At 50.1% G+C, this 105,493-nt stretch carries 98 protein-coding genes and 5 pseudogenes; 36 read left to right on the top strand and 67 right to left on the bottom strand.

Annotated features, from left to right (window positions below):
• Positions 1-21 precede the first annotated feature (21 nt).
• The 9 genes from PanJK_RS23025 (at position 22) to PanJK_RS22985 (ending at position 14,186) form a co-directional block, all read left to right on the top strand.
• Positions 22-4,080 carry an Ig-like domain-containing protein gene (locus PanJK_RS23025; RefSeq protein WP_265303358.1) on the top strand — a complete coding sequence of 1,353 codons (4,059 nt, stop codon included), beginning with the start codon at positions 22-24 and terminating at the stop codon, positions 4,078-4,080.
• Between the two features lie 53 nt (positions 4,081-4,133).
• Positions 4,134-5,018 (top strand): OmpA family protein, encoded by an 885-nt coding sequence (locus PanJK_RS23020; protein ID WP_265303343.1) that lies wholly within the window; start codon positions 4,134-4,136, stop codon positions 5,016-5,018.
• 292 nt (positions 5,019-5,310) lie between these two features.
• Positions 5,311-6,375, top strand: a complete 1,065-nt coding sequence (locus PanJK_RS23015; RefSeq protein ID WP_265303341.1) for an Ig-like domain-containing protein — start codon at positions 5,311-5,313, stop codon at positions 6,373-6,375.
• A gap of 48 nt (positions 6,376-6,423) precedes the next feature.
• A complete protein-coding gene (locus PanJK_RS23010) occupies positions 6,424-6,933 on the top strand; it encodes a DUF2846 domain-containing protein (protein ID WP_265303339.1) in 510 nt (169 codons plus the stop codon).
• Between the two features lie 71 nt (positions 6,934-7,004).
• A complete protein-coding gene (locus PanJK_RS23005) occupies positions 7,005-7,841 on the top strand; it encodes a hypothetical protein (protein WP_265303337.1) in 837 nt (278 codons plus the stop codon).
• Between the two features lie 156 nt (positions 7,842-7,997).
• Complete coding sequence (locus PanJK_RS23000) at positions 7,998-10,373, top strand: type I secretion system permease/ATPase (protein WP_265303335.1); 2,376 nt, start codon at positions 7,998-8,000, stop codon at positions 10,371-10,373.
• The gene (locus PanJK_RS22995) at positions 10,373-11,608 is read left to right on the top strand and encodes an HlyD family type I secretion periplasmic adaptor subunit (protein ID WP_265303333.1); all 1,236 of its coding nucleotides are present in this window, start codon (positions 10,373-10,375) and stop codon (positions 11,606-11,608) included. The genes PanJK_RS23000 and PanJK_RS22995 overlap by 1 nt, the downstream gene beginning before the upstream one ends.
• 14 nt (positions 11,609-11,622) lie before the next feature.
• Positions 11,623-13,491 carry a TolC family protein gene (locus PanJK_RS22990; protein ID WP_265303329.1) on the top strand — a complete coding sequence of 623 codons (1,869 nt, stop codon included), beginning with the start codon at positions 11,623-11,625 and terminating at the stop codon, positions 13,489-13,491.
• Positions 13,488-14,186 carry a response regulator transcription factor gene (locus PanJK_RS22985; RefSeq protein WP_265303327.1) on the top strand — a complete coding sequence of 233 codons (699 nt, stop codon included), beginning with the start codon at positions 13,488-13,490 and terminating at the stop codon, positions 14,184-14,186. Before PanJK_RS22990 ends, PanJK_RS22985 begins: the two co-directional genes overlap by 4 nt.
• Positions 14,187-14,437: 251 nt before the next feature.
• On the opposite strand, the gene PanJK_RS22980 is transcribed toward PanJK_RS22985, so the two are convergent.
• Both PanJK_RS22980 and PanJK_RS22975 read right to left on the bottom strand, forming a co-directional pair.
• On the bottom strand, positions 14,438-14,737 hold the full coding sequence (locus tag PanJK_RS22980) for a cystatin family protein (protein ID WP_265303325.1): 300 nt from the start codon (positions 14,735-14,737) through the stop codon (positions 14,438-14,440).
• A gap of 488 nt (positions 14,738-15,225) precedes the next feature.
• A pseudogene (locus tag PanJK_RS22975) lies at positions 15,226-15,643 on the bottom strand (tyrosine-type recombinase/integrase); the annotation flags it as partial.
• Between PanJK_RS22975 and PanJK_RS22970 the strand changes: the two are divergent.
• Positions 15,594-16,022, top strand: a complete 429-nt coding sequence (locus PanJK_RS22970; RefSeq protein WP_265303323.1) for a hypothetical protein — start codon at positions 15,594-15,596, stop codon at positions 16,020-16,022. The pseudogene PanJK_RS22975 and the gene PanJK_RS22970 sit on opposite strands and share 50 nt — an antisense overlap.
• A 9-nt stretch (positions 16,023-16,031) precedes the next feature.
• Here the strand turns inward: PanJK_RS22970 and PanJK_RS22965 are convergent, their stop codons facing one another.
• The 9 genes from PanJK_RS22965 to PanJK_RS22925 form a co-directional block, all read right to left on the bottom strand.
• On the bottom strand, positions 16,032-16,859 hold the full coding sequence (locus PanJK_RS22965; RefSeq protein ID WP_265303321.1) for a hypothetical protein: 828 nt from the start codon (positions 16,857-16,859) through the stop codon (positions 16,032-16,034).
• A gap of 660 nt (positions 16,860-17,519) precedes the next feature.
• Positions 17,520-18,134, bottom strand: coding sequence for a hypothetical protein (locus PanJK_RS22960; RefSeq protein ID WP_265303318.1), 615 nt, complete (start codon positions 18,132-18,134; stop codon positions 17,520-17,522).
• Positions 18,135-18,147: 13 nt separating this feature from the next.
• Complete coding sequence (locus PanJK_RS22955) at positions 18,148-18,693, bottom strand: 3'-5' exonuclease (protein ID WP_265303316.1); 546 nt, start codon at positions 18,691-18,693, stop codon at positions 18,148-18,150.
• A complete protein-coding gene (locus tag PanJK_RS22950) occupies positions 18,690-19,856 on the bottom strand; it encodes a hypothetical protein (RefSeq protein ID WP_265303314.1) in 1,167 nt (388 codons plus the stop codon). The genes PanJK_RS22955 and PanJK_RS22950 overlap by 4 nt, the downstream gene beginning before the upstream one ends.
• Positions 19,857-20,756 (bottom strand): AAA family ATPase, encoded by a 900-nt coding sequence (locus PanJK_RS22945; RefSeq protein ID WP_265303312.1) that lies wholly within the window; start codon positions 20,754-20,756, stop codon positions 19,857-19,859. It lies immediately after the preceding gene.
• On the bottom strand, positions 20,756-21,247 hold the full coding sequence (locus tag PanJK_RS22940) for a hypothetical protein (protein WP_200539161.1): 492 nt from the start codon (positions 21,245-21,247) through the stop codon (positions 20,756-20,758). Before PanJK_RS22940 ends, PanJK_RS22945 begins: the two co-directional genes overlap by 1 nt.
• Entirely contained in the window at positions 21,244-22,194 is a 951-nt protein-coding gene (locus tag PanJK_RS22935; RefSeq protein WP_265303307.1) for a CBASS oligonucleotide cyclase, read from the bottom strand. The genes PanJK_RS22940 and PanJK_RS22935 overlap by 4 nt, the downstream gene beginning before the upstream one ends.
• 1,119 nt (positions 22,195-23,313) lie before the next feature.
• Positions 23,314-24,237 carry a hypothetical protein gene (locus PanJK_RS22930; RefSeq protein ID WP_265303304.1) on the bottom strand — a complete coding sequence of 308 codons (924 nt, stop codon included), beginning with the start codon at positions 24,235-24,237 and terminating at the stop codon, positions 23,314-23,316.
• A gap of 43 nt (positions 24,238-24,280) precedes the next feature.
• Entirely contained in the window at positions 24,281-24,883 is a 603-nt protein-coding gene (locus PanJK_RS22925) for a DUF2913 family protein (RefSeq protein ID WP_265303302.1), read from the bottom strand.
• 231 nt (positions 24,884-25,114) lie between these two features.
• Here PanJK_RS22925 and PanJK_RS22920 point away from each other — a divergent pair, with 231 nt between their 5' ends.
• The 3 genes from PanJK_RS22920 (at position 25,115) to PanJK_RS22910 (ending at position 27,347) form a co-directional block, all read left to right on the top strand.
• Positions 25,115-25,675 carry a stationary phase growth adaptation protein gene (locus tag PanJK_RS22920; protein ID WP_265303300.1) on the top strand — a complete coding sequence of 187 codons (561 nt, stop codon included), beginning with the start codon at positions 25,115-25,117 and terminating at the stop codon, positions 25,673-25,675.
• Between the two features lie 338 nt (positions 25,676-26,013).
• Positions 26,014-26,388: a hypothetical protein gene (locus PanJK_RS22915; RefSeq protein ID WP_265303297.1), complete on the top strand. Its 375-nt coding sequence runs from the start codon at positions 26,014-26,016 to the stop codon at positions 26,386-26,388.
• Positions 26,389-26,936: 548 nt separating this feature from the next.
• On the top strand, positions 26,937-27,347 hold the full coding sequence (locus PanJK_RS22910) for a DUF3742 family protein (protein ID WP_265303295.1): 411 nt from the start codon (positions 26,937-26,939) through the stop codon (positions 27,345-27,347).
• 31 nt (positions 27,348-27,378) lie between these two features.
• On the opposite strand, the gene PanJK_RS22905 is transcribed toward PanJK_RS22910, so the two are convergent.
• The 8 genes from PanJK_RS22905 to PanJK_RS22870 all read right to left on the bottom strand — a co-directional run bounded on the left by PanJK_RS22905 (position 27,379) and on the right by PanJK_RS22870 (position 36,009).
• On the bottom strand, positions 27,379-28,887 hold the full coding sequence (locus PanJK_RS22905; RefSeq protein ID WP_265303356.1) for a conjugal transfer protein TraG N-terminal domain-containing protein: 1,509 nt from the start codon (positions 28,885-28,887) through the stop codon (positions 27,379-27,381).
• Complete coding sequence (locus tag PanJK_RS22900) at positions 28,887-29,252, bottom strand: hypothetical protein (RefSeq protein WP_265303293.1); 366 nt, start codon at positions 29,250-29,252, stop codon at positions 28,887-28,889. The genes PanJK_RS22905 and PanJK_RS22900 overlap by 1 nt, the downstream gene beginning before the upstream one ends.
• A gap of 14 nt (positions 29,253-29,266) precedes the next feature.
• On the bottom strand, positions 29,267-30,721 hold the full coding sequence (locus tag PanJK_RS22895) for an integrating conjugative element protein (protein WP_265303291.1): 1,455 nt from the start codon (positions 30,719-30,721) through the stop codon (positions 29,267-29,269).
• An 8-nt stretch (positions 30,722-30,729) separates the two neighbouring features.
• Entirely contained in the window at positions 30,730-31,704 is a 975-nt protein-coding gene (locus PanJK_RS22890) for a TIGR03756 family integrating conjugative element protein (RefSeq protein WP_265303288.1), read from the bottom strand.
• Positions 31,704-32,099, bottom strand: a complete 396-nt coding sequence (locus PanJK_RS22885; RefSeq protein WP_265303286.1) for a TIGR03757 family integrating conjugative element protein — start codon at positions 32,097-32,099, stop codon at positions 31,704-31,706. Before PanJK_RS22885 ends, PanJK_RS22890 begins: the two co-directional genes overlap by 1 nt.
• A 392-nt stretch (positions 32,100-32,491) precedes the next feature.
• Positions 32,492-33,835, bottom strand: a complete 1,344-nt coding sequence (locus PanJK_RS22880; protein WP_265303284.1) for an MFS transporter — start codon at positions 33,833-33,835, stop codon at positions 32,492-32,494.
• A gap of 86 nt (positions 33,836-33,921) precedes the next feature.
• Positions 33,922-34,767, bottom strand: a complete 846-nt coding sequence (locus PanJK_RS22875; RefSeq protein ID WP_265303282.1) for a fumarylacetoacetate hydrolase family protein — start codon at positions 34,765-34,767, stop codon at positions 33,922-33,924.
• A gap of 78 nt (positions 34,768-34,845) precedes the next feature.
• Complete coding sequence (locus PanJK_RS22870) at positions 34,846-36,009, bottom strand: mandelate racemase/muconate lactonizing enzyme family protein (RefSeq protein WP_222925292.1); 1,164 nt, start codon at positions 36,007-36,009, stop codon at positions 34,846-34,848.
• Between the two features lie 179 nt (positions 36,010-36,188).
• On the opposite strand from PanJK_RS22870, the gene PanJK_RS22865 reads away from it, so the two are divergent.
• From PanJK_RS22865 to PanJK_RS22850, 4 genes and pseudogenes are all read left to right on the top strand, one after another.
• Positions 36,189-37,115 carry a LysR family transcriptional regulator gene (locus tag PanJK_RS22865; RefSeq protein ID WP_265303276.1) on the top strand — a complete coding sequence of 309 codons (927 nt, stop codon included), beginning with the start codon at positions 36,189-36,191 and terminating at the stop codon, positions 37,113-37,115.
• Positions 37,116-37,361: 246 nt separating this feature from the next.
• Positions 37,362-37,796 carry a MarR family winged helix-turn-helix transcriptional regulator gene (locus tag PanJK_RS22860; RefSeq protein ID WP_265303273.1) on the top strand — a complete coding sequence of 145 codons (435 nt, stop codon included), beginning with the start codon at positions 37,362-37,364 and terminating at the stop codon, positions 37,794-37,796.
• A 24-nt stretch (positions 37,797-37,820) separates the two neighbouring features.
• Positions 37,821-38,561: pseudogene (locus tag PanJK_RS22855) on the top strand (NADPH-dependent F420 reductase); the annotation flags it as partial.
• Between the two features lie 17 nt (positions 38,562-38,578).
• The gene (locus PanJK_RS22850; RefSeq protein ID WP_265303271.1) at positions 38,579-39,343 is read left to right on the top strand and encodes an NADPH-dependent F420 reductase; all 765 of its coding nucleotides are present in this window, start codon (positions 38,579-38,581) and stop codon (positions 39,341-39,343) included.
• A gap of 198 nt (positions 39,344-39,541) precedes the next feature.
• Here the strand turns inward: PanJK_RS22850 and PanJK_RS22845 are convergent, their stop codons facing one another.
• The 10 genes from PanJK_RS22845 to PanJK_RS22800 are packed head-to-tail and all read right to left on the bottom strand — an operon-like array spanning position 39,542 to position 47,692.
• Positions 39,542-39,937: a hypothetical protein gene (locus tag PanJK_RS22845; RefSeq protein ID WP_265303269.1), complete on the bottom strand. Its 396-nt coding sequence runs from the start codon at positions 39,935-39,937 to the stop codon at positions 39,542-39,544.
• Positions 39,934-42,795, bottom strand: coding sequence for a conjugative transfer ATPase (locus PanJK_RS22840; protein ID WP_265303267.1), 2,862 nt, complete (start codon positions 42,793-42,795; stop codon positions 39,934-39,936). The genes PanJK_RS22845 and PanJK_RS22840 overlap by 4 nt, the downstream gene beginning before the upstream one ends.
• Entirely contained in the window at positions 42,795-43,211 is a 417-nt protein-coding gene (locus tag PanJK_RS22835; RefSeq protein ID WP_265303263.1) for a TIGR03751 family conjugal transfer lipoprotein, read from the bottom strand. The genes PanJK_RS22840 and PanJK_RS22835 overlap by 1 nt, the downstream gene beginning before the upstream one ends.
• A gap of 11 nt (positions 43,212-43,222) precedes the next feature.
• Entirely contained in the window at positions 43,223-44,758 is a 1,536-nt protein-coding gene (locus PanJK_RS22830) for a TIGR03752 family integrating conjugative element protein (protein WP_265303261.1), read from the bottom strand.
• Positions 44,748-45,662, bottom strand: a complete 915-nt coding sequence (locus PanJK_RS22825) for a TIGR03749 family integrating conjugative element protein (protein ID WP_265303259.1) — start codon at positions 45,660-45,662, stop codon at positions 44,748-44,750. Before PanJK_RS22825 ends, PanJK_RS22830 begins: the two co-directional genes overlap by 11 nt.
• Positions 45,662-46,318: a PFL_4703 family integrating conjugative element protein gene (locus tag PanJK_RS22820; protein WP_265303255.1), complete on the bottom strand. Its 657-nt coding sequence runs from the start codon at positions 46,316-46,318 to the stop codon at positions 45,662-45,664. The genes PanJK_RS22825 and PanJK_RS22820 overlap by 1 nt, the downstream gene beginning before the upstream one ends.
• Positions 46,315-46,680 carry a TIGR03750 family conjugal transfer protein gene (locus PanJK_RS22815; RefSeq protein WP_265303253.1) on the bottom strand — a complete coding sequence of 122 codons (366 nt, stop codon included), beginning with the start codon at positions 46,678-46,680 and terminating at the stop codon, positions 46,315-46,317. The genes PanJK_RS22820 and PanJK_RS22815 overlap by 4 nt, the downstream gene beginning before the upstream one ends.
• A gap of 13 nt (positions 46,681-46,693) precedes the next feature.
• Positions 46,694-47,083, bottom strand: a complete 390-nt coding sequence (locus PanJK_RS22810) for a TIGR03745 family integrating conjugative element membrane protein (protein WP_265303250.1) — start codon at positions 47,081-47,083, stop codon at positions 46,694-46,696.
• Positions 47,084-47,114: 31 nt separating this feature from the next.
• Positions 47,115-47,357 carry a TIGR03758 family integrating conjugative element protein gene (locus PanJK_RS22805; protein ID WP_265303248.1) on the bottom strand — a complete coding sequence of 81 codons (243 nt, stop codon included), beginning with the start codon at positions 47,355-47,357 and terminating at the stop codon, positions 47,115-47,117.
• Entirely contained in the window at positions 47,357-47,692 is a 336-nt protein-coding gene (locus tag PanJK_RS22800) for an RAQPRD family integrative conjugative element protein (protein ID WP_265303246.1), read from the bottom strand. The genes PanJK_RS22805 and PanJK_RS22800 overlap by 1 nt, the downstream gene beginning before the upstream one ends.
• 381 nt (positions 47,693-48,073) lie before the next feature.
• Between PanJK_RS22800 and PanJK_RS22795 the strand changes: the two genes are divergently transcribed.
• The gene (locus tag PanJK_RS22795; protein ID WP_265303244.1) at positions 48,074-48,754 is read left to right on the top strand and encodes an SOS response-associated peptidase family protein; all 681 of its coding nucleotides are present in this window, start codon (positions 48,074-48,076) and stop codon (positions 48,752-48,754) included.
• 85 nt (positions 48,755-48,839) lie between these two features.
• On the opposite strand, the gene PanJK_RS22790 is transcribed toward PanJK_RS22795, so the two are convergent.
• Positions 48,840-49,712: a hypothetical protein gene (locus PanJK_RS22790; RefSeq protein WP_265303242.1), complete on the bottom strand. Its 873-nt coding sequence runs from the start codon at positions 49,710-49,712 to the stop codon at positions 48,840-48,842.
• A gap of 422 nt (positions 49,713-50,134) precedes the next feature.
• On the opposite strand from PanJK_RS22790, the gene PanJK_RS22785 reads away from it, so the two are divergent.
• On the top strand, positions 50,135-50,731 hold the full coding sequence (locus PanJK_RS22785; protein WP_265303239.1) for a hypothetical protein: 597 nt from the start codon (positions 50,135-50,137) through the stop codon (positions 50,729-50,731).
• A gap of 272 nt (positions 50,732-51,003) precedes the next feature.
• Here PanJK_RS22785 and PanJK_RS22780 read toward each other — a convergent pair whose 3' ends face one another.
• The 20 genes from PanJK_RS22780 to dnaB-PI form a co-directional block, all read right to left on the bottom strand.
• Positions 51,004-51,777 (bottom strand): TIGR03747 family integrating conjugative element membrane protein, encoded by a 774-nt coding sequence (locus tag PanJK_RS22780; protein ID WP_265303237.1) that lies wholly within the window; start codon positions 51,775-51,777, stop codon positions 51,004-51,006.
• A complete protein-coding gene (traD, locus tag PanJK_RS22775) occupies positions 51,770-53,869 on the bottom strand; it encodes a type IV conjugative transfer system coupling protein TraD (protein WP_265303235.1) in 2,100 nt (699 codons plus the stop codon). Before traD ends, PanJK_RS22780 begins: the two co-directional genes overlap by 8 nt.
• Positions 53,866-54,435 (bottom strand): restriction endonuclease, encoded by a 570-nt coding sequence (locus PanJK_RS22770; RefSeq protein WP_265303232.1) that lies wholly within the window; start codon positions 54,433-54,435, stop codon positions 53,866-53,868. The genes traD and PanJK_RS22770 overlap by 4 nt, the downstream gene beginning before the upstream one ends.
• On the bottom strand, positions 54,432-54,938 hold the full coding sequence (locus PanJK_RS22765; RefSeq protein ID WP_265303230.1) for an integrating conjugative element protein: 507 nt from the start codon (positions 54,936-54,938) through the stop codon (positions 54,432-54,434). The genes PanJK_RS22770 and PanJK_RS22765 overlap by 4 nt, the downstream gene beginning before the upstream one ends.
• A 2-nt stretch (positions 54,939-54,940) precedes the next feature.
• Positions 54,941-55,570, bottom strand: coding sequence for a lytic transglycosylase domain-containing protein (locus PanJK_RS22760; RefSeq protein WP_265303228.1), 630 nt, complete (start codon positions 55,568-55,570; stop codon positions 54,941-54,943).
• Positions 55,549-56,274 carry a TIGR03759 family integrating conjugative element protein gene (locus tag PanJK_RS22755; RefSeq protein WP_265303225.1) on the bottom strand — a complete coding sequence of 242 codons (726 nt, stop codon included), beginning with the start codon at positions 56,272-56,274 and terminating at the stop codon, positions 55,549-55,551. The genes PanJK_RS22760 and PanJK_RS22755 overlap by 22 nt, the downstream gene beginning before the upstream one ends.
• Positions 56,275-56,284: 10 nt before the next feature.
• Positions 56,285-57,052, bottom strand: a complete 768-nt coding sequence (locus PanJK_RS22750) for a DUF2275 domain-containing protein (protein WP_265303223.1) — start codon at positions 57,050-57,052, stop codon at positions 56,285-56,287.
• A complete protein-coding gene (locus tag PanJK_RS22745; RefSeq protein WP_265303221.1) occupies positions 57,049-57,696 on the bottom strand; it encodes a PilL N-terminal domain-containing protein in 648 nt (215 codons plus the stop codon). Before PanJK_RS22745 ends, PanJK_RS22750 begins: the two co-directional genes overlap by 4 nt.
• 128 nt (positions 57,697-57,824) lie before the next feature.
• On the bottom strand, positions 57,825-58,073 hold the full coding sequence (locus PanJK_RS22740) for a DUF2442 domain-containing protein (protein WP_224934840.1): 249 nt from the start codon (positions 58,071-58,073) through the stop codon (positions 57,825-57,827).
• A complete protein-coding gene (locus PanJK_RS22735) occupies positions 58,057-58,299 on the bottom strand; it encodes a DUF4160 domain-containing protein (protein WP_265303218.1) in 243 nt (80 codons plus the stop codon). Before PanJK_RS22735 ends, PanJK_RS22740 begins: the two co-directional genes overlap by 17 nt.
• A gap of 60 nt (positions 58,300-58,359) precedes the next feature.
• Complete coding sequence (locus PanJK_RS22730; RefSeq protein WP_265303216.1) at positions 58,360-58,965, bottom strand: single-stranded DNA-binding protein; 606 nt, start codon at positions 58,963-58,965, stop codon at positions 58,360-58,362.
• Positions 58,966-59,021: 56 nt separating this feature from the next.
• Entirely contained in the window at positions 59,022-59,504 is a 483-nt protein-coding gene (locus PanJK_RS22725) for an STY4534 family ICE replication protein (protein ID WP_265303214.1), read from the bottom strand.
• A 345-nt stretch (positions 59,505-59,849) separates the two neighbouring features.
• Positions 59,850-61,898 carry a DNA topoisomerase III gene (locus PanJK_RS22720; RefSeq protein ID WP_265303212.1) on the bottom strand — a complete coding sequence of 683 codons (2,049 nt, stop codon included), beginning with the start codon at positions 61,896-61,898 and terminating at the stop codon, positions 59,850-59,852.
• A gap of 14 nt (positions 61,899-61,912) precedes the next feature.
• Positions 61,913-62,467 carry a hypothetical protein gene (locus tag PanJK_RS22715; RefSeq protein WP_265303353.1) on the bottom strand — a complete coding sequence of 185 codons (555 nt, stop codon included), beginning with the start codon at positions 62,465-62,467 and terminating at the stop codon, positions 61,913-61,915.
• Positions 62,468-62,477: 10 nt separating this feature from the next.
• Positions 62,478-63,191 (bottom strand): PFL_4669 family integrating conjugative element protein, encoded by a 714-nt coding sequence (locus PanJK_RS22710; RefSeq protein WP_265303209.1) that lies wholly within the window; start codon positions 63,189-63,191, stop codon positions 62,478-62,480.
• A gap of 187 nt (positions 63,192-63,378) precedes the next feature.
• The gene (locus PanJK_RS22705; protein ID WP_265303207.1) at positions 63,379-64,563 is read right to left on the bottom strand and encodes an STY4528 family pathogenicity island replication protein; all 1,185 of its coding nucleotides are present in this window, start codon (positions 64,561-64,563) and stop codon (positions 63,379-63,381) included.
• Positions 64,564-64,637: 74 nt separating this feature from the next.
• The gene (locus tag PanJK_RS22700; RefSeq protein ID WP_265303205.1) at positions 64,638-64,886 is read right to left on the bottom strand and encodes a hypothetical protein; all 249 of its coding nucleotides are present in this window, start codon (positions 64,884-64,886) and stop codon (positions 64,638-64,640) included.
• A 45-nt stretch (positions 64,887-64,931) separates the two neighbouring features.
• Positions 64,932-65,516: a DUF2857 domain-containing protein gene (locus PanJK_RS22695; RefSeq protein WP_265303202.1), complete on the bottom strand. Its 585-nt coding sequence runs from the start codon at positions 65,514-65,516 to the stop codon at positions 64,932-64,934.
• A gap of 3 nt (positions 65,517-65,519) precedes the next feature.
• Positions 65,520-67,049 carry a ParB family protein gene (locus PanJK_RS22690; protein WP_265303199.1) on the bottom strand — a complete coding sequence of 510 codons (1,530 nt, stop codon included), beginning with the start codon at positions 67,047-67,049 and terminating at the stop codon, positions 65,520-65,522.
• The gene (gene dnaB-PI / locus PanJK_RS22685) at positions 67,046-68,434 is read right to left on the bottom strand and encodes an SPI-7-type island replicative DNA helicase (RefSeq protein ID WP_265303196.1); all 1,389 of its coding nucleotides are present in this window, start codon (positions 68,432-68,434) and stop codon (positions 67,046-67,048) included. The genes PanJK_RS22690 and dnaB-PI overlap by 4 nt, the downstream gene beginning before the upstream one ends.
• A gap of 591 nt (positions 68,435-69,025) precedes the next feature.
• Between dnaB-PI and PanJK_RS22680 the strand changes: the two genes are divergently transcribed.
• Genes PanJK_RS22680 through PanJK_RS22670 form a run of 3 tightly spaced genes read left to right on the top strand, consistent with a single transcriptional unit; the run spans position 69,026 to position 70,439 of the window.
• Complete coding sequence (locus PanJK_RS22680) at positions 69,026-69,601, top strand: hypothetical protein (protein WP_137387493.1); 576 nt, start codon at positions 69,026-69,028, stop codon at positions 69,599-69,601.
• Complete coding sequence (locus PanJK_RS22675) at positions 69,583-70,053, top strand: hypothetical protein (RefSeq protein WP_265303193.1); 471 nt, start codon at positions 69,583-69,585, stop codon at positions 70,051-70,053. Before PanJK_RS22680 ends, PanJK_RS22675 begins: the two co-directional genes overlap by 19 nt.
• On the top strand, positions 70,053-70,439 hold the full coding sequence (locus PanJK_RS22670; RefSeq protein ID WP_265303191.1) for an acyl-CoA thioesterase: 387 nt from the start codon (positions 70,053-70,055) through the stop codon (positions 70,437-70,439). The genes PanJK_RS22675 and PanJK_RS22670 overlap by 1 nt, the downstream gene beginning before the upstream one ends.
• Before the next feature lie 31 nt (positions 70,440-70,470).
• Here the strand turns inward: PanJK_RS22670 and PanJK_RS22665 are convergent, their stop codons facing one another.
• From PanJK_RS22665 to PanJK_RS22610, 12 genes are all read right to left on the bottom strand, one after another.
• The gene (locus tag PanJK_RS22665) at positions 70,471-72,135 is read right to left on the bottom strand and encodes a helicase/relaxase domain-containing protein (protein WP_265303189.1); all 1,665 of its coding nucleotides are present in this window, start codon (positions 72,133-72,135) and stop codon (positions 70,471-70,473) included.
• Positions 72,125-73,642, bottom strand: coding sequence for a UvrD-helicase domain-containing protein (locus PanJK_RS22660; protein WP_265303187.1), 1,518 nt, complete (start codon positions 73,640-73,642; stop codon positions 72,125-72,127). Before PanJK_RS22660 ends, PanJK_RS22665 begins: the two co-directional genes overlap by 11 nt.
• Positions 73,643-73,757: 115 nt before the next feature.
• The gene (locus tag PanJK_RS22655) at positions 73,758-74,438 is read right to left on the bottom strand and encodes an SAM-dependent DNA methyltransferase (protein ID WP_265303185.1); all 681 of its coding nucleotides are present in this window, start codon (positions 74,436-74,438) and stop codon (positions 73,758-73,760) included.
• A gap of 89 nt (positions 74,439-74,527) precedes the next feature.
• A complete protein-coding gene (locus PanJK_RS22650; RefSeq protein ID WP_265303351.1) occupies positions 74,528-74,722 on the bottom strand; it encodes a DUF5983 family protein in 195 nt (64 codons plus the stop codon).
• A 113-nt stretch (positions 74,723-74,835) separates the two neighbouring features.
• On the bottom strand, positions 74,836-75,774 hold the full coding sequence (locus PanJK_RS22645) for a DUF1281 domain-containing protein (protein ID WP_265303183.1): 939 nt from the start codon (positions 75,772-75,774) through the stop codon (positions 74,836-74,838).
• Positions 75,775-75,877: 103 nt separating this feature from the next.
• Entirely contained in the window at positions 75,878-76,864 is a 987-nt protein-coding gene (locus PanJK_RS22640; protein ID WP_265303180.1) for an ArdC family protein, read from the bottom strand.
• A gap of 74 nt (positions 76,865-76,938) precedes the next feature.
• Entirely contained in the window at positions 76,939-77,535 is a 597-nt protein-coding gene (locus tag PanJK_RS22635; RefSeq protein WP_265303178.1) for a hypothetical protein, read from the bottom strand.
• 71 nt (positions 77,536-77,606) lie between these two features.
• Entirely contained in the window at positions 77,607-78,218 is a 612-nt protein-coding gene (locus tag PanJK_RS22630; RefSeq protein WP_265303174.1) for a hypothetical protein, read from the bottom strand.
• A 72-nt stretch (positions 78,219-78,290) separates the two neighbouring features.
• On the bottom strand, positions 78,291-78,899 hold the full coding sequence (locus PanJK_RS22625) for a hypothetical protein (RefSeq protein WP_265303172.1): 609 nt from the start codon (positions 78,897-78,899) through the stop codon (positions 78,291-78,293).
• A 131-nt stretch (positions 78,900-79,030) separates the two neighbouring features.
• Entirely contained in the window at positions 79,031-79,372 is a 342-nt protein-coding gene (locus PanJK_RS22620; protein ID WP_265303170.1) for a hypothetical protein, read from the bottom strand.
• Positions 79,373-79,470: 98 nt separating this feature from the next.
• Positions 79,471-79,818, bottom strand: coding sequence for a hypothetical protein (locus tag PanJK_RS22615; protein WP_265303168.1), 348 nt, complete (start codon positions 79,816-79,818; stop codon positions 79,471-79,473).
• A 308-nt stretch (positions 79,819-80,126) separates the two neighbouring features.
• Positions 80,127-81,020, bottom strand: a complete 894-nt coding sequence (locus tag PanJK_RS22610) for an integrase domain-containing protein (protein ID WP_265303166.1) — start codon at positions 81,018-81,020, stop codon at positions 80,127-80,129.
• A 938-nt stretch (positions 81,021-81,958) separates the two neighbouring features.
• Between PanJK_RS22610 and PanJK_RS22605 the strand changes: the two genes are divergently transcribed.
• A complete protein-coding gene (locus PanJK_RS22605) occupies positions 81,959-82,594 on the top strand; it encodes a hypothetical protein (RefSeq protein WP_265303163.1) in 636 nt (211 codons plus the stop codon).
• A gap of 512 nt (positions 82,595-83,106) precedes the next feature.
• Here the strand turns inward: PanJK_RS22605 and PanJK_RS24040 are convergent.
• Positions 83,107-83,262, bottom strand: coding sequence for a conjugation system SOS inhibitor PsiB family protein (locus PanJK_RS24040; protein WP_414858963.1), 156 nt, complete (start codon positions 83,260-83,262; stop codon positions 83,107-83,109).
• Positions 83,263-83,989: 727 nt separating this feature from the next.
• Between PanJK_RS24040 and umuD (PanJK_RS22600) the strand changes: the two genes are divergently transcribed.
• The 7 genes and pseudogenes from umuD (PanJK_RS22600) (at position 83,990) to arsC (ending at position 90,199) form a co-directional block, all read left to right on the top strand.
• Positions 83,990-84,412, top strand: coding sequence for a translesion error-prone DNA polymerase V autoproteolytic subunit (gene umuD, locus PanJK_RS22600; RefSeq protein WP_246862595.1), 423 nt, complete (start codon positions 83,990-83,992; stop codon positions 84,410-84,412).
• Between the two features lie 8 nt (positions 84,413-84,420).
• Positions 84,421-84,648, top strand: a pseudogene (locus PanJK_RS22595) (DNA polymerase V subunit UmuC); the annotation flags it as partial.
• Positions 84,649-84,721: 73 nt separating this feature from the next.
• The gene (locus PanJK_RS22590; RefSeq protein WP_137387510.1) at positions 84,722-85,705 is read left to right on the top strand and encodes a tyrosine-type recombinase/integrase; all 984 of its coding nucleotides are present in this window, start codon (positions 84,722-84,724) and stop codon (positions 85,703-85,705) included.
• A 1-nt stretch (position 85,706) separates the two neighbouring features.
• Positions 85,707-87,830, top strand: coding sequence for a tyrosine-type recombinase/integrase (locus PanJK_RS22585; RefSeq protein ID WP_265303160.1), 2,124 nt, complete (start codon positions 85,707-85,709; stop codon positions 87,828-87,830).
• 183 nt (positions 87,831-88,013) lie between these two features.
• Positions 88,014-88,367: a metalloregulator ArsR/SmtB family transcription factor gene (locus PanJK_RS22580; protein ID WP_137387512.1), complete on the top strand. Its 354-nt coding sequence runs from the start codon at positions 88,014-88,016 to the stop codon at positions 88,365-88,367.
• A gap of 72 nt (positions 88,368-88,439) precedes the next feature.
• Complete coding sequence (locus PanJK_RS22575; protein ID WP_265303157.1) at positions 88,440-89,723, top strand: arsenic transporter; 1,284 nt, start codon at positions 88,440-88,442, stop codon at positions 89,721-89,723.
• Between the two features lie 47 nt (positions 89,724-89,770).
• Complete coding sequence (gene arsC, locus PanJK_RS22570; protein WP_137387514.1) at positions 89,771-90,199, top strand: glutaredoxin-dependent arsenate reductase; 429 nt, start codon at positions 89,771-89,773, stop codon at positions 90,197-90,199.
• A 42-nt stretch (positions 90,200-90,241) separates the two neighbouring features.
• Here the strand turns inward: arsC and arsH are convergent, their stop codons facing one another.
• Together arsH and PanJK_RS22560 are read right to left on the bottom strand one after the other, a co-directional pair.
• Complete coding sequence (arsH, locus tag PanJK_RS22565) at positions 90,242-90,964, bottom strand: arsenical resistance protein ArsH (RefSeq protein WP_265303153.1); 723 nt, start codon at positions 90,962-90,964, stop codon at positions 90,242-90,244.
• On the bottom strand, positions 90,961-91,296 hold the full coding sequence (locus PanJK_RS22560) for an ArsR/SmtB family transcription factor (RefSeq protein WP_137387516.1): 336 nt from the start codon (positions 91,294-91,296) through the stop codon (positions 90,961-90,963). Before PanJK_RS22560 ends, arsH begins: the two co-directional genes overlap by 4 nt.
• 1,383 nt (positions 91,297-92,679) lie before the next feature.
• On the opposite strand from PanJK_RS22560, the gene umuD (PanJK_RS22555) reads away from it, so the two are divergent.
• The 3 genes and pseudogenes from umuD (PanJK_RS22555) to umuC (PanJK_RS22545) all read left to right on the top strand — a co-directional run.
• Positions 92,680-93,129 carry a translesion error-prone DNA polymerase V autoproteolytic subunit gene (gene umuD / locus PanJK_RS22555; RefSeq protein WP_137387517.1) on the top strand — a complete coding sequence of 150 codons (450 nt, stop codon included), beginning with the start codon at positions 92,680-92,682 and terminating at the stop codon, positions 93,127-93,129.
• An 8-nt stretch (positions 93,130-93,137) separates the two neighbouring features.
• Positions 93,138-94,412: a translesion error-prone DNA polymerase V subunit UmuC gene (umuC, locus tag PanJK_RS22550; RefSeq protein ID WP_137387561.1), complete on the top strand. Its 1,275-nt coding sequence runs from the start codon at positions 93,138-93,140 to the stop codon at positions 94,410-94,412.
• 59 nt (positions 94,413-94,471) lie between these two features.
• Positions 94,472-95,515 (top strand): annotated as a pseudogene (gene umuC / locus PanJK_RS22545) (translesion error-prone DNA polymerase V subunit UmuC); the annotation flags it as partial.
• A 522-nt stretch (positions 95,516-96,037) separates the two neighbouring features.
• Here umuC (PanJK_RS22545) and PanJK_RS22540 read toward each other — a convergent pair.
• The gene (locus PanJK_RS22540) at positions 96,038-96,910 is read right to left on the bottom strand and encodes a hypothetical protein (protein WP_265303148.1); all 873 of its coding nucleotides are present in this window, start codon (positions 96,908-96,910) and stop codon (positions 96,038-96,040) included.
• Between the two features lie 576 nt (positions 96,911-97,486).
• Between PanJK_RS22540 and PanJK_RS22535 the strand changes: the two genes are divergently transcribed.
• Positions 97,487-98,695, top strand: coding sequence for an AAA family ATPase (locus PanJK_RS22535; RefSeq protein ID WP_222185884.1), 1,209 nt, complete (start codon positions 97,487-97,489; stop codon positions 98,693-98,695).
• Positions 98,692-99,675 (top strand): ParB/RepB/Spo0J family partition protein, encoded by a 984-nt coding sequence (locus tag PanJK_RS22530; RefSeq protein ID WP_265303146.1) that lies wholly within the window; start codon positions 98,692-98,694, stop codon positions 99,673-99,675. Before PanJK_RS22535 ends, PanJK_RS22530 begins: the two co-directional genes overlap by 4 nt.
• 272 nt (positions 99,676-99,947) lie before the next feature.
• Here the strand turns inward: PanJK_RS22530 and PanJK_RS22525 are convergent.
• Positions 99,948-101,005 (bottom strand): annotated as a pseudogene (locus tag PanJK_RS22525) (IS3 family transposase).
• 2,479 nt (positions 101,006-103,484) lie between these two features.
• Between PanJK_RS22525 and PanJK_RS22520 the strand changes: the two are divergent.
• The gene (locus PanJK_RS22520) at positions 103,485-104,558 is read left to right on the top strand and encodes a RepB family plasmid replication initiator protein (RefSeq protein ID WP_265303144.1); all 1,074 of its coding nucleotides are present in this window, start codon (positions 103,485-103,487) and stop codon (positions 104,556-104,558) included.
• The last annotated feature ends 935 nt before the right edge of the window (positions 104,559-105,493 follow it).

Here is a 105,493-nt window from a genome sequence, read left to right as displayed (position 1 = left end):
CAGGGCGCGGTAACCGGGCCGATCAGCGATGGCGACGTCACCGACGACGCGCAGCCGAAAATCAGCGGTACCGCAGAAGCGGGCAGCACGGTCATCGTCTACGACAGGGGCGTGGAAATCGGCCGGGTTCAGGCGGATAACGCCGGCAACTGGTCATTTACGCCGGTGCCACCGCTGCTGAATGGCGACCATGAAATCAGCGCCAAAGCGCAGGATGCGGCCGGCAACATCGGCGACGCGTCCAACAGCATTGGCTTTGAGCTGCTGACCGGCGGCGTGCCATCAGCACCAGCCATCGTCAACGTGATTGATGATGTGGGACATATCACCGGAAATGTCCGCCCTGGCGGCGTGACTGATGATACGACACCCACGATCGTGGGTACGGCGAAACCGGGCCATATCGTGACGGTTATCATTGATGGCCAGGCTCAGGGATCCGTGATTTCGGATGCCAACGGTCACTGGGAGTATACCCCAGCAACGGCCCTGACAGATGGCCCACATGCAATCATCGCGACAGCGAAAGACAGCATGGGTAATTCAATGCCAGACAGTGGTGCATACAATATCATTGTTGACACTATCGCACCGGTTGTTGGCAGCCAGAGCTTAACTGACAATGTTGGCGATATCACCGGTCCAATTGCCAGCGGAGATACCACTGATGACAGCTCGCCGACCTATAGCGGTGTTGCTGAGCCTGGTAGTATCGTCATTATCAAGGATGGCGATAGCGAAATTGGTCGTGTAACTGCCAACAGCAAAGGAGAGTGGAGTTTCACACCCTCAACACCTCTGGCAGATGGTCCGCATAGTCTGAGCCATCAAGTTCAGGATCAGGCTGGGAACCTTAGCGCTGTAAGCACGCCAATTGATTTTATTGTAGATACCTCGGCAGTTGTGGTCTCCATAAGTAATGTCTTTGATGACGAAGGAAAACTCACTGGTAGCCTTGACAGTGGAAGTGTAACGGATGACACCACACCCACTCTGAATGGTATTGCAACCGCAAATGCGTTGGTAACCATTAAGAACGGCAATGAAGTGATCGGCTCAGTGTATGCCGACGCACGCGGCAACTGGAAGTTCACACCAGAGGTTGAACTTAAGGAAGGGCTGTACAAATTTACCGCCACCGCAGAAGGTAAAAATGGCTCGGTTGCGGTAAGCGACGCGTTTGATCTGACAATCGATACTACTCCCCCAAATAACAATGGTATTGGGGATATTAAAGATAACGTTGGCGGGATTGTTAGTCCGATTCAGGATGGTGGACTAACTGACGACACCACGCCAGAACTGGGTGGTTCTGGTCAGGTGCCGGGTGATGTAGTGACGATCATTGATAACGGACAACCCATTGGGACAACTGTCGTTGGTGACGACGGAAGCTGGAGCTATACACCAGAAACCCCAATATCTGAAGGTAGCCATGATTTCACCATTATTGTCACCGACCCTGCGGGTAACGATTCGCAGGAGTCTGATCCGTGGAACGTTATTGTCGATACCAAGCCGCCTGTATCTCCATCCATAGATACTGTCTGGGACGATGTTGAGCCGAAAAAGGGTGAGGTAGCTAGCAATGGCTTCACAAACGACCAACGTCCGGAGCTGCGCGGTAGTGCTGAGGCAAACGCCATTGTGATTATTTATCAGAACGGCGTAGTTCAGGGTAGTGTCGTCGCAAATGCGAGTGGTAAATGGGCATGGACACCGTCGGTAGATCTGAACGATGCAACGTTCAAGTTTTCTGCCAGCCAGTTAAGTCCCGCAGGGGTAGAGGGTGAACAGTCGACTGATTACACCGTAACAGTCGATACGTCAGTGCCTAATGCGCCAGTGATCACCAGCGTAAGTGACAACGTGCCGGGCGGAATTGTGGGACCAATCGCTAATGGCGGTTTGACCAATGATAGCAAGCCAACGGTAAGTGGTACGGCTGAGCCGCACGCCCTAATCAGGATCCTTGATGGTAATACAGTTGTAGGTAGCGTTTACGCGACAGATAAAGGGGCGTGGTCACTTGAATTGCCTGCAGCATTGTCTGATGGAACTCACACACTGACCGTTAAAGCTGAGGATCGCGCGGGTAACGTTTCACCTCAATCCAATAGCTGGAGCTTGAATGTTGACACCTTAGCCCCTAGTGCACCTGTTATCACCAATTTGGTAGACAATGTACAAGGTGGAACGGTTGGTGACATCGCGCGTGGTGGTCTGACGAATGACAATAAGCCAACTCTGAGCGGTACAGCTGAGCCGAATGCGCTGGTCAAGATCATGGACGGCGGCAAAGTTATAGGTAGCGTCTTCGCGAATGCAACCGGTAACTGGTCACTTGAATTGGTTACAGCGCTGCCAGAAGGATCGCGCACATTGACTGTGACCGCAGAGGATAAGGCCGGTAACGTCTCACCACAATCGAGTAGTTGGGTGGTGGTGGTTGATACCGTCGCGCCAAGTGCTCCGGTTATTAACAGTGTGGCGGATAACGTCGCGGGTGGGATTGTTGGAAACATCACCAATGGCGGCCTGACCAATGACAACCGTCCAACGCTTACTGGCACAGCTGAGGCGAACGCATTAATACTGCTGCGTGACGGAACCAGTACGATTTACAGCTTCTACGCAGATAGTAGTGGAAAATGGTCGTTTGAGTTGCCTGCAAGCCTGGCTGATGGCAATCACAGCTTCAGTGTAATGGCTCAGGACGCTGCGGGTAATCTTTCTGCGCAGTCTGCTAGTTGGAATGTCACGGTAGATACAGTAGCACCTGGTGCACCGCAAATAACCAATCTGGTTGACAACGTAACAGGTGGCGTTGTTGGGGATATCGCGAACGGCGGTACAACCAACGATAACAAACCAACGCTGAGTGGCATTACGGAACCGAATGCTTTAATTACCATTCGTGTTGATAACGTGGTGTGGGGAAGCGTACGTGCTGATGGAACTGGCAAATGGCAGCTGGAGCTTACAAAAGAAATCCCAGATGGTAGCCATGAAATTAGGGCATTTGCGGAAGATGCTGCTGGTAATGTGTCAGCCCAGTCAAATCCCTGGACCGTGATTATTGATACCAAACCTTTCACTGGCACAGGATATGAGGACTTTTCGACGGATGACGGCGTCGTTACGGGTTCAGGAGCGACAAAAACCATTACGTTCAGTTCCGGCCTCGTAATGCAGGGTAAAGTCCTGAATACGAATGTTCTTTATCCTGGTGGTAACGGCGTAGTTATGGATTCAGTTGTAGGTGTGCATGATATACAAAGGCTCATGCAGGTGGACTGTGCCGTCGCAGATCTGGATATTCCGGACTCTAAGTATATTTCGTTCTTGTATTCATATAACAACTATGCGGGTGCTCCAGAGAAATTCTCCTTTAGTGTCTACGATACTAACGGGAATATTCTTGAGACAAAGACCTTCCCGACCGGTGCCGTTATGGGAACTTATAGTTACCAGGCTCCTGATGGTGTATTGATTGGTAAAGTCGAAATCAACTCACCTTACACGCTGTCTTATGTAGACAATGTTGCATGGGGAGATGGCCCTAAAGTCAGGTCTATGTCAGAGGACCAGAGTGATGATCCTCAGAGCATGATCGATGATGGTCACATTGCTGCCATTAATTCTGATGATGAAAATCAGCATGATGGACATCAGACGGAAGCCACTGTTGAACAGCACGGGACCACCCTTAAAATTGTAGCTTCAGAACCTGTTATCAGCTTTGACAATATCGTGCATGAGGAGATGAATGTTCAGACCGTGGACATGACGAACAGTCAGGTCAATGTGCTGAACATATCCATCGGCGACGTATTAGTACACGGTGAAGAAGGCGCATTTACCGCTGACGACACCAAGCAGCTGATGATTAAAGGTGATAAAGGGGATGTGGTAAACCTATCCGATCTGCTGCCAGACGGTACTGATCCGGGCAACTGGGCCAAAGCCGAAGGCACTGTCACAGTGAGTGGTGTGCAGTATGAGGTCTATCAGCATTCAGGTGCCGAGACCGAACTGCTGGTGCAACTGGGTGTACAGACCAACCTGAACAACCACTAATCGTTTACACACAATCAAAACCGGAGGTCCGCAAGGACCTCCGTGGAGGAGTCATGAATAAAATAAACACTTCGCTGATTGCGATGGTGGTGGCAGGGAACCTCGTTTCCTTATCAGCAAAAGCAACAGTTGAACCAAACGTCTACGGTACAGTTTACCAACCCGTAGCCAGCGTGGTACCTAGCCAGGCTCAGGTTATTTATTACCGCAGCAACGAGGTAACGAGCCCTTATGCGGCGCACGTCTATGTGGATGGTGAATATCAGTCAGCGCTGTTAACCGGCATGTATACCAGCTTCTGCATACCAGCAGGTGAGCATTCATTGGGGGCTTTCCTCAAAGATGCTCCTTACTACAAAGGCAAAGAAGCACAACCCTATCGCGATAACTTTGTTGGAGGCAAAACCTACTTTGTCAAAGTTGGGGGTGACAGCTCTGGGAAGCCGATTTTGGTAAGTGCGCAGGAAGCCAGCAACGATCTGAAAGGATTGCGCGCCCAGGTACACACGTTAAACCGCGCTTCTGCAGTTGAGCAGTGTCGCTATATTGCCAGCAAAACCATGGATTATGCGCTATCGAGTGATGTGCTGTTTAACTTCGGCAAATCAGGCCGTAATGACATTACCCAACAGGGCCGTCAGGCGATTAACGAGCTGATCGGTAAAATTAACAAAAATGGCGTGCAGCTAAATCGCATCCAGGTTATTGGTCATACCGATCCGATTGGTAAACCAGAAACGAACATGCGTCTTGGTCAACAGCGCGCCAATACCGTGCGTACACTGCTGGTTCAGGGCGGTTTGCCAGCACGTAACTTGAGTGCCAGCAGCGCCGGTAGTGAAGAACTGGTCGTGAATGACTGTTCCGGCACGCGTGCCGAACAGATCCAGTGTAATGCGCCTAACCGCAGAGTGGTGGTGCGCGTACAAACGCAGTAATTATGAAGTGTTGACGGGGAAACGCACCGTCTCTCCTGACACAGGTAATACAACCGTTACGCCGTTAACCTGTTCGTAATAACTGCACTTGAGTCAAAGGCCAGTGGCGATGTCACTGGCCTTTTTTATGTTTCTGGCTTGTGAATCAAGAAATCTCTCAACCAAGACCTAGCCTGTGGTCGCATGTCAGACAATTCCTGTACAAATGCACTCCATTATTTACCTGAACCCCGGCTGTGGTAGGGGATGAGGCGATTGCCGCACTGCATCGCCGTGCTTGAGGAATCAATTGATGAATGACATCAACATGGCGATAGTCAGCGGAAAACGCATTATCCAGGCAGTAAATCTACCTCATAACCCAGAGAAACCGGTGAGCGTCAAAGCGGTTAAAGGAGCGCGATATGTGCTGGCCGAAGGCGATGGCCTGACTGCGCCCGACATAGTAAGCGTTAAGAGAGAAGGTAATGATCTGCATTTGATGCTTAAGGGGGGGGATTCTGCACAATCAAACCTGATCATCGAAGATTATTTCACAAAGTACGGCGAGATAGTCGGTCTGGGTGAAGATGGTCAATGGCATACTTTCAGCGCAGTCAGTGCTGATCCCGCACAAGATCCGCAGACATTGCAGGAAGGTGAGCAGTCAACGCTCGCGCTGGATAGTACCGTGTTACCTCCGCTGGATAATCTGCAAGTCGACAGCAACGCTCTTGCCTTTGGCTTGATCGCTCTGGGTGCCGCTGCGGCGGTAACGGCTTTAGCCGTATTAGTGCGCAGCAACGATAATGATCACTCATCGCCGCCGCCAGGCGACACCACAGTTGTTCCAGAAGTGACACCGGAAGAGGGTAGTCACCTGTTAGACAATCCGGCCACAATTATCGATAAAATTCAGGACGATGTGGGTGAGATGCAGGGGGTGTTACTTCCCAACGACATCACTGATGACAATACCCCAACACTTAACGGCAGCCATCAGCAGGCCGGTTCGGTGATTGAGATCCTCGATAAGGGTATGTTTCTTGGCACTGCTATCGCTGATAGCAAAGGTAACTGGTCCTTCACCCCTGCGTCTCCTCTGCCTGATGGCACGCACAAATTTGTAGCGATAGCCACTGACCCTGCTGGTGTTGTGTCTGCACCCTCTGATCCTGCTGTCATTGTCATTAATTCGAAAAACGCACCGGTAGAAACATTCAGCCTTAGCGATTTATTGCCGGCAGACACTGACCTTAGCGGTTGGGCATACACCTTTAATAATGACGAGCCTGGCGTCGAATATCACAACGTGACTCCTGCTAACGATACCAGCCATTTACTTGATGAGTTGCTGAGCTGCCATCCCCTGAACTGATCTCCTGAAGTCATTGAACCAGCGGCGAAAGGTCGTCGCGGAGGCGTTATGAAAAATTACATCCTAAACATCGTTATCCCAACAGTGATTTTCGGCGCGCTATTTAGCGCTCTGCTCGCGAATGCAGCGCCGAATGCGCGGGCCTTTGTTGAGCGTTGGCAACCAAAGCCGGACGTGGTCAATGACCTGGCGCAGATTGTTTATTACCGCACACAGGCATCAGAAATTCAGCAAGCGGCGCTGATAACTGTTAACGGCAAGCTTCATGCCGCCTTGCTGCCGGGCACGTATACCCGCGTGTGCGTCAAACCCGGAAGATACACGTTGGGCAGCTCGCTGGACTTACAAGGCGCGCAGCCCACCACCCGAGCCAGCTTTCAAACCACGGTAAAGCCGGGCAAAACCTATTTTGTCCGTGTGAACGCACAAGATGGTGGCAAGCCTCAGCCTGTACGTCGTATTGAGGCGGAGCGCGATCTGTCCGGCTTGCTTCTGCAGGATCATGTGTTGTCGCGAGCCAATGCAGTTACGGAGTGTCGTTACCAATCACAGCCTTAGGCTGAAAACAACATCCGCTAATTATGTAACCCGCATACCAGCGAGCGCGGGACAAATTTAAGAGGTTAATTATGTTGAATAAGTCTTGGGTTATATCGGTTGTACTTATGGGTAGCCTGCTAACCACTTTACCGGGTTCGGCCACGCTGCAAACACACAACGCCTTTGGGGAAAAATATAAGCCGCTACCGCCGGTAGTTAAACAGTTAACGCAGGTTGTGTATTACCGCGCTAATAGCGGTGTTTTGACTTCTGGCCCAGCGAATGTCTACGTCGACGGTCGCTATCACACCAGTCTATTACCAGGCGGATTTACCAGTTTTTGTCTGCGTGCTGGTACTCATATGCTCGGTGCCTTCGTTAATGATGCGCAATATCGCGGTAAAACTGAAGGCTTATATCAGACCGAACTTCATGGCGCGCGCACTTACTTTTTGCGTGTTGATGAACGGCAACAAATTGCTGATGCTCCACAGGCGGTTAATCGCCAGCACGGTGAACGAGAAGTCAAACCTAACCGCCGTCAGGTACATGCGCACTCACGTGCAACAACCCTCGTTCCCTGTGTTTACGATCGTGCTGCTGCTCAAAGCGAGAGTCTATATCTCTTCAGCAGCCGTGAACTGTTTAAACAGGATCTCGGCCGCACCTTGTTAACCGGCGAAGGTCTTGGTTCGCTAAATGAAACCGTCGTTACGCTACGTCAGCAACATCCTATTTTACACAGTGTTCTTATCCGATTAGTGACCAGTCATGAAGCACGAAATGTACTACGTGACAAAGCCAAAGCGTTAAGTACCGCATTGATGATGGCTGCGGTTCCGAGTGAGTTGATCGATATACAAATTTCTGACTGTTCCGCAGATTGCCTAGAGTCCGGGCAGGATGTGCAAATTCTTGCGAAATAGATAAAAAGCCATTTAAAACACTTTGTTAAGTAGAACTTTCTGCATCTGTCCTCAGTAAGCAAGACCCGGCTCGTATCGCCATTAACCGCTTACAGCGAGAATTTTCCTACTTCCCGTGAGCACGGGCCTGAATAAACGAATCAAGAGATGCGGTGAATGAACGCAACAGAATCCGACAAACAACAGCACGATCAAGATTTGCAGTCTCTGGCGCGTGTGCAGACACGTATTGATGACACGCTACTGCAAAGCGTGGACTGGCTCTGCAATCACTATGGCCTTGGCCGCAGCTTAGATGCGTTAACAGCGGGCCTGCCAAAAGATGTTTTCCTGACACCTTCACAGGCATTGAGTTCGCTGGAAAGCGCTGGTATGGCGCCGGGGTTGGTTGAGCGCAGCCTATGGGATATTCCTCAGCAAGTGATGCCAGTTATTTTGGTTCGTAAAGAGTCCGGCGGCTGCATCCTGCTTGAACGGTTACGCAAGAAAAATGCTGAAGACAAAATGACGTGGTTCTATCAGATAGTGATGCCAGAAGTCGGAAGCAAACCGCTCGAAATTGAACACGCAGAGATTGCCGGATGGTACAGCGGTTTCACCATTTTCGCCAAGCCTGCGGCCAGAGTGGATCGCCGCGTGGAAGAGGGATTACCTCAGAATCAGAAGCATTGGCTGTTCAGTACTTTGTGGCGCTATCGCCGCTACTACCGTAGCGCAGCATTGGCATCAGTGTTGATTAACGTACTGGCTCTGGCGAGCATCTTCTTCACCATGAACGTCTACGATCGCGTCATTCCAAACCAGGCGTTTGTCACCTTGTGGTCGTTGGCGATCGGCGTAACGATAGCGATGTTATTCGAAGCACTAACACGCTTTATTCGTGCGCATCTGCTGGATACTGCGGGGAAAAAAGCCGATCTGATTGTCGGTAGTTTTCTGTTCCGCCAGGCGATTGAAGTGCGTATGGAGCATAAACCGGCTTCATCGGGCACCTTCGCAAATCAGCTGCGTGAGTTCGAATCATTACGTGACTTTGTCTCATCAGCCACCTTAGCCGCGCTGGCTGACCTGCCGTTCGTATTATTGTTTGTAGGCGTTATCTTTGCGATCAGCGGTCCGCTCGGCTTCGTGCCGCTACTGATGCTACCGCTTATCATCATCATCAGCGTCATTATTCAGTGGCCGCTGGCGAAAATAATGAAAGAGAACCTGAAAGATGCGGCCCTGAAACAGGGTGTATTGATCGAGTCGATCGAAGGTATGGAAACTTTGAAAGCCACCGGCGGCGGTGTCCACATGCAACGCCGCTGGCAAAAGTTTAGTGCTTTACAGGCGAACAGCGGTTCCAAATCAAAACGTTACTCAACCCTGGCTACTACATCGGTGACCTTTCTGCAGCAGTTTCAGACTGTTATGCTGATTCTGATTGGCGTTTACATGATTGATGCCGGTAACCTGACCATGGGTGGTTTGATCGGTACAGTGATGCTGGCAGGACGTGCTACTGGCCCACTCGGGCAGGTGATCGGTCTGGCCACCCGTTATCAGTCGTCAAAGGCAGCTCTAAGTTCCCTGAACAGGCTGATGGACATGCCGACGGACCGTGATAGCGAGCAGGACTATATCGCAAACCCGGAACTGAAAGGCGATCTGACACTTAAAGGTGTGGGTTTCTCATACCCAGCACCTCCAATGCAGCCCAATCCTGAAATTCTCAAGAACATTAATATTGACATCAAAGCCGGTGAGCGTATCGCCATCCTGGGATCGATTGGTAGCGGTAAATCAACGCTGCTCCGCTTAATGGCGCGTCTTTATCAACCCACGGGTGGTCAGCTATTTACCGATGGCCTTGACGTCAACCAGATCGATCCTGCGGACTGGCGTCGTCATATTGGTTTCGTAAGCCAGGAATCACGTCTGTTCTACGGCACGCTTCGTGAGAACGTGATGCTCGGTATGCCTGATGCGGCACCAAATGAGTTTTTGCGTGTTCTGCGACTTACAGGGTTAGATCAAATTGCTGCACGCCATCCTCTGGGCATCAATCTAGCGGTAGGCGAGAACGGCGGTAGCTTGTCGGGTGGTCAGCGTCAACTCGTTGCTCTTGCACGTACGCTCCTCAGCCGTCCGAAAGTGCTACTGCTGGATGAACCGACCAGTGCTATGGACAGCCAGACTGAACAGCAATTTCTGAAACATCTGCATACCGCCACGCAAGGCCAGACGCTAGTAGTAGTTACTCACCGTCCGTCACTGCTGGCGCTGGTTGACCGTATCATCGTGATTGATGCCGGAAAAGTTGCCATTGATGGGCCAAAAGAAGTGGTGCTGGCCCGCTTGAGTGGTCATCCCGCTCCGCCAGCCAATGGCGGCAAAGTGATCGTCGCTGCACAACAACCAGCTGCAAATACTGCACCCCAACCTGCTGCAAATCAGCCGGTAGTCACTGCCAATAAACCTGCATCTCCAATTGTTACGCGTAGTACGCCAGCAAAGGTGTCGAACAAAGATGTTGAGGTCTCAGCCTGATGTTCAGATTTTTAAAATCTAATCCCAAACTATCGGCGGCAGACGCCGAATTCATGAATGACATCCAGTCTTCTCTTCTTACCCAACAAACGCCGGGATCGCGCATGGTGCTGTGGGTGGTGTTGGCTGTGCTGATTGGCGGCTTAGCTTGGGCGCACTTTGCGCGTGTTGAAGAGATCACTAAAGGTGAAGCGAAAATTATCTCTAAGAGCCGTGAACAGATAATTCAAAGTCTGGAGGGCGGGATCCTGGCCGAGATGAGTGTGCGCGAGGGAGAAGAGGTTGAACGCGGACAGGTATTGCTGAAGATCGACCCAACGCGTGCTCAGGCCAGCTACCGTGAAACGCTAAACAAAGTAGTTGGATTAAAGGCAACGATTGCACGTCTGCGAGCCGAAGCTTACGGCCAGCCATTAAGCTTTGATGATGAACAGGTCCGCAAAGATCAAAGCGTTATCGACCAGGAAACCAAAGCTTATCAGGCGCGTAAACGAGCACTAGATGATTCAGTAAACGCATTACAGCGTAGCTATGAGCTGTCAATGCGTGAAATTCGTTTGGCAGAGCCCTTAGCTGCTCGCGGCTTGTTGTCTGAAGTTGAACTGCTGCGCATGCGTCGTCAGGCCAACGAAATTCAGGCGCAGATTGTTGAGCGTCGTAACCGCTATCAGGCCGATGCCAACTCTGAGTTGAACAAGCTGGAACTTGAACTATCGCAGACCAGTGAAAACCTGATTGGGCGCGCTGACATTATGGAGCGTACCACTATTACAGCACCTGTGAGAGGTACGGTTAAAAACATTCGTTTTAATACCATTGGCGGTGTAATTCAGCCAGGCGAACACATCCTGGAAATCGTTCCGCTAGAAGACCAACTGCTGGTGGAAGCGAAAATCCGCCCTTCGGACGTAGCATTCCTTCACCCAGGATTGCCTGCCACAGTAAAGGTGACCGCTTATGACTATGCGATCTATGGCGGGTTAAAAGGGCATGTTGAATTCATCAGCCCCGATACCTTGAAAGACGATGCCAAAGCTGCAGCCGGACGCCCGGATGATACCTATTACCGGGTGATGGTGCTGACGGAGACCAGCACTTTAAATGCTGGCGGAAAAGCATTGCCAATTATTCCCGGTATGGTTGCCTCGGTTGAAATTCGGACTGGAGAGAAAACTGTTTTGGGTTACCTGCTTAAGCCGGTGATGAAAGCGCGCGAAGCGTTCCGCGAACGTTAATTGAGATCTGAGTGATGAAACAAATCAAATGTTCACAACGCTTGCTGTCAATGCTGATAGGTTCGTTCATCGCACTGCAAAGCGGTACCGTACATACTGCAACGAATGAAGAAGAAGAGTTACTGATGTTCGTTGTAGTGTCGCAACCGGAGGCCACTTTAAAAGTATCTCAATCCGCAAAAAACAATTCGGCAGATGAGATGGTGAAGATGATGGTAGCACGCACGCAATCGGCACCGGTTAAGGTTGCATCTGCACCAATACCTGCGCCAGTGGTAAAATCTTTGGTGGTAAACACACCTTTTTCTTCTAAAGATCCCTTTGTTCACACGCAGGTCACTACAACACAGCAGCCAAAAGCTACAGCCGGTGCAGGCGATGTCAGCGTTTTGAAAACGCCTGAAGCCATTAGTCAGAACGCGTCTCCAAGGGGCGTACCACAACCAGAAAAGTTGGTTAGTTCAGCCAACTATGCAGTGGATCGAAATACCACAAGTAGCGTTGAGCTGCCGATCTTTAAACCAGCAACGTCGTCATCGTTAACAGCTATGCTCACGCAACAAGACGAACCCGCTTTGACCCCTGAGCCGCTTATTTCTGTGGCACGCGCGCCGCAGACAATTTCACGCGTCAGTCCGGGTGAAATGGAACTGCGTAACATTTTTTATACTGCGGTGATGAGCGCTTTACAGCGAAGCCCGCAGGTTCGCAGTACGTCGCTGCAAATTGATGCTGCTAAAGAGGACGTGAGAAATGCGAAGGGGCAACGCTGGCCACAGGTCGACGTGACGTCGAACTCGCGTCGTTATGAGTTTGGTAAAGGAAACCGTAATGCCAGTGAAAGCAATATTCCGGCTCTAGGGGTTAACGTGGCGACGAATCTGATCGATTTTGGTCAGACCAGCAATACCATTAAAAGCAAGGAGTTCTCGGTTCTGGCCGCAGATTTTCAAAACACAGCACAAATCGAAGATTTGGCTTGGCAGGTAAGCAGCGGACTGGTGGAGTTAAGTAAACAGCGTTTAATTATCGATATGAGTAAGCAATACGTGGCGCGTATGCAAGAGCTGGTCACTATGTTGACCGGCATAGTTGAGGCTGATCAGGGGCGCCGCAGCGAACTGACTCAGGCGAAAGGCCGTTTCCTACAAGCGCAGTCAGCGCTGGATAACGCAGTTGCCAAAGCACGTGATACCGAAATTCAGCTCTATCGTTTGCTGGGTGAAACTCAGGTTCCATTGCCGCCAGCTATGCAGTGGCAATTGCAGCCTTCGCAACTTAATGCTTTGCTGAATTCGGTAGATAAACACCCGACGCTGTTAAGAGCGCAGGCACAGTCGCAGGCTGCCTTTTCTGAAGCAGATGCTTTGAAGTCGTCCTCACTACCAAAAATTAACTGGGTAGTGAGTAAAGATACCGGCAAAGACTATTACGGACGAGAGCAAGCTTGGCAAACAGGTATCAACATCAGTTGGGGCCTGTTCCGTGGTGGTTCTGCAAAAGCGGCCGAACAGGCTGCCGTGCAGCGTGCCAGCGCGATGCGTGAAGAATCTGAAAACCAACGCGATGATTTGCTACAACGGGTGCGCGCCGCCGATCAGGATGCACATTCGATGCTTCAGCGTGCGGACCTATATCGCAATCTGACTCGGGAATCGGATCGTATCCGCCTCGATTTCTTTGATCAGTGGTATCACCTTGGTAAACGAACTTTGTTAGATGTTTTAAGTGCCGAGTCTGATTATTACAACAATCGAGTTGGCGAGATTACTAACCGTTTCGATGGTTATAGCGCTATTTTTGGTGGATATGCCAGCGCCGGCCAGTTGATGAATTGGCTAAAAAATTCGCCGCAAAACCTTGATAAGGATGAGACGAAATGACACCTGATAAATCACTAATCAGTCTGGCTGTACTTGACGATCATCCTATTATTTGTCGTTCATTCGATGTGCTGTGTGCAGACCAAGATGATTTAATCGTGGTGGGTAAATTTAGCCACAGCAAAGAATTGTTTAACTGGTTACAAACCGCTGAATGTGATGTGCTGGTATTGGATTATATTTTACAAAATGATCAGATGGATGGATTAACGCTTATTAAATATTTGGTTTCAAATCATCCTCATTTGAGAATATTGCTTTCTACTTCAATAGACAGCCTCGCCGTAATTCGAACCGCCTATATGTTGGGAGTAAGTGGTTATATTGCTAAGCGTGAAGAGTCTACCTCTTATTTGTCAGCCATTCGTACAATTGCCAATGGGCAGCGTTATATTCCTAACCATATTGCTAGCGAGTTAGGTCGAAATTCCATTCATAAACTCCCAAATGGACTGAGAATTAATAAAATTCATGATGACTGTAAAGAACTTTTCTCAACACGATTATTGACCTCGCGCGAAGCTGAAGTAGTTAATTACATTTTAGAAGGAATGGAGTTGGTTGATATTGCAACAAAGTTAAAGCGGAGCCGTAAAACCATTAGCGGACACAAACAATCAGCAATGAGAAAGATGGGTGTGAGTAGTGATTTAGAGCTTTTTAAATATCGTGATGCTTTATTTTGCAAGTATTGATCAAGTGGCGAAAAAGAGATTAAAGAAGGCACTCTAAATTGAGTGCCAGGCAAAGTCACAATTGGGAAGATTGTGACGCAACCTAAAATAGCAAAGCGTGTCAATGTCATTGAACAACAATCGACGAAAGACAAAACCATCCAATAATGCGAAATTTAGAGCGCTGTTATGACCCTTCTGAAACCAGTGATGAATCATAGACGATCGAATTGAAGACGCCGCTTTGATTAATTTCATCTGGGCAAATAATATCAAAATATAACAAGGTCATCCGACGAATTTTTGCCTGTAAGATAACCAATTAGTTTTGCATCTCCGGCACCTGGTAATGGTTTAAAAATTCGGAGGAATAATACATCGTCTTTAGTGCTATCAACCTTTACTGACACATAGTAATTAACACCTGCAACTACCTGAGTGCTATACTTCAACGCTTTGAATTCATCATAAGAAACGCCGGTACCATTCTCCACTTCGGATTTGAACATATCTACCAGTGTTTGCTGTTCGCTTGTTGCAGCCTTTGTTTCACTTAATGATCCGGGTATCATAATTTCACCTCATATATAAAAGGTTGAAGATGACTTCATGTTGAATATTTATGAATGTTAGCTTCTAAATTATAGCAAACAAATTAAAAATTTCCAGCTTGAAGATGGTGTTGTTTTTTACCAATAATGTATTACTGCCAACTGATGGCATCAGTATCGCGAAGAATGCCGATGAAATATTCAGCAAACCACAATTTCATGGTGTTTCACGAAATGAATGGTGAGGAATTTACTGACATTTCGGTGATTTATGACTAAGAAGTAGTCATCGTGACCCCTACAATAAACATTTAATATGAACTGATCTGCATAATTTATATCAATATGATAGTTGTTAAGCTCTGATTTTTTTATAATTTAACTGAGTTAAATTTAGAAGCGCTCTTACTATAACAGCACTTAAGATTAATAATCGATGTAAAAGGTATAATGTTATTTTGAACTATTTCATCAGTTTACTGACTTGATTGAAGTTTGGGTAACGGATGTTATGTTAAATAGTTGCGAATGGATGTCAACAAATTTACCGCTTCACTGCCCGGCATTAGAAACTGCACCCGGTGCCGGGCGGCAACGTCAAGCGTAAACACTTTGGTATAAGTCTTCGTCGACTTCGCGTTCTTGTGCCCGAGCAGGCTCTGCAGCGCCTGCAGCGGCGTGCCGGCGTAAAGCATGTGTATCGCTTGACTGTTACGGAAGGTATACAGCTTTACCGATTTAGAAGACGTCACTCCTTCAGACGTCGCCGCCTCGAGGGCAACGTTCAATCGGGTGTGTACGGTCGGTGAATTCCCAGAGGAACACTCTATCTGACCGACCCGCCTTCTCGCTCTTACGCTCAACGGGGATGCTCAGGATGGCGTTCATCATCTCCACGTACTGCGCGTCAAACAGCGGCGTCAGGCGTTGCGGAAAGTACGTCGTCAGGCACTGGGCTGATGGGGAACGGCTTGAAGAATGCAGTAAAGGATCACGCTGGTGTGAACTGAAAAGATTCCCGGCAGGAAGCTACGACCTAGCCAGCAATTGTCTTGTACAATACCTTAAAAACTCCGGAGAAAAAGGGGAACCAATCATTCTTTATATGTGCGGGAATCAAACTTTCCTTGAGGCAGAAAATTCAACTACTCATGGCCATGTTATAGTCATACTTGATGGCGAATACATAGATTTGACACTAGAATTCGATGAATATACGGACTACAACTTTTTATGTAAGAAGTGCGGGGGGAGGGGAGAGGCCATCAAATTGATGGCCATGGCGTTTATTGGACTTTTTAGCTGAATGTAAGCTCTAATTTTCTTTAGATGTCGCCTTGCCAAGCAGGCTTGGGATAAATGATTCTGAAAAACCAGAAAGTACAATAATTGTTAAAGTTGGCCATCGTCCAGACTTATAAAAATCTGGCAGAATAAGTTGAGATCGTATTGCTATATAAGCAATTGCACCTGCCATTAAAGATAGGAAAACACGTTCTGTCCCGATGAGAAAATAATGATTCTTTACTTTAAATTCTTCAAAATTGAGTTGTTTCGCGTTGATAAGTATACTAAAGCTCCCACCTAGAACTGAAGCAAAAAATAGTGTTGTCAGAGTCCAGGAAAGAGATTGTGTACTCAGAAAAAATAAGTGAATGAAAATTAAAGTAAATGCAACAATACAGGCCAAAAACGCTGGGGTTAAATAAACTAATCTATTTGATACAATACTTTCGTGCTCAGTGGAAATAGCTTTAATTAAACGGTCAAATTCTTGATTTCCATTCACGTGTGCTGAATTTAAGCATGTCGAAAGGGTGTGTGCAATCCGATGTTTCATCATGCCATAGTTTGAACTTATGGCAAGTATTCCTTTGGCCTCGATATACTTAATTTTGACATCAGAAAACCTCTTCAAAAGGCGTTCTTCAAATTCATCTGTATGGCCATCTATGACAACGCGAATACGCGTATTAATATCTTCATTATCAATTTCATAAATACAAAACTCATTCTGTGCAGCTAGCACATCAATAATGAGGTCATTTCTGCGATCTTTCGAACCTTTAACTAATGAAGAGATCAACTCGGTGGGCTGGCTTTTAGGTTTTTTTTCTTCTTTCTTATAATTAAAGAATGACATCTTGATTTGTACTATTTATTAATAAGTCAAATGAGCTATGTTTATTTTGTTTAATTAAAGGGGGTGTAATAAATTGACTAACGTATCCATTAGTCTCCATATAGCCACTTACCTTCATAAAGTTTTTTAGAGTAAAGTGTAGTTGATGTAACTTTCAACTAGAGTATAACCCAATGCTATCATTAGTTCGCAACACTATTTTTACCGTCAAGAGATCTTTCCATGCTTGACATGGTAGGTAATTTTGCAAATTTGGCATTAAACAAATTTTTTAAGGAAATGTTTCTTTTCATCTGTCTTCTTATGTTAGTTTTGGCGAGGCTTTGTCAATCAATCAGTTAATGGTTTTATGGATTTAGTCTCTCGTTAGTTAGGTCACTTTGGAGATCGTTTTCTCATTCTGCTCGCTTAGAGTTTAGAGACTCTTGTGTATTCCATTTTATTGTGTTTGGTTGAGGGGGGTTATTCGTAGGTCGATCGAAATTCTGATAGTTAGTTCAATTAAAAATTAATATTGAAACTAATCAGAGATGATTTGGTTCAGAAAAAAAATATAGTGAATTATGATGGGTGAGCGAGAAGTGCAATGTTCTATTTTTATTAGTAAACCACCTAAAAATATTTATTAATGAGGTAGGTGTAAAACCTACCTCTATTCTATTATTTTTTTAATGAAACTAAGCTATATGCTATAAAAAAGTATGTCACACCGAAAGAAAGCAAGGAATCAATAACTAGTATTATCGTTTGACTGCTATTCCAATCGGTAATCAATCGCATTCCTAAAAATGAAAAAAGCAGTGCGCCCAAAATGCAAATGTAACATATGCCGGTCATCCAAGCTGTAAATGTGTGATCTTTCTTATAGAATTCACCCTCGCGAGTGAAGCTTACACTAGGGCTTTTCAGACTTAATGCATGACGTATGTCGTTTTCAACGCCACTCAGATATTCATAGCTTCTTCGAATGAAACGAGTCTTCTGATATAAATTTAGCATTAAATAAAAAACAACAATGATGAATATGCTTTGAATAATTCCATATGGAAAGCTTTTTCTTAATTCCGTAACTCTAGTTGCATCAGAAATTCCGCATAACTTGGCAATAATATCTACAAGAAGTGGCTGAGCCTCTGCTACATTAAAAGTCAGTAGCGTAGAAAAACCTACAACAATCAACAATATTAGCAAATTCTTGTTTCTATTTTCCCAAATTGAAAAGGTTAGATCATAAGTTTTATGGTAATGCTCTACTAATAATTCATTTCCTTGCATAACTATTCCTTAGTTATTTTTTAGAATCCATGATTGCCCTGAATAAGATAGCCTGGTATTCGGCATCTTTTAAAGCATCATGATTACCTGTAGCTTCTACTTTAAGTTTTTTTGCTATTCTGCTAGAGCGAGTGTCTGCCCAGGATGTTGCATAAGATCCCATATAAAGTGATTTGATATCTAATGCTGTGAAGCCGAAAGGATTTTCACCCAAATATATATGGAAATAATAGTTTATAAATGACCAGTCAAAAGATGCGTTCAGCCCTACAAACACTGGAGATTCTGAGGGTCCAGTGACACTAGCAATCCAACTTTTGAAGGAATCCATTGCTTCATACGGCGTTAATCCCTTAAGCTCCAAGGCTTCGAGTGACAGTCCTGTCACTTCTAGTGCCTCAGGTACATAATATTCAGATGTTGGCTTAATTTCACATGAAAATGTTGGGCCAAGGCCATCGGTTCTGCATGCTCCAATACTCAGTAGGCTGTACTTTCCAGGAACAGGGCCAGATGTTTCTACGTCAACGGAGATAAAAACTTCATTTAATTTACTCATGGGATTAAGGGTTCCGCTGAGACAAGTGGTGGACGGGTGCGAATTGATTCCCAGTGATTGCGAAAGAGACGTCTTGCCTCCTCTATTGAAATGTCATGCTGCCACTGGTGGGTAGATACAGAATGGATGTCAAAGGGCAATTCAGTTCCAACTCTGGCAGTAATCATGGTTGGTAGGCCTCTGCCAAGAGCATAACCGAGTTCTAAAAAACAGTTCGGGCGAGAGGCCGTTAGATCTGCAATAACTACTCGACTTCGGTGCAGGCGAGTAAATACTTCCTGATTTACATATGCCATTTCGTAGCCTTGGCTTCCATCCACTATGACCATTTTATATCCAAACTCAGTTTCCATTACATGTTTCACAACGGTTTCATAGAAATTAGAGACAGATAATTGATCTTCATGGTCTGTGTTCATTAGACACACGAAGAATGCTGAGGGAGGAGTTAAGTTTTCAAGTAACTCAGTAACTAAGGAAACTCTTTCTTCAATTGATTTTCTTGCTGGAAAACTTAACCTATTTATCCAGTCATGAGAACCTCTTCCATCAGTGGTCTTGAATAATCTTTCTGAATTTACACTTGCTAGAGCAAACTCGAAAATTTTACGAGAACCAGTAGTATCCTTTCCAATTTTGTAGTTCATTGGAATCACTGGTTTACCAGCATCATGATACAGATTTGACAGAAACAGCACACCCTCACTTCCACCAATCGTTATTAGAATGTCTCCAGAGCGCGCCTGGATTTCCATTCTTTTACTGGCCATATTCCAGTGAGCGGCGCTTTCAATCTTAACGTGCGATGTACCACAGTAATCATCCCATGAAGATATTTGTTCTTCAGGTATCTGGTCATCGTTTTTATGGTGTTTGACTGCAATAATACATGGTCCGGGAACTCCCTCAGGCCTGCGATGGATTTGATTGATAACTTCATTCCATACAAGCCAATCAAAGCATATTGGCCTGCCATCTACAGAGCGTGTTTTTTCAGCGTCAATGGGGATGACAAAATTTGCACCCATCTTAACCAGCTCTTTGACCAGTGATTTTATAAATTCCCGCGCACTGTCCACTTCATGTGTTGATGCATGTTCAAGAGGCTCAGGCACGCTCCCTGTGATATGTATTCGTCGACCGGCTAGAGGAGATACAGGCATTCATCGATCTTCCATGACAGGTGAGGGCAAGACAGCAATTGCTGTCGCTAAAAGAATATCGAACGTTAGGGGATTCTCTGGGAATGCCTTTGCTAGGGCAGCTGGATAGAGTCGGGTACGTATATCTGAAAAAGTCCATCCCGGGCGTCCTTCACGTGGTCCCGTGGCTTTGACTAATACTCCCAATTTCTCAGGTGATAAATTGAGTCCTTTTAAGTCCATTTCGAACAATGCCAGTCGCTCTTTATCAGAAGGGCGTGCAAATTCTTCAACTACTGCAGCTCTCCGTAGAAGTGCTGCATCCAGTACAGACAACCGATTGGTACAGAGGAATACAACTATGCGGCCCTGGTACTGCCTCAGATCATCTATGCACTGTATAAGTGTATTAACAGCGACTTTATCTTCATGATGACTATGCTCCTGCGTGCGTGAAGCAGCTAATGAGTCGCCTTCATCAATTATCAGAATGCCCCGACGAGTCTTACCGGCAGCTTGCGTTACATCAGCAAACGCCTGATTAATAAGCGAACCCATCTCGCCAACTCTTCCACTACCCCTTACACGATTGCTCAGTTTGTACAAAACTGAGTCCTCACTTCTGGATTCCTTGGCAAATAGGTTGGCCATACATTCGGCAGTAGCGGTTTTTCCGGTACCAACGTCTCCATGGAATATGACCAGAGGGTACTGCTCAGAAACTAGATTGATGATTGGGAGTTTTTGTCGATGAAATTGTGAGCTCCATGATTCAAGCTTACCCAGATTTATCAAGAGCCGCAGCTGGTCGTGTGTTCTTTTAAATCGGTCATCAAAGCCTAACAAAGACTGCTGGCGCAGAGACAGGCCTGCATCAGGTAATGGTATCTGGCTATCAAAGATTTTACTGTTCTGAGTCATTATGAGTAGTCCTTACGTTGAATTCCATATCCGTTACTTGCATAATCCCGCCCGGCACCCGAGTTAAGACTGGAATGAGAAATATCAGCAGTTGATGGTCCCCATGAAATTTTAAGCTTATTTCTTAAGGACTCTCGTGCTGATGAGTCATACTTATCTGTGTAGGATATAACGATTCTTAAATCAGGATTACTGACAAGAGGCCACATCACGCCCCCGGGCCTACTTGATTCCAGTTCACTGGCATCTGAATTAACTTCATATCGTATAGCCCGTATTTCGGAGTCTCCGCTCAATAATGTAATGTCAACATACTTTAGATAACCATTAATGGCCAAAAGCTCTACATCATGAGCCCATTTCTTAGCTCGCTCTGTTTCGACCCCTTTTGTGCTCTCTGCAATCATCAGAAAATCAGCTGTCACATTCCTAATAACCTTCTGAACATCTGCGACTGTGTAAGACTCGGTAGAAGAAAATGACTGGCTCATGATTCATCCTTTATTTTAAAACGAGCACCAAAAAGCACTTTCCATTGGGTTATATCATCCGTAACTGAAGCATAATGTGCTTGCTCCCAAGCGCTCTGAGCTGCTGCTACTATTTCAACTCTCTCGGCTTCAGTAAGTCTGCTGGCCACATTATTCGTATCACAAACGGGGTCGATGATAACAACAGGGTCATTGAAATCGGGAATAGTGCCTTTATTTTCAGGGAATGAAATTATCTCTTTCAGACCATGTTGAGCAATGTAAAGTAGAAACTGTCTAAATCGTTCCTCAATGCTTCCACTGTTGCCATTTTGATCAAGGAGATAAGCAAGGATCAACTCAATCACAAATGACTTAAGATGAGTAAGTTCAGCATGATTCCTCCACTTCTTTGCTAAGCGGACAAGAGTTCTAAAATTACTATCATTAGATTTTCTATCGCGTATAAATTGAATCTGACATGGTGCGCAGGTATGGAGTTTTGTCCCTTCATGAATGTCGAACTGCCATCCATAGTTGACTCTGTCTGCATCTTCAATGACTGGAACAACATCAACATTCAGTCCGGATTTGATGAAGGTGACAGTTGCTGCTTTTCGTTGTAGTTCAAAGTCTTCTACAGATTTATTTGGATATAATGTTATTAATGCATCATAAATTTTCTGGCTTATAGTTGATAGGCTTTCCTGTGAGGCATTTTCTCCTGAAATGTAAAACACAATATCCACATCTACGGGGTCTTCTTGGGTTTTTCGTAGAATAGTGAATTTTGCGAATGATCCTGCTTTAACTACTTTAGTTATTTTGATTGCATCTTGCGATTTTAAAGAGTTTTTGAGCTCTTTTATGAGACGATCAACCTGTTCGTGATACTCAGTGCGCTTAGTATCCGGGAGCCTAAGAATGTTACTATCATAATATTTTAGTTCTGTATTACTCAGCGGCATTTACTATTCCTTAAGTAACTGAGTGAAAAATAGGCGAAAGAATATAATTAATATTAGTTTGATGGATATAGCCAACTCATAAGTACATCTTACCGGAGTTAATCTGAATGAAATTCAGAAAAACTTCAAGTCTGCAATGGGAATTATTCTAAAGTTCACTTGTGTTAAAGTGTTTTTTGTTGAGGAAACTCAAGGTGATATTTATTAACATATTGATTTATATGTGTAAAATATTTTTCAAATCACTTTATTTTAGGTGGATTAAAGATCAATCATTAACAGATTTCGCTATATGCTTTTAAGTTATTAACAGCAGCACTAAATATGCCATTCATGTATATAGATAAGCGTGATTTTACAAAAAGCCTTACAACGGATTAATTGGAGTGCGACAATTTAAAAATTATTCAGTAGTGATTTTTCTGAGTTACGGTTCGCGCCAAGTATGTATCTAATTCATGTTTTCGTGACCAAAGAGCAGGTGGAGCATGTTAATATCGTGCCTTTATGGCGTTTCAAAGCGATGGATGTAACCCTAAACTCAGCAGCATAGGCTTTGTCCGCTTCAGATGTACTGATGTCACGCAGCCCTTGGCTGAGCTGTTGTTGAATTCAGGTTTTATTTGCGATGCCTGCTTAAGATCTAGAGGCCTTACCGCAGGTCGTTTTACACGGCTTCACTCATGCATCTCGATAAGCTTCTAGCAGACCAGCATCGGTCAAAAGGAGTGCTGCCCCTCGGACCTTCTGCGAGGTAGGGTTGGAACAGGCGGTGGCAGTGCCGGTAGGAAATTCTTAGACGTTCCGCAGCGAGGAGGGTTGTCAGCCACCGGTCAGAAAATGTTCTGAAAGACTTTAAGCTGGTAAACTTCGTTCATCGTAAAAACTTCGCACCAGAACACGCCATAACAGGATCCTCAACAGATGTTCATAAGCGACCTTGGAAGTCCAGCAATCGCATAAAAAGTTATGTTAATCAACTGCTTACGTTGATGCGCGCAATACTTATTATGTTAAATTAAGCATTATCTAATGCTAACCTACTATAACCTCCCCGACGGGTTTTGGATAACGTTCCTCGTCGAGGAGTAATTGTTAGCTTAATATAAAAAATATTGTCTATTCACCACATGTGAGACACATTCCATATTCGTTGGAGATAACATTTCCGGGGCAAGAACCTCCATTAATGTCAGCACACTTTTCCCTATTAACAAAATGTTCAAGGTTGCATACTGGACAATATAATTTTTTTTCATCAGGTTCTTTTGAACATAGATTGGCTAGTTTAATTTCAAGGGGATTGTCGTGATAAGCTTCAGATTTACATTTAGGACAATAATAGGCTCTTTGGTTTTTTTCAATTCCGAAATATTGTAATACCTCCGACTTTGATAAAAATTTCATGGTCTCAGAAATCTCGATGTGTGTTGCTACAATGGCAAATTCTTCATGATATAGTTTAGAGTCAGGAGATTGCTCAAGATAATGAACTCTCCTCTCAGCCCACGTTTTATTAGGAAAGAATTCGCGATGCATGAATAACAAGTATTCAAGAACTTCCTTAACCGTAAGTCCATTTGATTTTGAAACAGAATGCATTATAGCATTTCTTCTTTCCCTCATATCGTTAAATCTCGTCTCTAAAGCCCCACTTAAAGTTGATTTTGAGAAGATATTGTGAATTTTGACGAGGTCATTTGCGTCTATAGTTTTAAATTTTGAAAAATCAACTGAAACTGGCGCCCCTGACGTATAACTTGATAGTTTTGTTATGGGGTCTGCTATCAATAAATATGGGGATATTTCAGCAATTCGCCCTTTTAAAAAAAACTCAACTCCTTGTTGGATTACAGTCAGTGAAGTTGAGAGTGTTCTGTTAGCGCCCTCCCAGTACTCATCTTTAATCTCTTCAGTATCAACATCGTAATACTCTGCTTCATTGATGTTTCTGATTAATTTAGCAACTGCATCCCATGCAAAATTTAACAACTCCTCGCCTGAATTATAAAAATCTTCGGCGCTTGGTATATTTATAACCATCAGTAAGGCTCCGTAAATAGTCACTTAATATATGTAAGTCACGCTAAATATGAACATCAATTTCTTCGGTGATAAAATAATGTAGAATGTGTTTGTTTCTTGCTTCTACACGATACCACTTTGCGCGATTGAGCAGGTCGTCAACTGCAGCTAAATTGGCTGTAATGAGAACCGATATCTTTTTTAACTGCTTCCCATCGAGATTAAAACCAGAGTCAATGTCTGCCCTTCGAAGATAAACTCCGGGTACAGCTTGACTCAATTTAACCGAATGTTTACCTTCCCACTCACTCTCATTTAAGACGCCATAATTGATGCCGGTGAGTTTTATGGCATGCATGATGTGTTGGAGTTGGAACAGATCACTTTGATCCATCCGATCACCCCTGCTCGCGCGCCAGAGGTACTCCAGTTTACTAGGCAAATCCGCTTGAAGTCCCTTTTCCCTGCCCTCTTTCAGGCGCCATGTAATATCGCTGGCCAGCTCACGTGGGAACAGACGTTTCTTCTCTGCTGTAGCTAGCCATCGGCATAAGAACAGGTTTTCCTGAGCTGAGGACCTAATTACACCATTTCGGCGGGCAATACTTAGAGCCATGAGGCCACACCAGGCAAGATGATCAACATAAAGGCTTTGAGAACTCATATAAATTACCAGAAACTTAAATATGGGTGTGATTTAGCCTGCAACAGTCTTGCTATCTCGAAGGATGAATCAAATCAACAGGCAGTCTTATGTCTAGATGCGACCTGAGCCCAATTTCAATGTTAACATATTGGTTCTAAAGGATGTCAGACGTAAGATACTGGCGCACTGGATTGTGCATTCAATTTTTTATGACTTACAAGTGCGTGTTATCGAATTGCGGGGAATTGTGTGGCAGAAGTAGAAAAATGGGCTCCGTTTATTCACCCGGATGGAAATGTCCGCGATCTTTCTTTTCTCGATGCACACGAGATGGTTTACGTGCATTCGGCAGAGGGAAAGGAGGACATAACCTACCGGTTCTGGGTGACCTACTCTTTTCACTGCTTCGCGAAAGATTATGATCATCAGACACCGGAAGAGATCGTTGCTCTCATGTATTCTGCTGGTGACAAGGGAAAGCGCCCTTTCTGCGACCAGCGTTATGAGTTGGCCAGAACGCATCTCAGACGTATGGTTGAGTCTCTGGACAAGTCACGGGTCATTCATGCCGGCTACGGCAGTTATGCTGTACTGGAGATGGATTTGGGCAACGGAGAAAAGCTCTATTACTATGTGGTGTTTAAGGCGTTCAGGGAAAAGAAAAAGCTGCGCCTGCACATTACCAGCGCTTACCCGGTAACCGAGCGACCCGGTGGCGCGCCGGCAAACTTCTTCAGCATTGCCTATGCACTTAGGGCTAACAGACCCCTGCCTGTCCCCCCCGGTCAGAATAAAGGGCGCCGTCGATAGTTTTTGGGGCCCCAGAAATAACAAAGCCCACCTTAAGGTGGGCTTCGCCAGTGTGACTAAAAACATCACTCTGGTATTCAGAACGCCATTACCGGGCATGGCCTCGACCAGGGAGCATTAAAATTCACTGGTTGCGGGATGTCTGAATGAGAACATTCAGTCTGCTGCATCCAATAAAGAACGAACCGTGAAGTGCGTTCCTTATTGTTTATATTAGATGATGTTCGACGATCTCGTCAACCGACTTCCGTTTTACCGCTGGCATGCTGCCATTACAGGGACTGTCCCGAGACTAAAGATTTTGCCTAAACCTACACCGATTTGATGGTATTCCATAAATGACAAAAACAGTCCACATCTATGCCATGGGGAGTTGTAATGCGCTGCTTCGCGAGGGCTTTGCGCGCGTTCTGATTGAGCGGGATAACCAAGAAATCCCGCTGACATTTCACTATCAGTATACAGCTTTAAAACGCAGCCTGATACAGGGTCTGATTGATGGCGTACTGCAACTCGATGAGCCGTGCCATGTTGTGCTGGTCACATTATCACGACTTGCCCTGGAAAAAGCGGCGGTAGGTGAAGGGCCAAATCGTGATCTTATTTACGAACTTTATGAGGTTCTGTCTGCGCCAAGTTGTACGTATTCTTTCGATTTCCGTGAAGGACAAGGCACAGCACTGAGTAAGTACATTATGGGCAACAGTCGCTGACTTCATATATATCTTCGGTCAGCGCCACCCTCCCTTGGGCGGCTCGCTGTTCTTGTCAATCTTCATTTTTAAGTAGAAAGGCTTTCAGGACGCGATACAGCCATTAATGATGTCAGTTGACGACAAGGTAAACCATCCCTCTGTCAGACAGTCGTTTAAGCAGCGGCCTTTCAGGCGCACTGAAGTATGATGGTCGTAGACGAAAGAAAGATCCCGCAGCTAAAACTTACAGCCATGAATAACTAAGTAGTTACAGCATCCATTAACATGCCCACTGCAGTTCCGGCCCTCCGGGCCGGACGGCGGCGGCTTTTACAGGGGAACATCGGGGCTGGTGCGGGGAAATGGGTGTGTTTTTGGTTGATGTGAAGTTCAGATGTCAATGGCCGCAGCAAGGTACGTATGGAGGGGCTGGGTGGTTAGGTTCGCTACTATCCTGAGCGAGATGGTGATGTATGCTGTAACTAATAGTGTGCTCTTTTTGGCTTAATGTGCATTTCTTCTGAACATTTAGTATGGTCTGTAGATGAATAATGATTGAGGTGCATATGAACTCATCAGCTTACGACCACGGAATCAAAGCGGCTTCGGTCTGGAAGCGTCTGACAAGCGTTTATAGTGATGTTGATTTTCGCTTTACTGCATGGGCAGAGAGTAAAGGGATTCCGGTAGCGATCGGGAAATCATTAGTCCCCTTCTCAGCCCTGTTACTTCTGGCCATAGCTCTAATAGCAGGGTCTGCAGCTGGTGCCATAATTATTGCAGTCGCTGCGTTCGTTTATATGGTTCGCTACATCCAAATGAGTTACGCAACTTCTGCTGATCCCGAAGAGTCCCCCCCAGCGCACGGGCCTGAATTTAGAAATGGTCGCGATGGGTACGGTTATTATTACGGTTCAGATGATTCAATTTTTACATCAACTAAATCAGTTGATAATGATGAAGATAATAAGACTTGAGGACAGAACTGCCCTCAAGCTGATTGAACAATTACAGTTTCACAGCACCTTTCATTTTACTCACTGCCTCCCCCCCGCTCTGCTCAACTTTCGCTGTGCCATTTCTGAATGCTCCATCTAGCGCGCCGCCTATTCTGATGCCTGCCCAGGAAAGCGCCCCCATCCACACTGCCGGCAATATTAGAAACATTGTCGCCATGACAAAATTCATGATTAGGTCATCCGAACTGTTCTGGAATCCGGCCATGTTAAAGCTGCTGTGCGTGTCAGAGCTGTAAAGCGCAGTGAGCAGCCAGCTGTCGAGCCAGCGAGCCAGTTCCCACCAGAACGTCAGGAAGTTCAGCGCAAACAGTACAAACGAGAGCGTTATGACGGTCTTAATCTCATAGGCGGAGAAGGCCAGAATTAGCGGCAGAATTACCACGATGGCCATGAGCAGCACAGCCTGGACCATGGGCAGTGCCTGACGCATGGCATCGAAGGCCGGGAATGCGGCCAGACTGCCTAATGCGGTGCCGCCTATCGCCGCCACACGGGCAACAGAGTTATCCAGCGTGAAATCAGCATTGCCACCATAGCCGGCGTAAACGTGTCCACCCTGCGACACGGTCAGACTCTCCGGGCTGACCAGACGACGGATAATCGCTTCTTTGTAGTCAGCCGTATTGCCGCCGATCATGGTCATGGCAGCTGACATACGGGTCCATAATCCCGGATCAGCCTGATCGACGACGCGGGCCTGCAATCCGGTCTCTGCCTTGCTCCACCATTCACTGCAAGTAGGATACCCCCCCCGTCCCGTGTCCGGTCTTCCACTGTCGCGGCTTTCACTCCAGGGGAATTCCGCGCGGGGCGTTTTCGACTGCAAGCTGCCGTAAAAATTACTGAGGAATGTTTGACTGCCTATCCACTCAATATCCCTCAAGGTGGCTTTGTCTTTCGTCTGCCCCTGATCCTGACGTTTCCACATATAGAGCGCGAGGGAATAACAGTCGTTGGTAAAGTCCTGCAGCTCCTCTGCGAGGGCTTTATTGTTGACGCGCGTGTGCTGAACTTCAAACCGGAGCTGACGCATGTCCGGACGGCAAGGGATAGTGGCAACGGAAGCCTGAGTGATCCCTTTTGCCAGCTTGTGAACCAGATACCACCATACCGGCGCGGCCGCTGTCTGATCGTTAATACTGGATATGACAGGGGAATACCCGGTGTCATCAGGCGCTTTGGGCGTCCATGTACCGCAGGTTTGCGCGCGCGACGTGTCATATTTGATGGTACTCATGTCCACATTCATCAGCGGCATACAGCAGGCAATCATGACCAGAAAAGAGGTATAGATCGCGTGCTCCATGCGGGGTATAGACAGCGCCCCCTTGTTCCCCTCATCTTCCCCTTCTTCACGTACCTTCAGCCAGATGCCGATAAGTCGGAAAGCGACGGGTACGGCAAACAGTCCTGTGGTGATAAGGATATTCCAGAGGCCGTTGTTAACAACCCAGCCGAGCAGCGTAAGAAAATATTCCAGATAGCTGTTAGTCAGCATCATGATGCTCCCGTGCCGCTGAGCAGCACCAGTTCACAGACAACGGCAAAAATGACGCTGACTGCCACAATGCGGATCAGCGGCTGACAATGCTGTGGACCGAAGCCCGGCGCACGGAAAATTTTCATAAATCCCCACGCCAACGCGCCATATACCGCCAGGCGCCATACCAGCCAGCCATAGCGGGCGTGATCCATCCATTCACGGAATGCAGCTGCCTGAGCCGGATTTTTGACGGCTTTATCCGCAACAATGAGTCCGGCCAACAGGATTGTCAGCAGAGCGCCGGCGGAACACAGTACGCGGAACAGCGCCGGGTGGCGGCGGAAAAATGAGGGGCGTTGCGCCCCGCGTTCAGTTTTCATAGGCAGCGCCCTCATCAGTTGTTTTCCGTTTCAGGAACGGCAAGACGGTTAACGCGGCTGTCGGTGCTGTCATCACTCTGCGTCTGAGGGTTGCTGTTAACACGTCCGTTTTCACGGTCGATGATGGTGAGGACAGAGTTACGTGACAGCTCGCGTTTGAGCTCCATTTCATTTCGTAATGCCGTGATCTCGCGGTCGATGGCCGTTACGCGACGGTCTCCTTCCTCGATGGCGGCGTTCTGTGCCGCAGCGTTAGGTTCAGACATGCCGGTCACAATCATGCGGCGCATAATCAGCGCGGTTTCAACCGTGTCTGCCATTGCCAGTTCGCCGGCAAGGCGGCCGGTCAGGGCGGCATTGTCAGGATCTCTCTGCAGTGCCCTGATGACGCCGGCGGTAATGGGGAGGCTGCCGGTTTTGAGTTTTGCCAGGTTTGTCGCGTTGGGCTGCTCGGTGCCGTTGACCAGTTTTACCAACTGTTCCGTGTTCTCTTTAGTGGTCTCTTCCAGAATGGGGGCAAAACCAGTGCCCGCCTGCGTCGCGCCGGGCTGCTGTTCGTCATCGCCACTGGTGCATTGTGAGGCATCGCTGCAGGTGCGCAGGGAGCTGTCCCCCACGACCTGAACCACGGCTTTAGCCGCTTCTTCGGCGCTGGCATACTTGCCGCAGGCCCCGCCGTTACAGCTGTTCGTGTTGACAGAGTCCGTACTGAGCACCGGCAGGCTGTTCATCATGTTGAATCCAGCCGCCGTTAAATCATGCGTTGGCCGGATAGCCAGCTGTCCCTGACCTCCACGTTTCTGCCCGCCAATCCAGTTCTGTCCTGAATTACCCTGCAGCTTGTCCGCCGAATTGTTCACGCGGACAGCATCGCCGTCACCGCTGTTCACCAGCGAACGGTATTCATCCATGACCGCTCCCTGTGTCCATTTGTTGTTGCCGGCAAAATCCATCATGCGTTTCGACATGTTCTGGCAGTTGAGCTGGGCTTTATCAAAAGAGACGTTTGCCTGCAGCACGCCGTTGGTGAGCATGTCGTACAGGCCGGGATTGGCACGCTGAATAATCATGGCCGGCAGACTGGCGACGGCACCGGTGGCGTTCTGCACCACGTCGCCCATGAGGTTTTTAAAGCCGCTGGTGACCCCGTTGAGCTGATTGCCTACGGTCGTTTTCAGGTCAAAATTGCCGCACATCAGGTCGCTGCTCCAGCCAGCGTTCATGCCGAGCTTCCGCATGCTGCTGCGCGTTGCCGGCTGGGAGATCACAGAGCCGCCGCCGAGCGTGTAATAAAGCTTATCCGAGACCGCGCCGCTGACGTCTTTGCCATAGCCAATGGCGCTGTTATTAACGGAGGGAAGTGAAATACCGAATGCGCCGGAAGAGTCATCTTCGGCCGCCTGTACGGATGTGACTGCTGCGGAGATGCACAGTGCAAGCGCGGCAGATTTAAATTTAACGGGTGACATGGTGCCTCTCAGAAATCAGTTGAATAGAGGAAGGTCTGGCCGCGTCGCTTGCAGCAGCTGTAGGGCTGCCAGAGTGCGTATGCTTCGTTGCCGTCCTGAGCGATGGGATAAGCACCGTCCGGGAAAACGGCGCAGGAAGCGGAAAGTGTGGGAGACAGGCGCTGCCATTTATGATTGGCCGTGCCCGTGTTTTCTTTCACCTCTCCCGGCGGCCAGTACCCCGCTTTGTGCGTACCTTTCAGTACCTGATAAACGTGGGGCTGGCCTGAACGGGTGATAATGTCGGCGACACGCTGCGCGACAACAGCTGATGCTTTGTCGTCGTCGGTCTGGATGGCGAAGCCTGAGCGGGGATAAATATTCCCCCACATATTGGCGCTGGCCTGACTGCCCAGTTCGCGCTGCCCGGGAACCAGCGCCTCCGGATACAGGGACTCAGGCAATCCCGAACGCCAGACAAGTGAGTCCAGCGTGCTCAGAAAGTAAGGATTAAACGGCGTGGCCGCTGTGTCACACGAATAACCCGCGATGCTGCCGCCAATCACTGAAGTTGCAGGGTGACCAATTGCATCTGCGTACTTAAATTTGATGTTGGACTTACGACGACCCGGATCTTTGATGTCGCCTGCGTTACCGCCCCCGGCTGGCGCTACGCTTGTCAGAGCGCTGTCTACCGTACCGGACGCACCGCTCATAAACGCCATTTCAGTCCAGGGATTTCCCCCCGGTCCGGTGTAGGTGGACACCACCACCTCGGGGATAAAGTGCGTCACCTTCACTGAGGTTTTCACTGAACAGCCAAACGGCGTACACATCAGCCAGTAGCAGATGCCGCTGACGCGCCAGCTGATACAGTCCTGGGTGATGGCGCTGGCAATAATGCCGGCAGTATTAATGGCGGAAACCGTTGCAGGAGCCGCCGCAACGGCGAGTAAGGCGGTAACACCGGCCACATTCAGTTGATTTTTGAGGGCGGAGTTCATCAATTGCCCCCGTGATTGCGCAGCGTGGCGGCACGGGCTACGTCGGCGGTGCCATAAACCACGTCCCGATCATCGAAAACGACGGCAGGATATTTATGCAGTCCGATTTCCCAGGCATGAACGACCTGCCGGTACGCCTGAGCAATCTGCGCCTGCTGGCCGGGCCATTGAGGCGACTGGAAGATTTTGCGGGCCTGCTGAGCGGCCTGGCGGGGATCTGTCGGCAGTTTGCCGAAAATCAAACCCTGCAAGCGGTCGGGGCCATCAAGCCATACAACCGATGCATTGTTGGTCATATTCTGAGGAGGGTGCTCAGCATCGGTATAAACAACGGTGCCTGCCATCAGCTGAAAAGGCATAAACAGAAAAAGTGAGTGCAAAAGCCTGAGTCGCATAGCGGATCTCCGTTACGGTAACATACCGTCAGAGTGGCAGCGCTTGGTCAGGCTTTCAGCTGTAAACTCTTTTCCCGATTTTGAAAATTACTGAGGCAGGGTTAGTGCAGCAATAATCAGTGATTGAACCTCTCACCACCGCAATCATGGAGTTAAACAATGAGGGCAGCTTTGTGCCAAAAGCGGACGTCTTTTCGTGTGGCTTAAGGGGATCTGAATGGGGATCTCAGAGTATTTATTGATTCAATTGCGCAATATGCGTCTAGATATTTAGCATGAATTTTTTGTAAAACTATGGCTTTCAACATCAGCCATCTACCGTTCTGCTGTAGACAATATGAATTCCAAAAAATGCCAGCCTGTTTGCCGCTTAGGTTAAAGGCTGGCATGAGTTATTCTCCAGCGGGAAGATTCCGACGTGGCGAGACCCGGAACGCCTGCCCGACATTCCATACGCTTTCCTTTTTCCCAACAGCCAGAGCAAATAATATTCCGCCAACTATGGAGAATAGCCCCAATACGCCCCACGCCAGCGTCATGTCCATTCCACCACCCAGATGTTTGAGATAACCTGCGACAAGCGGCCCGCCAAATTGTCCGATAAAATTACTACACGCGCCGACAAAGGCTACGGCAGGCACTGCTTTCTTCGTAGGCAGGATCTCCGTTAGCCTCACATAAACCAGCGGAACAAGCATTTTCATAGTCAGACCGACAAACATAAACAGGACAATTTGCAACCAGTAATATGACAGTGGTACAAAAGCAGCCGCCGACAGCGCAATGCCGCACAGCACTGTTGGGATGGCCGCGTGCAGACGTCGCTCCTGGTTGTACTTATCTGAGCGTCTGGTTATGTACCAAATACCTATCATGGTCATAAGGAAAGGCATGCCGCTAATAAGACCGATCATAAATTCACTTAACGTGCCATACCCTTTGAGCGCAGTCGGCAGCCACAACGTGAATCCGTAAGCGAGCATGCTGTGCAATGAGTAGCCGATAAGCATCAGCCAGAGCGCAGGGATTCTCAAAATGGTCCACCACGGGTCAGATTTCTCTTTCACATAGTTCGACTGTTCGGCAGCCAATTCTTTCTGGATGTGATTGCGGTCATCGGCACTGAGCCAGCTTGCAGCCTGAATGCTTTTTGGAACCAGATAAAACCAGATGATGCAAAACAGCCACGCCGGAGCGCCTTCAATGACCATCATCAAGCGCCAGTCGTGATGGGCCAGAATCCAGCCGGAAATCGGGCCTGCCAGAAATGCGCCAGCTCCAAGGCTCAGGTTCCAGATACCAAAAGCACGGCCGCGTTCTGGTTTCATGAACCACTGCGCTAAAAACATAGCCGTAGCCGCCTGAATGGGCCCCTCTGCCAGGCCCAGAAAGAAGCGAATAGCAATGAGTTCGCTGAAGTTACGCGTCAGGCCGGTCAACATGGCGCAGGCGCCAAACAGAAACAGGCTGAGGCCGATGATCCTTCTTGAACCAAAGCGGAGCGCCAGCCATCCCGCAGTAAACTGCGTAGCCACATAGCCCCATGCAAATGCGCCACCAAGCCAGCCAGCTTCAACCGGGCTTAGCCCCATTTCAGCAGTAATATGCGGCAGCGCCATACCAATATTGACGCGGTCAAAGAAAGATATGGTATACATTATAAAGACGGCGGGTAATATTATCGTCCAGCGCTTTTTCCCGATAATATTATTACCGCTGAGAGCATTTTCACTCATGATAACTTCCTCATTTGGTGCATATGTAGGGGAGGAATTGCTGATTTAAGCTCCTTTTAAATGTCAGCTAGCTTAAATTTTAATTGTTATTTTGATGCTGATACGACATGGTTAGTCAGTCGACCTATAGACTCTATTTCCACCTCGATAATATCGCCTTCATTAAGAAAACGCTGTGGATTACGAGATCGACCAACGCCTCCTGGTGATCCCGTCAGAATGACATCCCCAGGTGAAAGTTGAGTGAATGTACTCATATAGCTGATGATTTTATTTATCTTATGAACCATATTTCCAGTGTTGTCCTGCTGAACGATCTCGCCATTTAGCCAGGTTTTAAGCTTTAGCTTTTGTGGATCGTTCACATCATCACTGGTGACCAGCCAGGGGCCAAATCCGCCGGTCTTACTCCAGTTTTTACCTGCGGTGAACCAGGTATGTTGCCAGTCGCGAACAGAACCATCCATGTAGCAGGAATAGCCGGCAATATAGTCCGCTGCTTCTGCTTCAGAAATATTCAGACCTGACTTCCCGATGATAATGACCAGTTCACCTTCGTAATCAAGTTGGTCGCTCTGGGCTGGCTTAACGATTTCTCCAAGATGGGCAGTCTGAGAATCTGAAAAACGAATGAATATTGTCGGTGCGTCCGATGTAATACTGAATTCCGTGCGCTTATCCTGATAATTCATTCCTACGCAAAGTATTTTTCCTGGATTTTCAATTGGCGGTAAGAAAGTGATTTCAGATAACTGATAATCAATTTCAGCATTGATATACTTATCTGCTTCTGACACTCCCTTCTCCCTGATAAAACTTTTCAGATCTGGAGTGTCAATATCTGTCCTGCTTCTCAGATCTATAATTCCTTCAGCATTAAGTATGCCGTAACTTTTATATCCATCTGGAGTCAGATAACTTAAAAGTTTCATAGGTGATTTCCGCAATGCCCCCGGCACAATAGCGGGGGCATAATAAGCAACTAAGGAAGCCGATAAATCCGGCTGAAGTTATTCAGCCAGAGCACGCATTTCTTTAATGAGATCAGATTTGCCTTCAAAACCTATGCCCGGCAGTTCAGGCATGATGATATGGCCATCTTCCACTCTTACTGAGTCAGGGAAGCCGCCATATGGCTGAAACAGGTCCGGATAACTTTCGTTGCCGCCCAGACCTAGACCTGCAGCAATATTCAATGACATCTGGTGCCCGCCGTGAGGCACACAGCGTGAAGGTGACCAGCCGAACTGTTCCAGCACGTCCAGCGTGCGAAGATACTCAACAAGTCCATAAGAGAGCGCGCAGTCAAACTGCAGGTAGTCACGGTCCGGACGCATGCCGCCATAACGCAGAAGATTTCGCGCATCCTGATGTGAAAAAAGGTTTTCACCTGTTGCCATTGAGCCGGGATAAAACTCTGACAGCGCGGCCTGAAGAGAGTAATCAAGGGGATCGCCCACCTCTTCGTACCAGAAGAGCGGGTACTCGCGCAGCATTTTTGCGTATGCAATGCCCGTTTCAAGATCGAAGCGGCCATTAGCATCAACCGCGAGGCGGGCCTCGCTACCAATTTCGTCAAGAACGGCCTCAATACGGCGGCGATCTTCTTCAAGAGATGCCCCACCAATCTTCATTTTTACGACGTTATAACCACGGTTCAGATAACCGCGCATTTCCTGACGCAGAGCGCTCAGGTCTTTTCCCGGATAATAATAACCGCCAGCCGCGTAGACGAATACGCGTGGATTTGCCTCAACGCCTTTCATTTCTGCCAGCAGGCGAAACAGCGGTTTATTTGCGATTTTTGCCGTGGCATCCCAGATGGCCATATCCAGTGTTCCCACGGCAACTGAGCGTTCACCGTGACCACCTGGTTTTTCATTGCTCATCATCACATCCCAGATTTTGTGCGGATCCAGGTTGTCACCTCTGGTATTCAGCAGACTTTCGGGTTCGGCCTGCAGAATACGATCGCGAAAGCGTTCACGTATAAGGCCGCCCTGACCATAACGACCGTTAGAGTTAAATCCGTATCCCACAACGCGTCTCCCATCAACTTCAACGTCGGTCACAACGGCTACCAGGCTAGCCGTCATTTTACTGAAATCGATGTAAGCGTTACGGATGGGGGAAGCAATCGGTTTGGTTATTTCTACAACGTCAAGGATACGCATGTTCTCTCCGGATGTTTTCAGTCAGACTCAATTTGATATTTGCCTGCGAAGTATTTGCCTAATGCCATATATTTATAGACATAATGCATTTTCGTAGTGCCTTAGGACCTTTAGTCCTCTCTGAAACCCATCCTAAGCATTTAACACATGCTGTTCTAATGCCAAAGAGGAAGGCTGTAATGCAAAATCGGCATCACTTAGAGTTAACATGGCTTGAAGACTGTGTTGCGCTTGCACAGTCTCTTAATTTTTCACGTGCAGCAGCTTCTCGATATGTGACGCAGCCTGCATTCAGCAGAAGAATTATTTCGCTTGAAGAGTGGTTGGGAACGCCATTGTTTGAAAGAAACCGACGCGGGGTAAGTTTGACGAGGGCGGGGGAAATATTCGTTACGCAAATACCGGATCTTATTCGCGCGCTATATACCCTGAGAAGTGAAGCCATCGAAGCTGCAGGAGAAACCAGACCAGACGTTGTTTTTTCCGCAACGCACTCTCTCTCGTTCTCATTTTTTCCTGCGCTTATGCGCAACAACGAGAAAATTGCGCGCTTCGGCTCATTTCGTCTTCTTTCTGATACGCTCAGCGCGTGTGAGCGTATGATTGAAAAAGGTGACGCGCAATTTTTGCTCTGCTATTTCCACCCTCACATGCACATTAACCTGGATCAGTCCAAATACCTCAGCGTCAGGCTTGGTCAGGAAACATTACTGCCTTATTCCCGGTGTGACACCGCGACCCGTCTACCTATCTGGCAGGCTAAAACGGGAAGAAAATTCCCGTTTCTTTCGTTTTCCGCTGAGTCCGGACTTGGCAGAATCCTTTCAAATACTTCGCAAGTTAATCGTGCCAGACGTGGGATGGATATCGCCTTCACAGCCGATCTTGCTGCCACGCTTCTGGCTATGGTCAAAGCAGGAGACGGCATTGCATGGCTGCCAGAGACGCTAGCTGCACCGGATGTTGAAACTGGCGAAATTGCCGTTGCTGCCGGTAAAGACAGTGGGCTATGGGTGCCTATTGATATTCGGCTTTTCCGCCCAGCGGCAAGAATGTCTCGCGCAGTGGAAGAACTATGGGGAATTTTTGTGGACGGTCAAATCTAGCCAGGGAGGGGCATCCCTCAATATGCAGTGCAATGAATATCATTTTTTCTACTTCAGCTACAAATGTCCGCTTCACGCTAAGTACCAGAAACTGACCTTTAACAGCCTAGAAAGGATTTAGTCTGATTTGTTGCCTATGTCATAACGCACGAATTACTTATTCATCACTCTTTAGCCAACGAAAAGTTTATTATATGCTTTTATCTAGTGCGCTAGATAATCAAAAGCTAGATAATAGGTTGGCATATGAACAAGCAGTCACGGCAAGAAATAGGCACACAACTTTCTTTTGCGTTATATGGTGCGGCGAGCCGAATGAACCGGTTACATAAGCCGTTCCTGGACCCGCTGGGACTTACCTTCCCACAGTATCTGGTCATGCTGGAGTTGTCTAATGGCACCCCGCGCACCGTGGGGGATATCGGGAATAAGCTTGGCATGGATACCGGCACCATTACGCCCGTTCTCAAACGCCTTGAGGCTGCCGGACGCATAATCCGTACACGTGACCGCGCAGACGAAAGACGAGTTCTCATTACCCTTACGGATGAGGGGCTCGCTTTGCAAAGTGAGCTGTGGCTCGTAACCGAAAGAATCAAATCAGCCTGTCAGCTATCGGATGAAAAGCTCGAGGAGTTACGGGATACCCTGAATGGCTTTGCCCATCCCGCTGATAACTGATCATCCTCCACTCATACAAAAGGTACTGCTATGAAAATAGGCATTATTGGCGCCGGAAATATTGGTGCGACGCTGGCAAACAAGCTCTCTGTGCAGGGCCATGACGTCAAACTGGCGAACTCGAGAGGACCGGAAAGCATTGCAGAGCTGGCGCGAAAAGTGGGAGCACTGGCGGTTGATCGCCAGGAGGTCGTACGAGAAGTGGACGTCATCATCCTCTCTATACCCTTTGATAAGCATACCGAACTTGCTGAGTTAATGCGCGACGTCCCTGAAAGCGTGATCGTCATTGATACGTCTAATTATTATCCTTTCCGTGACGGGGACATTATTGAGATCCGTGAAGGTAAGCCTGAAAGCGTGTACGCCAGTGAAACAGTTCAGCGCCATCTCATCAAAGCCTGGAATGCTGTTCTGGCCGAGACGCTTAAAGAGAAAGGTCAGGATGCAGGTTCTCCGTCCCGTATTGCTATTCCTGTTGCGGGCGACGATTCCGCAGCAAAGTCTGTTGTGATGGAGCTGGTCAGTCAGAGTGGTTTCGATGCATTTGACGCCGGTATGCTTAGCGAATCATGGCGGCAACAGCCCGGTACCCCAGCCTACTGCACTGAGCTTAACGCCGCAGAGCTTAGAGCGGCCCTTCAGGCGGCGGATAAAACCCGCGCACCACTGAACAGAGATGCGTTGATTAGGGAATTCATGTCCGCAGGCAATCATCTAACACATGATGTGATCGTCAAACGTAACCGTGCAGTAACGGCCTGAGTTAAAGAGGAGTGCTTATGACACATAGAGACAAGTACAAGATTGCTGTCCTGGGAACCGGTCATATCGGTAAAACACTTGCCCGCAGTCTTGCAGCTGCGGGTCATTTCGTAAAAGTCGCAAATTCACGCGTACCAGAAACGATAGACCCCGATGTGCTTGAAACGGGCGCTGAAGCATCTGATACAGCCAGTGCCGTGCAGGATGCGCAGGTAATTATCCTGTCCATACCTATGGCGAAGCTTGCTGATATTGCGCCTCTGATACGCAATCTGCCTCAGGATGTTATCGTTGCTGATACCTCCAACTACTATCCACATCGTGATGGCATCATTGACACTTTCTCAGATGGTGAGGTTGAAAGTCAGTGGGTGGCACATCTCTTGAACCGTCCCCTGATCAAGGCATGGAATGCCATAGGTTCAGATTCTCTCGCCAGGAAAGGTTCAACAGCGGGATCGCCAGTGCGTATTGCAATTCCGGTGGCAGGGAATATCGAAGAGCACAAGATAGTAATCATGGATTTTGTCAATGATACGGGATTCGATGCCTTTGATGCGGGTAACCTTGATGAGTCCTGGCGGCAACAGCCCGGTGCTCCGTGCTACTGCACGGACCTCACATATGGACAAATGAAATCCGCGCTGGCTTCAGCGGAAAAGGTACGATTACCTGTGCGCCGAGATATTGCAGTTCAGGCAATACAGGAGCGTATGGGTGATAAACGCACAAACCCTAATGCCGATTATATTGTTCGTTTATACAGGGCGCTTTTCATGTAATTAGAAAGTCGTGTTACTCCCTCCTCAAATGACTGCTCTGTTTTATCGATATTTTCGCTCAAACCATTTTCATTTGCTGATGTATGAGCGAAAAGCAACTTCCGCTTTTCGCTCACAGCGGACATTGCCACACACGATTCCTAGATCATTAAGCATAAAAAAACCGGCTATAGAGCCGGCTTAATGCTGAGTTTGATCTTAGCCAAGAAAAATATTGTTGATCCAAAGCGACAGGAAAACCATATCAGCCGCGTCAGGTACGTTTACGTGCCAGCGCGGAGAATCAAACTCATGATCAAGGGGAAGTCCGGCGCGGCCTTCCTGCGTTAGTAGAATGTCCGCACGTTTACCCCTGCGGTCCTCAAGATGCACTGAAACACAATTGCTCTTACCGATACGATGCGGGTTACAGGTGATCGTGACCGGTGGCTGTAGCCGTGACCTCAGCGCATTTTCCAGTGCTGCCAGACGCTCAGATGTCGTGGCTGTCATCGCAGGTTCACCCTGCGGATGCAGACTGAACATGACCGGGGTAGGCGTTTCATCCGGCACAGGCCGCTGGGTCACAGGTTGCGCATACTTGAGCTTAATCATGCGGTCAGCATCTCTCTCTTATCGTTGTTTTCGGGCATCCCAGCCGCGTCAGTCGTCATCAGTCCACGCAGACGATCCAGCTTTTTCGCGACCAGAATCGCAGCATTCAGCTCAGAACAGTTATGTTTACGCATCAGCGCTTTGCGCTCGGCCTTCTCTTCTTTCTCCGTCATCCCGAGCGCAAGGTAAAGACTGGGCGGCACGGCACGGAACAGCGCTTCAATTTTTTTCGAGAGCACAACCCCTTCGGTGTAGCATCGTGAGAGCTTGCTGGCGGAAAGCAGCACAGCTTTTTGTTCCTCTGAAAGCGTCCGGAAACGGGCGATATCTTCCACCTCTTTTTTCGGCATCGTCAGGCAGATCCACCATTCTGCCATGTTCAGCATCTTGCCTGCAGCGTTCGGGTAATCCTCAAGGTTCTGCGTGGCAAGCCAGAGCCAGGCACCCAGCTTTCGCCACATCTTAACTACTTTGGTCATATAGGGCGCTAGGAGTGGATTAACCGTCACAACGTGCGCCTCATCCACGGTAAAAACAATATCGCGCTCAAGGTATTGATCCCGCTCGGCTATATTGTTAATGGTGTTCGTCAGCGACACCATAGTGAGCGCCATCTGCGCTTCGTATCCCTCGCGGGCAAGGTGCGCCAGGTCAATCAGCGTCACGTCAGCCTCCGGCCATAGAGAACCTTCCTGGTTGAACAGTTCAGCTTCAAAGCTGCCCTGCTGCGTAAACATACTGAGCGACTCGGCCATTTCAGCTGCTTTTGCCCGGCGGGATTCGTTACGCACCTGTCCGCTTTGGTTCTCAGACTCCACTGAGATGGTGTTGAGCGCATTCTGCAGATCACCCGGCAGCATCTGCCGACCTTCGTCCAGGGTTTTGCGTGCGGCCATGATCAGCGCTTCGCGGATCATGGCGCGGTCGGCACGTTTCAGCGCGGCATCTTCCTTTGGGTCACCGCCGGTGATCATCATTCGGGCAGAAATTTCCATTTCGCCCAGAATGTCACGCTTGCCGTTTTCATCATCTTCCGGGTCGTCTTCAATATCCGGCAGATCGCTCTCATTAATCGCCGGCGCGGGCGCGTCGCTGTCAAACAGCTTATGCGCGTCAGCAAAAGGCGGCAGTGACACACCGCTGCCGGGTTTGACGCTGACCTTATTGACCGTCAGGCCCAGGCTCTCGAAGTAGTCGGCGGTCAGCCCGAAGCTGTTACCGGCTTCCGCGATAAAAAGGCGCGGGCGGTGAACCGCCATCAGCTGACAGAGCATTGAGCAGAGCGTGGCTGATTTACCTGCACCCGTAGGTCCGAACAGCAGCATGTGTGCATTCTGAGAGCGGTCGTCTTTGTTCAGTGGATCAAAGTCCAGCACGTCGCCGCCACGGTTGAAAAAGCTGAATCCGGGATTGCCGGTCCCCGTCTCGCGGCCGGTGACTGGCAGGAGCCCGGCAATATGCTGGACCCAGGTCAGCCGGGTATACCAGTTTTTCTTGTCGTGCTGAGGGTTAAAGCACATCGGCAACGCCCGCAGCCAGGTGTTCAGCGGACCTGTATCATGCTCGGCGCGAACCGGCTGCAGCCCTTCGTTCAGCAGCACAGTGCTGAGCTCAATACGCTTACGGTTCATTTCGGGCATATCTTTTGCCCGCAGAAAGAAGGTGATGGCCGCGCGATACAGTTTGTGGCGGTTACCCAGCAGCTCTTTAACCACTGCGACGTCCTGGCGGACGCGGCCGGACTCGGTATTTTCACCGATGGCGTTTTTCGCCAGGCGGTTAAACTTCTCCTCCAGCGTATCCTGCGGCTCAGCAACAACCGTCATGCACAGCATGGTGCCTTCAGGAAACGTATCCATCAGAGCATTAATTTTCTTTTCTCCGCGACTCTTTTCGCCGGTGAGCGTGCCGGGCTCAGGCGGCTTACGCAGGCGCTCAACGGAAATGGCGGAGTGCGCAATGTTGTCCAGCCACCACACGCCGTTTTCCACGTCAGAACGCGGAGGCGTGAACAGCAGGGTTTCTGCAAAGTCATTCTCCGTCGGGATCATGCCTGCAGCCGTGTCACGGCTGTCGTGATAGGCGGCTGCACGGTAAAAGGCTTCTTTGTCCATGCCTTCAGGTGCCGGATTGAATATCCTCAGCAGCCAGGAGTGTACCTGCAGGCCATTCTGACGGGTGCAGACGATGTTCACGCTGGAGAACGCGCTACAGAGCCGGTCGCACGCTTGATTCAGCATGCCGATAGGTGACATTAAATCACCGCTGTTTTTGGTCGCCCAGCGGTATATCACCATGCGCGTGCGTCGCTGCTGACCGCGCCACGGCTGGCCCGTGATCAGCTTGTCTTCAAACAACCCTTCAGGGCGGGCAATGCCGCGCAGGTGCTGTTCCGTTTCTTTAAGCCAGCCTTCCGAAAATTCACTGTCTTGCGCGTGCGGTTTGACGTAACCGCGCAGACGGTCAAGGCAGGCATCAACGTTATTTTCATCCTGGCAGAAGAACTGAACAATCCAGGGGTTGTTCGCCAGGTCGTCAAAGCTGTCCTGCAGCGCATCTTCCACCACGTCTCGGATCTGCTCCAGGCGCTCATCCGGACGGCCTTCGGTTGCCGCCGGCGTCACTTCATACACGGCACCCACGGACATCCCGTCATCGAGCAGCAGACACTGCTCTTCATCCTGAAACTCTGCCCACGGCAGATAGTCCACGATGGACGGATTGTGCGCGTAAACGCGCTTTTCATCGAAATGAGACATCTTACCCGGGCGCGTAACCGGCTCGGGGCCGGTCTGCTCGGAGACGTCGGATAGATGAGCGGGCTTACTGGCTGATTTCCCTTTAAAGAGTCCAAACATTACAGGGCCTCCGTACGTTCACCTGGCATGGCGTACTGAGTCTGGTCATAGAATGGGAAAACGGTGCTGTAACCCGGCACGGGAGTATTACCCTGCGCCAGATGCGGGAACACGTACATCACCATGTCAGGGTTAGGCAGGCGCGGAAACTGCTGGCTGATTTCCGATTCCTGCGTGCGGCTGTAGCTCCGGTCGTCGCTGAACGCAGCCTGCAGCTCTCCGTCCGAAAGCCCACGGCGCAGCGTGCTGCGGGCTTCACTGCCGCGTGTCGCTCCCGATTCACCGTCGGTGCCTTTCCACAGCTCAAGCATATTGCTGTTGCCAGGCGGCAGCATTTCATCTTTGTTCGTGGAACAGCCGGCAAGCAGGCTGGCTGCAACAATCATGAAAATCCCGAATTTTGAAGTCATACTCATGGTTATTCTCCTCAGTCCAGTCCGCCGGTGCTGCCGTCTTCGCCTGGCAGGGTAAAGTCATATCGCACGCGACGGCCCTTATCTTCGTAATCGATCGCCAGCTCGCGGGTAATGTGTACGGCCAGTTTCACCCCCGGCTGCACGTAAATCGCGTCAAACGTCTGGCCGTATCGCTGTTTGACCCACTCGGTGATTTCATCCGAGCTGCCTGAAATCGCCTTGCCCAGCACGGCCTGCCCGGCGTCGCCGGTCAGCGTCGAGGTCACCCCGCCGTAGGCGTTTGTCTGACTTGTCGTCTGGTTCTGACCGATGGCATCACCCGCCGCGCCGGCTGCACCCAGAAGCCCGATCGTTGGCAGATAGCTTGAGGCATTCGATTTGCGCGTGCCGGAGATGCAGGGGATCCCGTTTTCATCTGAAATCCAGCCGATGCCGCCGCTGGTGCCGGTCTCTTTCCCGCCGTTCTGGTTGCTGTTATTGCCGCCTTTGCCGCTGCGGTCCGGTTTGGGCAGAGTACGAACCGTGCCATCGGTGAACACAAACGTGACGCTGTTGACCTGACCGCGCACGCAGGACAGGGTCCAGTCACCTGAGGCGGTTCCGGAGACGATTGCCCCCTCCACGTCCGGCAGCTCGATGCCGTTGGCCGTCAGGTTGTCTTTACCAATCAGCACCTTGAAAGGATACGGGTCGGTGACGGTGCCATTAATCGGCACGCGGCCGAGCAGCGCCGTCATCGCACGACTGCCGATAAGCGTGGAGTTTTCAGGCAGCGTATAAACCGGTTCGGCTTCGTCTTCAGCGCCTTTTTCAGCCGTCGAGCCCTTGACCTGCTGCTCGTAGCTGGCTTTCTGTTTTGTCAGGGCGTTTTCGCTGAGAAAGGATGTCGGGAATCGGGACTCTCCGGCGCTGTTTCCGGCACTGCCGCTGTTTTGTGCTGAAGAGGTGGCGGGGCTGTCCTGCGGCGTCACCCACATCAGGCCATCGCTGCCGGAGGCCGGGGCACTTCCGCCGCCGGCCCCCATGCCGTCGAGACCGAGCCCCAGTGGAATATCGCCGTCCTGACCTTTTGCCTTATCAGCAAGACCTTTGCCGGCATTCTGCAGTTTATTTGTGAGCTCGTTGAGTTTTGACGTCAGGACGTTCTGCTGCTGACGCATCTGGTTCTCACGCTCGTGGTAATTTTTTTCCACACCCTGCACGGCTTCATTTACCTGACCGGACACGTTGGTATTGCGCTCGCGCAGCTTTTCATTTTCGTCCAGCAGCCTTGCATTCTGCTTGTTGAGTGAATCCTGCTGCTGACGGACGGCGTTAAGCGAGCCAACGATCGTTTTCAGCGTATCCTGTGGGGTGTCGCCCTCGATGCCGAGCGCCTTGAGCTCCTGGGGTGACAGGCTCTTCAGCGCATCATCGGTCTGCGCATGGGCTGCCTGTGCAGCGGGCTCCTGCGGCTTACTGTTATAGCTTTTCAGGGCAATAAAGCCGCCTCCGACCAGAATGGCCGGGATCATCACTTTGACCAGCCCGTTTGACTTAATTTTCATAACGGATCACCTTCTGAGCCGGACGGGAAGCGGCCTTGCGGACAGTGGACGGCTCACGCACAAAAGCGTCATCAGGACGCCCTGACGTGACGAGGTAGAGCGCGGTGGTATCTTCCGGTGTACCGGCTGCACCCAGCCAGCGATGCTGAAAAGTGGCCGTGACAAACTGGCCCTTCAACTCACGCGGATCCAGAATCACTTTACCGGAAGAACTGTTGCGGATCCGGAGGGCAACAACGGTGCGCCCCGCCACGCCCCAGCCGGCAACCGGTGACACGGTCACGGGGGCAGAAGGGTACAGCGTGGTAATGCGTGATGGCAGGTGCGGATTAACAGGGTGTATTCCCGGCACGGCTTCAACGGTGCGTACCGGGGCATAGAGGTTCTGGGCTGCATAGCGCGTCAGCAGGACCGGAATCGGTGCCTTGTAGCTTTTTTTTCGTTTCGTCTGCGGGGTGCTGCGCTCCCCGCCGGATTTCTCACCCGTGTTGCCATCTGCGCTGCTGACCGTGCTGACGTCACCGCTGTAAATGATTTTAACCGGCTCGGCAGACGCAGCAGCGGTCGTGCGTACGTCGAGCAGGATCACTTCACCGCTCTCCATGTCCTGCAGCTGCAGGCGGGTTTGCGGAAAATCACTGTCGGCTTTGAGATACACCGCGCCGCCGGTGCTCTGCACGCGCAGCTTGCCGTTCAGCGCCGGGGGAAACCCGACGCGCACGTTTTTATCAACGAAGATCACGCGCTCCTGACCGGTTTTCAGCGGTATCTGCAGCGGTACGCGTTCCCATTTCATCAGTTCATCGGCCTGTGCCCGCGAGGCATGCATTGCGGCTGCCGGCAGCATTGAAAGTGACAGCGCGACAAGACAGGCGCGGGGGCTGAGGGTAAATGATGGTGTCATCAGAACATCCCCTTATTCTTCTGTTTTGATTCTTCAGGCGCGGCAGACAGGCGTTGCGGAATACCCTCATAGCAGTCCAGCGCCATGCCAAACGGATTCGTTTCAGAGTCACCGTCCCAGCGCACGACTTTCAGGGGATAACGCACCATGGCGCGTTTTACCGGTTCGGTGAGGTAATATTCATCAGCAACAAGATCGAGTTTCACGGTCCAGTTATTGCGGTCAATAACCTTCACGCTGTCACCGGAATAGCCGCGACCGGGAATTTCGTACACCACGCGGACACGATCGGTGAGCTCATTTTTTTCACCGCGTACCTTTGCATCCTCCTCAAGAAACGCTTTGCACTGCGGCGTCAGATACGCTGAGAGCGACTGAATGCGGGCGGGATAATCCGCCTTACCGTTCTTAGGCCAGGCGTTGAGCTGCTGGAAGATGTAATACGCGAAGCCATAAACGGTTGGCGGCGGGATCTCCCACCACGGGCGCGTACTCCCTTTGCGCAGGTCTGGCGGGTTATGGATGGTCAGCTTTTCAGGCGCTCTCATCCAGCCGCCCATTGCGGTCACCAGTAAGAGCAGCAACACGACGCACGCCGCCCGCAGGGTGAAAATATGCTGATCGCGGCCCTTAACCGCGTGGCGAAAACGACTCATTTGCTACTCCTGAGGTTTTTGCTGCGTCGCAGGGACCAGCCCCGCGAGTGAATGATTAAACTGATATCGCCCAGCCCCATGCGGCACTTTTTCAGTTCAAATTGCTGCCAGAGATAATTTTCCGGTTTTCCTCTTTTTTTGCTGGCGAGCCATTTACCGCCAAAAGCAATAAAAACGAGGGGAAAGAGTAGCGTGCCGGTTGGAATAGCAAGCCAGCCAAACAGGAAGGCGAAGGGCAATGAAAGGACAAAGCCGGATAGCACGCCAGTCAGCGCCGCCAGCCCTAACTCGGGGGTATTAAACCCCCGAAATACGACTGGCTCAGCGTTCAGGCGATCCGGTAAGAATTTAATGGTCGCCATCGGGATATCAGCCTTAAGCGATGACTTCTGCGGACTTGCCCAGCAGCCAGATAACCGCAACCAGCATCACCACGCCGACGACAACAATGGAGCCGAATTTAGTCCAGGAAGCGCGGTCATTGCGCACCTCACCGAAGGTAACAAGGCCCGCTTCCGCCACCTTAAAGAATGCAAATCCACATAACACAAGGCCGCCCAGAACCAGCCCGTCCTGTACATGGCCGCTAAGCGTGCCCATCAGGCCCGTGCCTGTGCCGCTGGAGGTCGGACCTTCCACGGTCGGCAGGTCGGCTAACGCCGGTCTGGCGGCCACGGCACTTAACATGCCGGCCGTCAGGATACGCGCCCAGGCTGATTTGGCTTTAGCGGTTACGCGGATTACTGCAAATTCAAACTTAGACATGATTTCACCTGTAAATAGAGTGGGTTAAGGGTTAACTGCAAAACATCCAGATACTGACGACTAACAACAAAACTGAGCGGACAATGGCTCTGCCCATGACACCTTCCTTCAGCCGCTGACTGGTCCAGCCTGAGTAAACGTCAACGATTGCCCATGCTGCCCAGAAGAAAAGAAAGGCGATCAGCAGCCCGAGACAGAGCAGGTGCAGCAGATTCGGTTCCACATTTCCCGACGCCGCTTTAAAGGCGGCTTCCTGTGCAGCGGTCATCGCCATCAGGGGCGCTCCCGGCGGTAATTTCCCGCCACGCCAGATAAATCACGGGGCTGAGCACGCGTGGGTTCCAGATAGCGGTCAATGCCGACGCTGATCGTTTTAAGGTCGCCGTTTGCCCGTTGGTAATCGAAGAAATAGCGGCCACGTTCCGATGGATCAGCCTGTGCTGCGGCAACCCGCGCCCGTTCCAGAGAAGCCTGCACCTGGACGATCATCCGCTGCGCGGATGCCAGCTCGTCTTTCTCAGATGCTGATACAGGAGAGGACGCGAGTGTGATCAGGCCCAGCACACCGCCGCATAACAGAAGTCGTGTTGCCGGCCGAAAAGATTTCATATGCACCTCCAGTGGTTATTGAATGCGGTAAGCATGCGAAATCCCGGCGTCGGGTTCAGCCGTTAACTCTTTTTGGAAAAATAAAAATTTAGAGGTCAGCGCGAATGCTGACTGAAGGGGTGCCAGATACTCGTGTTTGTTATAACTAAAATGAATTACTGACGCGGCGCTATGCGCCTCGCCTGCTGACGGCCGGCACCTGAAAACCATTTTCAGGTGCCTCCGTCCAGCTCCGATGTAGAAAACGGGAGAACATTAAATTAATTACCGAATGAAAAATTAAAAGCGGGTTCACTCGCTGATTTCGGCAATAGCTCAATGCATAGTGAATCAATGCGCAGCATGCCTAGACCGCTATCATTTATAGAGGGGGAAAAGTCTATGTGTGGAAGGTTTGCGCAGTACCAGAGCCGTGACATCTATTTTGACGCTATCGGCGTTAGCGACACCGATTACATACACGACCCGGAACCTATCGCGCGTTATAACGTAGCGCCGGGCACAAACGTATTGCTCCTGAACGAACGTGAGCAGCAGCTGTGCCTCGATCCGGTTTACTGGGGTTACGGTCCTGAGTGGTGGAATAAGCAGGCCCTTATTAACGCGCGCGTCGAAACGGCAGCATCAAGTCGAATGTTTAAGTCGCTATGGGCCAATGGCCGCGCGATTGTTTTTGCAGATGGTTGGTTTGAATGGGTAAGAGACGAGGAGAAGAAACAACCTTACTTCATTTATCATAAAGACCACGCCCCGCTGTTCTTCGCAGCGATCGGTAAAGCGCCGTTTGATGACCCGCACGGCCACGAAGGTTTTTTGATTGTGACGTCGGCCAGCAGTGATGGCATGCTGGATATTCATGACCGACGTCCACTTGTTTTGTCGGCAGATTCCGTCCTGGAGTGGCTGAATGAAGACACAACACCAAAGCTAGCTGAGGAAATTGCGAAGGACGCGGCATTACCGGTGAGTGATTTTAACTGGCACCCTGTCAGCACCCGCGTTAACAGCCCCAAAAATCAGGGCAAAGAGCTCATTGAACGCATTAAAACCAGCGACATTTAATTGTAGATAGCCTGTAAACTTCCGTTAGAAAAAGTCCGCTATGTGCCAGGAGCAGACACATCTTGGATTAAAGCAGTTCTCAAAGTTAAATACAGTCGGGATATTCGACAAGTTTTTGGATTAATGGGCGGAACGTTGCCCCGAGGGTATCAGCGAATTTCATTCCCATCTCCTCGATAGAGCCTATTAGGCAATCTGTGGCAACGCCCAGAGAAACGTTAACTAGAGCGATATCAGCGTCACCAGATTCGCCATGCCCACGAAGCTCATCAATTCTATCAATTGCCAAAGGCAAAGGGTGAGCTAGATTTGAGAGTAACTGATAATGAAGTTCAATGTTGGCTAACCTAGGGCAGCGCGTTTCAAAATCAGCTTTGGTATAATACATTCCCGCCCGATTCTTAAGGCTATTTTGTTTGTCTTTGCTCAAGGTCTTATAGAATTCGTGATTTAAAATTCGATCGCGTTGTTCAGGAACTCCGCTGATGAAATTGGTTAGCTCCGTTGCCGGTACGCCTGCTTTAATCCTGATGTCACGCCATTTCGCGTTTCTATCTTTCTGGAAAATATGGAACCGAAAGTCCGCCTCCACTTCAGAAATAGCTTCCGTTCCGTAATAATAAAGTGCCTGAAAGTTTTCCATTATACTTCTGGAGACTAGTGCGATTGTTGTCACGTCCCATAAGCCTTTGTCAGGATCACTTCCGATTTGTAGCTCTGGTAACAGTTTCTTAAGACTGTAAGACGTCAGTAATTGCCGCGTGAAGATATTAGCAGCCCGAATTCCTCGTCCGTCTGTATCAATCCCGCTCTGGTTTAATGATATTGTTGTAGCAACTTCACATGCACTTTCAAAATTTTTATAAAGACACATGTAAGTTTTTTCCATTGCTGTATAATTTCTGAAACGAGGACCAATATGCTTTTTGTTTCTTTTTGACTTTTTATCTCTTTTCATTTCCCACACCAAACTCGAATGTTTTAACTTAATTCAGGATAAGCTTTCTTTTACATTCGATCTATAACTACATCATTGTTAAGAGTCATAACGTCCGCTGCTCGCTCGCAGCACACGAACAGCACGTTTGGCTGTCCGCCTCGTGCCAACTGCAGGACTAGAAAAACAGTTGGCCTTCCTCCGGTGATGAATGAGCAACTGGTCAAAAAGCCTTCATTTCCCAAAGCGCGTGGGCATTTATCCACTGAAAGTATTCGCAACTGGCATCCTAGCTCAACCTTTCCAAACTTAGGCTTCCGCCTATGACCACGACAGGTATCCCATAAGCGATTTTCATTTGATGCTGTGATAATGATTAACTACTAAAAGTTAAAGTTATTCATTAACGTGCCGACAACATATATACTGTTCTTGAGACTGTCATGACTATGAATATCAATTTTGAAGTTCCTGAAGAGCCGCCTGTTGAATCGCCTGAAAAAGTATGGGAATTACAATGTAGGCTTGATGCTCTTGCCCAAGAGTTATATGGAGTTCGAAATCCTCTGATAACTCTTAATCCACCAATATTTACGGATGATCCTAATGCTCCGCAGGTCGGTTTTTCAAAAGGCGGAGCACATGCTGAGTTAACAAGGAAAGCTGCAAATGATTGGTCATTCTGCATCTATCAATTATCACATGAAACAATTCACCTTCTAGACCCGCGACGTAGGCCACCTTATGGAAAAGGAGCGAATTATCTTGAAGAAGGTGTGGCCGTTGAATTTTCGCTGCTAGTGACAAAGCAAATTGCGCCAGAATTTATAACTCTTGGAACTGGGCCGGAGTCACTCAAATATAAAGAGGCGAAGAACAGGCTGATAAAAATAGGAATTAAAGACTTTCACGGAAAGTTAAAGGCAATGAGAGATCGAGCTGGTCACTTCGCAGATGTGTCAAGTGACATAGTGCAATTAATTGCTCCTAGCTGCAAAGGTAAAAATGCAACCAAGTTAACTGAAAGTTTTTATACCTAATTAGGTATACAAGAATCTGGCATGAGCTAGAAAAAACGCCAGAAGGTGGCTGTTAAATTTATTAAAAGGGATTTTCCAAGTACTTGATCTGATATCTTTACTCTACAGCTCTATGAATCATATCAAGTTACCCGCTCCTATTGATTAATATTAAATTTCATTAGCCATGTCCGTAGAACGCTCATTACCGCCGTTCACTGCAACACAAACTCTGTCTAATTTATCTTCGTTAAAACTCAAGCCTGCATTACGCAGGCCTAAGTCTTAGTTGGTCATAGATATTTTTTAAACGATGCGGTTGTGACCGTAATGGTGAGCCCCAGCATTAACGCGGCTGGCAGCAGCAGCAGGTTTGGATAGACCGCTGAAGGCCATGACAGGTAGGCCATTACCGGCAGATACACGGCTGGTTTAATCAACCTTTTCGCACGGTGGTAAAGAAACGACGACTCATAGCCGGCTCCGAACCGACGCAGGTCTCGCCGGCCGAGTCCTTCGACCACTGCGACACATATCACCAGTACGAAAAGCGGCACAGACAGTGCAATGATAGTCACGCGGATCAGGGTCACGATGGAGACATATACCGTTGCCAGCATGTACTGCTGAAGATAGTTCCCCAGCCAGCTGCTGGCCCCTTTAAGGTTACGCGATACCTCGTTTCCTCTATTCATCTCAGCCTTATAGGTATCCTGTAACCAGCTGATGATTCCACTGTCAACAAACGCCCACTGATATGCATAAGTCACCCAGCGCGTTACCGTTACCGCCGGCTCGGAAAGTAACAGGCTGCGGGTAAAATCAGAAGACAGATAACTAAATTCTGTATCCATCACAACCTGGCTGTGCTTAGCTCCCATTTCAGGCCAGAAAAACGCGATCCCGACGTATTCAATGACAAGACTCAGCATCAGTGAGGCCAGAATCACGCCGATGAGTTTCCACGGCCAGCCCCATGCCAGGTTATAGAGCAACCCGTGCTCGCGAGGCTGCACGGGTTGTTGCTGCGGATATTGTTGCGGTGCGGTACGACGTGCCTCAGCCATGATTATCTCCCTTCACTGGTGCGATTGCTGAACTGCGGCTGTCCCACCATCCTTCACTGCTGTGATAGTTGCGTCGCATCTCTTCGGCCAGACGCGCGATATTTTCAGGCATATGAATGTCACCGGCATCACCCGCCGGCAACGGCATCTGGATTTTCCAGAGCTGACCGCCTTCAAGCAGCGCGAACGCCTGGCCTTTTGGCAGCGTAACGATGTCGGAAGGCTCCAGCAGCGGCACTTTGATGGTGCCCACGCGGTCCTGCGTGCTGGAGGTAAAATCATGGTTTACGGTGACGTCAGCTGAATCCTGATGACCTGAGACCAGCGTTTTACTGTAGATTTCAACCTGCGGCAGCTGTGAGGTCAGCAGCTCGGCCGTCCGGTTCTCCCTGACGCGCAGCATAATCAGGTTGTTGAAGTTACCCTGAACCTGAGAGGTTTTGGCGGCGCTCCCGATCCGGGCTTCAATATCGGAGGACGTCTGCGTATAGGCCGTCACCTGCATGCCCGCACCGCCCCCTTTATTGATGAGGGGGATAAACTCATTGCCCATCAGTTCGTTAAACTCATCGCAGTGCAGATTGATGACGTCCTTGTCCTCTTTAGATCCGGGCAGGCCGCCGTTGATACCGTGCTTGTAGATATGGCCGGCCACACTCACCAGGTCGGCAAACATGCTGTTACCCACGGCGCTGGCAACCTCGCTGTCGCTGAGCGCATCGAGTCCCACGTAAACGATGCCTTTTTTACGGATCACCTGTTCCCAGTCAAAAATGGGGCGGGGATCGTCCATATTCAGGTAATCAGGCGAGAGCAGCTCTGCCGTTTTGCCGGTGGTCAGTTTTTCCAGCAGCGGCAGCAGTGACGCGACAATTTTATCAAAATAGGTTCGGTCATAGCGTACCGCAGAGCGTAGCCCGTCCAGTATCGGGTCATAAAGCTGATTGCCGGCGTCCGAGCTCAGCGCCACCTCAACGGCCCAGATACGTACGGCTTCCGGCTGTCCCTGCATGGCACGCGGTACGTCATCTTCACTGAAGGCATTGGCATTATTTTCGATCTGGCTGTTCAGTTCCGGCAGCTTCTCGGTGATAATTTTTTCGGCGTAACGCAAATAAAGGTCAGCGATGTTGTTCACGTAGCGGGTAATGAGGCTGTAATCCGGACGTTCCCCAAGCGCGACCAGCGCCCGGGCAACAATATTCACGAATCGCCAGGCGAACTCGCGAAACGCCGCGCTGTTGCCTTCGCCGCTGAGCTGGCCGGCGACGCGTGTCGCCACTTCCGATACGCGCCCGAAACGCCCCACGGCGTTATAACGCGCGGAGATGTCAGGCCAGCCAAGGTGGAAAACCGTCAGCTCATCCCCCCGCCCTGCCCGGTGAGCTTCCGCCCAGACCCTTTTAAGCAGGTCCGCGTCCCCTTTTGGGTCAAATACGATGGTGATGTCCCCGCGCCGTATATCCTGGGTGATCAGCAATTCAGCCAGCCGCGTTTTCCCCACACGGGTGGTGCCATAAACAACCGTATGGCCGACGCGCTCACGTAAATCGAGCGTGACGTCACTTTCATCCGGTTCAATACCATGAATGGCAGGATTGCCCCCGACCGGCGGGAGCGGGCGAAAGGGATTGAGCGCCGTGTCGGCGCTGAGCAGTTTCCCGATCGCCGGCAGACTGTTTTCCGTTGCCTCCTCAAGCTGGCGGGCAAGCTGATAGAGCCTGGAGGGTTTCAGATAGTGGGCCACCTCCGGGCGCAGCGTATCGCGCAGACGCTGGGTGTGTTTCTGAGTCCAGCGAAACCCTCTTCCCATGAAGAGCCGGCGCTTACTGACGGGGATCTGCTTTGACGTCATCACGTAACGCGGCAGACGGCGCAGATTACGACGGTAGCGGACGACCTGCATTCCCTGACGCGCGCGCACGGCAGACAACACCGCAAATCCGCCGGCGGTAACGTAGCTGACGGAGGGCGCGAGAGCTACAGCCCACGGCGCTGTGATGCAGACGACGGCGGCGGTGCCGGCGGCGACGGCCGTATTCAGCTCCACGGCGGGGCGCAGAAGCGCTTCAATAACGTATTTATCACTCACAGAGAAAACTCCTCTAATGGTTTGCCTGCCAGCAGCGCTAAAAGACGGTGCCCGCTGATAATCATCAACTGCTGTGAGCCCCTGCTGACAGCCCGGCTTTTCTGTCCCGTACGGCCGGTATGAATAAACAGGCCTCGCAGCCCCATACACATCAGTACCGCTTCAAAATCACGGACGTGCGCCGGTGTAATGGACCGACTGTAGCGTTTGGCCTGGATCAGCCAGCACTCGCCGTTAATATGTACCTTTCCGTCAAGGCCGCCGTCTCCGCTGTACGACGCATTACGCTGTATGGGATACCCCTGACGTTCAAACGCCAGCAACAGCAGCTCCTCAAAGACATACGGATTAATTTTGCGCAGATAGGTCATGCGCTGCCCGTCACCGTTAAGTTCGCCGAGACGGATATACACGCGCTCAGCCGCCGCGCGATAGCGCTGGTGCCGGCGCTCACTGGCCGTCTGCCGACGAAAGCGCCAGAGAAGATAAATAATGACCGCCAGCAGAGCAGTCAGCAGAACCGGATTCCCCATCAGCTGGGCAGCGACATAAGGGGCAGATATCACTGCAGCACCTCCTGAGACAGGCCACTGTCCGTGATAAGCACAGGGTAATGGTTCAGCTGGAGGCGACGGGCAAGTTCAGATCCCGATGAGGGGGCCAGCTGCAGGCCGGGGACTAGGCTACGCAGCTCAGCAAGCGACGCCAGGTTATCGATGTTCACAATCAGGCCCGCCGCGTTTCTGGCCGCAAGATGCTGTGCGTTGTGAGCAAGCCACTGACGTGAATAGCCGTCATCGCCGATGATGAACAGCGAGCCGATACCTGGCAGCGTCAGCGCCCGGGGGGCAACGTTGCCCGGCGACATTTCAGGTGTTGTCACGGGCAGCATGGCCGCTTCGCCCTGCGCCAGAGGTGCGGCAGGCGGTGGCGGCGCGTCCTGCCGGTTGACTGCGTCAAAAACGGCCTGCGTGCTTTGCCCGCCCAGGTCTGCGATAACGTTGAGCTCAGCGAGCGCAGCGGGTGAGAAAACAATAATTACGGTAATAATGAGTGTGTTAAGCGTCATGATCACTGACTCCGTGGGTTTATCCAGACGAGGCCGGTATCCGGCACCGATGCGGATGCTGTCTGTTCTACGGCAGTCGCCGCCGGCAGATGCGGCGAAGACTGAAGCTGGGCGAGTTTGGTTTTAACGAAGGCGCGATACCGGGCTGCGGGTGCGCCGCCTGCGGGATGGTGATAGCAGCCGGCCGCGTCAAGCCAGCTGCCGGGCTTTCTGTCCCAGCATTCGCGCAGAATGGTGGCAGCGGCGTTGAGATTCTTGTAAGGATCCAGCGCCTCCCAGGTAGAGGAGAATCGCTGGCCGTTCCAGCCGAGATTCACCTGGGCAATACCGACATCGATACGCTTCAGGGAATTCGTTTTTATGAAAACCTGCAGCGCCTGCCAGGCTTCAAGGCGGGTTTTATAGCGATATCCCCTCCCCGCGACGTTGAGTGTCCACGGCCACGGGCGTTCGCCCTGTGGCAACCTGCGGGAAGACTCCTGCAGGCTGACCGAATAGAGCGACTCCGCCGGCACGTTGTGAGTCTGTGCCACGCGCACGTAACCCTCAGGAACAATCTGTTTGTCACCGGCAAATGAAGAAAGTGAAACTAGCAGCAGCGCCGCGCCGGTCAGAATGCCGCGACTTGCCATCCGTTTTCCCCCTGCTGCAGAACGACCGGCATCATACCGTTACCGAACCGCATCCAGCGGCCGCCGTCATGATTCAGCGTGACCTGCCGGCTGCGTACCCTGTCCAGCGGGATATGATGATCTTTCGCCCAGCGGCGCAGTTTTCCGTCATCCCCCTTGCTGTCCACAAGGTAGATATCAACAGGCCTGTTATCGGCTAACACCGCTGCCAGGCGGGCGTCACACTGCCCGCAGCCAGCGGATTTCACGAACAGTGCCAGCCGTCCGCCGGTGTCGTGGGCAATACCGGCCGCATTGCCCATGTTGACCGCGAGGGCTTCAGGGTAGAGGCGCTTCCAGGCGGCGGTGACTTCACGCTGAAAATCCAGCTCTTTCTGCGTGCGGGCAAACTCTTCCCTGACCCATTTTTCTGCGTATTTTTTACGTTCGGCCTGACTCCGCGCCTCAATACCGAGTGTTGAAAGCGGGTCAAGCCCCGGCGACTGCGTACCGCGCGGGCCTTTCATCAGGCTCTGATAGCGCTGATAGTCATCCTGACTCAGCCCCCACTGACCGGCCTGCTGCTGCAGTTCCTGCACGCTGCTTTTCTGCACGCTCTGATCCGAAGCATCAACCGGTTCGCCCCTGGCATTCACAAACTGGATATTTGCCTGTGCCGAACAACACAACATAATCGCCGCAAGACTGAGTATTTTTAGCTTCATATCGCCTCCGTTAGCGAACGTTGACAGTAATTAAGCGTCCGTTCACGCGAAATTGCGCCTGCCCGTAGCCGGCATTGACCAGCGTCCAGCCATTAACAGTCTGCCCCTCGCCGATAAGGTGGATTTCAGACAGTGAGCTGAATCCCGTCGGCGCAATGGCCGCAAACGACTCTGCCCCCCGCTTTTCTACGCCGGTCAGCACAAATGGCGCTCTACGCGCCGCGCTTCTGACGGTTTTATGCGGCTTAGCGGGTGCCGGCTTTTTTACGACTTTTGTCGCTTCAGGTTCCGCCGTGGCCGGCTGCGCTTTCTGAGTTGCGTGCTGCAGCGCGGTAACTGCCTGGTCCAGTTCAGCCTGCCGGCTCTGCATTGATGTCTGCGCCTGATTCAGCTCACTGAGCGACTGGCGAACCTGACTGACTGCCTCAGGTAATCCTCTGGCGGACCAGCCTTCGAGAGACTTCTGAACGGCATTAAGCTGATCCTGCTGTCGTTTGACCGTCTCACCCTGCGCGTTAATGGTTGCCTGAACAGGTTCAAGGTCAGTCTTCGCCAGTGCCTGGGTGTAAACCACGTTTTGCTGCTTCTCTACGTGGCTGAGGCGGTTTTCCTGCGACACGCCGCTGCGAAGCGAAACAAAAGCCAGCACAATTGCAGCAGCCGAAAGCGCTAACTGTCCTATTGCAGGCAGGTGATGTTTTACGGTGCTGAAACGGCTACCTGATGACGGAATAACGTCATCAGCGTTCTCATCAGGAAAGGAGGTTTCTGTCGTCATTTTGTCAGCCACCCTCCGCGCGCAGGCTGCGCCTGAATGGGACGGGGACCAATGATCTGAGAGGGACTGGCGGCGGATGACGTAGCTGCAGCCGGCGCGTATGCACTGGCAGGGCGCGACGGCAGCTGTGTCGCAGGCAACTGATAGCCTGCACGCAGGCTGTGGCAGACCACGCGCTGCACGTCATCCACTTCCAGCTCCCATGCGGGCCCCGCCAGCACCTGCAGCGCGGTGCGAAGACGCATTGGACCCAGCTGGAACTGGACGGCCGGCAGCGGCTGATGATACAACACGCCGTTGGCCGGTCCTGTCTGACACAGTGAGTAGCCGGACTGCTTCAGCGCATAACGCATGGCATCGGCCACGGTTGGCTGAACCGAGGAAGGAATACGCACATCAATAATCTGTGAGAGGGGGTCGCGTTGCACGGCCTTAGGATCCGTTCTGACAAGCAGGTAACGATCGTAGCGAACCACCTCGGGCGTCCGCGCGTAAACATCATCAGCAGATGTCTGGACGTTGCGGGTGACGCTGACCGGGGCAACCGGTTCTGCAGGTGCCCGTTCCTGCAGCTTCTGGGGATGCTGAATACACCCCGTCAGCAGCGCAAGCGGTAAAGCGGCAAAGACGGCATTAAATTTCATCTGAAAAGTTCCTGTACAGTGTGAACAGGCATCACTGTGCGCAACTCTTCAACAGGCTTCTATGAACAACTCTTTTTGCGTTTTCAAAAAAAAACGCCGACCGGAGTCAGCGTTTTTTATCAGCACTTTCAGGCAACCTGATGAGGCGGGTGCGTGATGTCACCACGGCCGCTTAACAGGCCATCAATCGAAACATCTTCGTCCAGTGCGTCCCAGTGGATCCCACGGGGAGACAGTTCATAGTCATTCAGCTGTTCGGCAGACGCATTGCAAAGTCGGGGAAACCAAGACAGCGGCACACCGATTATTCGCTCGTCTGACAGTTCGACCCACATGATGCGGTCATCGAACCGAACTTCCTTAGCTGAAATAGTCATTCCAGGCCTCCAGAAGCAGGGGTTGGTTTAGCTTTATCAGTATTAGCAGTTCTTTTACTGTCCGGGAATCAAATCCGTCATTACGCGCCAGTTTCACAACGGGGTCCAGCCAGAACTTTGCTTCAGTGCCGGCCTTCATCACATGAATGTGAGCAGGTTCGCGCGGATTGCCTTCGTTGGAATAGAAAAAGAAGCGAAAACCGTTCAGCCTAAGTATGACAGGCATCGTCAGTAACCTTTAAGGGATTTGGTGAAATTAACTGCAGCGGTAAGAGGCAGTGGCGGTTCAGAGAGCGCCTGCGGCATGTTTTGCGATACCGTAACCGTGTCCGAGGAACGGTATGTCATCATCCCAGTCCCCTGCAGGTTGCGACTGTGACGCAGGCTGCTGCGGAGCGGATTGAGCACTGTGACGCTGCGATCCCCGTTTTTGGTTTCGCTGATCCCTTCCGCCTTTCGGCTGCGGAGCGGAGGAAGGCTGTGACGCCGGCTGCTGTGGCTGGCCCCAGCCACCGCTGTGTTGTGGTTGATTGCTGTTCGGTTGACGCCCCCCTAACATCTGCAGGGTGCCGCCCATGTTCACAACCACTTCCGTTGAGTATTTGTCCTGCCCGCTTTGGTCCTGCCATTTGCGGGTGCGCAGCTGTCCCTCGATATACACCTGAGAACCTTTGCGAAGGTATTCACCGGCAACTTCTGCCAGCTTGCCAAACAGCACCACGCGATGCCATTCAGTGACTTCCCGGTTTTCACCGCTTTGCTTATCGCGCCATGACTCTGACGTTGCCAGTGAAAGGTTAGCGACCGCGCCGCCGTTAGGCATATAGCGGATTTCAGGATCCAGTCCGAGATTGCCGACCAGAATAACTTTGTTTACGCCGCGAGAGGACATAAGCATGCTCCTTCAGGGAAAGGCCTGCTCAGAAGAGAGCAGGCTTTGGTGAACAATCAGAATGAGTTTTCGGCGTAGGCTTGCTGCTGAGAAGCGGCATTCTGCGTCGGATGGGATTCAGCGCGTTCAGTCTTGAAGACCATGTCCTGGCCTATCTTGATCCAGTCCACCTTAATCAGGCGGGCTTTCAGGCTGACACGACTTTCACCGGCGTGCTCACCATTTTTCAGCTGAAAAATATCAGTTGACGGGTTACTCAGTACAAAGCCAATCAGCACTTTCTTGTCTTCATCCACCGCCTTCTGACAGCGGTTAATGAGGCTGCTGGCTTCTTTGCCGGCAACCGTGACGTCGAAACGCACGTAAGAAGGGCTGTCGGCCGGACCTGACAGTGCGTTGATCACGCAGCTGATAAAGGTGCCGGACTGAGCATTGACCTGCCGCACGTTGCTGAGATAGCCCAGTCCGTTGATGGTCAGGTTGAAGTAGTCTTTTGATTTACCGGTGTTGCTGGCATTTGAAGTGTTGTTTACAGACATGATGTTTTCTCCATGGAGGTCAAAAAAGGTTCGACGGAGAAAACTTCTGCCCGGACGGGAGAAGAATTCCCGTCGGGGAGTCAGAATCAGCAAAATTCTGACTGTCTTGATAGTTGAATGAACCTTCATCGCCAGGCAGTAGGAGCCGTAATTGACGATATCTGCTTCCAAAGGCGAGCAGATGTACCACACTGATGTGTTCTCCCTTGCAGGCTACAGGAGTGTTATGTTCAGCCACCCGAAGGCGATTCTCTCAGGCCAGGAATCATTGGTGGTCGTCAGAGACGACAGGTAAGCCCGTTCATTTTTAAGCCAAAAATCGCGGCTGTCAACCTTTGTGACTCGTCAGATTGAGACTTGCCGGCGCAGAAGCCGGCGCTTTTCGACCCCGGCCTGCCCCAGGGTTTTACCCGCCGCCTGACGACGGTTTTTACGGTTTGCCTCACCAATGATCCCCTTACAGTCCGGATACTTCATGCAGCCCCAGAAATTGCCCTGTTTGTTCTTGCACAGCCGGGTCGGGCCATCGCAAATCGGGCAGACAGGGCCGGTCAGCGCCGTGACGTTGAAGGCAGTCGCCCGCCCTTTTTCGATAAGATGCCGGGTCCACTGGCACTGCTTTTGCATAAAATCGCTGAGCTCACTTTTACCCTGGGCGATATCATCCAGCGCCTGCTCCCAGAGGGCCGTCATGCCGGGACTGGTCAGTGTTTCAGGCAGTGCGGCGATGAGCTCGTGCGCCATTTGAGTGGACAGGATGAACTTCCCCTTTCTCTCCAGGAAGCCCCGCTTAAAGAGCGTCTCCAGCACGCCTCTGCGCGTCGCCTCCGTCCCCAGCCCGGCATTCTCACGCAGCACCTTCCTTAGCTGGGGATCTGTGACCATGCTTGCCGCGTTTTTCATGGCCGTTATCAGCGTGCCTTCGGTATGGTGCGGCGGCGCTTTGGTCATATTATCTTTAACGACCGCACCGGTAACCGTGCAGGCAGCGCCCTGCTCAAGCGCAGGCAGCTGCGCGGACGATTCTTTATCACCGTCAGCCTCCTCCGACTGCTCTGCGGTAAAGAGTGATTTCCAGCCGGTGTGGATCATCACGCGCCCCCGCGTGCGGAAAAGCTGATTGCCGATGTTGAAGGTGGCATCCGTCACATCGGTTTCCTGCAGCGACATAAACTGTGCCAGATAATGCAGCCGGATAAGCGAATAGACTTTGAGCTCTTTTGCATTCAGTTTTGCTATTTCGAACGACTGCCGCGTGGGAATAATCGCATGGTGCGCCGTAATTTTTTTGTCGTTCCAGACGCGCGAGTTGAATGCAGTATCAAGTTGCGCAATCTCAGCGCTGATTGTCGGGTCCGAGCGCTGTATCGCATCTAGCACGGCGCTGGCCTCCGCCCGCATCGAAAGCGGGAGATAGCCGCAGTCGGTACGTGGGTAGGTCGTCGCTTTGTGTTTTTCATACAGTGACTGGGCGATAGACAGGACCTCATTAGCCCCAAAGCCCCATTTACGGTTGCAGGCTTCCTGAAGATCGCCAAGAGAAAAACAGAGCGGTGCCGGGGTTTTATCGCGCTTTTTCTCAACGGAAATCACGCTGCCGGATCCGGATTTCTGGCAGAGCTGCCCGACTGCCTGTGCAACCTGCTGATTCACGCAGCGATTTTCACTGTCGCAATATTGCCCCGCCGCAACCCATTCGGCTTCAAAGGCAATCCCGTCCTTTTCCAGCTGTGCCCTGACCTTCCACCACGGCTGTGGCATAAAGCCGGCAATTTCATGATCCCGATTAACCACAATGGCGAGCGTGGGCGTCTGAACTCGTCCAACGGAATACACCTCTGATACGCCGGCTTCACCGGCTTTCACGGTATAAAAACGGGTCAGATTCATCCCGATAAGCCAGTCAGCCCGCGCACGACCGATACCGGCCTGGTAGAGTTTTTCGGTTTTTTCACCCGGCAACATTTCATTCAGCGCTGTTTTAATGCTCGCTTCGTCAAGCGCGGAAAGCCACAGCCGGCGCACGGCACCGCTGTAGTGGCAGTATTCCATCAGCTCACGCGCAATCACCTCACCTTCCCGATCGGCGTCGGTTGCAATGACCACTTCACTGGCCTGCTTCAGCAGTTTTCTGATAACGCCAAACTGACCGGCAGTGTCTTTCTTGACGGTCATCTGCCAGCGATCCGGAATAACGGGCAGCACTTCCGTGCGCCACGGGCGGCCAAACTGTTCGCCATACGCTTCAGGGCTGGCCGTTTCCAGCAAATGCCCCACGGCCCACGTCACCGTGATGTTACCGCCGGTGATACATCCCTGCCCGCGCTGGTTGACACCCAGCACACGGGCAATATCTTTGGCCTGAGAGGGTTTTTCACACAGATAGAGCTGCATGCGGGTCTCCGGTATTAGCGTGCCTGACCAGAGGCAACCTGGCGGACCTGAGTCAGAACGTTATTGAAATTGCTGCCGGTCAGGTGCGACGGGACGCGCGATTTGTACGTCATGTACACCCGCGTTCCTGTACCGTTCTTTTCGAGCTCGATGTCCATATGATCGTTGTCGCCAACGTCGCTGCCCATGCGATAAGAACTTCCCGGAACGGCTTCCCAGACCGGATGTGCATCCTGAATGGCTGACGCACTCCACCGGCTGTTACGATCTTTTGAACGGATGCGTTCAATCTCCTCAGCGCTGACATAGCCATAATGTCGCTTCAGGCGTGCAGCGGCAGTATCGATATCAACCGGCACGCTGAACTGTTTGCTGGTACTCTTCCCGACAGAGCCAGAGGCTTTGGTCAGCACCGGCATGCCGTTGCCGGAGTCCATAGAGTTCGCGTCATCGCCGCGCAGCGTTTTGCTGATGCTGAAAGCGGTATCGCTGATATTTTTATTGATGCTGGCTAAATCAGAGCCGGCACAGCCGCTCAGCAGGACGCAGACAGCGCCTGAAATAATCATCCGTTTCAAATTAGTTGTCCTCAGAGGTATCAGCAGTAAGTGGAGAGAATGAAGAGCGTTTCTCACCAGACATCACTGCCGGATCGGGTTCGCCCAGACGCTTGATGGCCGCCAGACCCCGCGCGGTTTTATTACGGATATCCTCGTAGGTCACCGGCATACTCCGGTAATTCTGAATAAGGCCGTACACCACACGAACAGCTTTACTGCCTGTTTCAAGGAACTGATCGCGCTGCGAGCGGTTAATCAGACCGTAATGGAAAGCCCCAAACGCTTTTAACGCCAGCTGGTCGTAATGAACCAGCAGCCAGACGCAGCGATACCCCAGGGGTGATCGGCTGAACACATCCAGATTAAGCGGTTCGGAAGAGCTGACGTCTGAAATGCTGATGCCGACCGGAATGGCTGCGGTAATTTTTGCGATAATCCTGACCTGCTCCTCCACCTTTTTAGTCGCCACCCTGATGGCTTCTTCAAGGTTGACCAGAAACTCGTCACCGTAGGGATTGCCTGCCGCTGCATCGCGACCTGCATATCCAGCCCGCGCGATAGCTTCCGGCATGCCAGGGATTTTGTGGCGATATTCCTTATTGTCTTTTTCATCAGAGCGATTTCGCCCTTCCCAGAGCCTGATTGCATAGTGTGAATGCAGCTCAACAGTCAGTGTGGATACCAGTCCGCCAGACCGCCGGGGCGAGGTTTGGGGAGATGTCTGTTCGGCCATAGCTGTCTCCTGATAGGCAAAGGCTTCTCGTTAAGTAAGTGGCGATCCTCATTCCTGGAAGGACCGTAAACAATGCGAAATCAGATTTTCAAAAATGAAAATTTGTTTTCTAAAAAAACAGTTCAATTAATAACCACTGTTGCACGGTGCAACACCGTATGTTTTATATACACCTGTCAACGCCAGCTCATTTCCTCTGAGGTCCAACAGACTCACGAAGACTCTGTAATATCTCTCTGACGCGCTCGTCACTGCAGGACTTCCTGTTTTCAGAAGCAGAAGGCCTGAAGGGCCGTAATTCCGGGCGTGACGCATGGCCGGGGTTATCTGATACTTTCGTCCCGCTTTCAGCAGGATAAAGCGTCCCCTGCCGGGCCTTTTTGAGCACGGTCAGCAGCCAGCCAAGCGGGTTTTGCAGGCTGCGTTCACGCTGCGCCCGGATAATATTCGACAGGACCAGCGCAGATCTCTCAGCCGGTAACGCCTGCAGCTGGCGATTAACCATCTCCCGATCTTCAGGTTTCAGCAGGGATGCGAAATTGTCGGGCAGGCAAACCGAATCGTTTACGTATGTTTTATCTGTATTAGTAGTAAAACTACGTACGTAACTGTTCGGATTCCGAACCCGGCCGTTATGCCCCGCGCCACCTCTGAGTTCGGATACCGAACCCGGCTTCTGAGCCTGCACATTTAAGCTGAGTTCGGAATCCGAACCCGGTAAATGACTCGTCGGTTCGGGTACAGTCCGGCAGGCCAGATCTTCAGGACTCTGAACGGCACCCAGCCGAGCATTTAGCATTTGAAGGTGGCTGCGGTGGTGAGCCATTGCGGGATCCAGCCGAATTTCACTGATGACTGATTTCGCTGTGGAACTGATGGTGCGGTTGCTACTCAGGCAGGCTTCCGCAACGGTTTTAAGCCAGTGTGGATCGAACGTTTCTGCGTCACAAAATGACAACGGCTCATCGTGTTGCGCATAGATGTTGCCTCTTACCCTACCCTTTTCATCCCTTACGCGTTTGCAGAGGCTGAGCCAGCCAGTGATGCGAAGCATGAGGAGTATGCGGCTGATGGTCTCTCTGGACGCTTTGCCTTTTCCCGGCGTTGCCAGCTGCAGCTGCAGCTCTTCATAGGAGGGAAAAACGGCACCGTCATTGCTCAACGCGTGCAGGCGGATGATTATCCAGCCCATTTTGTCCAGCGGAGAGAGGCGTGGGTCCAGAAGCAACCGGCGCGGCATGGAATCATGTATATTACCCGTGAATAACAGACCACCACGGACACAGTTGTTATGCTCTTCCGGCAAACACGCCAGCCGATCGATTAATTTATTGACTGCCTGATGGATAAGGCTGTCATCCGGTAATGTCATTCTTCACCTTCTGAATACAAAAATGCTGAGCACTGTGCCACTTCAGGCGCAACGCTCAGCATTCTGGCTATATTTCAGTTGCGCATAGCCGTGTTATAACGCTCATGATTCATCATCTCCCAGGTGCGCCCTTCATCGCGGCTGAGCAGTCGCCAGAACGGACCAAGATCGATCTTGAAATAGCCGGTTCGGTTTTCATTTAGACATTTATAGTTACGCTCACCCTGCCAGAATCGAAGCACCGCGCGGGTCGCTTTTTTTCGCAGTGAAGATGGAGCAGTAACCGGGGCTTTAAGACCCGGTATAACTTCACAAGACCGCATTCTGCCCCTCCTGATTACAGTGAATGTATTTCACAGCGGTAATAGTCATGCTCTTCTCCGGGTGGCGGCGGTGAGATGCTCACTCTCCCATTTGAGAACGGTATTCCAGACAGCGGTCAGTGAGATATCCATCTGTTCGGCAGCAAGCAGCATCAAATCCAGCCCCTCGTCCGTTTCACTGCGCGGTGTTTTACTGTCATTTGCCGCCCAGATTTCCCATAGCTCGGTACTCTGTTCCTCGCTGAGGACGGTTCCCCGGCCTGCTCGGACTTTTATGCCCGCGATCCTGCGGCGCGCGGCTACGTCATTACTCATCAGCCCGAAAAAATGCTCCATCAGTTTGATTGAGCCCCCCAAAGCAAGCGCACGATCAATCCGTTGCTTTCGCGTCTGATCATCCCTGGCTTGAGTAATCAGCCTTGCCAGATTGTCCTGATTTATCTGGAATGAGAGAACCGAGACCTCGCTGTTGACGATGTAATGGATATCTTCAATGGTCACATCCTTCAGCGTGGCGATCTCTTCAGATGTCAGACCCATTTTGTCACAGCGGCGTATAAAGCCGTTTTTCAGCTCCATAACCAGGTCAAGCAGGAAGCCATTTGCAGCCCGGGCTAGGTTCGTGTTCATCAGTTACCCTTCATTTACAGGAACAGTTGAAGCAGCACTCTTGCGCTGCAGTTCGCGGAGACGACGAAGGATTCTGATTAGCCGAAACACCATCAGAGTTTGTTCGTCATCAAAAACAGGCGTGGCTGATTCAGATGACCCGATCAGCAATTTAAACGTTAAATTCGCAGAGTCCTGACAAGCCGTATCGTCAGTCAGGGAAGCAAGGTATAAGGACACAACATGAGCATTTTCTGCAGGCACTGATAGCCGGTAACCAGGCTGTGAAGCATTTTCACTGGCGGGTTCTAACGCGTCACCGCAGTCATGAGCACTGGCGATGTCCCAGCACAGACGCCAGGCAATACTTTGCAGGTGCTCAATATCGTCCTGTAAGGCGCTGAGGTGCCAGAGTGAATGGTTTTCTGACTGAGCCACTGGCTGAAGGGAACCATCAGGACATTGGGTGGCATGAGTTTCATCTACATAATCTTCATCGTTTACCAAAAAGGATGAACCTTCAGAATCGCTTATTTCAGCGGGTATCTCAGCTTCAGTGACTGTATCCCGCGGATTGCATCTCATCAGAGGCATAACATCTGATGGTTGCGCATCCGTTGGATCACTATGCTCACCGGAATCATTTGCCACATTTGATAAGGTAGCCGGCAAGGCGGGTGAAACGGCAATGGTGATGTCTTCAGCAGGCTCAGCTTTTTCCTTATCAGCACCGCGCAGCTCCAGTAACCAGCCATCGTAATCGAGGTCATCACATGGGAAGGCCGCAGTCAGGTCACCAACAAGTTCATCAGTGAACATTTCCAGTGACCATAGTTCGGGATCATCAAATTTCTGGCAGCACTGCCCAAACACATTTGTAAAGTTGGTTCCGGTATAATCATCTGTATTTAAATGATATTTATCCCAGACTGATTCAGCGCCATGGCGCAACTTGAGCAGTTTTCTGAGTTCACGCCCACCAAATCCTGACCCCAGTAAAACAGGCATCCATGGATAGATGTTTGTCACCACATCTTCCATACGGCTTACGCTTGAAAAATGTACAGGCAGGCCGTTGCTGGCCAGTTCTGCGGCGAGATTGCGCAAAGAGATTTTTTCCCCTCGCTCTTCTTCAAGCAATAATCTCGCTTCACGGACAGAAAGGGCCTTATCAATAAAGGTCAGCTGCCCGTGGGTTTCATTTTCTGCGAGATGCCCTGCAATGCACTGAAAACGGCCAGGCCACGGTTTTTCAATGCAGGTCATTTTAAAGAACCGCTGATCTCCGGTTTCATCCCAGAGCTCACGCATGATGGTGTAACGCGTGTTCCCCCCGTCACTGAAAGTCCACTTTCCTTCAGGAATACGGGGATCGTGCGTCACAAACGGCACGGAATTGAGCCCGCGCACACGGATAGACGCTTTCAAATCCTCAAAAAGAGGATTGCGGCTTTTGCGCGGATTATCAGGATTCAAACAGAGTTCATCGAGAGTGAAAATCCTGGCCAGATTTTCACTGCCGGACGGTGTTGCAACACGCTGAAATTGACTCATTTGCCAGTGCTCCTGAAATCATATCCAAAGTCATACCCGCCCTCAGGATATTCACTGAAGAGGGTAAACCTGCCGTCAAACTGGGTTTTGATGGTGCCCGTAGGTCCCTGCCGCTGTTTGCTGATGATGATTTCGGCCTGCCCCGGATGCGCCGTATCAGCGTGGTAAACTTCATCGCGATAGATAAAAGCAATCAGATCTGCGTCCTGTTCAAGCGCCCCCGAATCCCGAAGGTCACCATTGTTAGGACGTTTATCGGCACGCTGCTCTACCTGACGGTTGAGCTGTGAGAGTGCAAGGATGGGGCAGCCGAGTTCTTTACCCAGCGCTTTGAGCGATCGGGAGATTTCGGCTATTTCCTGGGTACGGTTTTCCATATCGGGACAGCGGACAAGTTGCAGGTAATCGACCATGATGAGAGAGGGTTTGCCGTATTTACGGATATATCTGCGTGCCCGGGTGCGAAGCGTGGCCGGCGTCTGGCTGCTGTTATCATCAATGACTAACCGCTCGCGCCATTCAGCCATCTCCTTAGCACCCATGCTGATCCTTCCCCAGTCCTCATCACTGAGATTGCCGCTGCGCAGGTGGTTGAGTTCTACCCTGCTGCGCATGGACAGCATCCGCATCATCAGCTGCTCGGTTGGCATTTCAATGCTGAAAATGAACACACTTTCTTGCGGCCGGCTCATCAGCGCCCCGATACTCCAGCTGAGAGCCAGTGAAGTTTTTCCCATGGAAGGCCGCGCGGCGAGAATAACCAAATCGCCCGGCTGAAGTCCGCAGGTCATAAAATCAACCTCGGCCATTCCTGTGGCAGTGCCGGTAATTCCAGTGTCAGCTGCTGTGGCCACTTCAAGCTTGCTCAGTAACTGGTCAAGCGCCTGCAAAATTTCGGTTTCGCACTCGTTTGCGTGTTGCCCCTTCTCACTCAGTGTGAAAAGTGCTTCCTCAGCCTGGGCGGCAACATTTAAAGAGCTCAGTCTGTTACCCCTGATATCAGCCAAAAGCGAATTGCCAATGATCTGCAACTGTCTCAGCCTGCTCTTTTCGAGGACGATGCCCACATAGGAAAGTATGTTTGCTGCTGAAGGCGTGTTTTTACCGATCTCAGCCAAGTAAGCGAATCCGCCCGCCGTATCAAGCCGCCCATCCCGTTCAAGCGTTTCACTGAGAGTAATGAGATCGAACGGTTGTAGCCGGGATGCCAGGGCGCTCATTGCACGATAAATCGCGCGATGAGCGCTCACAAAGAAGTCATCAGCGGTAATCAGAAGGTTAATATCATCCCATCGGTCATTATCGAGCATGAGCGCCCCCAGAACACACTGCTCAGCGTCGGTATGATAAGGAATGGCTATAACGTCTTTCAGCTTTTCAGGCATGAATAGTTTCCTCCACAAATAGAGTGGATTCGCGATAGGTGAGTAATTAAATGAGCCGTTATCGGGCGGATGACTGAGCGGACAGCTCTTCTATATATGCATCCAGATAACGATCAATAAGGCCTTGAACAATTTTGCTGGCGGTGACGACACGGCCAGAATGGTGAGTGAGTCTGACAGCACAGTTCTCAGTTTTCATACGTCTGGCTGGACCTATGTAAACAATTGGCGAGGGGCTTCGGGCGTCTTGATCTGAGGACATGGTCTCTCCGGCTTTAATTAACGTGTGGATAGGTACTTAACTCAAATATGCAGGAGCAGGCATTTGCATTCTGCATTTGATGTCATCCCTTATGCTCAGCATCTGCACTGACCATGCCTGAAACGAAAATTTGCCCCGCCTCATGGAAACTCTCACAGTTCAGATGAAACTTTGTGAAAATAATTAACGTTATATTTATAAAGTCTTTAAATATTACCATTACTTAAGACTTTCGTGCAAATATTTCCCATTTACTGGTATTTTTTCCCACAACTAAACCAAAGATTTCCTTTAGAATCAGGTGTATTGATTTCGCTAAAGGCGTGCGCATGCTTGACACAATTGAGAAGAGGCTGAAATGTTGCCGTGCGGCAACAGGGACTTCACCTCAGGAAGTAGTGAACTACGTTCAGCAGCAAAATACTGAACTCTCCTACACGACTTACACCCGCTGGGAGTCTGGTGGCACGGTTCCACCCCGACGTATTGATGTGATCAATCTGATTGCGGATTTCTTCAGTGAAAGCGGCCTTAAAGTTGAAGGCAACTGGATAATGACAGGCGAAGGATTTCCGCCACAGTTCACTGAATACACAAAGCTGGATGAAGATACCCTCTTTATACTGGCCAGTCGCCAGTTGCCCGACGTGGAACTTATCCAGGTAGGTGGGACCTATGGTGAACCTTATATCAGTTTCGGAGAATTCTGTATTGTATCGAACGAGCGAACTCTGGACCCTAATAATAACAAGCTATGCCATGTAAGGCATAAGAATGGCTTGATTATAGGGGTGGTCAAAATAGTCGACGAGGACAGCGTCACTATTGAAGGTGTAAAAAGCACGGCCATTAAGAAAGAAGATATTCTCGAGTGCCGGAGAGTGAAGTGGATCCAAAAGAGGTAAAACTCAATTTTCATCGCTGTAGTACGGAAGTTATAAACTTTCTGAACAAGATGGAGAAGACAACCTACATCTCTACCCTTCTTGTTCAAAATAATGCCATCGCAGCTCATCAGAGCAATGGTTATGCTGAGTGGGACAATAAATTTTATTATGAAGGAAAGTACAAGGACAGCCTTCTGATAAAAATAGGTATTGAACTCACCAAGATAAAAAAGGGTGACGTCAGTACAGTCGTCTGGGATGACTCACTCAGAAACGAAAAAATTAATGTTATCGATGAGCAGCGTCGGGCTCATAACATTTACCATGGCATTAGTTTTATCTATGGAGTGGAGAACGATATGAGCATGGCGCTTAATATCTGCACCGGGGTCAACACCTCGCAAAAGGAATTTGAAAACCTGATACTGCCAATGCGGTTTGCACTGCTGAATTACTTTAAGGATTTATGATGTTTACCAAAACCTATTCCGTAAACGAAAAACACGTTGATTTTCAGGGCGTTGTGGATGGTCTTTATTATCCCTTCTATATGGAATGGACGCGTCACGCGTTTATGAAAGAAGAATTGGGGCTGGATCTGGAGCAGGAGTTCGCTGAAGGTCGCCTGCATATGATCCTGGAATATACGCTGCGCTTTAAGAAGAGCCTGCAGAAAGGTGATGAAATGCAGGTAACATGCGTCCTGCAGGCCAATGAAAAACGCAGTCGCGTCAATTTCGTTCAGCAGATACTGGTAAACGATACCCTTTATGCAGAAGCCGTATTCACCGCAACCTGCATCGCTAACGGCAGACCGACTGTTCCGGATGCAGTGAAAAATGCCATCCCAGCCTGAATTTAATCAGGGACCTTTAAAGGTCCCTTCATTAATTTTCAATCATAATATAACGACTGTTATGAAGTTTAATTTTTCCTGAGCAGCCAAGTAAAGAAAGACGAATTAAATATCCACTTCGCTTCTGATACTTACCTTCAAGACCTTCACTTTCATATATTTTTACTCTAAAAAAACGCTTGTCGTTACGCATATGTAATATGCCCATCTTTTCGAAAGATGACTGTACAGCCTTTCGGTCTTTTTCCACACCCTTAGCATCTATGAATTTAAATACCGTCCCCGGTAGAGATATAAACATAAATCCACTTACCGCATGCAGCAGGCTGTCCTGTTGGTTCACGCTGAGCGTTTGATTATTTACAGACTCCTTAATCCACTCTAAAAACTGCTCCCCCGGATTGCTTACTTCATTCATAGCTGAAGCCGTGGACATATCTCCGTTTTCATCTTTATCACTTTCAGTGTCAACGACCGTATCCAGCATGGACTCATTGGCAGGGAAGTCATCATCTGGCTCAGCGTCGGGTATGAGTTTCACACATTCAGCGGGAACCGCGATTATATGTTCGTCAGAGGGCTGAACCGGAATAACATCATCTGAAATGACTGGGGCCTGTTGTTCCGCATCATCATTCACATCAGTGGTCGCCGGTTCAGCTGCATTGAACATGCTGAGTAGCAGGGAGGTGTCATCATCAACTGATGTTTTTTCAGTCTCAGGTTGTTCATTCGTTGAACCGCAGTTTTCTGAAAGTGCCGATGACAAAGCAATTGGACCCTCTGATGCCGTTAACGGATGTTCTGCCTGGCCGGTCGCATTATCTGACGGCAGTTTTGCTGCACTTTCGGTTCCGTCATCAGCAAGCGCTGAGGCGGCGCTGATGCCCCCGTCTGATAAAATGATTGCCGACTGCGACTGTTCGGTGACTGCAGATGACACAACTGAAGTCACTGAATGCAGGCCCACAGATGCTGCGCTTGCGGGCGAACCGCTGATATCCCGCGCTTTATCGAGAATATCTTGAATCAGTGGCATAGCCGATGCCTCTCTGACTGCCAGCGTAGCCATCACCTGCATAGCCTGGCGATCCCCGCTGAGCCAGGTAACACCGTCGTCCGGTAGCAGCCTGGAGGCCATCAACGTTGCCACGCTGGCGTTATCTGCCTGATTAACCCGAAACCGAAACGGCGCTGACGGTGGCACCATGCCGGGCATCCAGCAGCGACCGTCCAGTAGTTCGCCCTCAATACGGCTCAGCAACGCCAGATGCGCGGTAAGCGCTGACCAGAAAACAACCGCATTCCAGAGCGTATTCTTAGCGGCCTGCTCTTCTGGAGCGGCACCCGGTGGAAACATATGCCCTTTTGCCAACCTGACGCTGCAGGCGGTAAATTTGAGGGTGAAGTCGATAAATCCTCCTTCTTTACTCCATTCACCTTCTCCGGCGGCCGGCACAACCTGCACGCACTCAGCGAGTTTTTTCAGCGGTGCCAGATACAGCCGGTTATAAACGTCCTCCGGCAAAGAGGTATTATCCCAGATTTGCCTCATCAGTAGCTTACGATGCGGTAATGAAAGGAGCTGTGCTGCAGACTGCGGCGTAAAATATCCCGATGGGATCCTGCTGCCAGCTGGCGCTGACTTCGCGGCGGTTTTCCCCCCGCACAAGCTGGCAATGAGTTTACTGAACATTTTTACTTCCTGATAATGCCGGTTTATTGTCACAGTTCGATGCCAATTCTGCGCGGGTCGGATTCGTCTCGACCGGTGTTTCAGAGGCTTCATTCAGCTCCTGCAGGCAGCCGGTTACGATACGGACCAGCTCATTTGGCACGAGGACTTTGCGCGCGCGGGTCACCGATACGTATAGAAGATTCAGCTCATCTTCCTTTTCGCGCGGGCTCAGAAGCGGGTCGGTAATATCAACAAAATCATCGCTGAGACTGACCGCGTTCCACTCAAGCCCTTTACTGCGGTGCGCGGTCACTACCGTCACGTCAGCATCGCTCTCATGCGTTACCGCCTGTTTTTTCAGTAACGCCAGTAACGTCGGAAGGGGAAAGTACATGTCCAGCAGTCGGACACCCTGCCCCATCTCCGGATCTTTCGTCGCTTTGGCAATGGACCGGTACTCTTCAAAGTCACGGTAATCGCGCGTCAGCTGGGGCGACATAATGCGGTCAGGCATATCGACCGAAAACCAGTAAAGATCTTCCAGTTCAACAATGCGGTAACCTTCCATCCCCCCTACCCAGTACACCCTTTTACCCGCCAGGCTTGCCGTAAGGGCCGAACCAATCACGCCCGCCACCGTCCGGCTGATAACACAGTGATGTGCTGTTCCGGCTGGAAGCTCAGGGACAACCTGATCCTCACCGCCGAGCCCACATATGCCGCGCGATTCTCCTGCTTGCGCCAGTAAAGTATTCGCAACGTCTGCAACCGCCGGACCAAACCGGAAGCTGTTTGTCAGCCAGAGCCGATCTGCGGTCTCCAGCTGTGGAGAAACCAGCGCGTTTTCAGCTCCCCTGAAGCGATAGATTTGCTGGTAACGATCGCCAACAAGGATGATGCGGCAGGGCTGGCTGAGAACAAACTGACGGGTAACCGGATTGGCGTCCTGCGCTTCGTCAAACAGGATAACGTCCCACCTCTTCCCGAGATCCGGTACAGACAACTGATACAGTTTGAGGTAGATGTCATGCGTCACCGGAAAATGTGAATCCATTCGGGTCATCTCATGCCATACAACCTGTGCCGCGCCGAGTATCTTTCCCGCATCCAGTCCCCCCCTGTCACTTTCATCTGGCAGGTGCAGAGGTGATATTTCGCTGTCGGCGCTGTAGAGAAAAGTGTTAAGTGTGCTCAGCGCAGATCGTGCTAGCAGCCAGTGGCGCGTATTGAGCAGACGTGCAATATCCGTGACGCGAAGGGATGTGGCGAGTCGCGCCTGAAGGTGCCGGCCAAACCCCGGCCACGCCAGCTGATGAAACGTTTTACACTCCACGTTATAGGGAAATCGCCGCTCGGATTCCTCACGTATAGCGCGGTTATAGGCAAGATAAAGCATGCGTTCACAGGGATTTGCCAGCGCGTAAGCTTCAAGCGTTGATGTTTTACCCGTGCCGGCGAACGCCGTCACGACAAGTTGTCTGCCTTTCCAGGCAATTACCTGTGCCTGCTCCTGCGTGGGTTGCATGTAAGATGTTCCTCCGTCAGCGTCATGTCATGCACCATGCCCTGCCGGTAGTGTGGTATCCATCGCAAACTCTATATCGATTTGCAAAAAAAACGCCTCCGGAGAGGCGTTATGGTCAGGCTGCGCGTTGCGTTGCGCGCCCGAGTTTTGCTGCCCACCTGCCGGTGTAATGCAGCGGAGTGTAAAGCGTCCTGCGCCGTTCAAGCGTCAGCGCGTTGCCGGTCACAACCTCAGCCGCGATACCGCAGAGCGAGAGCTGTATGTAGGACATATTGGCGGCCAGCGGATCAACGTCCGTTACCGACACCCACAGTTGCTCTGACACCGTATAACCGCGCTGTGCGAACTCTTCAGCAAAGGCGATGACCATGCAGCCCGCGCCGCTGGCCGGTTCCTGCAGAGTAATGAAATCCTGAGCCTGCATCAGCGCATCGATGCCGGACAGCTGCACCGATGCCATCATCCGCGAGACGTCCCACTGCGTGAAAAACTGGCCGCGATACTTATCACCCAGCTCAAGCTCCATAAAAACGCTGCCAAGGAAATCACAACGGTCCTGATCGAGCGCCATGACGACGTGACCCAGTAACGCAGCCATCTGAGTGACGTCTTCCTTTTCGTAGCCGGCAATTATGCTCAGATACTGCTTTTCAAGCCCGGCATCGTGCGCAACGCCGTTGTGCAGCGCAATTGCCGCGCAGCTGACGAAGTCTTCAAACACCTTGTGCCGGTGGTGATAACGGGCCGTGGCGTTGAAAAGCGAGAGGAATGCCTTGCGATGGTTGACAGAAGTCATGCGTGTTCTCCATAAAAAAAGGGGAACACGCCCCTGAGGAAGTGTTCCCCTCAGGGTGTGAGGCAAGCCTTACGGCTCACCTTTTTTGGTTACCAACTGTACGTGGTGAATCCCTCAGCCTCCGGAGCCCCTGATTCGAAAATCAGGATTTTCACGGCATCCGAACGCATCACGGAAGCGATCAGGCTGCGAGCCTCTTTCGATAACCCGGCCTCTTTCAGCCGAAGAACCGGCGCAGAACGCGCGGTTAACCGCAGCAGATAGCTCCCACCGACATAGTGGATCCACTCACCGTGTTCGACTTAACGGGTTGTGATTTCATCCAGCAGCGCATTGTCGCCTGCGCTGAGGTGAGCCGTAGAAATGACGCGGCAGCGCAAATACTCGCCGTTGCCACTCATGCCTGTGCCGTCCGCTGTACGGGCATTCCGGCCGGTAAGTCATCGGATTCAACTGCCGGCACAAGATGAAGCCCGGGCCTGCCGTCGTCCAGCTCGTCAATGGTCGCCTCAGCGCTGCAGACGTGCTCACCCCGATCGTAACAGTCATAGCCATCCAGTTCGTGAGCGGGCTCGCTGTACCAGTGGCGAATCTCACAGTCAAACGTGGACGAAAGCGCCGCAATCACTTCTCCTGCCGGCGGAAACCAGGCGGAATCAAACGCCAGTTTTATGGTGCTCAGTCCTTCACGCTGCCAGCTGACGTTATGACCTGCGGGCCACTCCATGCCGTACTGACGACAGTAAAAACTGCTGGCCGTAGACATCCCGGCAAGTAAACCTCCGCTGCCGTTCAACTCAGCGGCAAGACGACTGGGGATAATCTGCAGCATATCGCAGGGCTGTGCCCGCTCAGGCAGCTGGCTCAGCCGCTCCCAGCACTGCGCCGGTTCAATTTCCCGGGACAGGGTGGCAACACCAAACCAGTCCGCATAGCGTTCCTCAATGAGTCGCGCGATATGCCTGCGCGATACCTCCGGAATGCTGTCCCAGCGGATAGCATCGATACCGGACTGATGGTAAATTCGCTCGATTTTACGCAGGTTCTCACCATCAAGCAGTTCATCCCTACGCAGCAGATCGAGCCACTGTTCAAACGCCAGATTTGCCGGCGTGCCCTGTCCCGTCCCGCTCTGCATCAGCGCGGGAAACGGCGGGAATGACTCCGTTTTGACCGGGCGTAAAAGTCCGCCACATCCTGCCAGAAACAGCTTTATGCTGCGCATGACGGCGTGACGATACAGCGGTACGGCTTCGCCGGTGATCCACTCTTCCATAATGCCGATGAGCGCGGATTTTCCAGTGATTTCTAAACGGTTATGGCACCAGTCTGACATGGTTAATTCCTCTTTTTACGAAAAAAAAGAGGGCACTGTCCCGTGAGGGTCAGTGCCCTCACGGGACGGCAGCGCGATCATTCAATGCTGCCGGGTTGGTGTGTTACGCAGCCTCAGCCGCGCTGTCTTTTAACTGCAGTAAAAACTCAGAGGCTTCCCTTGCCTGCCGACAGGCACGGAAAAGCGCTTTTTTGTCGGACTTCAGGACTTCAAGCCACGATTTTATGTAGCTGTCGTGCTGAACATCGCCGAAAACGCCGAGTTGAGCACACAGAAACGCGCTGCCCATTTCGGCTATCAGTTCTTCAAACGCATAAACCGGATCGCCGAACTTCTTCGCCGATTTGGTTATGCCTTCACGGTTCAGTCGTGACTCATGGCCGGTGGCATGTATCACTTCGTGCAGCAGGGTGCTGAAGTAGTCGGCGTGGCTGAAAAACTGCTCCGCCGTTGGCATCAGTATTGAATCAGTGTGTCTGGCGTAATAAGCGCGGTTCTGTAATTTGAACTGCACCTTAACGCCCGCCATATGCACAATCTGACATATCCGTTTTTCCGTCGGCCAGTCGATCGTGCCGGGGTATTCGGTTACGGGTGATTCATGCGGTACGGCGGCGACACTTTCCGGTAATCCGTCACACTGCTCAACGTTAAACAGAAAGTTAGGCTTTATCATGGCCCGTGATTCCATCAGTGGCTTGCCTTCTGCATCAAACAGCTTGTTACCGCTGAGATCTTCAGCCTGCTTTTCAAACGGCCTGAAGATAATGGCCTCTGATGACGTTTCACCTTTGCGGACCTGTCCGCCTAGCTCCTGCGCCTGACGATACGTTACCCAGCGATCGGTGCTGTACCCTTTTTCCTCAGCGGCCAGCCACAGCAGCAGCACGTTTACGCCGCTGTATGGCTTGCCCGTTAAGGCATTAACCGGTATCGGACCTGAAACGGCACAGGTGCCGACGGTGCGCCACGGTTTTTTCCAGGGCGCGACGCCGTTTTCCAGTGCCTCTACGATGCGGTCAGTGACCTTCTGGTACAGATCGACGCTCTCAGTATTCTTCGTGCGACGGGTTTTGGTTGATTTAGTCATGGGATGCTCCTTAGATGAAAAAAGGGCGCATCCCATCCCTGACGGGCGAGAAATACGCCCGTCAGGGATGGTTGTTAACACACCGGAGAAATAATTTTTCCGTCGGCAGTTACGCTGTTCAGCCGCAACCGGAGTTGCTGCCTTGAAAAATAAAAGTTGTGGCGATCAAACCGCTTACTGTCTGTAAATATTGCTTCTTCAAACATGGATGCTGCCGAATCGAACCACCCGGCCCGCTCTTCGTCGCTGCGGCATTCAAGAAAATCCGAAGTCCGCATTACATCCATCCTTTGCCTGAGCAGCGCAAGCTTACGCTCACTCAGCCAGCTGATGGTTTTGCGTTTCAGCTGGTACGCGGAGCGGACAGACAGAACAACAATTTTGTCATCGGCCGTCATCGCGCTGAAAAAGGCAGGATCATCAACTTTGAGCCCGTATTCTTCAGCGATGTGACCAAATTTAAGTTCGACCTGCACGCCCGGATCGCAACTGTCACCGCTGTATTCAAGCGCATGTATCCGCGCCTTACGGTAGAAGAGCTGACCGGGTAAACCGTTCTGAAATTCCAGGAACAAACCTTCCTGCGAACTGATAACCAGCCTGACCGACATGGTCTGATGGTATGTATCGTGAAACAGCTGCGCGAGCGCGTTACTGTCGAAAGTAAACATAGGATCACCTGCTGAAACAGCGGGACCTGCCTCCTTCCGGAGAGCAAATCCCGGAAGGGTTGGTAAATGTGTCAGTCGTTGTGCTGTTGGGCAAGCCAGAGTTCAATACCTGAAATCGCTTCCCACTCTTCAGTGGTGACCTGCTTGCCGGGTCCGGACGTTTTAACCAGCAGCAGGTGTTCAACTGCGCCAGGTATCACGAACGATGCCGGAATGTCTTCGGGTGCTTTGGTAAACATATCCATGTTCCACGCCAGCCATCGCTGTGCGAAACGCCAGCTCTGCGGGCAGGAACTGGTTATGTGATAGCAGCCGGGGCATATGTTATGCAGAAGAACCAGCACGATGCGCACGAATAAATCCTGCCTGCATCGCTGACTCTCAACTTTGCGGTACGGTTGAAAATCATCCGAAAGCATCTGCCTGAGGTAGAACGGATTGCAGCAGTAGCCTGCACTGTTCTTATGGTTGAACGTAACCGAACCTTCATCATCAAACAGTTCGGAAGCACGGTTCATCTCAAAACCCAGCGGCTTATATGGCCGGAGCTGAGCAGGAAGAAGCCAGAAGGCTTCTTTCAACACCTCGGTAAATCGGGACCACTGCTCCGCCTTTATGGACGCCCCCTGGACCAGCTGGTAAACGCCCGGAATGACCAGTGAATCGATTGAGGTCTGTGTCATGGTAAATCTCCAGTTCAAAGGGGATTTACCGCCCGCAGGGACGTAAATCCCCGATGGGTTAAAGTTGAGGTGTTAGCGTTTGTCGGTTTTCAGTGCCTCAAGTGTGAACTCAAGCTCTGAAACCAGCCCCCAGTCTGCCGTTGTGAAAAGTCGTTCACCGCCAGACACGCTTCTAATAAGCAACTCATCAGCCGCGCCGGTGATAAACTCATGCGTGCTGAAGGGCTGAGGCGCAGCATGATCTGAAATCAGCTCATGCCGTATTGCCCATCGAACAGGCAGAGACCAGCTGACGCCGCCGGCTGATGACGATATTTCGTAACAGCTATCACAATGTTGATACAGCAGGATAAGCGCTATCCGCGTGAAGAAATCGACGGGTTGCCCCTCTGTTTCAATACGAAAATCGGCACTCAAATCCTGAGTAAACATCACGCCTCTGGATACGTAAGTCCCTTCGTCTTTTCCGGCGAAAGCAAATATCTCCGGAGAAGGAAACATCATGGACGCGCGTTGCATACGCATACCATTCGTGGGCGAGCATGGACGAAGATGTACCGGCAGCAGCCAGAATGCTTCTGTGACTGCCAGGGTAAAACTGTGCCACTGGCTCGGGGATATCCATCCGGTCTGCTTCACGTTATAGGTGACCTGCTGAGGCGGTACGGAGATGGGAGTCATGATAAATCCTCAAAATTCAGTGGGATTTATCCCCCTGATGGGAAATAAATCCCCACAGGGTTGGTTAACGTGAAATTGCTTCAGATCGGGCTATTGCTGAGACGGCTTTGCCGTCCAGATAACCCAACTCCTTACTGATAAGCGAAACGTAACGTAGCGAGCTGATTCGCCAGCTTCAGTGCGAAGCGGCGAGCCTGGCGATACGAGCGAAACTCCTCAGCAGGATGTTTTAGCGAACTAAAGCGATGATTGCCGTAAAAGGTGCCGGAACGCGTAAGTATGCCGGACGTCCATTTTCCAGAGGATAACTGATGGACCTGCACCTTAAAGCTCAGTGAGCCGGCGCGGTTCGTTACCCATTCATCTTTACTGTTGCCGTCAGCAACACGATCCCACAGGGATACAGCCGCAGCGGAAGCCACAGAAAAAATGCTTTTTATGGAAAAGAAAGATGGTAAAGAAAGGGTTTGCATGGTGTTTCTCCTGTTAGTAGGGAAACACCTGCCCTGTCGGGAAGATGTTTCCCGATGGGCATTCGTAAAACGAATGTATAGCTGAGGCGACTGTGCCGTTACTTCTGAGCAGTAAATACCCGGAAGGTCGCAGCGTCAGACGCGGCAAGCTGAGCGGATTTCGCAGCAGCATTGTGAGTAAAGTGCTTACCGTGCCGGCTGAAAATGAACTCATCGCCCGGCTGACCGTTAATCACCGTTCTTGCCATAACAATGGCGTGATAACGCTGATCGTCGAACCAGACACGGGGACAGAACTCATAATGACCGGAAGGTGAAGACAGCCACCATGTTCTCCTGAGTGCAGCCGTGATATGAGGGTATTCAGACGCAACACGGGTTGCAGCTGAAAGAACAATATCCAAAGGCATACGCAGCTCAGTAAGGAACGAGCGGGTTACAGACATAGTTTCTCCTGAAAAACAGAGAAACATTTGCCCTGTCGGGAATGTTTCCCCGAAGAGCGAAGGCCGAAGCCGGATAGTTGAATGAACCTTCATCGCCAGGCAGTAGGAGCCGTGTTTGACGATATCTGCTTCCAAAGGCGAGCAGATGTACCACACTGATGTGTTCTCCCTTTCAGGCTACAGGAGTGTTATTGAAGCTACCCGAAGGCGGTCATCTCAAGCCACTGACCATTGGTGGTTGTCCGAAGACAACATAAGAAGCGTTTTAATAATAGCGCCTGTTCGAGGAAAATTACAAGACCCCGTTATTAACCTATTTCGTCAACGCGGTTATAAACACGCGCAACATAATCTCCGCGCCCGTCACCGTGTCCAAGATCCATCGACACTAAAGCCTCAGCTTCTTTTCGGCTCATGCCATTTTCAAGGTGATGATTTACGGCGTCCTGAGAATAAGCGTACCTGAGACTGTGCGGCGCATGTATTCCCGTCATTCCACTTTCACGTAATACATTATGATAGCGGTCAAGCGCCTGGTGAAGCGTTGGCTTGTCGATTAACTTACCGTTATTATCATCCACATAACGAACAGCCTCATTTAATAAAGCGACAACCCTGTCCCTTTCAAATATCGTTGCATCACGCGGACGCCCTCCTTTAGAGCCGAATACAACGCGAACATTATTTTCACCGGCGAGCAAACTTTTTCGCCACGTCTTGAGTGACTTTGCTGACTGAACAGTTTCTTCTGCCCTGAGACCAATATATCTTGCCAGTTGAATACCTAAAGCGATCCCACGATCTCTTTCTGATACGGTCGATATAATTTCCTTAAGACGTTCATCAGAAATGGCGAGCTTAGTCCCTTCCCTGCTGGCACCAGAAATATTCAGCGCCTGATTGCTCAGTTTTTCATGTGCAGGATTAGCCAGAACGTTACGCCCTCCCTGTGAAAGGATTGAACGTAATGCGGCCATTTCATTTTGTAAAGTTCGGGACGATATATTTTCAACCTGACGACTACGGATATAATTTTCGATATGTTTGGTCTTAATATGGCTTACGTCCCGAATCTGAATGTTAAGGGTTGCCAGTCGCTCCGAAAAGCGGCTGGCAATCTTTGAACGATCAGAAACTGTTTTAAAACTTCCTCCGCCCTGACGTGCGAGCGTAACGAGCTGCTTACTTAATTTTCCAGCCACTGCATACCTCCTTCAGAATCCACAGGTGTTGGCCCACAAAACCAACAGCTGTATGACTCTGTACATCTCTTCCCCGATGACACGGTTGCTTTTGCGCTTCCTGCGTCTCGACTGGTATCTGTGCATCGGGGCGGCGAAATGTTGAGTTCTTGCGAGGCTCCCCAGGTCTCTGACCTGTTTGCGGCTTACGCCGTGCTGACGTTAGTCAGTCTGCCTCCGTACACCAGTTTCCTGATGTCGCCATCGATACCGAGTCGATCATTCTCCTTCTAATAAAACGCCCTTAACGGGTTGTTCGTTAACGTCGCGTCATGGTTGATAAATAGCCAGTTGAGCACCTGAAAACACGTAATACGTGCACGTCAGATTGTACCGGCCTGCTGAAAAACGCACTGTGCGTGGGTTTGGTCGTTATGCGCTGCGCGCGTCACTTTGTTCTCGTTTCACTCGAACGAAAGTGACGCCGCGCAGCTTCATGCTTCTAATGCATTTTCCGCAAGCGCCCAAATGTACAAAATGGGCTTATGCGTCATTGCAAAAGTCGTATGCAGCTCAGGGCTTATCCCTGAAAAATTCATAACGAAAGTGAAGTAAAACATCGTTGTGGACGCTTTATCTGAGAGCAAGAGGCATAAAAAACAGCCCTGCGTTGGTATGTTTAAGAAACCCCCATCGTCGCGTCGTAGGTGCGCATTGTTGACGATATCTGCTTCCAGGAGCGAGCAGATGTACCACACTGATATGTTCTCCCTTTCAGGCTACAGGAGTGTTTTTAGCAGCTACCCGAAGGCGGTCCTCTCAAGCTATTCGACCATTGGTGGGTCGCCAGTTGGCGACGTAGTGCATGTGAACAATATCAATACTACAGCACCGATGTCAAAACAGATCTAATATTTACGTTTAAATCCGAATTCATATTAATAATTTAAAGGAAAAAAATGGACAACATTAGCAATGCGACCTTGCTGACTTTAACTGTCACCATATTTATAGCAGCAGTTAACTTTTTCTTTGGGATTCATGGAAGGCTGAAAAAATTCTCGAATGAAAGAATATCTGTCTACAAGGAAATATCCTCACTTGAGGATAGCAATGGACAATTGTCAGATGCTAAAGAAGTTGCAAAGCAGAAGCTCAAGTCACAAGTGCTTTTTGAATTGACAAAATTGAGAGATACCAAACTTGCTTCTTTAATGCTACATATCCTGAAGAAGAACTCTGGCATAGACATTAAAAAAGAAACGTCTGTCAGAACAGTAATTGACTGTTTAGATCAAGAAGTGACAGTTATAAACTCTTCATTTACAAACACCACCCTATCTCTTAGTCGACCTCGATTCCGTAAAAAAAGAAACAAAGGTGCCTTACTAGTTTTCTTATATATAACCCTATCAATTATATTTTCGCAAGCAGCATTTTCATTCTCTGAATCAAGAGAGCAATTACCAATGGCATTAGCAACAGGATTAATATCCTTGTTTATGATCTTTCTGTATGCACTATGTCTAATAAAATACCCTATACTGGGTAGCTTCAATCATTATAACAACATCATAAGCAATCTAGAAAATTAAATACCCCTCAGTGGAGTGGGTACTAAAACTCACTCCATTCTTAATGATTACCGTCCAAAATTCATCCTTGAACCCTATAACAATAATTTAATCCAACAACCTCTGGATAATATCTGAAAACATTTTAGAGGTGGAGTTAATCCAATTTATAAAAAATTATGAGCTTAACCGCTAAACTGGAGTTTTGTGAATATGAACGTGATACTGAGATAACCTGTTCCCTATTGATCTCACAGAATGCTGTTAGCATTCTGTACGCTGCTTTTAAACAGCTGCAGTTTGTAACCAGTGCTGTTTCTGCTTCGCAGATATGACTTTCCTGCGCCTCCGCCCAGTGTAGCATCGCCTTCATGAAAAAATCCGGCGCTGCGGTTCCAAACTGCAAAACAATGTCTGGCAGAGTCAGTAATGCTGTAGCCGGTACGGAAGCGCTGTCATATTTCATTTCAAGCCAGCTGCATCAATTGGATGTGCAGAACTTTGCGCCATTGAAGTCTTCAACGATGTTGTGTTCATGATCGCCCTCCCCTTTTGCACATTACAGCCACAATTTCCGCAGGTGTGATGCGCGCAAATACCATTTTTTCTGTCTGCGTGAGCAGATGGCCAATGGTCTTCGGCTTGAAGCGTTCGGTATTCAGAATATACAGGCCGGTGTGATCTAACACCTCAGGTATAAGCCATTGACAGAAAAGGAAATTTTCCACCTGGACTGAGAATATCGATCGTGACGCGGCGATTTTTCAAGTGCGTCAGGCGTAGATGAACCAGAAACACCTCACCCCCTCTGCACTCGCGGTCAGTTATCGATTGCAAATAAATCTTTTAGCCTGAATCTTTTGCCTTAATTTTCTGCGTCAGCATTAGCTACCCGATGGCCTGAAAGGCTTGGGAGAGGACGACGTTAGGCTTGGTGCGAAGCATGGCTGCCGCCAGAGGCCAGCATCATGTAGTGAAAGAGTATGCATTTTGTGGCGCCCCAATATTGAGGAGCCACACGGGATCGCAGGCGATGTTAATTCTGCGCCTCATCCGCAGAGGGGTTGTCCACAATTTGTGGTGTACAGCTATCCGCAAACCCTGTGGGCAGTTTATCGCACGACAGAGGGAGCAAGGTGGCAGGAGCAACTGCTCACTTAGCAACCAATCCCTGGCGCTATGCGTTTTATCCAGCTGAATTCTGAAAATAACTCATTATTCTTCAGGGGCATTATCGGTAGTGGGACGATTCATCATGGATACAGACTTGTCATTGAATCACCTCTAAATGATACTGTACATATAAACAGTGTCATTGGAAGGAGGATTTATGGGTTGTGTCATGTCGTTTTCAGCCGCAGAAGCTGTGGCTTTAAGAGAGTTACTGTCGTGAAACCCGCAGCTTACAGCACTGGCCTGACACTGCTCTGGCCGCCTATATTTACGCCTCGCGTTCGCGTGCCGCTGTTTGCGGACACCTGCGCGGCGGGCTTCCCCTCCCCTGCTCAGGATTACGTTGAGTCAGAGCTTGATCTGAACGAGTTATGCATACGTCGGCGAGCCTCAACATTCTTCGTTCGTGCCAGCGGCAGCAGCATGCAGGAGCTGGGCCTTTATGACGGTGACGTCATGGTCGTGGACCGTGCTGAGGAAGCTTCACATGGGGATATCGTCATTGCTGAGGTTAACGGCGAATTCACGGTTAAACGTCTGCAGCTGCATCCTCGGCTCGCCCTTCTGCCCATGAACCCTGCCTACTCAACTATTTATCCGGAAGAGCTGCAGCTGCTTGGCGTCGTAACTTGGTTCTTCAACAGCACGCGTGCCCGCCGGAGATAACTATGCCCATGTTTGGCCTTGCAGACGTTAATTCCTTCTACGCCAGTTGCGAATCGCTGTTTCGACCCGATTTGCGCGGCAAGCCAGTGGTGGTACTCAGTAACAATGATGGCTGCGTTATTGCACGCTCCGCAGGTGCTAAAGCGCTGGGAATAAAAATGGGAGCGCCCTGGTTTCAGATAAAAAATGAAGGATATCCCGTCAAAATTCATGTCTTTAGTTCGAATTACGCCCTATAGTAAGTTAAGTGGAATGCAACATTGGTTGAGTAAACTTTGAGCAGCAGAACTGCTGTCAGAGGTAAACACAATGCTGATTTCACCGAATGAACACAGCCTGGCGCTGGCTGAGCGCTGGCTTAAACTGTTATCCGATCTGGGCAGGGCGCAGGCCACGCTCACCGCCTACCGCAATGCCCTCAGCCATTATTTTGCGTTCTGCAGCCAGAACAGCATTGAACCTGAAAAGGCCCGGTTTGAAGATCTGGCCGCCTACATCAGCCCTCAGTTACCCGGCATGCCCTTTCCCGTGGCCAGCGCCACGCTCCAGCTGCGCCTGTCGGCGATCCGCCTATGGTATGACTTTCTGATGTACCAGGATCTCTGTCTGGTGAATCCGCTGCCCCGTTCCGGCACGCCTGGCATGCTGAGTTCCGGTAGAGGGCTGGTTCCCCGCGTCGTAAAGCTGCCACGGATCCCTGACGATGCGCAGTGGCAGGCTTTTCTTTTTCATGCTGCCTCATCCCCGCTTCGTGACCGCCTGATGCTGGCATTAACCTATTACGGCGCGCTGCGGCGATCTGAAATTACCTCCTTGCGTGTTGACGACCTCGACTTTGCGCACCGGCTTATCCGTATCCGGGCTGAAACTACCAAGAGCCGGCGTGAACGCATCGTCTGCTACAGCCCGGCCGTGGCACCCGTGCTGGCGGCGCATCTATTGCAGATGAAACGGGAAGGGATCGCCAGAGGTGCCCTGTTCCGTTCTGCGTCCGACCGCAATCAGGGCGCGCCGCTTTCCTTCTGGACCTGGAGCAAAACGGTACGGAACTGGGCACTGATGTCAGGGCTGCCGGACATATCAACGCATACCTTCCGCCACCTCCGCCTCACACATCTCGCCCGTGCGGGCTGGAAGCTGCACGAGCTGGCTACCTATGCGGGACACCGCGATCCGGGGACTACCCAGATTTACATCCACCTTTCCGGACGGGATCTCGCCGCCAGGATGGCAGGCGCGGTAGAAACGGCAGATATCAGAATGGCGAACCTCATTTTCAGCCAGGAGAATTAACATGAGCACAAGCACACCGACCGGAATCAGCTGGCGAGCCTTCAGCATTGATGAATACCGGCTGGAAACGTCACTGACTTCCGATGAGCGGACTGCGCTGGCCAGCTCTCACAGCCGGTCCGGTATGTTAAGGATGAAACCTGCGCCTGACCTTATCAGGCCGCTGACGGATATTGCCGCCGCAAGCGGATGCAGCAGCAAAATCGCCGGGCTGGTTATAGCAAGACTGCTGCGCGACATGAATGCATCAGGTGCGCCCTGCTGGTGCTGGCCTCAGGAACGCTGGCAGACGCTCTGCCGGGAAGTCAGGGAGGGTCGTCCTCTGATGGCCGCTTTTGCCTGGCACCTGGGAGGTCTGCATGACACGCTCAGCCTCCCTGATATCCGAAAACCCGCCCTCTATGCCTGCGCCATCTTCGGTCAGAGTTTTTATTATCAGGAGCTGCACCGGCTGACCGATACGCTGACGTCACTGGGTTATGCCGCGGGAAGCCAGAAACAGCACACATCCGGCGTGCTGGCAATGCTGATGATAATGAACAGGGATCCCCGGCTTGAGACGTTTACGACCGAACTGCTCTGGCAGGCACAGAACAGCATCGATAACGCGACATCCCGTTACGTCGGCCGGGTCTCACACGGGCTTGCTGCGCTGGGCATCATCAGCGCCCCGGTGAGGATGCGCAACTATACGAAGTGGTATGAAAAACCGGTCGAAGGAATCGATCCCGCCTGGGTGCACTGGTGCCGGCGCTGGCGGGAAACGTCAGTGCTGCGACCGCGTACCCGGGAAAGCCAGTACAGCTTTATTCTGCGCTGCGGCCTCTGGCTGGCAAGGGAGCATCCGCAGGTGCGGGAACCGGCAGACTGGACGCTGGAAATCTGCGCCAGTTTTATTGCGGCGGTGGGCCGGATGAACGTGGATGAGCTTCAGCTGGGCACGGAGAGAGGCACCCGTAAATCGATACGATCCGGCGAACCCATGATGCCCCACTCCCGCGCGGGTGTAATCTATGCGCTTCGCCGTTTCATGATCGATTATGAAAACTGGGGTTGGGGGCGCCTGCGCTTCAGCCCTGCCCGTCATCTTTCCACACCGGACACGCCCCTGTTCCGTCGCGGCGTCAATCCACGGGTTATCGACGATCCGGTCTGGCTGAAGCTCATCTGGGCCAGCCTGAATCTGCGCCAGGAAGACCTGCTCACTGAAATCCATTATCCGCTGGCCATGCTGCAGGCGATGGCCGTTATCTGGACCCATGCAGGGTTGCGGAAAAACGAGCTGCTCCGCCTGACCACTGGGTGTATCGCGCCGCAGGCAGATGAAATAGTGAAAGAGGACGGCAGCGTCATTCCTGCCGGGACCCTGTGCTACCTGCATATTCCCGCCGGAAAGACCTCAAAAGCCTATGTTAAACCCGTGGCGGCCGTGGTGAAAAAATATGTCGATACCTGGCTGGCCGAACGCCCGACAGAACAGGCCATGCTGGCTGATGAACGGACCGGTGAGAAAGTCCGGCTTCTGTTTCAGTTCCGGGGGAAGCCCGCAGGCAGCGCTATCATGAACCGCACGCTGATACCGATGCTGTGTGCAAGAGCCGGCGTCCCCGTAGAGGACAGCGGTGGCACAATAACCAGTCACCGGGGTCGGGCATCGGCAGTGACCGCGCTGGCGAGCGTTCCGCAGGGGATGTCTCTGTACGAACTGATGCAGTGGACCGGGCACTCAACGCCCCAGTCCACCATGCATTATCTCCGCATCCGCCCGACTCAGCTGGCAGCCTCGTTTGTCAAAGCAGACAGGGTCGCCCACATGATAAGCGTACTGATTGACCACGATCCGGAAGCCGCCAGCCTGACCGGCCCCGCGACGTACTATGATTTGGGCGATTCCTACTGCACAAATCCGTTCTGGAGCAGCTGTCAGCACCGGATGGCCTGCATCGGCTGTGATTTTAACCTGCTCAAAGACAGCGCGCGCGGGCTGATACTGGAAAGTAAAGCCTCAGTAAAACGCTACCTTGAAGAAGTCCCTCTCACCGCCGATGAAAAAGCGATTGTAGAGAATGATGCCGAAAAAATAGATCAGGCCCTTAAAAGACTGGCCGTTAAGCCTGGAGGATGAAACGGGCTGCAACAGGCCAGGCGCGGTGATGGCTGACTTGCCTGTGCCTGAATCGAGGCGGAGCAGGCCAGATTTCCCGTTCAGTAAAAATAGCTCCAGAGTGAATCATATGCCTTTTATCGAATATGTTTTTAGACTATGCTCTTTCAACTACCCTTGGATCATCCTGGATCGGGAATCAACATGTTATCTCTGACGCCACTGCAACTGTTCAAAAACCTTTCGGATGAAACTCGCCTGACGCTGGTGCTACTGCTGAAAGAGAAGGGAGAGCTTTGCGTGTGTGAACTCACCGGCACACTGAATCTTCCACAGCCGAAAATTTCCCGTCACCTCGCAATGTTGCGTTCCAGTGGATTACTCAGCGATCGACGCGACGGCAAGTGGATCCACTATCGCCTCTCCCCACACATGCCAGCCTGGGCGGCCTCTGTCATTGAACAGGCGTGGCTGAGTCAGCGTGACGAAATCCGCGACCTGGCGGGTCATTCACAGCTCGATCATGCAACCACTAACGGCAGAGCTGTCTGTCTGTAAAAAAAAAAATTTAACCAAACAAATTCGTTTATCCGAATGTGTTTGGCGTTGATTAATTAAAAAGGAGGCAGCATGCTGCTGGCAGGCGCAATTTTTATTCTCACCCTGGTGTTCGTCATCTGGCAGCCGCGCGGGCTCAGTATTGGATGGAGCGCGGTGGCCGGAGCCGCGCTGGCGTTGATTACGGGCGTGGTACACCCAGGGGATATTCCCGTGGTCTGGCAGATAGTCTGGAACGCCACGGCCACGTTCATTGCGGTGATTATCATCAGCCTGCTGCTGGATGAGTCAGGATTTTTTGAGTGGGCAGCGCTGCACGTAGCACGCTGGGGTGGCGGCAACGGAAAGCTGCTATTCACGTATATCGTGCTGCTGGGCGCGGCGGTGGCAGCGTTGTTCGCTAACGATGGGGCGGCGCTGATACTGACGCCGATCGTGATTGCCATGTTGCTGGCGCTCGGATTCAGCCGTGGTGCGACGCTGGCGTTCGTGATGGCTGCGGGTTTTATTGCCGATACGTCAAGCCTGCCGCTTATCGTGTCTAACCTGGTCAACATCGTTTCGGCGGACTTTTTCCATCTGGGATTCAGTGATTACGCGTCGGTTATGGTGCCGGTCAATATTGCCTCAGTGCTGGCGACACTCGTTATGCTGCACCTGTTTTTCCGGAAGGAAATCCCGGCAAAGTATGACGAGGCGAAGCTCAAAGCACCACGTGACGCCATACGTGATATCAGCATGTTTCGCACCGGATGGGTGGTGCTTATTTTGCTGCTGGCTGGCTTCTTTGCGCTGGAACCGCTCGGCGTGCCGGTGAGCCTGGTCGCGGCTGTCGGCGCACTGATCCTCTGGCTGATCGCGCGGCGCGGGCACGTGATTGATACCCGCAAGGTGCTGCGCAATGCGCCCTGGCAGATCGTGGTGTTTTCACTGGGCATGTACCTGGTGGTCTATGGATTACGTAATGCAGGTCTGACGGAGTATCTGACCACGCTGCTCAATGATTTCTCCGCTTCGGGTGTCTGGGGGGCGGCGATGGGTACCGGGTATCTCACTGCCCTCCTCTCATCAGTCATGAACAATATGCCCACGGTGCTGATTGGCGCGCTTTCCATTGATGCCAGTTCGGCACAGGGTATCGTGCGTGAGGCCATGATTTACGCCAACATTATCGGCTGCGATCTTGGGCCAAAAATCACGCCAATTGGCAGCCTGGCAACACTCCTGTGGCTGCACGTGCTGTCACAGAAAAACATCCGTATCAGCTGGGGTTACTACTTCCGGGTCGGCATCGTTATGACGCTGCCGGTGCTGACCGTTACGCTTGCCGCGCTCGCGCTGCGTCTGTCGATCTGACGATAATCCGGGGCGGCGCATGCGGCCCCCATACACGAGGTTTTACCATGTCTGACATCACCATTTATCACAATCCCGCCTGCGGCACTTCGCGCAATACGCTGGCGCTGATCCGCAACAGCGGCGCAGAACCCGTAGTGATCCATTACCTTGAAACCCCGCCGACGCGTGAAACGCTTGAAGCGCTGATTGAAGCGATGGGTACCGGTGTACGGGCGCTGCTGCGTAAAAATACTGACCCGTATGAACAGCTGGGCCTCGCCAGCGACAGCTTCTCAGATGAACAGCTACTGGATGCCATGCTTGCTCACCCGATCCTGATTAATCGCCCGATAGTGGTAACGCCGCTGGGAACAAAGCTTTGCCGCCCTTCAGAAGTCGTGCTGGACATTCTGCCTGACCCGCAACAGGGCCCGTTTACTAAAGAAGATGGCGAAGTGGTGATTGGTGCGGACGGTAAACGCGTCAGCCAGTAATCAGAAAGGATGAAAAGAAAAACCGGCGTTTCGCCGGTTTTATCAGATGCTGCGCTGGTTAACCCTGGCTGAGAGCTGCTCCGCGCTCTCCTTTCTCTCGCTGTAGCGGTCGGTCAGGTAGTCGCTTCGTCCACGCGTCAACACGGTGAACTTCATCAGTTCTTCCATCACGTCCACGATGCGCTCGTAATAGGCCGACGGCTTCATCCGACCCGCTTCATCGAATTCCGCCCAGGCTTTGGCCACGGAAGACTGATTAGGGATGGTGATCATGCGCATCCAGCGCCCCAGAATACGCATCTGATTCACCGCGTTAAACGACTGAGAGCCGCCGCTGACCTGCATCACCGCCAGCGTTTTACCCTGTGACGGGCGCACCGCGCCGGTTGCCAGCGGTATCCAGTCAATCTGCGCTTTCATCACGCCGGTCATCGCGCCGTGACGCTCCGGTGAACACCACACCATGCCTTCTGACCACAGCACCAGCTCGCGCAGCTCGGCAACCTTAGGGTGCGTTTCAGGCGCGTCATCGGGAAGAGGCAAGCCGGATGGATTAAAAATTCTGATATCGGCTCCCATCGCCGTCAGCAGTCGAGCCGCTTCTTCCGTGGCAAAACGACTAAACGAACGTTCACGTATAGAACCGTACAGCATCAGTATGCGCGGCGCATGAGTGAGCTCTGTCGCCGCCAGCTTTGCGGTCGTCACCGGTGCATCAAACAGGTCAGCATCGATATTGGGTAGCGTCATGTCCGTCAGGTTCATTGTGTTTTCTCCGTTAACTGTGTGGGCAGGCTGAAGCCGCATCCCCCTTCTCCGCTGCAGCACTCTTCGACGAGAAAGGCCAGCAGCTGCTCCAGCCGCTCATACTGTGGCAGGCAAAACAGCGTACGCCCCTGACGATCCTGGCGGATAAGCCCGACAGACATCAGCGCGGAAAGATGATGGCTCAGCGTGGATGCAGGGATATCCAGATGCTTCTGTATATCGCCGACCGGCAACCCACCATGTCCGGCCTTAACCAGCGTTTTGTAAACGGCCAGCCGCGTAGGATGGCCGAGTTCCTTTAAGGCGCTGGCTGCAGTGTTCAGGTCCATAGCAATCCCCATTTATCTATATTTCCAGAATAGTAGAAATAAAATTCCAGTCAACAAGTGTGATTGAGTTGTTATGTCCTCAATAAGGAAAATGTCCGCTGATCGCTTACTACAGCTTTTTCGCCCATGCATTGGCAGTTTCGTGCCAGGAGCGGACGTTTTCAACATCTGTATGCATTAATCTTTGGAGAAGAGTTTTCACTGCATAGCTATGCAAATGCGCCGAAATCATCAAGGGCATTTTTCGGGATTTGAGCCGGGGAAAGGTGCCGGAAGGGGTGTTATGGTAAATCCGGACACCTGATGGGCCCTACTTGCTAGCAATAGCAACCGCGTGCATAGCAACTGCATCCAGAGCCAGAACAACAGCCCATAGTTGCGGTTTTCTGTGGGTCTTCGTAGATAGCAAACACTGACACCGCTTTGCCGCGAACGTGCACGCGCACAGCGGCTATCTCATCTGCTGGGCCTATCACTGGCATTGCTCCATATTGGGACAAGTTGATTCGGAGTTTGTTATCTTCGATCTTTGTCTCGAAGTTCGCTTGCTTCAACTCAGCGCCCTCATCATCTCCACATGCACACTGTCCATTTTCATCTTCCAGATGGAGGTAAATGGGAGGTGCGGATTCGTTTTTTTTCGGGGAGAGGGTATCGGTACTCATAGGATTTCTCCAATCAGTTTATTGGTTGAGTTATGGCTCGCAACACCGTCCTATGGCAGTGTGAGTTAGAGGGAAATACAATTCTTCACCTTTTCGTCATAGCGATAATAAGCAAAGCACATGCCCATTCGGGCATCAAGGTGGGGGCCGCTTGGAAAAGGAAAAATATCCTATGCCAAGGCTTTTTTTTACCAGTATGGTATAGATAACCACCTGAACTACCGCTGCTCCGCCCTCTGTTATTCGAAAGATAGTTCCGTACATCCCTTACAGTCATGGGTTTCTGCTCAATGGAACGAAATCACCTCTTAAGCCCAAATGCTTAACGTAAGATGATTTCTCTTTCCCATGCTGCCCCCTATATAAGCCATCGACGCGAAATCTACGACTGAAGCCCGCAAAACGGGCTTTTTCATGCCAGTTGGACAATAGATGTTATGTCTAATGCGGCATAACATTCCTATCCCATAGTTTTGACGTCAGCTCCTCGCTCAAAGCTGCCCATAGGTACACGAGAATCCTTTTGTAAAATTGTCTTCTAAGGGATTGATCGTACTGAGCAGCACCCTTTTTATTCGAATAAGTCACATCTCCCCACTTGTCAGCGCTTCGAAGCTCATTAATACTGTATACATGAACAGTATTAGTTTGGGGGTTTTCATGCGCATTTCATCTTTTTTACTAAATCAATCATTGCCAGGTGCCCGGGATTTAAAAAATGAAGGCCGTTAGTTACACGCAGGGCCTGACGCTACTCTGGCCTCCCGTATTTACGCCGCCGCTAAGAGTGCCGCTTTACGCAGATCCATGCGCTGCTGGATTCCCCTCCCCTGCCCAGGATTATGTGGAGAAAGAGTTAGATCTGAACGAGCTCTGCATAAAACGCCGCGCTTCTACGTTCTTTGTTCGCGCAAGCGGAAGCAGCATGCAGGAGCTGGGTCTTTGTGACGGTGATGTCATGGTGGTTGACCGCGCCGAAGAAGCCTCGCACGGCGATATTGTCATTGCTGAAGTCAACGGTGAGTTCACCGTTAAGCGTTTGCAGCTGCAACCGCGACTTGCATTGCTGCCCATGAATCCCGCCTACTCCGTGATATACCCGGAAGAGCTTCAGTTGCTTGGTGTTGTCACCTGGTTCTTTAACAGCACGCGTGCGCGCAGGAAGTAGCTATGCCTATGTTTGGACTTGCGGACGTCAACTCATTTTATGCCAGCTGCGAAGCGCTGTTCAGGCCGGATATACGTGGCAAACCCGTTGTCGTGCTCAGCAATAATGACGGCTGTGTCATTGCCCGCAGTGCCGGCGCGAAAGCGCTGGGCATAAAAATGGGAGCACCCTGGTTTCAGATAAAAACGGAAGGTTTTCCAGAAAAGGTCTTTATTTTCAGCTCGAACTACGGGCTTTACCATAACCTCAGCCAGCGAGTCATGACTGCTCTGGAAGAGATGACACCTCGCGTAGAGCAGTACAGCATTGACGAAATGTTCCTGGACCTGACGGGCATAGACGGCTGTGAAGACTTTGAACATTTTGGTCGGCGCCTCAGAACACACGTGCTCAGCACTACGGGTCTTACCGTAGGTGTGGGCATGGGGCCAACCAAGACGCTGGCAAAATCTGCGCAGTGGGCAAGCAAGGAGTGGAAGCAATTTCGTGGCGTGCTGGCGCTGACAAAAGGCAATCCGAGGAGAACGGCAACTCTTCTTGAAAACCAGCCAGTTGAGGAAATCTGGGGCGTGGGGCGACGCATCGGTAAGCGCCTGAACCAGATGGGCATCACTACCGCACTTCAGCTCTCACAGGCCAGTCCGAAGTTCATCCGGGATAACTTTTCCGTTGTACTGGAACGGACGGTACGTGAGCTTAATGGCGAATCATGCATACCACTTGAAGAGCTTCCTCCGGCCAAACAGCAGATTGTCTGTTCACGTTCTTTTGGGGAACGCATTACCTCTAAGGAAAGCATGCAGCAGGCACTGTGCCAGTACGCAACGCGCGCAGCTGAAAAATTAAGGGGAGAGCGTCAGTTTTGCCGTCACGTCGGGATTTTTATCCGGACGTCACCACACGCCGTTAATGAAGTGTTCTACGGGAACAATGCTGGCGAAAAACTTGCCCTTCCCACTCAGGATACACGCGACATTATCGAAGTCGCTATGCGTTCACTTGATCGTATCTGGCTGGACAACCGGCGCTATATGAAAGCGGGTATTGCTCTGGATGATTTTACGCCGAACGGTATTACACAACTCAGTCTCTTCGAAGAGAACAAACCAAGGGCAAACAGTGCGCAACTGATGAAGGTACTTGATGGCATTAATCAGTCAGGGCTGGGGAACATCTGGTTTGCCGGACAGGGGATAAATACTGAATGGAAAATGAAACGGGAAATGCTCAGTCCTGCGTGGACAACACGCTGGTCTGACATTCCCGTTGCGCGGGTACGTTAATTAAAATGAGATGGCAAAAATGGACCTTGCCGGACGTTGTTTTTGTATTCCACATAAATCACTCACTGTCGCAGCGAGTTATGACATCTATTGAGGAGATCGCTCCACGGGTCGAACAATATAGTATCGATGAGATGTTTCTTGACTTGACTGGCATTGACGGGTGCGAAGGTTTCGAAGATTTTGGCCGGCGTCTTCGTGCTCACGTGCTTCGAACAACTGGCCTTACCGTGGGCGTAGGCATAGGGCCCACAAAGACCCTCGCTAAATCAGCGCAATGGGCAAGCAAAGAGTGGAAACAATTCCGCGGGGTACTGGCGCTAACGCCCAGCAATCCGCAGCGCACCACTACTCTTTTGGAAAATCAGCCTGTCGAGGAGATTTGGGGGGTTGGCCGGCGAATTGCTAAAAGACTAAACCTGCTGGGAATTGAAACCGCGCTCCATCTTTCACGCGCTCATCCTAAATTCATCCGTGACAACTTCAGCGTAGTACTGGAGCGTACTGTGCGAGAGCTTAACGGCGAATCCTGCATACCCTTAGAAGAGCTTCCTCCAGCCAAGCAGCAAATCGTTTGTAGTCGTAGTTTCGGTGAACGCATCACAACAAAGTCTGCCATGCAGCAAGCACTTTGCCAGTACGCAACGCGCGCAGCAGAAAAACTACGCGGTAAACGTCAGTACTGTCGCCATGTCAGCATGTTCATTCAAACGTCACCCCATGCACATAATGAGAGCTATTATGGCAACACTGCAGGTATGAAGCTTTCGCTTCCTACGCAAGATACCAGAGAGATCATTGATGTTGCGATGAAGTCCCTTGATCAAATCTGGCTTGAAGGAAAAAGGTATATGAAAGCCGGCGTCATGCTCGATGATTTTACGCCTAATGGAGTGAGCCAGTTGAATCTGTTCGATGAAAATCAACCTCGGGCCAACAGCGAAAAGCTCATGAAGGTTCTGGATGGTATCAACCAGTCCGGACTTGGCAATGTGTGGTTTGCTGGTCAAGGTATCGATACAGAGTGGAAAATGAAACGTGAATTGTTGAGCAACGCCTGGACTACCAACTGGAACGAGATCCCTGTAGCCAGAGTGTATTAGAGCCTCACAGCACGCTAAAAGATGAGATGCCCATTGAGCGTAAATCTCCGATAGCCAATTTAGAGTTACCTCCGCACTAGCAGATAATATTTATGATTATTCATACTACTATAGAACGCTATGACGCGGAGGGATGTTCTATACACCAGGGTCAATAAGATAATCATTTTCAGTAAGCGCTAAACATTACACCCGGTCTATTTCGATTTCCCAAAGAACAAGGGAAATCAAAATGTTGTTAAAATAGGTTCGCACAACGAACTACAAACCTGCAGTGTTTCCCATGTAAGAATCGATTCATTATGCACCAATGGCCTTGAATGATACTCATATTCAAGGCCTGTAAAATCTGGTTGAAATTGTAAGAACGCTGAATTTCTGAGGGGCATTTTTGTTGACAGCTTCCTGAACTACCTAATGCTTTTGATTGGTTTCGACATCAGTTAGTACTTTTAACTCCCAAGGTAGCGCCATAACTCACAGAACCCTATCAGAAATAGTTCTCTTCTACGTCTACGCTCATTACCAATAGCTGATAGATGTTTTGAGGATAGCATCATGTTCCTGAACAGAATTAACTCCAGACTTGGCATTGGGAGTGGTTATCGTTATATGCTGGTTAGCCAATGTGCATCTACCCAATTCATTCCACTCATGGCAGGTGGTCACTGTCTTCTCCACGGTGAAATAGGTTGCCGTTGAAGTTAAACTGAGCTCTCTACCTGTTTGATCATAGGAATAGATGTCCAAGACCGATGCTGAGCGTTTCTGAAGAAGTCGTCCACTGGCATCATACTCATAGTCTGTTTTAGCATTATCTGAACGAAGATTACTTCTTCTATCCGTGCTCAGTAACCGCCCAGCCGCATCGAAGCGGAAAGATGTATTCGCTACTCCAATTTGATGTTGATTTTCTGTCATTGCTTCAAATCTATCACCTGACTTACTTATTACTCCATTTTTCCCTAATAAGATCACGCCCTCAACTTGCTGGCTAAAGAGTTCGGTTTTCTTTTTTGAGTCTGTATCAGTCATGGCGTTATCAAACTTCAAATTTGTTTTCCAGCCATACTCTTTTTTATTGATTTCTGCAGAGTAGGTCGCCGTTAGCACTCGACTTCCCGTTTGGTAGTTCTTTTCCTTAGAAAACTCTGCTTTTATCAATTCTCCGCAACGGCTGAAAATAGCTGAAACTGAACTGTGGATGAAACCATCACGGCTTTCGATGGTTAGTTCCATTGCTTTAGGAGTGTCAGCTGAAGGCTGCTCATCAAAGAGAATGAAATTATTCATCTTGTTATTTTGAACTTGCTGAGGTGAACACTCAGCGCTGATCGCATCGAAAGCGAAGAGTGATAGAAGAGAAAGTAAAGCTGAAGCCTTCATAATTGACATGAATCCATCCTGAACATTCCATTTGATAGAGCATTGTATCTATAAATTCACTATTGCCAAGATTGGTTATAGCCTGTAGAAGCAGAAAAAAATATGAAAAAACCACGTTCTAATTACCGCCATAAAATTTCACGAGTGAGTACAGCAATAACTTTGAATGCACATCATTCTGATGAAAGACATTTAAAAAATCATCTCTAGGGGTTTGATAGGATAACAAGGTATCTCTTCGCTTCAACGGGCGGGAGAAACGCAGATATCCAAGGGAATTTCAATCTGAAATAAAAAACAAAAACATATATTTTTCATTAACTTAACATTGAAATGTCCGTGGGTACTTCTGCGTTTTTTCATCACGTAGTCGTAGATAAGAGAAGTGGGGGAAGGGTGCAGCAAATCGCATCACCATTGTCTAATTGGCGTTAGCTCATAGAAGGAAGAAGGCTGCTAATTGAGCAACGATGAGTGAGATCAACATCTCATGCTCGGTACAACTTTTTAAAGAATATCGTTAAAAGTTGCACGCAGCATCATAAGCTGTACACTGGCTGCAAAAGTTACCAACGGAGCGGAGTAATGAAAAGTAATTACGGTGGGGTAGACGTAACAGCACGTAGGGCAAATGCCATGCTTCGCAGCATGAGTGATGACATCACTGATAGACGTAATGAATACGGACTCGATCAGTATTACCAGACATTCACGCGAAATTCGGTAGCTAATCTACCTAAGCTTAGCCGCCGAGCTGTCGAGCAAGCTGTAGAAGAAATGGAATCTAAAGGGCATGTGTTTGGCAAAAAGGACGCCGGTAATGCCAAGCACTATGCATTAACCATTCAGGATGTGGTTGATATTTACGCTCATCGCAAAGTGCCAAAGTATCGCGATATTCATGCAGGAGAAGGTCCGTTTGTAGTGTTCGTGGTTAACCTTAAGGGTGGCGTATCAAAAACAGTCACCACGGTTACCCTTGCTCATGGCCTGCGTGTTCACCCAGACCTATTACAATATGACCTGCGTACGCTGGTGATTGACCTCGATCCTCAGGCATCCAGCACCATGTTCCTTAATCACACGAATAGTATTGGCTCAATCGTCGAGACAGCAGCTCAGGCTATGTTAAACGATCTGGATGCTGAGCAAATCAAAGAAGACATCATTAAGCCGACCATTATTCCCGGTGTGGATATCATCCCAGCTTCGATTGATGATGGCTTTATAGCGAGCCAATGGAATGACCTGGTTAATCAGCATTTACCGGGGGTACTTCCCTCTGATGTACTGCGACGGAATATTATTGATCGTGTTGGACAGGACTATGACTTCATCTTTATTGATACGGGTCCGCATCTAGATGCCTTCATGCTTAACGCCATTGCCGCCAGCGATTTACTGTTGACTCCTACGCCGCCGGCACAGGTAGATTTTCATTCCACGCTGAAGTATTTGACGCGCCTGCCCGAAATGCTTGAGCAGCTGGAGGAAGAGGGCATCACTCCCCGCATCAAAGGTAATATCGGTTTTATGTCGAAAATGACGTCTAAGCGGGATCATGAAATGACGCATGGTCTGGCTCGTGATGTATTTACCTCCTACATTCTCGACGCCTCACTACCGCGCCTTGATGGCTTTGAGCGTTGCGGTGAGAGTTTCGACACCATTGTCAGCGCAGATCCTCACTCTTATCCGGGTAGTGCTGAAGCCCTTAAGAATGCGAAACGTGAAGCTGAGCGTTTTACGCAAGCTGTATTTAAGCGAATTGAGTTTGTAAGAGGTATTAAGTGAAAAAAGAAATGGTAAAACTTGGCCGTCAATTCGGTAAAACAGGCTTCTCTAAAACGCTGAATGAGATCGATGGCGAGCGCGTTTTCACTTTAAAATCAGGTGCAGAAGCAAGCTTTACCCTTACAAGGGTGCTTCATGATGATATCGAGTCAAACACCTATGTGGATGCAGCGATAAACGGCCGTGACCAAGCGTTTCTGACCCCGGAATCAGTTAGTGATATCGCGCGTACGATCAAGTTACAGCAGTTCTTCCCGGCTATTGGCCGCGAAATGAATGGGCGAATTGAGGTTCTGGATGGTTCACGCCGACGCGCAGCCTGCATCTTTAATGGCACATCGTTTGAAGTGCTGGTTACACGTGACGAAATAAGCCTTGCAGATGCGCGTCAACTTGCCATCGACATCCAGACAGCCAAGGAGCATACGCTTCGTGAGCTTGGAAAGCGTCTTCAGTTGATGTACCCGGATGATATGAATAAGTCTGAGATTGCTGAAGCAGAAGGGCTCTCAGCAGCCAAAGTCACTAGAGCATATCAAGCCGCAGCTGTACCGGACGAAATGATCGCCGTCTTTCCTTCAGTTAGTGAATTGTCCATCAACGATTATCAGACATTACTGGATATAGCTGATAAAGCTAAAGCCCAGCACATAAGCATTGAGCAACTCACTGCAGCGGTGCAAGAACGCATAGATAATGATGTCTCTTATGCACCTGAAGATCCGAGTGTAAAAGCCAAAATCATCGCTTATTTCCGTGCAGAAAATGCCGGGGTGAAAAACAAGCGCGGCCCCAAGCAAGTCGTCACGGAAAAAATAGCTGACTTTAAGGACAAGAAACAGTTTGCCCGCAAGAAAACCGACAGTGAAAAAAGATTAGTCACATATGAGTTTTCACGCCTCCCGGCGACCTATCAAGCAGAACTTGATGCTGCTGTTAAAGCTGTGATAGCACGTATGCAAGCTGAAGGTGATAGCTAACATCCATCCCAAGAGGCAAAGCTTTATGACTAAAGCTGTGCCTCTTTCAAATCTGTTCATTAAAATCCCCCCTCCCAAAAACAACCTAACTTATTGTAATACAATGGAAAACAAAAAATATTTCACATTGAAATTCCCATAGAACTCATCTAAAAATCATTTAACAAACAAGTTCAGAGTTATGTGAAAAGGATAGCGGGAAACATGGAGTGATCTGAGGAGTAACTTAAAATCTGCGCGTCATGGCCATCTCCCAAGCTTTAATTCCATATTCACTCAGCTATGTCGACCGACCCTTCATAAAAATTCCCGTTGTACCTAACTGCGGCACATTTAGTCTGAGTCTGGCAATTCAGCGCTGCATACGGAAAGCACTTGTTATAGTGCTGCCGTCACTTATCACGCGTGCTGTTATCGTAAGCATTCTCACTGATAACTTTGCTCATTCAGGCATTCACTTAATCGTCCATTTGAACTCACATTAGATCCGTTCATTTTTGGCTGACCCTGCTGGATGAGCCTAATTTACACATCATGTTCAAAAAGCCAGGCAGGTGAATGCCAGCCCCTGAGCAGTTCTTATCGTCACTAGATTGCCTCCTAAAAGCACGATACTGTCCAGAATATATGCGACCTGAACACCTGAAATCCATAAAGCAACGGTGATAGTCAGGCTTGCATCCGTATAATCATTTACACAGGCCAGGCAATTAATACGGCGACAGTTGAAGAGGGCTTCCATGATGGCCCTCATCAATCTAGCCAGGTTGAGTACATCCGTATAAGAAAGAGGAAGCCATTCAGCTACCAGCCCCTTAAAGCGCTGCCTAAGCTTTTCGCCCAGCGCGTTAAAATGATAAATGCAGTTAACTCGCTTGTGAGTCACTCATAGCTCTGAACGCATCTAAACCCACCAGCTACAGCGAAAACCAAAGCGCCGGCACGCAAAATTCAGTTCATTGATGCGGCTTTCTACTCAGGTACAAGCAGCTGTACGCTATGACTTATAAAGGCAGTTGTACATGGTCAAACCTATGAGTCTGAAGGCACGTCACTGCGACAGTCCGGTCACTCCTATAAACCCCGCGGCATCCCGCTTTAATCTATCGTCAGTACTTTTGGGCCATAGCCATCTGAAATGCCTTCTTATCCAGAATGACTTCGGCAAGCAAATTCATGAGCTGGGCATTGCTTTCTTAAAGTGACTTGACCCGCTTCACTTAAGGAATTCGATGCCGCCAAACTTCTTACACCAGATAGAGAAGGTAGTGTCTGAAATAGCGTGCTTGCGGGCAGCAATCCCAGCCTCGGCCGTGTAGAACATACTCATGATCTGTTCGTCGAAAAAACGTTTCTTCTTGGGGATAGCCTCACAATCCTGATGGCGATATGACTAACACAGGGAAGTATCCATCAAAGTGCAGTAGGTCATGCATACCAAAGCCGATACGAATGACATAAGTATTGCTGCGGTGAAATAAAATCGTTTGATTCAGAACTAGAAGTGGATAGCTTGGTTGGGGTGGGGGGGGATATATCGTGGATAAGAGTTGAAGGTTGATTTAAACACAATTCTGCCGCATTTCTTGTGCTGGATTTGTATTTCCCTGCAAGAATCCCTTAAAAACAATCGTTTATTAGCACTGACGTCGCTACGTGAATTTTAGTGGCTTCGCTGTACCAATCCTCAGCAGAATTCACCAGAACGCGTCACAAATTAGTGTGTAAAATTGGCCTTAAGCATCAATTTGTCATTTCAAGGCGTAACCACATTTCAGGTTATGCTCCGTGCTACGGACAACTTGAATTCACCATTTTCCTGGCATAAGCGTTCATTTCACCCTATGAAGTTGCCAGGCTACATCGTCTCAAGAACATATGATGTGGAACGGCTTCAATTCAGGGGGTAGTAAAATCCCTAAGGTTTAAACAATGGGGGAAGGTAGGGAAGGCGATTACGGCTTCGCTAGAATTTTAAATCTCGGTTCTGTTGAGCATCGCCATTAAGTGCCAGCCAGCACTAGATTGTAGTGATTAGGCTATAGACTCGGGCAATCGTCTCAGGATGATATAGCGTTCACGAGGTTTAGTGTATGGGGTCTTATTCAAACTAAAGGCCCTCAGCTCGCTGATTATCCATCAAACACTTTAGAGTCTGCTCTCCCATTGCTTCATTTGACGTACTTAGATATAAGACTTTTAGTGGAAAATTCGCGTGTTTAATGCCTTTGGAAATTAATTTTTAAACGGCATATTACTTCGGTCTTGCGGTACAGCTGATGCTTTAAAGACAGCAAGAAGAGGTGTTGCTGAGCGAAATAATGTTGGGGATGTATAAAAAAGTGTTCCAACGTAGAGTTCAAAAGCTTTCCAACCCATTAAAAGAGAAGTGTATTATACTTTTTTACGTATTTACATCAGCAAGTTACTGATTACTTCCTCTTGTTCTAACAAATCTAAGCCATCACTCATCTTCTGTTTCAACAGCCCTTTCACTACGCCATTATCTCAACAAATCCTGCTTCTACTATTCTGAAGATTTCACTCGATGGTTATTGGATTCCCCATGAATGGACATTGATCTGATCGATGTCTAGCTGAGTATCTACACAAGCGAAAAATTGAAATGAACATGGAATTGAGAAGGAATGAGAGGGCACTCAACACTATCAAATGTCGCAACTAGTTACTGCTTACAGGCAATGTGAAAGGCTTGACGAGCTAGATTTTGCTGAAAGCCGAAAGTGTATGTCATGGGTAATCTCAATCCAAATGACTACTAAAGCGAGTAAGTTACTCACTATAGCGGTCTTTAGCGTTGCACGTTCTACTCACACCTAAGCAAACCCATACCAACTCATTGGAATAAAGACGAATGTGGATACTCACTACAATAGTCATCTTCTCTCTATAGCAGTCATCATGAGTTGCTGTTGAGAGTCAACAATACGTTTTAAGATCCAGAAGCCAGGCATCAGTACTGTTATACGAGCTCTGTTTGAAGCGGTGTTTAGTACAAGCTCATTAGAAATCCTCAATCATTACAACCACAAACCACAGTATTCCCCGTAGGTACTCACTGTATCAATGCGATGACCAGTCATCAGTGAGGCCAGTTCTTTCCCTTTGAGATGTATGACTGGATATAGCTTACAGGCTTATAGCGTTCCTTTATTTATCCCCATTATCCACAGGTCAGATCCAATAACTTGATCCTAATATGATCCCATTGAGATCCTAAACAGATCCCGACAACGCCACAGGCCTTGCTATCAGTGGTCTAAGCGCCTGTCATTGACTGCTGTAGTGAGTGTAATGACCAATATAACGAGCATCTTGACTGCTATAGAGAGCAGAGATGACCAATATAGAGAGAACATTATGACTGCTATAGTAAGTAACGAGCTGATTTGCTTGTTAATAAGCCAGTTACTCGAAATTATGGTCAAACACCAGCTGCTCATAGGTTCGGTCAAACCACTACATTTTCTGGGTTCTAAGTTTTAAATAGTTATGCACCGAAAACAGCACGCAAAATGGGCAATTTATTGGTTTTAAAGTTATCAACTGGATAGATCCAATAACAGATCCTAATAAGAACCTATATGTCCCATACAGATCCCGGATCGCTCTGATGCCTTGCGGGACTAGGCTTTAGCGTTGATCGCTGACTGCTATAGAGAGTAGAAAGACTACTATAGAGAGTAATTAAACCGCTATAGTGAGTAGAATAACCGCTGTAGTGAGTGATAGTATCCACTGTAACGAGTAACGGCGACTATCGCTTGTTCAAATCACGGATTTTCCAAATGCCGAAAAAAGAACAAGAAATCAACCTGATAGCTGATGCATTCAGTGAAACAGACAAACGAACCGGTGAAGTTGTTCACCTCACACCTAACAGTAATAATACTGTTCAGCCCGTTGCGTTGATGAGGCTGGGGCTATTTGTTCCCACGCTTAAATCCACTGCAAATGGTCGTAAAAATCAGATGTCTACAATGGACGTCACCGATGAGCTTAAACAGCTCACGATCGTAAAGGCTGAAGGTTATGAAAATATCAAAATCACAGGTGCACGTCTTGATATGGATAACGACTTCAAAGCATGGGTCGGGATCATTCATGCTTTTGCGAAATATAAAGTGCTGGGAGATAGCGTAACGCTTCCCTTCGTTGATTTCGCCAAACTCTGTGGTATTCCATCATTACGCTCCTCTGCGAAGCTTAGAACGCGTCTGGAAGCCTCTCTGACACGCATTGCAACGAATACCATCCACTTTGCCAACAAAGAGGGTGAGTACTACGTGACGCACCTGGTTCAGTCAGCAAAATACAGCGTGAAAAATGACACTGTTACCCTGCAAGCCGATCCTAAGATCTTTGAACTCTATCAATTTGATCGCAAGGTGTTGCTTCAGCTTCGAGCTATCAATGAATTAGCGCGTAAGGAGTCTGCACAGGCGCTTTACACCTTCATCGAGAGCTTGCCCCCAGATCCCGCCCCGGTGTCCATGCAACGCCTCCAGGCTCGGTTAAATTTGACCTCTCGGCCTAATACTCAATACGCCACTGTAAGAAGGGCTATGGAGCAGCTGAAAGAGATCGGTTATCTCGATTACACAGAGTTCAAAAGAGGATCGACGATCTACTTTTCGATCCACTACCGTCAGCCGAAACTCAGACCTGCAAGTATCCCAATCAGTCTTCCTGAACTTGAGGACGATGAACTGGACAATGAAGTTGAAATCGTACCCGCTAAGAAGCCGGTGAAGGCGAGGGCGGCTCCAAAGGCCAAGAAGGAGACGGCCGGCAAAATGGTGATGTTGTCAGAAGAAGAACTCGCAATGCTTGAAACCATCAGGAAGAGCAAAAAAAATTAATCCTCATCTTTCGGCTTATCACTTCCTCGTATGTTGACCGCTATAGCGAGAGGCATCTCGCTATAGCGGTCATGCTCAATTCCGAATCAAATATGTGATCATGATCATTCTCACTACAGCAGTCATTTTCTTGAGAGAGATGGTTTGATAATCACCAATTCACTCGCTATAGCGGTCATTAGTGACGTCATCTTCTCAACCGCTATAGCGAGGAAACGAAATTTTCTCTGTTTCAAAATGACTGCTATAGAGAGTATATACCGACTATATTCGGCCAATATCAACAACTGCCCTGGTAGTCACTAACCTCGCAACCCTTGTGAATAGGGATGTTAGTAGGCACTAACACTAAATATTGACTCTGCTAAGTTACACTCGGCCCTAAGCATCTTGACCGAGGGAAATACCTATACTCTCCGAATACTCTTCATAGCAGTCATTGAATTCCTTTTGATAATCACTCTCTATAGCAGTCATTCGCTCAGACTGCGCTCTTACTCTCCATAGCGGTCATTACTCTCTATAGTAGTCATCATCTACAGCAAGTCTTGATTACACATTGAGTATAATTCTTGACCAAATTAGCCGGTGATATGTCTTAGGATCTGATCATTAGGATAAAAACGTTACTGCAGATTGGGTGTAACACTGTCACGTCTTAATGCATTGCTTCCAGCATAGAATTAGAAATCGGAGAGAAAAGTGCATGATTATGGCACATATGGATAACGTTAGGTTTGAACGAAAATCAGGTTTAAACCACATCGACGGCATACTTGATTAGGAGAGAGTATGAGAAATGGCTTAACAGGTTGGAGTGACCCCGAGCCCATAGACAAATCTGCCCTATATTTTGAGCATAGGAGGAGTCTATGGGCACACCACGATTTACCCCTGAGTTTAAAGAAGAAGCAGTCCGCCAGATCACCGAGCGG

The organism is Pantoea sp. JK (assembly GCF_026130245.1).
GTDB lineage: Bacteria > Pseudomonadota > Gammaproteobacteria > Enterobacterales > Enterobacteriaceae > Pantoea > Pantoea trifolii.
Note: the sequence above shows the minus strand (reverse complement) of the source record. Positions and strands in the feature narration are given on the sequence as shown.

What these genes read in the sequence shown, in the direction of transcription:
- PanJK_RS22810 (WP_265303250.1), bottom strand. Translation starts at nt 47,083, where the DNA reads ATGTCTAAGTTTGAATTTGCAGTAATCCGCGTAACCGCTAAAGCCAAA.
- PanJK_RS22735 (WP_265303218.1), bottom strand. Translation starts at nt 58,299, where the DNA reads ATGCCTGTCATACTTAGGCTGAACGGTTTTCGCTTCTTTTTCTATTCC.
- PanJK_RS22615 (WP_265303168.1), bottom strand. Translation starts at nt 79,818, where the DNA reads ATGTCTGTAACCCGCTCGTTCCTTACTGAGCTGCGTATGCCTTTGGAT.
- PanJK_RS22760 (WP_265303228.1), bottom strand. Translation starts at nt 55,570, where the DNA reads ATGGCAAGTCGCGGCATTCTGACCGGCGCGGCGCTGCTGCTAGTTTCA.
- PanJK_RS23005 (WP_265303337.1), top strand. Translation starts at nt 7,005, where the DNA reads ATGTTGAATAAGTCTTGGGTTATATCGGTTGTACTTATGGGTAGCCTG.
- PanJK_RS22790 (WP_265303242.1), bottom strand. Translation starts at nt 49,712, where the DNA reads ATGAAAAGAGATAAAAAGTCAAAAAGAAACAAAAAGCATATTGGTCCT.
- PanJK_RS22560 (WP_137387516.1), bottom strand. Translation starts at nt 91,296, where the DNA reads ATGGACCTGAACACTGCAGCCAGCGCCTTAAAGGAACTCGGCCATCCT.
- PanJK_RS22630 (WP_265303174.1), bottom strand. Translation starts at nt 78,218, where the DNA reads ATGACACAGACCTCAATCGATTCACTGGTCATTCCGGGCGTTTACCAG.
- PanJK_RS22960 (WP_265303318.1), bottom strand. Translation starts at nt 18,134, where the DNA reads ATGCAAGGAAATGAATTATTAGTAGAGCATTACCATAAAACTTATGAT.
- PanJK_RS22945 (WP_265303312.1), bottom strand. Translation starts at nt 20,756, where the DNA reads ATGACTCAGAACAGTAAAATCTTTGATAGCCAGATACCATTACCTGAT.
- PanJK_RS22965 (WP_265303321.1), bottom strand. Translation starts at nt 16,859, where the DNA reads ATGTCATTCTTTAATTATAAGAAAGAAGAAAAAAAACCTAAAAGCCAG.
- PanJK_RS22640 (WP_265303180.1), bottom strand. Translation starts at nt 76,864, where the DNA reads ATGACTAAATCAACCAAAACCCGTCGCACGAAGAATACTGAGAGCGTC.
- PanJK_RS22875 (WP_265303282.1), bottom strand. Translation starts at nt 34,767, where the DNA reads ATGAAACTTTTAAGTTATCTGACTCCAGATGGATATAAAAGTTACGGC.
- PanJK_RS23010 (WP_265303339.1), top strand. Translation starts at nt 6,424, where the DNA reads ATGAAAAATTACATCCTAAACATCGTTATCCCAACAGTGATTTTCGGC.
- PanJK_RS22900 (WP_265303293.1), bottom strand. Translation starts at nt 29,252, where the DNA reads ATGAAAACTGAACGCGGGGCGCAACGCCCCTCATTTTTCCGCCGCCAC.
- PanJK_RS22585 (WP_265303160.1), top strand. Translation starts at nt 85,707, where the DNA reads ATGAGCACAAGCACACCGACCGGAATCAGCTGGCGAGCCTTCAGCATT.
- arsH (WP_265303153.1), bottom strand. Translation starts at nt 90,964, where the DNA reads ATGAACCTGACGGACATGACGCTACCCAATATCGATGCTGACCTGTTT.
- PanJK_RS22620 (WP_265303170.1), bottom strand. Translation starts at nt 79,372, where the DNA reads ATGCAAACCCTTTCTTTACCATCTTTCTTTTCCATAAAAAGCATTTTT.
- PanJK_RS22910 (WP_265303295.1), top strand. Translation starts at nt 26,937, where the DNA reads ATGAACTCATCAGCTTACGACCACGGAATCAAAGCGGCTTCGGTCTGG.
- arsC (WP_137387514.1), top strand. Translation starts at nt 89,771, where the DNA reads ATGTCTGACATCACCATTTATCACAATCCCGCCTGCGGCACTTCGCGC.
- PanJK_RS22930 (WP_265303304.1), bottom strand. Translation starts at nt 24,237, where the DNA reads ATGGTTATAAATATACCAAGCGCCGAAGATTTTTATAATTCAGGCGAG.
- PanJK_RS23020 (WP_265303343.1), top strand. Translation starts at nt 4,134, where the DNA reads ATGAATAAAATAAACACTTCGCTGATTGCGATGGTGGTGGCAGGGAAC.
- PanJK_RS22845 (WP_265303269.1), bottom strand. Translation starts at nt 39,937, where the DNA reads ATGATTAAGCTCAAGTATGCGCAACCTGTGACCCAGCGGCCTGTGCCG.
- PanJK_RS22625 (WP_265303172.1), bottom strand. Translation starts at nt 78,899, where the DNA reads ATGACTCCCATCTCCGTACCGCCTCAGCAGGTCACCTATAACGTGAAG.
- PanJK_RS22605 (WP_265303163.1), top strand. Translation starts at nt 81,959, where the DNA reads ATGGACAACATTAGCAATGCGACCTTGCTGACTTTAACTGTCACCATA.
- PanJK_RS22670 (WP_265303191.1), top strand. Translation starts at nt 70,053, where the DNA reads ATGTTTACCAAAACCTATTCCGTAAACGAAAAACACGTTGATTTTCAG.
- PanJK_RS22715 (WP_265303353.1), bottom strand. Translation starts at nt 62,467, where the DNA reads ATGATTATTTCAGGCGCTGTCTGCGTCCTGCTGAGCGGCTGTGCCGGC.
- PanJK_RS22805 (WP_265303248.1), bottom strand. Translation starts at nt 47,357, where the DNA reads ATGGCGATGACCGCTGCACAGGAAGCCGCCTTTAAAGCGGCGTCGGGA.
- PanJK_RS22830 (WP_265303261.1), bottom strand. Translation starts at nt 44,758, where the DNA reads ATGAAAATTAAGTCAAACGGGCTGGTCAAAGTGATGATCCCGGCCATT.
- PanJK_RS22985 (WP_265303327.1), top strand. Translation starts at nt 13,488, where the DNA reads ATGACACCTGATAAATCACTAATCAGTCTGGCTGTACTTGACGATCAT.
- PanJK_RS22885 (WP_265303286.1), bottom strand. Translation starts at nt 32,099, where the DNA reads ATGCGACTCAGGCTTTTGCACTCACTTTTTCTGTTTATGCCTTTTCAG.
- PanJK_RS22660 (WP_265303187.1), bottom strand. Translation starts at nt 73,642, where the DNA reads ATGCAACCCACGCAGGAGCAGGCACAGGTAATTGCCTGGAAAGGCAGA.
- PanJK_RS22990 (WP_265303329.1), top strand. Translation starts at nt 11,623, where the DNA reads ATGAAACAAATCAAATGTTCACAACGCTTGCTGTCAATGCTGATAGGT.
- PanJK_RS22725 (WP_265303214.1), bottom strand. Translation starts at nt 59,504, where the DNA reads ATGTCTGTAAACAACACTTCAAATGCCAGCAACACCGGTAAATCAAAA.
- PanJK_RS22710 (WP_265303209.1), bottom strand. Translation starts at nt 63,191, where the DNA reads ATGGCCGAACAGACATCTCCCCAAACCTCGCCCCGGCGGTCTGGCGGA.
- PanJK_RS22700 (WP_265303205.1), bottom strand. Translation starts at nt 64,886, where the DNA reads ATGCGGTCTTGTGAAGTTATACCGGGTCTTAAAGCCCCGGTTACTGCT.
- PanJK_RS22740 (WP_224934840.1), bottom strand. Translation starts at nt 58,073, where the DNA reads ATGACTATTTCAGCTAAGGAAGTTCGGTTCGATGACCGCATCATGTGG.
- PanJK_RS23000 (WP_265303335.1), top strand. Translation starts at nt 7,998, where the DNA reads ATGAACGCAACAGAATCCGACAAACAACAGCACGATCAAGATTTGCAG.
- PanJK_RS22745 (WP_265303221.1), bottom strand. Translation starts at nt 57,696, where the DNA reads ATGAAATTTAATGCCGTCTTTGCCGCTTTACCGCTTGCGCTGCTGACG.
- PanJK_RS22865 (WP_265303276.1), top strand. Translation starts at nt 36,189, where the DNA reads ATGCAAAATCGGCATCACTTAGAGTTAACATGGCTTGAAGACTGTGTT.
- PanJK_RS22750 (WP_265303223.1), bottom strand. Translation starts at nt 57,052, where the DNA reads ATGACGACAGAAACCTCCTTTCCTGATGAGAACGCTGATGACGTTATT.
- PanJK_RS22925 (WP_265303302.1), bottom strand. Translation starts at nt 24,883, where the DNA reads ATGAGTTCTCAAAGCCTTTATGTTGATCATCTTGCCTGGTGTGGCCTC.
- PanJK_RS22820 (WP_265303255.1), bottom strand. Translation starts at nt 46,318, where the DNA reads ATGAGTCGTTTTCGCCACGCGGTTAAGGGCCGCGATCAGCATATTTTC.
- PanJK_RS22980 (WP_265303325.1), bottom strand. Translation starts at nt 14,737, where the DNA reads ATGATACCCGGATCATTAAGTGAAACAAAGGCTGCAACAAGCGAACAG.
- PanJK_RS22935 (WP_265303307.1), bottom strand. Translation starts at nt 22,194, where the DNA reads ATGCCGCTGAGTAATACAGAACTAAAATATTATGATAGTAACATTCTT.
- PanJK_RS22840 (WP_265303267.1), bottom strand. Translation starts at nt 42,795, where the DNA reads ATGTTTGGACTCTTTAAAGGGAAATCAGCCAGTAAGCCCGCTCATCTA.
- PanJK_RS22780 (WP_265303237.1), bottom strand. Translation starts at nt 51,777, where the DNA reads ATGGCTGAGGCACGTCGTACCGCACCGCAACAATATCCGCAGCAACAA.
- PanJK_RS22835 (WP_265303263.1), bottom strand. Translation starts at nt 43,211, where the DNA reads ATGAGTATGACTTCAAAATTCGGGATTTTCATGATTGTTGCAGCCAGC.
- PanJK_RS22905 (WP_265303356.1), bottom strand. Translation starts at nt 28,887, where the DNA reads ATGCTGACTAACAGCTATCTGGAATATTTTCTTACGCTGCTCGGCTGG.
- PanJK_RS22665 (WP_265303189.1), bottom strand. Translation starts at nt 72,135, where the DNA reads ATGTTCAGTAAACTCATTGCCAGCTTGTGCGGGGGGAAAACCGCCGCG.
- dnaB-PI (WP_265303196.1), bottom strand. Translation starts at nt 68,434, where the DNA reads ATGCCTGAAAAGCTGAAAGACGTTATAGCCATTCCTTATCATACCGAC.
- PanJK_RS22590 (WP_137387510.1), top strand. Translation starts at nt 84,722, where the DNA reads ATGCTGATTTCACCGAATGAACACAGCCTGGCGCTGGCTGAGCGCTGG.
- PanJK_RS23015 (WP_265303341.1), top strand. Translation starts at nt 5,311, where the DNA reads ATGAATGACATCAACATGGCGATAGTCAGCGGAAAACGCATTATCCAG.
- PanJK_RS22895 (WP_265303291.1), bottom strand. Translation starts at nt 30,721, where the DNA reads ATGTCACCCGTTAAATTTAAATCTGCCGCGCTTGCACTGTGCATCTCC.
- PanJK_RS22765 (WP_265303230.1), bottom strand. Translation starts at nt 54,938, where the DNA reads ATGACGCTTAACACACTCATTATTACCGTAATTATTGTTTTCTCACCC.
- PanJK_RS22730 (WP_265303216.1), bottom strand. Translation starts at nt 58,965, where the DNA reads ATGTCCTCTCGCGGCGTAAACAAAGTTATTCTGGTCGGCAATCTCGGA.
- PanJK_RS22850 (WP_265303271.1), top strand. Translation starts at nt 38,579, where the DNA reads ATGACACATAGAGACAAGTACAAGATTGCTGTCCTGGGAACCGGTCAT.
- PanJK_RS22540 (WP_265303148.1), bottom strand. Translation starts at nt 96,910, where the DNA reads ATGTCAATTATGAAGGCTTCAGCTTTACTTTCTCTTCTATCACTCTTC.
- umuD (WP_137387517.1), top strand. Translation starts at nt 92,680, where the DNA reads ATGAAGGCCGTTAGTTACACGCAGGGCCTGACGCTACTCTGGCCTCCC.
- PanJK_RS22645 (WP_265303183.1), bottom strand. Translation starts at nt 75,774, where the DNA reads ATGTCAGACTGGTGCCATAACCGTTTAGAAATCACTGGAAAATCCGCG.
- PanJK_RS22580 (WP_137387512.1), top strand. Translation starts at nt 88,014, where the DNA reads ATGTTATCTCTGACGCCACTGCAACTGTTCAAAAACCTTTCGGATGAA.
- PanJK_RS22825 (WP_265303259.1), bottom strand. Translation starts at nt 45,662, where the DNA reads ATGACACCATCATTTACCCTCAGCCCCCGCGCCTGTCTTGTCGCGCTG.
- PanJK_RS22795 (WP_265303244.1), top strand. Translation starts at nt 48,074, where the DNA reads ATGTGTGGAAGGTTTGCGCAGTACCAGAGCCGTGACATCTATTTTGAC.
- PanJK_RS22705 (WP_265303207.1), bottom strand. Translation starts at nt 64,563, where the DNA reads ATGACATTACCGGATGACAGCCTTATCCATCAGGCAGTCAATAAATTA.
- PanJK_RS22680 (WP_137387493.1), top strand. Translation starts at nt 69,026, where the DNA reads ATGCTTGACACAATTGAGAAGAGGCTGAAATGTTGCCGTGCGGCAACA.
- umuC (WP_137387561.1), top strand. Translation starts at nt 93,138, where the DNA reads ATGTTTGGACTTGCGGACGTCAACTCATTTTATGCCAGCTGCGAAGCG.
- PanJK_RS22695 (WP_265303202.1), bottom strand. Translation starts at nt 65,516, where the DNA reads ATGAACACGAACCTAGCCCGGGCTGCAAATGGCTTCCTGCTTGACCTG.
- PanJK_RS22970 (WP_265303323.1), top strand. Translation starts at nt 15,594, where the DNA reads ATGGCGTTCATCATCTCCACGTACTGCGCGTCAAACAGCGGCGTCAGG.
- PanJK_RS22755 (WP_265303225.1), bottom strand. Translation starts at nt 56,274, where the DNA reads ATGAAGCTAAAAATACTCAGTCTTGCGGCGATTATGTTGTGTTGTTCG.
- PanJK_RS22575 (WP_265303157.1), top strand. Translation starts at nt 88,440, where the DNA reads ATGCTGCTGGCAGGCGCAATTTTTATTCTCACCCTGGTGTTCGTCATC.
- PanJK_RS22995 (WP_265303333.1), top strand. Translation starts at nt 10,373, where the DNA reads ATGTTCAGATTTTTAAAATCTAATCCCAAACTATCGGCGGCAGACGCC.
- PanJK_RS22950 (WP_265303314.1), bottom strand. Translation starts at nt 19,856, where the DNA reads ATGCCTGTATCTCCTCTAGCCGGTCGACGAATACATATCACAGGGAGC.
- PanJK_RS22890 (WP_265303288.1), bottom strand. Translation starts at nt 31,704, where the DNA reads ATGAACTCCGCCCTCAAAAATCAACTGAATGTGGCCGGTGTTACCGCC.
- PanJK_RS22880 (WP_265303284.1), bottom strand. Translation starts at nt 33,835, where the DNA reads ATGAGTGAAAATGCTCTCAGCGGTAATAATATTATCGGGAAAAAGCGC.
- PanJK_RS22860 (WP_265303273.1), top strand. Translation starts at nt 37,362, where the DNA reads ATGAACAAGCAGTCACGGCAAGAAATAGGCACACAACTTTCTTTTGCG.
- PanJK_RS22785 (WP_265303239.1), top strand. Translation starts at nt 50,135, where the DNA reads ATGACTATGAATATCAATTTTGAAGTTCCTGAAGAGCCGCCTGTTGAA.
- PanJK_RS22870 (WP_222925292.1), bottom strand. Translation starts at nt 36,009, where the DNA reads ATGCGTATCCTTGACGTTGTAGAAATAACCAAACCGATTGCTTCCCCC.
- PanJK_RS22635 (WP_265303178.1), bottom strand. Translation starts at nt 77,535, where the DNA reads ATGTTTACTTTCGACAGTAACGCGCTCGCGCAGCTGTTTCACGATACA.
- PanJK_RS22720 (WP_265303212.1), bottom strand. Translation starts at nt 61,898, where the DNA reads ATGCAGCTCTATCTGTGTGAAAAACCCTCTCAGGCCAAAGATATTGCC.
- PanJK_RS22955 (WP_265303316.1), bottom strand. Translation starts at nt 18,693, where the DNA reads ATGAGTAAATTAAATGAAGTTTTTATCTCCGTTGACGTAGAAACATCT.
- PanJK_RS22940 (WP_200539161.1), bottom strand. Translation starts at nt 21,247, where the DNA reads ATGAGCCAGTCATTTTCTTCTACCGAGTCTTACACAGTCGCAGATGTT.
- PanJK_RS22690 (WP_265303199.1), bottom strand. Translation starts at nt 67,049, where the DNA reads ATGAGTCAATTTCAGCGTGTTGCAACACCGTCCGGCAGTGAAAATCTG.
- PanJK_RS22800 (WP_265303246.1), bottom strand. Translation starts at nt 47,692, where the DNA reads ATGAAATCTTTTCGGCCGGCAACACGACTTCTGTTATGCGGCGGTGTG.
- PanJK_RS22655 (WP_265303185.1), bottom strand. Translation starts at nt 74,438, where the DNA reads ATGACTTCTGTCAACCATCGCAAGGCATTCCTCTCGCTTTTCAACGCC.
- PanJK_RS22815 (WP_265303253.1), bottom strand. Translation starts at nt 46,680, where the DNA reads ATGGCGACCATTAAATTCTTACCGGATCGCCTGAACGCTGAGCCAGTC.
- PanJK_RS22915 (WP_265303297.1), top strand. Translation starts at nt 26,014, where the DNA reads ATGACAAAAACAGTCCACATCTATGCCATGGGGAGTTGTAATGCGCTG.
- PanJK_RS22535 (WP_222185884.1), top strand. Translation starts at nt 97,487, where the DNA reads ATGAAAAGTAATTACGGTGGGGTAGACGTAACAGCACGTAGGGCAAAT.
- PanJK_RS22520 (WP_265303144.1), top strand. Translation starts at nt 103,485, where the DNA reads ATGCCGAAAAAAGAACAAGAAATCAACCTGATAGCTGATGCATTCAGT.